Here is a 113,209-nt window from a genome sequence, read left to right as displayed (position 1 = left end):
CCGTCCGGCTGCGCCTTGCCGATCGCCGTCATCATGTCATAGCCCCAGCGCGCATAGTTGGAATCGACATTGATGGCGTTCGGGCTGGTCACCGAGCCGGCGGCGGTGATGAACGGAATGCCGGCCTTGGCGGCAGCGTCGATGGCATCGTCGAGCGCCGTCGCCGAGCCCGGCACCGACGTGATGATAGAGCATTTCTTGTCGATGAAGGCGCGGATCTGGTTGATCTGCTGGCTGGCATCATTGTTGGAATCCGACACCTCGAAGCTGGAGACGGTGCCGTCGGCGATCAGCCCGTCGACAAGACGCTTCAACTCCTTGGTCACCGTGACCCGCCACGGGTTGCCCTGGTAGGATTCCGAGTGGCACCATTTCCACGGCTTTGGCGGCGCGTTGAAATTCTCCCAGGCCGAAGGCAATACCTTCTGGGGCGCTCCGTCATACTGCGCCTTGAGTTCGGTCGGCAGTCCACCGATGACGCCTTGCACATCCTGTGCAAAGGCGGCCGTTGCAAGCGAGGCAAGCGCCGTTGCGGCCAGCAGGCCGCGGATCATTCCTGTCATTCTTGTTCTCCTCCGTTCGGTTTGGTTCAGGCTCCTCCACCGGCAGCGCCGGACACCTGCACCGGGGAACTCTCCCGAAACAGGCGATTGAGATCGGCAACGACCTGTCGGGCTTGATGCCGGAAGGTCATGCCGGAAAGGATGCGTTCGGACGCGGCCTGCTGGAACGCCATGTAGCCGTCATGGCGCGGCCGCACCCATGCACCCGCCAGTGTCGCGCGCGTGTCCCGGTAGAAATTGCCGGTCGCTTCATTGACGGCCTGATCTTCCCAGGCCGCTGCATGGCCGGGCTGGCCGCCGGCGGCGGCATAGGCGCCGCGCTGGACATCGCCGCTCGAGACCCAATAGGCAAAGTTGATCGCGGCATCCCTGGCTTTGGAAAAGGCTGATACGGCTATGCCGGTGCCGCCGAGCGCCGAACCGATCGGGCCGCCGGAACCGATGACCGGAACATCGGCAAAGGCCAGCCGGTTCGCCCGAAAGCCAGTCGTCGCATAGGAAACATAGCCATAGATCAGTGGCGCGCAGACGAACCTGGAACCGGCCTCCGCCATGCGCTCCGAGACGGCAATCGGATCCATCTCCAAGCAAGCCGGATCAACGAGCGCTGCAATCTCGCGCATTGCTTCAAACACTTCGCTACCGGCGTCAACATCGATGAGATCGTGGGATGGATCGGTGGTGCAAGGACGGCCGAGATTGCCTGCGAATGTGTAAAACACCATCAACACGTGAGGCGGCCGCAGCGGCAGCAGCACACGGCCTTGCCGGGCGAGATCGAGCACCTCGCTCCAGCGCGCCGGTGGCGCCTCGATCGCATCCGGCCGCCATGCCTGGACCTGGGTTGCCGCATCGATCGGGAAAGCCCATTGCCGTCCTTGCCAGTTGTAGCTCGGATAGGACTGGCCGACGCTGCCCGAGGCAAGGGCCGTGCGTTCCGCCTCGCGTCCGGCGACATCCAGCGGCTCCAGGCAGCCTTCGGCCGTGATCTGGCCGACATGCGGATGGTCGATGACGATGAGATCATAGGCGCGCGCCAGTTCCTCGACCGGGAAGGATTCGAAATCCTGCAGCGAGCGCTTGTCCCATTCGATGGCAATACCGGTCTTCTGCTGCCACAGCGCCGAGCAGGCGACCATCGGATCGTAGCCACGCGGATGGCTCCAGGTCATGCCTTTGAGCTTGGGCACGCTCACAGGCCGAACTCCGCGCGGATGGCGGCACTGTGCTCGCCGATGCGCGGCGCCGCCCGATCGACCTTGGCCCTGATGCCATCGACCCGGAGCGGCGAACTCGTCGTGAGGATCGAGACGTCATCCTCGCGCGTCACCGTCTGCAGCATATCGAGCGATTGAAACCCCTCGCTTGCCAGCATCTCGGGCCAGGTCAGTACCTTGGCGCACCAGATGTCGGCCGGCTCGAGGATATCAAGCCATTCGTCGATGGTTTTGGTGGCGATCCGCTGCGCGATGATCGCCTTGATGTCGTCGCGCGCGGTGAACCACGATGCAGGCTTGTCGCGATAGGGTGCCAACTCGCTGAGCGACAAGAGGTCGGCCAGCTTGGGGATCGGCGTCATAGCGATGGCGAGATAGCCGTCCTTGGCCGGGTAGACACCGTAAGGCGCCGACAGATAGGCATGCGCGCTGCGGAAGCTGGAGCGCCTGGGCAGCCGGCGGCCGTCATTGAGATGCGTCGTCAGCACCTCGAACTGGAAATCGACCAGCGCTTCCAGCAGGCTGGTTTCGATATGGCTGCCCTGACCGGTGATGCCGCGCCGCACCAGTGCGGCCAGAATGCCCTGCGCACAGGCGGCACCAGCCAGCATGTCGCCGATGGCGAGGCCGAACGGCACCGGTCCCTGATCCTCGTCGCCGTTCAGCCACATCACGCCGGAACGCGCCTGCGCCAAGAGATCCTGGCCGGGCCGTTTGACCCATGGCCCATCCTCGCCATAGCCGCTGATCGAAGCATAGACCAGCCGCGGGTTGATCTTGCGGACCGCTTCATAGTCCAGGCCGAGCCGTTCGATGACGCCCGGCCGGAAATTCTGGATCAGCACGTCAGCCCTGGCCAGGAGGCCGCGCAACGCTTCGAGATCGGCCTCGTTCTTGAGGTCGATGGCAAGACTTTCCTTGGCCCGGTTGATGGCGTGGAAGATGGTGGAATCGCCGCCGATCTCGGTGTCGCTGAGATAGAGCCGGCGCGACAGGTCGCCGCCATCCGGACGCTCGATCTTGATCACGCGGGCGCCGAGATCGAGCAGCCTGAGTGAGCAGTACGGGCCCGACAGGAACTGGCTCATGTCGACGACGACGAGACCGGCGAGCGGCAATTCGGCTGCTGCCGGCATGCTATTTCTCCGTCTTGCCGACGAAGTCGGCCGGGTTGCGGTACTTCACCGTCTGCAGATGCTCGCAATAGAGAACGAGCTCGCCTTCGCCCTTGAAAACCTCATAGCTGGCGCGGATCAGCCCCATCTCCTTGTAGCGGGGCTTCTTGTCGAGGTTGGAGCGGATCGAATAGATCGTGTCGCCAATGAAGACAGGCTTTATGAAACGGAGCTTGTCGTAGCCATAGGAAAAGGCGTTGACGCAATTGGTGGCGACCAGGCCGAGGCCAGCCGAGAAGACAAAGGCGCCGGCGATCAGCCGCTTGCCGAAAACGCCTTCGCTCTCGGCAAATATCTGGTCCTGCACATAGGGGTGGATGTCGAGCACCAGCGTGTTGAACAAATGGCTATCGCCTTCGGCCATGGTCCGTCGCAACGAGCGGATCTTCTGCCCGACCGGCCAATCCTCATAGAACCAGTTTTCGGCGTTCCACACCGGCAGCGCGGCGTGATCCCCAGGCATGTTCTTGGGATGCGTCGAGGCGACACCGACGGTGGGCGCGAAATCGTTCATGGCCGGCACCGCCAGCCTTGTATGGGGCACGTCACAGCTGCCGGAAAACGCATCAAGGCGTCGAAATGCAAGACGTCTCCTCCCGTCAATCTTCTTTTGTAAATAGTATTTTCACATATGGGGTTGCGTTGCAAGCGTGAACAGGCGAAATTTTGGCTGCTCCCGCGCGCCGAAGCGCAGGCGGGCAGGGGAGGAAATCATGCGCAAGGATTGTCTGGTCTTTGTCGGCAGCCTGAACCGCGAGGCGCCGTATTTTCAGGGCGCTCGGGGCGTCGGTCTCGGCGTCTACAGCTTTGACGAGACGACGCTGGAAACACGAAAACTGGCCGAGACCAACGATGTCGACAATCCGACATTCCTGTCGGTGACGCCAGACGGCTCGCACATCTATGCCAATTCGGAAGTCTTCACCTGGCGCGAGGGCACCGTCTCCGCCTACAGCTTCGATCGAGCTTCTGGTACGCTCATTTATCTGAACAAGCAGCCGTCGCTCGGCAGCATCACCGCCCACAACACCATCACCCGCGACGGGACGAGGCTGCTGGTCGCCAACTATGGCATGGGCGAGGGCGGTCCGGATTGTGCCGTGGCGGTTTATGGTTTCGAAAAGGACGGCGCGCTGTCGGCGCCGCTGGCCAGCGTATCGCATTCCGGCACCGGCCCGAATGCGGCGCGGCAGGAACGCTCGCATGCCCACAGCGTCACCGAAACCATTGCCGGTGGTGGCATGGCTATCGTCGCCGACCTCGGCATCGACCGGCTGGTGTCCTACCGCATCGGGCGAGATGGCGAGCTCAGCAAGCTCGCTGAATCCGCTCTGCCGCCGGGCGCCGGCCCGCGCCATCTTGCGTTGCATCCGAACGGACGCTTCGTCTTTGTCATGAACGAGCTGGATTCGACAATTGTCTCGATGGCGCTGGACGAGGCATCAGGCAAGCTGTCCATCATCGACGCAAAGCCGGCGGTGCCGGCCGAGGCGCGCGACAGCAACCATTGCGCCGATATCCAGATTTCGCCGGATGGCCGTTTTGTCTACGGCTCCAACCGTGGCCACGACAGCGTCGTCATCATGGCGGTCGATCAGCAGACAGGTTCGCTGGCCCTCGTCGGCTATGTCCCTTGCGGCGGTGCGACGCCGCGCAACCTGGCGCTGACGCCTTCAGGCGGCCATCTGTTCTCGGCTAACCAGAATGCCGACCGCATCTCGATTTTCGCTCGCGACGCCGAGACCGGCATGCTCAGCGACACCGGGCGCGCCATCGAGATCGGCACGCCGATGTGCATCAAGATCGTGCGCTGAACGCCCACAACTGTGAAGCCCTGGACAAAATCGCCCTGGGCTCAAGCCTGTTGTATTGCCGAGAGCTTCCAGTTCGAGCCATTCTCACGCACGAATGTCCACAGCTCGGTCGTCTCTGTCGGATGATCATCGTCGCCCGCGACGACCTTGCCGCTGGCCCGTTCGCGCGTCACGTCACGAGACTCGTAGCGCAATGCGGCCGTGGCGTAGTCGCGGTCATCCTCACGCCAGCTTTCAGCGACGTCGGCCTGCAGCAACGTGACGTCCGTTACCTCGTTCCTGAGACCTTTCTGGGCATTGTCGGCCAGCTCTTCCGACAGATAGGACACCATTTCGGGGGTAACAGCCCGGCGCAGAGCGGCATGGTCTTCGCGCCCGAATGCTTCCTGGACATCGGTCAACAGCTGCTGGAATGCGTCGAGGTCGGTCTGAGCCAGCGTGATCTCATCAGAACCGATGGCCGGAGAGCTTCCGCCCGAAACACCGCCAAAGCCAGGAATTGTGAAGGAGCCTGCAGTCTGCTGCCCTGCCGTTGCGCGGTTCTCAAATCTCGAAGCCTGGGCATTGCCGACACCGGCGAGCGCTGGCGCAGGACCACGCGCCGATTGCGAGCGGAAGAAGCGGATAGCCAGCATGATCGTGCCACCGATGAGCAGGGCCTGAAGCAGGAAACCGAACATGCCGGCCAGGCCGCCGAAGCCTTGGCCGACGAGCAGGCCGATCAGGCCGCCGAGCAGCAGGCCGCGCATCATCGTTCCACCGAAACCGCTCATGAAGCCGGGCCTCTGCGGGCCGGCCTGCGGCTGCTGGGCCGCGTTGTTCGCACCGGTGTTGGGCGTCATCGAACGCTCGACTGGAGCGGTCGGGGCCGGTGCGGTCCTGGTCGGCGGTGCCGATTGGAACGTGCGCATGCCACGACTGCCGAAACTGCCGCCGCGGCGCGCCTCGGCATGGTCTATCGCAACCATCGAAAACGCCAGGAACAGTCCTGCAAAGAGGGCTGCAAATCGGCTTGTACGGGAAGTCATCGGAGATGAACCTTTGTCTCTGCGGTTTCGGAAGTTTTCAGCCGCCGCCGGGTGCCGGCGTCATGCGGTCAATCGAACAACTCTTCGAAAAATGATTTCTTCCGCTTCGGATAGCGGTGGCCGTGGGAGCGGGAATAATCGTCGTCGCGGCCCTGGCCGTGTTGCGGCTGGGAGAATGCTGCCGGCTGTGGCTGCGGCGCGGGCGCCGCTTCCCTGCCGGAACGCTCGATGATTTTGTCGAGTTCTCCCCGATCAAGCCAGACGCCGCGGCACTGCGGACAGTAGTCGATTTCGATACCCTGGCGTTCGCTCATCACGAGCGCAACGCGGCAGGAGGGGCAAGTCATGCCAAGAAGAGAAGATGTCATACGGGGCTCCAAACCGAAAAAGATTGAGCCCGCTTGACCGAAAACATGGAAAGGGGCCCGTTAAAGCGGTCCGACATCACGATCGCCAAAAGCGATAGTCAGAGGGGCCCGGCCCGCGTGAGACAGTTAGGAATGCAACTCGGCGCCTTCAAGAGCGATATCGCCCCCAGGAACGATTTGTTTGTCAACTCCGCTCAAATCATCACCACGATTTTGCCGAACTGCTCGTTTGATTCCAGATGCCGATGCGCTTCGACGATCTGGTCGAACGCAAAGGTCCGGTCGATGATCGGTCTTAGTGCCCCACTCTGCAGGCCTTCGACGATGAACGCCTTGGCGGCCTCCAGCTTTACCGGGTTACCGGTGATCTGGTGCACGAGGTAGCCGCGCAGTGTCAGCGTCTTGCTCAGCACCGCTGGCAGCGGGAATGGCGTCGGCGCGTGGCTCAGTCCGCCATATTCGATGAGGATGCCGCTATGCGACATGGCCGCCGTCAGCGGCTCGAAGATCGGGCCGCCGACCGCATCAAACACGACGCGCACGCCTCGCGGCCCGGCGATCTGGTTCAATCGCGCCGCCAGATCCTCCTCCGTCGAGGCCACGACGTCGGCCGCGCCGGCCTCGAGCAGCGCCCGCATCTTCGCCGATGTCCGCGTCACCGCGATCGCGGTCGCGCCGACCTTGTTGGCGATCTGGATCGCCGCAAGCCCGACACTGCTCGATGCTGCTGTGATGACGACGGCGTCTCCGCTGTGCAGCCCGGCGATGTCGATCAGCGCGCCATAAGCGGTGAGATATTGCATCCAGACCGCCGCTGCCGTTTGCCAGTCAAGCGACTGCGGATGCTTGACGATAAGTCGGGCGGGGTAGGTGGCAAGATCGCCATAGGCCGGCCAGCGGATCATCGATTGCGGCGGGATGACACTGACGCTGTCACCTGGCGCGAAATCCTTCACGCCGTCGCCAATAGTCTCGACGACACCCGCCGCTTCAAGACCAAGCCCCGCCGGGAGCGTCGGCGTCTCGATATAGGCGCCCGCGCGCAGCAGCGCTTCGGCGCGATTGAGGCCGAGTGCCTTGACCCGGATTTGAACTTCGCCCGGCCCCGGTGGGGAAAGCGCGACATCCTCGATGCGCAGAACCTCCGGGCCACCATGCTGGTGAAAGCGAACTACGCGTGTCATTCGGGATACTCCAAATCATCTGAACCGAATGAGCTATGCAGCTAGGCTTGCCGGGGATAAATGGCTGTAAGGGAAGAACAGTAGAAACCAGGAGTTTTGAATATGGATCGGCTTGAGAGCATGTCCGTGTTCGTCAGGGCCGTCGACCTCGGCTCGTTCGCAGCCGCCGCAGTCGCACTCGATCTGTCCGGACCAATGGTTGGCAAGCATGTGCGGTTCCTCGAGGAGCGGCTGGGCGTGCGGCTGCTCAACCGGACCACGCGGCGGCAGAGCCTGACCGACTTCGGGCGCGCCTACTATGAACGCTGCCGGGTGGTGCTGGCCGAGGCCGAAGCCGCCGATGCGCTCGCCGCCGACCAGTTCTCCGAACCACGTGGAAAACTGCGGGTCACCATGCCGGCGCATTTCGGCCGCCATTGCGTTGCACCCGTGCTGCTGCGGCTGGCGCGGCAATATCCGATGCTGGAGCTCGACCTGTCGCTCACCGACCGCTTCGCCGATCTTGCCGAAGACGGATACGATCTCGCCATTCGGACCGGTGCTCTGGGCGACAAGGCGGGGTTGATCGCACGCCGCGTCGCGCGCCAGGACATGGTCGTCTGCGCCGCACCCTCCTATCTCAGAATTCATGACGAGCCGCAGCGTATCGAAGACTTCGCTGATCATCAGGCGATTGTCTACCGCCGGCTCGGCCAAGTCGTTCAGCCGTGGCTGTTTGCGCGCGAGGGGCAATCCGTACAGGAGATTACGCCAACCGGGCGGCTGCGGCTCGACGATCTCGATGCCATCGCCGATGCGGCTGTTGAGAGCATGGGGCTTGCCTGGCTGCCCTGGTGGCTGGTGCGCGAGCGCATTGAAGCCGGCGCGCTGGTCGCACTGTTGCCGGACCAGCCGCGATATCTCTACGACTGCCATGCCCTTTGGCTGCAGACGCCGCATCTGCCGCTGAAGGTGCGGCTGGCCGTCGATGCGCTGGCTGCCGCCTTGCCGAGATCGATGGCCTGATTGCCAATCGCAGCCGCTTTCAGTTGAGGTCGCGCGGATACTCCTTGACCTCACTGCGATCGACGACCACTTCATCTCCCTCATGGGCAGTGATGTGGGTCTCGATCCGCCAGACATCGCGCAGCGCGCGCACGGTCGCTTTCACCGAAAGGCGCGCCTGCCAGTCGCCGCGGCCATAGGACTTTTCCCAGGTGCAGGTGCCGACCGCCGAGTTCGGATCGTCGGGGTGGATGGTGAACCGGTCGACATGCCTCGCCGCAACGGTCATCTGCGTATGTGGATGCCGCACCGTGCCGCCATCATTGACGACCTGATAAACGGTCTCGCCGGTGTCCTGGTCCGTCGAAACCGAGCGCCGGAAGCCGTCGCCCTTGGCCAGAACCTCCTGCTCCATCGGCACAGCGCTTTCCGGAGCCAGGAAAGCCCCCAGCGTGTCGTCCAGCTTCTGCGGTGGGCGCACCGGCAGGATCAGCCGGCTGTCGCCGCAATGGATCGACAGCGTCGCCTGCTCGGCGGTCGGGAAGACGATGGGCCAATGCGATGTCGCCAGTGCCAGCCGGATACGCTCGCCAACCTCGAAACGCTGCCCGCAGCAGCGCAGCTTGATGCGCACCGTTTCCGCCTGGCCCGGCACCATGGGTGCGATGTCCAGATCATCGTTGCGATGGCTCAGGTTGAGGATGCCATAGCTGATGCGCGAGGCAGCACCTTCAGGGAACACTTGCGACAGCGTGGCGGACAGAAGGGCGACGGGCTTGTCAGAGGAGAGCCTGACCTCGAATTCGGGGAAACCAAGGATCTCGATGGCTTCGGTCAACGGCGCGGTCTCGAAGATCAGGGCATTGCCTTCCTCCGTGCGCTGGTCGACCGGCAAAGTCGGCATGACGCCATAACCGCACCAGGCGCCGGACGACAGGCCGGCCGTCTGCGGCGACGAAATCTCCAGGATCGTATCTTCGCCCCTGGCCTCGCTCAGCACATGCGGCGCAAGGTTCAGCACCTTTTCGCCAACGCCTGGTCCCGGCCACGCCGGCTCCGCCACCCAGCGGCCGGGCCGCTCGTCATAGATCGCCGCCGGCCGTGCGGGGTCCTGAATCCAGGCGCGCAGCATCGGCTCGTCGGCAATGCCGGTGTCGATGCCCTTGAGATATTGATCCCACCAGCGCAGGCACTCCTGCAGGAAGCCGATACGCGGGCCGGGCATGGCGAAGTGCGGATATTTGTGGCCCCAGGGTCCGATCAGGCCCTTGCGAGGACCGCTCAGTTTTTCCAGCATCCGGAAGATCGGATTGGGATAGCCGTCGGCCCAGCCGCCGACGGCATAGACCGGGATTTCGACATCGGAATAGTCCTCGCAGATCGAGCCGTGCTTGTAGAAATCGTCGCGGCGCTGGTGTTCGAACCAGTCCTGCATCCAGATGCCGTTGCCGTTCAGCCGTTGCTCCCAAAGATCGCGCCAGCGATCGCCGACAATGAACGGGTCGGGCGGGGTCATGGCGATGGCCCAGGCGGTGGTTCCCCACATCAGATTGTCGCACATCATGGCGCCGCCGAGATAATGCACGTCATCATTGTAGCGATCATCCGTGGAGCACAGCGAGACAACCGCTTTCAATGCTGGCGGTCGCCGCGCGGCGACCTGAAGCCCGTTGAAGCCGCCCCAGCTGATGCCGATCATGCCGACACTACCCGAGCACCAGGATTGCCGGGCCAGCCATTCGATGACCGCCAGACAGTCATCCTGCTCCTGCTTCAGATACTCACCCTTGCACAATCCCTCGCTGTCGCCTGAGCCGCGCATGTCGACCCGCACGCCGGCATAGCCGTGACCGGCAAAATAGGGATGCGTCAGCGCATCGCGCTCCACCGTTCCGTCGCGCTTGCGGTAGGGCAAATATTCGAGGATCGCCGGCACCGGATCGGCCTCCGCGTCTTCCGGCAGCCAGACACGCGCCGCCAGCTTGACGCCGTCAGGCATCGGAATCCACAAATTCTCGATCTCGCGGATTTTGCGCGGGAAATCGGTGACGACGCGGATATCTTGCATGGCGGCTCCTCTCGACGCCCCGGCCGACAACTTGCGCCGGTGGCGATCCTTATGTGTTCAGCGGGAAATGGCAGGTCAGGCGGCCGTTTCCGACCGCGACCGGGATGGGGACATCCACCGCGCAGCAGCGCTGGGCCTGCGGACAGCGTGTGTGAAATTCGCAGCCTGAAGGGCGCGCCAGCAGGGAGGGAACGTCGGCCGGCAGCGTGATGCGCTGGTGCACCCGATCTGGGTCCGGCTCGGGATTGGCGGACAGAAGGGCCGCCGTATAGGGATGATGCGGCGCGCGGAAGATCGCTTCGGTTTCACCCTGCTCGACGAAGCGCCCGAGATACATCACCGCCATGCGGTCGGCGATCTGGCGCACGACATGCAGATTGTGGGTGATGATCAGCATCGACAGGCCCATTCGGTCGCGCAGGTCGTTGAGCAGGTTCAGCACCTCTCCCTGCACGGAGACGTCGAGGCCGGCGGTCGGCTCGTCGGCGACGACCAGCACCGGGTCCAGAGCGATCGCCCGCGCCACACCGACGCGGCGCGCTTGGCCGCCGGAAAGCTGGTGCGGGTAGCGGTCGGCGAAATCGCGCGGCAGCCCGACCAGCGCAAGAAGCCGTGTGACTTCGGCGTTGAGATCGCGATCGGACAAGCCGTGAATGACGAAAGGCTCAGACAGCAGCGAGCGCACGCTGAGCCGTGGTGACAGCGATCCCACAGGATCCTGGAACATCATCGGCATGCGCCGCCGCACCGGTTTCATGGCGGTGTTAGACAGGCCTTGCAGTTCCTGCCCTTCAAACAGGATCGTGCCCGCCTTCACCGGCTGAAGACCGTTGAGCGTGCGCGCCAGCGTCGTCTTGCCCGAGCCGGATTCGCCGACCAGCGCGAAGGTGCTGCCTCGTTGAAGCGTGAAGCTGACGCCGGAGACCGCTTCGATCTCGGTGGCCCGCCCCGCGAGCCTGGCGGACAGGCCGCCAGCGCGGAACGCGACGCGCAAATCATTGACGCTGAGCAGGTCTTCGGAGCTCATGCGTTCATCGCTCCCAAGGGAATGTCCGCATGCCAGCAGTGGGCGATGTGAGACCCACCGAGGACTGCGCTGGGAGGCGTCGTCAGGCATTGGGCGTCGGCGCGATCGCAGCGCGGCTGGAAGACGCAGCCGCTCGGCCGGCGGCGCAAATCCGGCAAGGTCCCGGCAATGGTCGGCAGGCGAGCAACCCGCTGCGACAGCCGGGCGGGATCGCAAGCCAAAAGCTTCTGCGTGTAGGGATGACGCGCATCGTGGAATATCTCGCGGGTCGTGCCGCTCTCCACTACTTCGCCGGCATACATCACGATCATCTCGTCGCAGAGTTCGGCAATCACGCCCAGATGATGCGAGATGAACAGCACCGAGCAGCCGATGTCGCGCTGCAGATCCTTGAGCAGTTCGATGGTGGCCACCTCCAGCGTCGCATCGAGTGCCGTCGTCGGCTCGTCGGCGATCAGCAGCGCCGGCTCCATCATCAGCGCCATCGCAATGGCGATGCGCTGCTTCATGCCGCCGGAGAACTCGTGTGGAAACTGCGTCAGCCGGCTTCCCGGATCGGGAATGCGAACCTTGCGCAGCATGGCGACGGAGCGTGCATCCTTGTCCCGCTTCGACAGACCCGAGCGATACTGAATGTCGCGCATCTGCCGCCCCACCGACAGCACCGGGTTGAGCGCGCCCATCGGATCCTGGAACACAGTGGCGATCCTGAGGCCACGCAGGCCGCGCATCGCGGTCGGGTCGAGCCGGGCAAGGTCCTTGTCGCCCTCGAAGATGATCTCGCCCGATGTGATTTCACCATTGTCGGCGAGCAGGCCGAGAATGGCGTTGATGAGCGTCGATTTCCCGCAGCCGGATTCGCCGACCACGCCGACGCTGCGGTTGGCCGGCACGCAAAAACTCACCTGCTTCAGCGCCTCCAGTCGCCCGGCCTCGGTGTGGAAGGCGACGCTCAGATCCTTGACCTCGAGAACCGTCATGAGCGTCCCTTCAGCCTGGGATCGAAGAGGTCGCGTAGCGTCTCGCCGAAGAAGGTGAAGCCGAGCGTGGTCAGCACGATCGGCAGGCCGCCGGCAATCACGATCCAGTAGGAATCGCGGATGTTGGCGAAGCCGTCATTGAGGATCGCACCCCAGCTCGGCGTCGGCGGCCGCACGCCGAGCCCGAGGAAGCTCATGCCCGCCTCGATCGCCACCACCACGGGAATGTCCATCGAGATCAGGATCAGGATCGGGCCGATGATGTTGGGCAGGATATGGACACGCAGGATGCGGCCGGCGCTTGCCCCCATCGAGCGCGCCGCCATGACGTGTTCGGCCGATTTGAGCACCAGCGTCTGGGTTCGGATGATGCGCGCATAACCCGGCACATTGACCAGCATCACCACCAGCACCACCGCGTAGAGCGAGGGGCCGAACAGGGTGACCAGCGTCAGCGCCAGCATAACGGTGGGAAAGCTCTTCACGGCGTCGAAGATCAGCAGCAGCACATTGTCGAGCCAGCGCGGCCCATAGCCTGCGATCAGCCCTAGCACGACGCCGACAACCAGCGACACCGCTGTCGCGCCCAGCGCGATCAAAAGCGCGACGCGTCCGCCATAGAGCACCCGGGTGAGAAGATCGCGGCCGAGATGGTCGGTGCCGAGCAGATGCAGGAGGCTCGGCGAAGCGAAGCGTTCGGCCGGCGATATCTTGCTCGGCGCATAGCTGGTCAGGAGGCTGGCGAAGACCGCCGACAGCACCACGACCGTCACCAGCGTCAGGCCGATCGCGCCGAGCGGCTCGCGCATGATGCGGCGCAAGGTGCGCCATATCATGCCGAGACGGAAGCTGCGGGATGGCAGCTCAGTTGAAACTTGATCTGACACGGGGATCCAAGATACCGACGAGGATGTCGGCTGCTACGTTGACGAGAACGAAGAAGACCGTGGTGACCAGCACGGCTCCGGAGACGATGGGATAGTTGCGCACCGAGATCGCCTCATAGACCAGCTTGCCGATGCCGGGACGGGCAAAGACGATTTCGGCGAAGACGGAAGACGACAGCATGTGGCCGATGCCGACGCCGAGCAAGGTGATCGTCGGCAGCACGGCGATGCGGAGGGCGTAGGTGTAGACGATCCTGTGCTCGGTCAGGCCGAAGGCGCGCGCCGTGCGGATATGGCTGGCTTCCAGCGTCTCCAGCATCGAGGCGCGCACCATGCGCGAGATATAGCCGATCCAGCCAAGGCCAACCGCCAGCGACGGCAAGATGAGGTGCTGGAGCTGGCTGGCGAGGTCGCCCGGTTCGCCGGCGCCGATCGCCGGCAGCCATTGCAGGGCGACCGCAAACACCAGCAGCGAATAGATGGCGACGACGAAGGACGGCACGGCGATCATCGCCACCGACAGCACCCCGATCACCTGATCGACAAAGCCGCCGCGCCGCACCGCCGCGATGCAGCCAAGCGGAATGCCGAGCGCCACCGACCACGTGATGCCGCCGACCACCAGCGCCAGCGTGAACGGAAGCTGTTCCATCACCACGTCCAGAACTGGCCGATCTGACAGCACCTCTGTGCCGAGATCGCCGCGCAGGACCGATCCGTAGAAATGTAGGAACTGCCGCCACACCGGCTGATCGAGGCCCATGCGTACGCGCAGCGCCTCCATCATCTCCGGCGTCGCGCGCGGCCCCAGCGCAACGGAGGCCGGGTCGCCGGGAATGAGGTAAACCATGGCGAACATCATCATCATGGCCACGCTGATGATGATGGCGCCAAGCCACAGACGCTTGAGGGCGTAGCGGATCATTTCCAGTACCTGTCGGACGGTCTTTGGCGGGGACGAGCCCCGCCCGCCGATATCATGCGGGTTTGAAGTCGGTGAACACGGGTTCGCCGTTCGGCTTCAGGCCGGCCACAAGCGTATATCGATTCATGATGCCGGTGACCTCATGCGTCAGGAAAACGTAGTTGCCGTTCTCCTCCATCAGGTCCTGCAGCTTCTTGTAGATGACATCGCGTTTTGCCGGGTCGAGCTCGACCATGCCTTCGGCATTGAGCTTGTCGAATTCCTCGCTGGAAAACCGCTCCCAGTTCCAGACACCGATCTGGTCGCGGGTAAACCAGGCAGTGGCCCAGCTCGGATCCGGCTGCATGGAGAAGCGGCTGATGATCATCTGCAGCTTTTTGTAGTAGTCGCCTTCCTTGGCGCCCAGCGTCCAGAAGGTGCCGCTGTCGTTCTGCTTGATCTCCACAGTGAGGCCGACATCCTGCAGGTTCGACTGCACGACCTGCGCCGCGGTCAGGCGCTCGGTCTTGTTGAGGATGTCGAGCGTGATCGTCGCGCCGGCCAGTCCTTCCTTGGCGATCATGTCGCGGGCGCGGTCCGGATCGAAATCGAACAGGTTCTTCTCGCGATGGCCGGGCAGGCCGGGCGCGATGATGCCGGTGGCGGTGGCGGCGGCGCCGAAATAGGCGGCATCGACCACCGCCTTGCGGTCCACGGCGTACTGAACCGCGCGGCGCATGTTCGGATTGTTGAAAGGCGCGACATCCTGGTTCATGCCAAGCCAGACAAAGGCCAGCGACGGCTTCTCGACCACGGTCGTCTTTGGCGGCGGTGTCTGCTTCAGGCGCGAGATCGAGGAGACCGCGGTCCAGGTGTAATCCAGGTCGCCGGCCTCATAGCCGAGTTCGGCGGTCTTCTCATCCTCGATCGGATGGATGTGGATCTCCGCGAAGGCACCTTGCTCGTACTTCCAGTCGGGATTGCGCACCAGCACCGTGCGCTGCTTGGGCAGCCATTCCTTCAGGATGTAGGGCCCCGACTGGGCCACCGGCTTGACACCCATCTTGCCACCGAGCTCGGTGATGGCGCGCTTCGACAGGATGGTGCCGGAAGGCGTCGGCAAGGTCGACGTCCACAGCGGCGCGAAGGCCTGCTTCAGGTGGATCAGCCCCGACAGCTTGTCCTTGACTTCGACCTCTTTGAGCGTCGCCCAGTCGCCGGAGTAGGGGCTCTTGTTGGCGGGATCGGCGATGCGTTCGATCGAAAACTTGACGTCTTCGGCCGTCATCTGGCCGTAGCCATCGGTGAAGCCGATATTGTCGCGCAGCTGGAAGGCGACGGTCAGCGGATCGAGCTGCTTGATCGTCTCCGCCGCCATCGGCCGCCAGCCCCAGCTGTCGCCCGGCGTGGTGACGACGAGGCCGGCGAAGATGACGCTGGTGATGTCGCCTTCGGGTGCCGCCAGCCGGAAGCAAGGGTCGAGCGTCTGGATGTCGGCGTAGGAGCGCACCTTGAGGATCGGCCCGTCGCTCGACCAGGAAACTTTTGGATTGACCATTGAGGCGAGGCCGAAAGCGCCGGCTCCGGCGAGCAGGCTGCGGCGCGAAACCCTGGTGTCGGCTAGAATGGACATGCTCTACCCCTCTGCTGTTTTCGTTGTCTTGTTTCCGGCCGTTGGCCATTCTCCAAGCCGGGCCGAATGTGTCTGTCAGCTAAAACTGCTAATAATAGACATGTATGTCTAGCGAAAATTTTGCCGGCATGTCCGAATCTTGAATACGGACGATCTTGCGGGAAATATCGACATCTGTTCCGACCGCGCCAGCGCGTCGGCTTGGGCCCTACGCGGGCTAAATGTGATCGCCCACACGGCGCGGCTTGGCCCGCCATTCGGTGGGGCCTGGATCAAGAGCTGTAGCGGACATGCGCCTCTCCGCGGCCGATCACTTCCAGATTTCGGCCGCCAGGCGCACGAAATTGCCGCCCAGGACGTTGCGCACGGTCTGCTCGGACTGGCCGCGGCGCAGAAGCACATCGGTCAGTTCGCTCATCTGGCCGGGAGCCGCGTAGGTCGTCGCCCCTTCCGGATACTCGCTCCTGGGCCAGAATTGCGGGTTGTCGGAAATGATACGGTCGATGCCTTTGATGTCGACGGGGAAGGCGTAGTCCAGCCCGATGCCGACATGATCTGGGCCAGCCAGATCGACAAGATATTCGATGTGGTCGGCCAACCTGTCCGAGTCCGTGCGTCCCTCTCCCAGGAAACGATTGAGCCCGACGATCGCGACGATGCCGCCGGTGCGCGCGCAGGCCTTTATCTGCTCGTCGGTGATGTTGCGGCCATGGCCGCACAAGGCCTTGGCGTTGGAGTGCGAGAAGATCACCGGCCGGTTGGAATATTCCATCACCTCCATCGAGGTGCGATAGCCGGTGTGGGTGACGTCGACGAACATGCCGAGACGGTTCATCTCGTCGATGACCTGGCGGCCGAACGCCGTCAGGCTGGTCTCGACATCGTGGCAACCGCCGCCGGCGAGGTTGTTCCTGTTGTAGGCAAACAAGATCTGGCGCACACCCAGATGGTGATAGAACTCCACCATTTCGATGCGGCCGTCGAGCGCGTTCATGCCCTCGACGTCGAAGGTGATTGCCAGTTTGCCCTCAAGCTTTGCCTTGCGGATTTCCTCTACCGAGGAGACCAGCGTGTAGTGCTCGGGATTGGCAAGGATCCAGTGGCGGAAATTTGCGAGCGTCCGCACTGTCTGCTCCCAGGGCAACAGGTCGAAGCCGACATCAATCGACAGATAGTCGATGCCGGCGTCGCGCCAGATCTGCAGATTGTTCAGGTCCGCAGCCGGGTCCGGCATGAAGCCGGAATGCGCGTCCCATATGATTTCACTGTCGAAAATGGCCTTGGCGGCAGTCGAAACGCTCACTTTTTTCTCACTCTCTTGGCAACGCCAACACGACGGAAGGCCGGATCAAGCGGCGTTCCGGACGTGTGATCCAGATGCAGTACGCATCAAGTATCAGGCCACAGACACATGTGTCTATACAGCTCCGAACGGGCCTGTATGGTCGCCGTCGCTGCATGTCGCTCCGATCGGACCATCGGCAAAAGGGAGAACAAAGATGAGTTCAAACGGAAGCCATGGCGGGAGCGATAGCAGGCACATCGCGGTAATCGGCGGCGGCATCATCGGCTGCAGCGCGGCTTTCCATCTGCTGCGGTCCGGCGTGCGCCGGGTGACGGTCATCGATGCGGGTCAGCCGGGTGCCGCGACCACCAGCGCCGGCGCGGGATTTGTCTCGCATTGGTCCGCCGGCATGATTCCGCTTGGCGAAGAGGGTCTTCAGCTGCAGCAATATGGCCTCGATTTCTATCGCCGGCTGCACGAGGTCGGCGTCGAGATCGGCTATCGGCCGAACGGCACCTTGATCATGGCGCTGACGGAGGACGGGCGCGAGCGTTTTGTCCGCCCGGTGCTGGACTCTTCCTATGCCCCGACGGAAATGCAGGATCTGAACGCCGCGCAGATCGGCCAGAAGATGCAAGGTCTCATCGATCCGGCGCGGGTCCATTCGGCGGCCTACAATCCGCATGGCATCCAGCTCGACACCAAGCTGGCAATGGGTGTGCTGACCGGCCAGATCAGCGAGCTGGGCGGCGTATTCCGCAGCAACACACGCGTGACGGCCGTCCATGATGCCGACGACCGGGTGGCGATCGAGACCGATCAGGGCAGCCTTGAGGCTGACGGCGTGATCGTTGCCGCTGGCGCATGGGACAACCAGATCATATCGGGCCTCGGCTGGAAGTTGCCGCTGCTGCGGGTCGTCGCGACACGCATCGTCACCGATGATCGCGGGCTGCCGTCGACCATCCCCACCGTCCAGTGCCGCGAATTGCGGCTGTGGCTGCGCGAGACATTCGGGGCCGTCATGTGGGGAACCGGCCGGCACTACAAACCCCTGTACAAAACAAATGACAGCGAAATCGAACCCGGCCAACCGCACAATCTCGAACTGATGCAGGAGACATTCGAGCAGGAGCTTGCCGAGCTGCAGACGGTGTTCCCGCCGCTGCGCGGTTCGACGATCGCGAGTTGGGCGCAAGGTGTGCCGTGCTACACGCCCGACAACGGTCTTATCGTCGGCAAGGTCCCCGGCAGCGACAATATCGTGGTCGTCGGCGGCGATAATGAGAGCGGCGTCACCCATGGGCCGGGTCTTGGCCGGCTCTCCTGCGAACTGGTCCTCGGGCAGACCCCATTCGTTTCCGCGGAGCGGTTCCGTGTCGATCGCTACGCCTCCGATGCCTTCAAGTCGGAAGCAGAGATCGAGGCCGCCATGCCGGCCTGGGGCGCGCGTCATGAGGCGTCGCGATTTGGCCGCGAGGCTTGATGTCAGCAGTCGTCGACGCTGCCGAGCAGCGCCTGCGCCACCGCCCTGACCACCGGGCCGGCATTCTTCCTCGTGACGATGTGGAAGGAGCCGGCGTGACGACGCGAGGTCTTCGTCAGCCGGACGAGCTGGCCGCGGCGCAGATGCTCGTCGGCAAACCCGGCCCAGGCGAGCGCGGCGCCGCGCCCGGCGATGGTTTCGTGGATCATCGACATGTAGCCCGTGAACCGAGGTCCATCGAGTTTCCGGTCGGTTCCGATCCACGATTGCCAGCTGTCGATCGCGCCCGGCGGCGTCACCTGATGCAGCAGCGGCACTGCTATGAAAGCCTCTGGGTCTTCCGAGGCGAGCGCCGGATAACGCGCCAGGAACGCCGGTGCGCAGACCGGGAACCATTCACCGTCGAGCAGTTTTTCGGTCACGAATTCGGACCATTGCCCGGCTTCGCCGAAGCGGATCGACAGCGCCACTTCAGGCTGGTCGAAATCCCTGTAGTCGGTGGATGTCTGCAGCAGCACCCGGCCATCGGCAACCTGCGATGTGATGAGGCCGAAGCGCGGCATCAGCCATGCCTGCGCGAAGTCGTGGCTGCAGCCGACCACGAATGTATCGCTGTCGTGCGCGGTCAAATCCTCGACCGCTTGCCTGATGGTGCCGAGACCCTCGCGGATCGCTTCGGCTAGCGTGTTGCCGGCCCCGGTGACGGCGACGCGGTTGCCTTTGCGCGCGAACAGCTCGACCGACAGCTGGCGCTCGAGATTGGCGACGTGCCTGCTGACCGCCGATTGGGCGATGTTCAGCTCCTGAGCGGCCAACGTCAGCCCGCCATGCCTGGCGGCAGCCTCGAAGACGACCATGGCGTTCAGCAGGGGAAGCGATGTCTTGAGGGTTTTCACAATCCAAACCTGCCTTCATGCCTTTTCGATATGAAGGTCTATCATTTCTGTGTTTGCCGCAAGCCTTTCCGCATCGCACATTCCTATCGAAACGTCATCCTAACGCCAGCGAGCAGAAAGGTGTTGCAGTGCAGGCCTATACACCGAACAGCCAGCCTATCGACAGAAGCGAGACCGTCAGGCTGATCGACCGGCAACGTCCGGACTGGTCGCTGGAACAGGCCTTTTATGCCGACCCTACGATCTTCGCGCTGGAACGTGACTTGTGGTTTCCGCGCCAATGGATGCTTGTCGCCCATGCCAGCGAGGTCCCTGAAAAGGGCCGCTACATCGTGCGCCAGCTGTTCGACGAAGAGATCATCGTCGTGCGCTTCGGCGATGGCGAGGAGGACATCGCGGCCTACTACAATGTCTGCACCCATCGCGGCTCGCGGCTCTGCGCCAAGGATGGTCGCGGCAAGCTTCTGGTCTGCCCATATCATGCCTGGTCGTTCAGGCTGACCGGCAAATTGCAGTCGCGGCAGGACCTTCCTACAAGCGCCGATCCGGAAACGCTCGGCCTGCACCGGGTGCCCTGCAAGAGTTTCGGCGGCCTGGTATTCTGCGGCCTCGATGCCAAGTCGTTGCCCGACATCCAGCCTGTCGCGGACGGGCTGACCGGTGGCTTGCGCGAGAACGGCCTCGACCGCGCACGCATCGTTGCGCGCAGGAATTACCTGACCAAGGCGAACTGGAAGCTGGTGCTCGAGAACTTCCTTGAATGCTATCACTGCCGTCCGGCTCACCCCGAATATTACCGCGTCAACGGTCATGTCAAAGTGACCGCGACCCGCGATGCCGACAAGGCGGTCGAGTGGCAGAACGAAATCGAGGCCTGGCACAGCGTCATCGGCGATGCCGAGTTCCACAAGGGCGCGTGGCAGGCTGGCGACCTGGACACGATGCCGTTCGCCATGCACCGCAAGCCGATCGGCTCCGGCCGTAACACGCTGTCCAATACGGGCGAGGGGGTCTCGTGCCTGATGGGTGGTCGTCGTGCCTATGATGGCGGCGAAAGCGGCTTTCGCCTCGGACGCCTGTCGTTTGCAAGTGCTGCCAATGACTATGTCACGCTGTTCCAGATGATACCGCGCAACGCCATGGAAACAGACGTCATCCTGACTTGGCTCGTCGACAAGGATGCCGATAACGACGTCGACGCCGATGCGATCAGCTGGATGTGGGACATCACCACGGTGCAGGACAAGAAGATCACCGAAGACAATGCCGACGGCATCATGTCGCGCGCCTACCGGCCGGGGCCCTATACGCCGCTGGAAAGCCAGACCTCGTTCTTCGTGCAGACCTATCTGTCGGAACTGCGCTCGCTGATCACCGGCACGCGCGGCGCGACCGTCAGCCAATGGTCTGCGCCGAAGGAACTTTTCGCTTCGCCGAAAGCGGCGAGTTGCAACACGCGCCTCTGACCCGCGGCCGAAGATGCCTCTTTGAGGCGTCGCATTCCGATGCCATATGAAGGGGGGCCGACGGAATGTTGCGGGAGAGACAGTTTATGACCAAAGGTTCGGATCTGTTCGTCGCGGCCCTCGAGAACGAAGGGGTCGAACGGATTTTCGGCATTCCGGGCGAAGAAAATCTCGATATCGTCGAATCCATCCGCCGCTCCTCGATCCAGTTGATCCTGACCCGTCACGAGCAGGCAGCCGCTTTCATGGCCGCCACCTATGGCAGGCTTACCGGCAAGCCGGGTGTGTGTATCACCACGCTTGGCCCAGGCGCGCTCAACCTTTCGACCGGTTCGGCCTATGCGCTGCTCGGCGCGATGCCGATGATCATGATCACCGGCCAGAAGGGCATCCTGTCATCCCGGCAGGCGCGCTTTCAGATCGTCGACATCGTCGCGGCGATGAAGCCGCTGACCAAGCTGTCGCGCCAGATCGTCTCGCCGAAGATGATCCCCTCGCTGGTGCGCGAAGCTTTCCGTGTCGCCCAGGAAGAGCGTCCCGGTCCCGTACATCTGGAACTGCCGGAAGACATTGCGGCGGCCGAGTGCGAACCGATCGCGCTGGTGCCGACGCACCCGGTCGAACTGCCGCTGGCCAGTCCAGGCGCGCTTGATCGCGCCGCCCGTATGATCCTGGAAGCCAGGCGCCCGCTGCTGATGTTCGGCGCGGCGGCGTCGCGACCGCGCGTGACCCCCGACGTCGCGCAGTTCGTGCTGCGGACGCAAATTCCCTATTTCACCACGCAGATGGGCAAGGGCACCGTGCCCGGCGGCACGGAGCTCTATATGGGAACGGCAGCCCTTTCGGAGCGCGACTACGTGCACGAGGCCATCGAGCAGGCCGATCTGATCATCACCATCGGTCACGACACCGTGGAGAAGCCGCCCTTCATCATGGGGGCGAAGGGGCCGAAGGTCATTCATGTCGGCTACCAATCAGCCGATGTCGAGCAGGTCTATTTCCCGCAAGCCGAAATCGTCGGCGACCTCGGCCCTTCGCTGGCGCTGCTGGCCGACCGCATCGAGGGCAAGATCCCCAACGCGCAGGTCCTGCTGCCGCTGCGGGAAGGCATTCTGAGCCGGATCGCCGCGCGGGCCACCGAAGATCGCTTCACGCCGCAGCGCATCGTGCACGACGTGCGCGCCGTGATGCCGGCCGACGGGATCCTCGCCCTCGACAACGGCATGTACAAGATCTGGTTCGCGCGCAACTACCGGACGCGCATGGCAAACACGATCCTGCTCGACAATGCGCTGGCCACCATGGGCGCGGGCTTGCCGTCGGCGATGATGGCGGCACTGCTCTATCCGCAGCGCCGTGTCATGGCCATCTGCGGCGATGGCGGCTTCATGATGAACAGCCAGGAATTGGAGACCGCCGTCAGGCTCAAGCTCAACCTCGTCGTCCTGCTGCTCGAGGACCATGCCTATGGCATGATCCGCTGGAAGCAGGCGGTTGACGAATTTCCGGATTTCGGCATGACCTTCGGAAATCCCGATTTCGTCAAGTATGCCGAGGCTTATGGCGCCAAGGGAACCAGGGTTGCAGAGATCGCCGACTTGCGGCCGGCGCTGGAACAGGCCTTCACCGGCGGCGGCGTGCATCTCGTCGTTGTGCCTATCGACTATTCCGAAAACACCAGGGTGCTCGTCGACGAATTGCGCGAGCGTCTGCCTGCGCCGCAGACGCCCTGACGGCAGCGACAAAGCCGCCGTCAGGATTGCTTGGGCGGAAGACCCTACACCTTGCAGTAAGGCGTTACCGGCGCGATGGTGCCGAAATCCTTAGCGATCTCGTAGCCGATGCCGTCGGCCGCCGCCTTGCCTACATAGGAATGGCAGAGTGTGTGGTTGTTGGTGGCGTCGACGCGGATCTTGCCTTGCGGTGCGTCGAACTCGATCGACGGCAGCGCGGCCAATACATCGTCGTCCTTCAGCGATCCCGCCTTCTCCGCGGCCAGCGCGTAGAGATGCAGGCCGTTGTAGCCGGCCTCCCCGATGCCGTTGACCATCTTCTCCTGGCCGAATTTCTCACGGAAGCTGGAGATGAACTTTTTGTTGACCGGATTGTCCAGCGCCATCCAGTAGGGCTGCGGCGCATAGGTGCCGGCCGCAACGCCGGGCGGCAGCGCGTCCTTGTTGAAGACCTCGTCGAGCGGGGCGATCAGCGGCTGCTTGATGTCGAAGCTGCGATACTGCTTGAGCTGGGTGACGGCGTCGTTGCCGACCACCATCGACCAGACGACATCGGGCTTCAGCGACTTGATCTTCTGGAAGGCCGGGCCGAAATCTGTGGTCCCGAACGGATAGTAATCGGCGCCGATGATCTTGCCGCCGGCCTTCTCATAGGCCGCCGTGATCGCCTCGGTCATCTTCTGCGGCCAGGCATAGTCCGAAGCCATGACATAGATCGTCTTGCCGAGGTTCTCTGCCACCCATGGCATCATCGGGTCGACCTGCTGCATCGGGATCGGGCCGGTGGCGACGAAGTAGCGGTTGCATTCGCCGCCTTCGAAATTGGTCGGGTAGAAGAACAGCTTCTTGGCCTTCGAGGTGACCGACAGCGTGGCGCTGCGCTCAGGCGAAATGATCGTGCCCATGATCACGTCGACCTTGTCTTCGTTGATGAGCTTGCGCGCCTTGTCGATGGAGCCCTTGGTCGTGGTCTGGTTGTCCTCGATGATGAGTTCGACCTGGCGCCCGCCAATGCCGTTGGCGGCGTTGAGGTTCGGCGGCGGCGAGCTTGTAGCAATTGAGCAACGTCTCGCCGAGGATCGCCTGCAGTCCGGTGATCGGGATCGACAGGCCGACCTTGACGGTGTCGGCGGCGCGCAGGATCGACGGCGCGCCGACTATGGCGAAGGCGGCGGCAGCGCCGCCGATTTCAAGACAGTTCTTCTGCTTATCATTGTTGTGTTCCCTTCCAGTCCCAGGCGCGCCCCATGCACGCCTTACAAAGCCAACAGGTCCTTCAGCAGGGTCTCGTCGGCGAAGGTCTCAGGCGCACCTTCGTGGACGATCCTGCCCTTCTCCATCACCAGGCAGCGGTCCGATGCCTTGAGAACGAGATCGAGATTCTGCTCGACAAGAATGATCGCGATGCCGCGCTCGCGGGCGATGCGCGGCACCAGTTCGGCGATCGACTGCACGATGTTCGGCTGGATGCCTTCCGAGGGCTCGTCGAGCAGCAGCACCGAGGGCAGGCCGCAGAGCGCGCGGCCGATCGCCAGCATTTGCTGCTGGCCGCCCGAAAGCGTGCCGGCGACCTGCGCTTCGCGTTCGCGCAGGATTGGAAAATAGCCGAAGATGTCGGCCGGAATGCCGCCGTCGCCACGGTCCTTGGCAGCGCGGGTGCCGACCTCCAGGTTTTGCCGCACCGTCAGCTGGTTAAAGATCCCGCGCCCCTGCGGCACATGCGCGATGCCTGCGCGCGCACGGCGGAAAGCCGGCGCGTTGGTGAGATCCTTGTCTCCGAGAACCACCGCCCCGCCGCTTGCCCGCAAGCCGCCGGAGATGACGCGCAGCAGCGTTGTCTTGCCTGCGCCGTTACGGCCGAGCAAGCCCACGACTTCGCCCAGCGCGACGCTGAGGTCGATGCCGTTCAGCACGGGGAGCAGACCGTAGCCGGCCGACACCGCCATTGTTCGCAGCATGATCAGCGCCTCCCCAGATAGACATCGCGGACCATCTCGTCGGTCTCGATGTCATGGAAAGGACCGCTGCGCAGCCGGCGTCCCTGATGCAGCACCAACGTCTCGCAGTTCAGCGCCCGCACGAAGCGGATGTCGTGCTCGACGGCAACGATCGAGAATTCACCTTTGAGTCGCAGCAGCATCTGCGCCGTCGCCAGCGTCTCCTGCGGCGTCATGCCGGCAGTGGGTTCATCGAGCAACAGCAGGCGCGGCTCTATCGCCAACGCCATGCCGATCTCCAGCCATTGCTTCTGGCCATGCGCGAGTTCGCCGGCCAACGTGGCGGCGCGGTTGGTCAGCGCGACCAGCTCCAAGAGTTCGCCAACCGGGCGCGCAGGCGAAGGCGCCCCCCAGCGCGCGACCTTGAGATTATCCTCCACCGAGAGGCTCGGGAAGACAGAGGGGATCTGGAACTTGCGGGCAATGCCGAGCCGGGCGATGCGATGCAGCGGCAAGCCGGCTATGTCGTGGCCGAGGAAGCGCACGCTGCCGCTGGTCGGACGCAGCGTGCCGGTCAGCACGTTGAGGAAGGTGCTCTTGCCAGCGCCGTTCGGCCCGATGATGCAGCAGAGTTCCTTGTCGCGCACCGTGAGGTTCAGAGCCTCCAGCGCCTGCAGCCCGCCAAAGCGGATACCGACGTTCTCGGCCTGCAGCAGGATGTCGCTCATTGCGCGCGCCTCCCGCCCTTGAACAGGCCTTTCAGCCGCGCGTAGATCGACAGGATGCCATCCGGCAGGACGAAGACGATGATGACGAAGACACAGCCGAGCAGAAGGGGCCACAGGCTCGGGTTGAAGCTGCTGATCGTCTGCTGCGCGCGCTGAATGAAGATGGCGCCCAGTACTGGCCCAAGCAGCGTGCCGCGCCCGCCGACCGCCACCCAGACGATCACCTCCGTCGACAGGAGCAGTCCGGACAGGTCGGGCGCCACCAGTCCTGCCATGCAGACATAGAGCGCGCCGGCAAGTCCGGCGATCGCCGCCGACAAGACGAAAGTAACGAGCAGCCGCAACGGCGCATTGTGGCCGAGCGCGGCCGCCCGGACTTCATTGTCCTGGATTGCGGTCAGCACCGTGCCCCAGCGGCCGCGGCTGATCGACCACAGCGCCAGCACCGTCACGGCGACGATAGCCGAGACGAAGATATAGGAGGGCAGATCCTGGCTCAGATCGACATGCAGGCCGCCAAGATCGAACTCGATCGGCGGAATGCCGATCAGGCCGCTGTCGCCGCCGGTGACCGAACTCCAGGAAACCGCGGCCTGCTGGCAGATGACGCCCATGGCCAGCGTGACGATGGTGAAATAGCTGCCACGAATGCCGCCGAAGAACAGGAAGTAGCCGATGATGGCGGCGACGAAGGCCGCACCCGCCACCGCACCGATGATGCCAAGCAGGCTTCCGAAGGGGATGGCATCATTGAGCGTAACCAGCGCCATGATGTAGCCGCCGATGCCGAAGAAGGCGGCGTGGCCGAAACACAGGATTCCGGTGCGGCCCCAGAAGAAGTCGAGGCTCGCCGCGAACAGGCCGAAGATCAGCGCGTCGCGGATCACCGTCAACTGATAGCCGCCGGCAAAGAACGGATAGATGATCGCGAGCGCCACGCAGACGGCAAAGATCATCAGCCAGTTGCGGTCGCGGGCGATCATCGCGACGCTCCGTTGAACAGGCCGTTGGGCCGCAGACGGACAGCGACGATGGCAGCCAGCAGCACGATCGCCTGCGCCAGCGACGGCGAAATCTGATAATTGAGGATGCTGGTCAGTCCGCCGACGAAGACGCTGCCGGCGACAAGGCCGCCGATCGAGCCGACACCACCGACGATGACGACGAAGAAGGCGTTGGCGAGATAGTTCACCCCCATCTGCGGCAGCACGATTGCCAGCGGTGCGACCAGTCCGCCGGCAAGGCCGGCGATTGCCGCGCCGAAGGTGAAGGCGATGGCGTAGGTGCGCCGGGTATTGATGCCGACGCCTTCGGCCATCTCGCGGTTCTGGATGACGGTGCGGATGTCGAGACCGAAGGGCGTCCGGCTGATCAACAGGATGACGCCGAGCAAGGTCAGCATGGCAATGCCGATCAGGATCAGCCGGTAGGCCGGATAGACGGTAAAGAAAAGATCGAGCGTGCCCTCGATCGGCGGCGTCACCGGCTTGGCGCCGAGCCCGAAGATCAGTTCCAGCCCTTGCTGCAGGATCAGGCTGACGCCCCAGGTGGCAAGCACGGTCGAGACCGGCCTGGAATAGAGATGGCGGATGATGGCGAACTCGAGGATACAGCCGACCACCGCGCCGGCAACGGGCGCCGCCGCCAGGCCCAGCCAGAACGAGCCGCCCACGCTCTGGACGAAATAAACCGCGAAAGCGCCGACGGTGACGAACTCGCCATGCGCCAAATTGGTCACGTTCATCAGCCCGAAGCTGATCGCCAGCCCGAGCCCGACCAGCATCAGGATACTGATCAGCGTCAGCGCATTGAGCAGCGTGGTGATGAGAAAATCCATCGCGTCAGGCCGCACTGGCGAGACGTTGGCGCAGGCCGGCGAGCAGGCCTTCGGCGGCATCGATCGCCGCGGCCTGATGCGACTGCAGATCCTGCCCCGCCCATTCGTCGATATGCTCCGACAACGGGTCGACCACTTCGGTGCGATGGTTGGCCAGAGTCTCGATGACGGCATGGCCGCAGAACGGCACATAGCCCTCGGAGTAGCCGCCCTCATGGGTCATCATCAGGCGCCCTTGCGAAGTTTCGGCGGCCAGCGCCACCATGCGCGCGGCGAGCCGCCTGAAGCATTCGCTGTTGAGCATCATGCGGCCGAGCGGATCAAAGCCGGACGCATCGAAGCCGGACGCGACGATGACGAGGTCCGGTCTGTAGGCACGCAGCGCCGGCGCGACGACACGGTCGAAAGTCGCTTCATAGGCGCCGGTGCCGCTGCCCGCCGGCAGCGGTATGTTTATGTTGTAGCCTTCGCCGGCATCTTTGCCGTTGTCGGCCAGCGCACCGCGCCCGGTCGGGTAGAGATTGTCCTGATGCAAGGAAATGGTCAGCACCGACGGGTCGGAATAGAACACCGTCTCGGTGCCGTTGCCGTGGTGCACATCCCAGTCGACCACTGCGGCGCGGCCAAGCAGGCCTTCATGCTGCAGCCGGCGGACAGCGACGCCGATGTTGGAGAACAGGCAGTTGCCCATCGCCTGATCAGGCTCGGCATGGTGCCCCGGCGGCCGCGCCAGCGCATAGGCATTGTCGACGCGTCCGGTCAGCACGGCGCGCATCGCGGCATAGGTGGTGCCGGCAGACAGCAGCGCGATGTCGAAGCTGTTGAGGCCGATTGGCGCCTGCGGCCCGGCGAAACCGGAGCCGCGCTCGCTGAGCATCCTGATGTCGTCAACGTGACGTTGCGTGTGGACGCGCAACAGGTCCTCGACCGAGACCGGCTCGGGGATAATCGGGACGAGATGGCGCGACAGGCCGCTGACCTGGATGAGGTTGTTCAGCCGCCGCTTCGAGCCAGGGGATTCCAGATGGCGGCCGGGTTCCACGAAACGGCCGGGAGGCATCATGTCGGCGCTGGAGCCGGTGTCATGCCACATCAGCTGTTCGTGAAAAACGTAGCCTGTCGCCATTCGCAGCGTCCTCTAAAAACCAGGTGACGCTAGCAGGCTAACGATCATGTGGCCCGACCCGAAAGAGGGGCTGCGCCTGTATCTATGCCCCTCCTTTCGGAGGGGTATAGGCGCCTGCTGACCCTTGCGCGGCGCGCACCGCCTGCACCCGGTTGGATACCGCAAGCTTGCCGAAAATGTTCTTCAGGTGCCATTTCACCGTGGTTTCGCTCACCGACAGCGCCAAGGCGATATCGCGATTGGACATGCCCTCAGTGAGATAGCGCAGCAGTTCGGCCTCGCGCTGGGTGAGCTGTTCCTTCTCAGCGGCTGGTGCGGCCAGCTTGCGCGCCGCCACGGGCATCGCCTGCGCTGCATCGATGATGCGCGTGGCATAGGCTGACAGCGCGGGGTCGGTCTTCGCCTGGGCAGCACGCAGCCGCATCAACCCTTCGACGACAGACCTTCCCTCGTCGACGAAGGAACGGATGAAGCCGGAAGGTTGGGCGAGACGCAACGCATCGAGGAGATTGCGGTCTGCCTCGCGTTGGTCGTGGGCAGCGCTGGCCGCTTTGGCTCGCAGGATCAGCGCCAATATATGGCGACGCATGCGCCCGCTGGTTCTCGTGCGCTCCAGAAGCGCGTCGAAAACCCCCGCTGCATTGGCATAGGATTTTTCCGCCGTCAGCAAACGGCCCTCGGCAAAGAACTCGAACTCGTTTGCGGTGGTGATGACCGTCGAAGTCTCGGTCTCTTCGCCGCGATGCTCGGCCAGCAGCGCGCGCGCCTCGGCATTGCGGTTCTGGTCGAGCAGCACACGTACGCGGTCATGCATGATCATCGATGCCAGGCGGCGATACACCGTGCCGCGCACGCGTTGATAGACGCGCTCCAGCATGTCCAGTGCGGCTTCGGTGCGACCGGTCAGCTGCAGCACACGGGCATAGGTCGGCACGCTGGCAAGGGGATAGACGATGACCGCCGCGCCCTCGATCTGCGGGCCGAGATTCTCGACCAGGGTCAGCGCTTCGCCCGACGCATTGGTCTCGTAGGCGAGCTCGGCTAGCAGCGTTCCGGCCAAGGCCTCGGCATAGGAATTAGCACCGATCCGCGCCCTGGCCTCGATGATGGCGTTGCGCAGCAGCCGCTCGGCGGCGGGCAAGCGGCCCGCCGAACGCTCGACAACGGCCATGTAGCAATTGGCAATGGTGACGCCGAGCAGGCTGCCGCTTCGCTCATGCGCCCGTCGCGCCGCATCGATCGCGGCGCGGGCACCTTCGAGGTCACCCAGCGCATAGAGGTTGTAGCCGATGACATTGGCGGTCGCGCCTTCCATGAACCAGGCATCGGGTGAGATGACGCGCAGGGCCGCAAGTGCTGTGTCGCGCGCCTGATCGAACTGCTCCAGCGTGCTGTGGACGGCAGCGGCGAGAACCACCAGTTCGGCCTCGATCGTTGTGCCGGTCATGGTGCCTGGGTCATTGCTGTCAGTCGGTCCGGTCTCGACCAGCTTGCGCGCATTGCTCAGCGTCTGCTGGGCAATCTCGGGTTGGCTGCTGTGCACCGCCAGCCAAAGCACCACCAGTTGCAGCCGGATGCGCTGGTCGATCAGTTTCCTAGGCAGCAGCGCGAGCAGCTGGCGCACGTAGAGAAGCTGGCACTGGGCGATGAGGTCGAGCGCGTTGTTTTCGACGAATACCGCCGCGCGTGCCTGGTCGCCGGCGGCCAGCGCGTACCCGATCGCCTCGGTCAGCATCTTGCGTTCGCCGAACCATTCGGCGGCCGCCAGATGCAGCGGCGCGATCATCTCCGGTTCGCGCCGTTCCATTTCGCGGCTGAGGAAATCGCGGAACAGATGATGGTAGCGGAACCAGCGTCGCTCTTCATCGAGCGGCACCAGGAACAGGTTGCGCGTCTCGATCTCGGTAATCGCCGCCTCGGCATCCGCCGCGCGCATCACCGCCCGGCAGGCTTCGGCGCTGAAGCGTTCGAAGATCGAACTGTAGAGCAGGAATTTTGCGATTGCCGGCGGCAGCTCCAGAAACACTTCGCCCATCAGGAAGTCGGCGACGTTGCGGTTGGCGCCGGTAAAATTGCCGATGAAGGTTTCGGGTGCGTGTGCGGCACTCAGCGAGAGCGAGGCGAGCTGCAGGCCGGCGGCCCATCCTTCGGTACGCGAGCACAAGGTCTCCACTGTGCCGCTGCTGACGCTCAGGCCCAGCTTCTCGTTGAAGAAAGCCTCGGCCTCGGACGAGGCGAAACGCAGATCGTCGGGGCCGATTTCGAAGATGTCGCCCAGCACCCTGAGCTTGCCGAGTTGCAGATCGGGCAGGCTGCGCGAGCCGATGACGAAGGCGACGTTTGCCGGCGCCTGCCGGGTCAGGCGCTCCATGAACCGCTTCACCGCCGTCGCCTCGACAGCGTGGTAGTCGTCGAAGAACAGCGTGATGTCAGCTTCGCGCGCTGCAAGGCCCGTGACCAGTGCCGCGAGCATGACATCGAGCTGGGGGATCGGGCTGGACTGGAAGGCAAGGTCGAGTTCCGCTGGGCTCTGGACGAGATGGCGGAGCGCGCCCACCAGATGCGACAGGAAGGCGCCCTCGTCATTGTCGGTTGCCTCGCAGGATAGCCATGCGGTCAGCCGACCGTGGCGCGCGACCTCCGTGGCCCATTGCGCCATTGTCGTCGATTTGCCGAAGCCGGCGGGCGCGGCGAACAGCACGATCCGCGTGTCGATGTGGCGCTCCAGCGTCGACAGGATGGTCTCGCGGCGCACCCATCGGCGATGGTGCGGCGACGCTTGGCTGACGGATTGCGGAGCTGTTCTCATCTAGGTCCGTGCAACCTGCCGCTTTTCCGCGAAAGCGCGGCTCCCTTGCCATTGCTCCACTCCGTTTCGATCAGCGGAATCTGCGGTGCGGCATCGCGCGGCAAGGTTCCCTTGATCCGGGGATCGTCGATGATCTCAAATCCGGTCGCGAAGGGGACGAACCCGCAGGCACTGTAGAACCCGATGACACTGTGATGATCGAAGCTGCTTGTATGCAGCCAGATGCGGCTCGGGTTGAGACGCCATGCGAGGTCCAGTGCCCCGGCCATCAGCCGTTTGCCGAAACCCCTGCCGGTCAGGGACGGGAACAGGCCAAAATAGGTGATCTCGATCTCGCTGCTGTCGGCGACGAAGAATTCGACCATACCGAGATGCGCGCCGGTCTCGTCATGGCCGTAGTAGAGATGCTGGCGCGGGTCGGCGAAATGCTCGGTGATTTCGGCATCGGACATTTCGGAAACACGGTCCCAAAGCCAGGGCGCGCCGATCTCTAGGAAAATCGCCCGGTAGGAAGCGCAGTCGGGGGGCGTGATCCGTGTCATGGCCAAGGGGTGCGCGAGATCGGGCTGCGGCGAGCGCGCCTCCATCCACGTCACCGCATTGGCAAGCTTGCCCGCCGGCAGGCGATGGTAGCCAATGGCGAGATCGGTGATTTCGGCCGGCATCGTGTCTTCGGTGATCAACGCATTCCTCGTCATGTCTTCCAGAGATAGCAGTATCGGCTTGCTGCATCCGATGCCAACTCCCCAGACCATGGCAGCATTGAACGGCAAGTCCTGGACTGAAAGTTTGGCGCGTATGCCTCTTGCATTTCACAGAAATGGCATATGAGATATGATACACCATTCAGATGAAAGTGAAACATAATGCCTGAGCGGATTGCGGACGAGGCCATTCTCAGCGCGGTCGATGGCGGCTTCGCGCGGCAGGTAGCGTTTCTGCAAGACCTCGTGCGTTTTCCTTCGCAGCGTGGTGAGGAACATGCCGCACAATCGTTCATGGCGGCTGCCTTTGAGGCTGACGGCTATGCCGTCGACATGTGGCGCGTCGATGTCGATGCGATTCGCGACCTGCCGGGTTTTTCACCCGTGGCAGTTTCTTATGACGACGCCTTCAATGTCGTTGCCACGCATACGCCGCGAAACGCGACCGGCCGCTCGCTGATCCTCAACGGCCATATCGATGTCGTGCCGACAGGGCCACTCGACCGCTGGGTGCGCGATCCCTACGATCCGGTGATCGAGGACGGCTGGATGCATGGCCGCGGCGCCGGCGACATGAAGGCCGGCCTGTCCGCCTGCCTCTATGCGCTGGCCGCATTGCGCAGCCTTGGCTATCAGCCGGCCGCGAACTTGTATCTCCAGTCGGTGGTCGAGGAAGAATGCACCGGCAATGGCGCGCTTGCCTGTCTGCAGCGCGGCTACCGCGCCGACGCCGCCTTCATTCCCGAACCGCTGGAGCCGAGGCTGATGCGGGCGCAGGTCGGGCCGATCTGGTTCCGGGTCGAGGTCGACGGCGATCCCCAGCATGCGTCGGGTGCATTTTCTGCCGGGGCCAATGCCATCGAAAAGGCATTTGTCATCATCCAGGCGCTGAAGCAGCTCGAAATCGTCTGGAACGCGCGCAAGGTCGACGACAAGCATTTCCATGATCACCCGCACCCGATCCGCTTCAATCTCGGCAAGATCGAAGGGGGCGAATGGACATCGAGCGTTCCGGCGCGCTGTGTCTTCGAGATGCGCGTCGCCACCTATCCCGGCCAGAGGCTCGAAGACGCCAGGGCCGAGCTTGAGGCCTGTATCGCCGAAGCGGCGCGTGCCGATCCGTTCCTGGCCAATCGCCCACCGATGATGACCTACAACGGCTTCATGGCCGAGGGCTATGTGCTGGAAGGCGCCGACGAGATGGAAGCGGTGCTGCGCCGCAGCCACACCGCCGTGTGGGGCGAGCCGCTGACGGAGCACGTCACCTCGGCGACCACTGATGCGCGCTTCTTCGGCCTCTATGCTGAAACGCCGGCGATCGTCTACGGCCCGATCTGCCGCATGCCGCACGGCTATGACGAGGCCGTCGATCTCGACTCGGTGCGCAAGGTCACCCAGACGATCGCGCTGTTCATCGCCGACTGGTGCGGCCTCGAACCTATCGAGGCCAAGCCATGAATGCAGCCGTCCCCGATGCTTTCGGCGAAACGCTCGCCGAGGACGCGCCCCATGTCTCGACGACCGACGCGCTTGCCATCGTGCGCCGGCACTACGGGCTGACCGGCACCGCGCGTCCATTGCCTGGCGAACGCGACCATAACTTCCACATCCAGACCGACGGCGAGGGCGAGTTCGTCCTCAAGGTTTCCCATCCGGCGGAAGAGGCCGGCTTCACCGACTTCCAGAACAAGGCGCTCGACCACATCCTTGCAGTCGACCCCACCTTGCCGGTTCCCTCGGTGCGCAAAAGCCTTGAGGGCGAAGCGCAATTTACGGCCAGTGTTGGTGGATCGGCACCGCGCATCGTCCGGCTGGTGACTTATCTGCCCGGTCAGCTGCTGTCGCGCTCGCCGACTTCCGATGCGCAGGATCGCAATCTCGGGATCTTCCTCGCCCGCCTTGGCCGGGCGCTGCGCGGTTTCTTCCACCCGGCCGCCGGCAGCGACCTGCTCTGGGATATCCGCAAGGTCGCCAAGATACGACCGATGACGGTGCACATCACTGATCCGGGCCGGAGGGCGATGGTCGAGCGCGCGATCGACTCCTTCGAGCAGCATGCGGCGCCAATCATTCCGACCCTGCGCGCCCAGATCGTCCACAACGACATGAACTCCTACAATGTGGTGATGGACGCGTCGCGGCCGGAGGTCGTCAGCGGCATCCTCGATTTCGGCGACATGATCCATTCGCCGCTGATCTGCGACCTCGCCATCGGCGCCGTCTATCGCTGGCCGGCGCAAGGCCATCCGTTGGCGCCGGCCGCGCGCTTCGTCGCCGGCTATCAATCGGTTCAGCTGCTGGAGGAGGAAGAGATCGGCATTCTCTTCGATCTGATCCGTGCCCGGCTTGCGCTCATCGTCAACATCGCCAGTTGGCAGGCCGAGCGCTTCCCGGCCAAGCGCGACTATGTGCTGCGCCTCGCCACCGAGGTCTGGGCCTCGCTCGAAAAGCTGGATGGTCTGTCATCCACCGATGCCCGCCGCTATTTTCTCGACCATTCCAATCCGGAGTAAATGCTCGTGTCCCAGTCCTCGCCATATCCTTCAAATGCCGACGCGGCTGCATCGGAGCGCGCGCTGCTTGAACGCCGCGCCAGGCTGCTTGGGCCGACCTATCGCGCCTTCTACCGCAACCCTATTCATCTGGTGCGCGGCAGCGGTGTGTGGCTCTACGATGCCCAGGGCCGTAAATTCCTCGACGCCTATAACAACGTCGCCTCGGTCGGCCACTGCCACCCGCGCGTTGTCGAGGCGCTGTCCGGACAGGCCGCCACGCTCAACACCCACACGCGCTATCTCAGCGAGATCATCCTCGATTACGCGGAAAAACTGCTCGGCACCGTTCCGGCCCATCTTGGCCACGCCATGTTCACCTGCACCGGAAGCGAGGCCAACGACCTCGCCATCCGCATCGCCCAGCATTCCAGCGGCGGCACCGGCGTGATCATCACCGACTTCGCTTATCACGGCGCCACCATCGCGACGGCGCAACTGTCGCCGGCGGCGGTCGGAGCAAAGGGCGTGCGCGCGCAGCACCGCACCGTGTCGGCGCCGGACACGTTCCGCGACCATGGCCGGGCCGCGAATGTTTTCGCAAAAAATGTCGCCGCCGCCATCGAGGACATGCGCGTAAAAGATATCAAGCCGGCCGCACTCCTTCTCGACTCGGCCTTTTCCAGCGACGGCATCTTCTTTCCCGATGCGGCGGTGATGCGCGAGGCGGTGGATCACGTCAGAAAGGCCGGCGGCATCGTCATCGCCGATGAGGTCCAGTCCGGCTTCGGCCGGCTTGGCCAAGGCATGTGGGGTTTCGCCAATTATGGCATCGAGCCCGACATCGTCACGATGGGCAAGCCGATCGGCGATGGACACCCGATGGGCGCCGTGCTCGTGCGGCCGCAGCTAGTCGCTTCGTTCGGCTCGAACACCGGTTATTTCAACACTTTCGGCGGCAATCCGGTTGCTGCCGCCGTCGGTCTCGCCGTGCTGGCGGTGATCGAGGGCGAGGGGCTGATCGAGAATGCGCGCAATGTCGGCGCGTATACGAGTGAACTGCTGCGCACCCTGCAGAGCCGGCATGGCGCGGTCGCCGATATCAGGCATAACGGCCTCTATTTCGGTGTCGAGCTGACGGCGGACGGTGACGAGGCGCTGGCCGCCACCAAGACATCGGCGGTCGTCGAAGCCATGCGCGAGGACGGCGTGCTGATCTCGTCCTGCGGTCCGCGCGGCAATGTGCTGAAGATGAGGCCGCCACTGCCGTTTGCCAGGGACAATGCCGAGCAACTGGCCGAGACGCTCGATCGCGCGCTGTCGAACTGGTGATCGGGCCGAACGCATGCTGAAGCTCGAACATCAAACCCTGAATGACCGCGCCTATGGCGCGCTCAAGCAGGAGTTGATTTCAGGCGGCTTCAGCCCGGGGCAGACGCTGGTCATCCGCAAGCTCGCCGAAACGTTCGGCATCTCGACGACGCCAATCCGCGAGGCGCTGCAGCGGCTTGTCGCCGAGCGACTGCTCGAGATGCAGAACAACCGCTCGGTCATCGTGCCGTTGCTGTCCGCGCCCGCCTTCGAGGAACTGACGCGCATCCGTATCGCCGTCGAGGGACTGGCGGGCGAGATGGCGGCGACCAGGATGAGCGAAAGCGGACTGGCTGACATACAGGCGACGCTCGCCGGCATGCAGCGTGCCATCGAGGCCGGCGACGCCAGGGCCTATCTCTCGTTGAACGAGGCGTTCCACTTCGCCATCTACCAGCATGCCGGCGCGCCGATCCTGCTCAACATGATCCGCGACCTCTGGGGGCGGGTTGGGCCTTATCTCAAGCTGCTGATGCAGGCCGATCGCTACATCCCGCAGTCCAACGACGCGCATCGCAAGATCGTCGCCGCGCTGGAGCGGCGCAGCGGTCCCACTGTGCGGACTTTCATAGAAGAGGACATCGCCGTGGCGGCCGCCGTATTATCTGCAAACCTTGACGCTGCCAGGTAGCCGTCGGCCTAGCTCGTCCCGTCCAGCCGGTCGCGCAGCATGCTCCAGCCGAGCAGCATGTTGGGCGCATGCCGCAGCAAGGCATGGAACGGGATAGGCGCCGGTGGCGCGAAGGGCAGCGGCAGGTCGCGGGCCTCGGCTCCAGCGGCCCAGTCGGCCAGCACCTTGCCCATCGCTGTGGTCATGGCGATGCCGCGGCCGTTGCAGGCGCGTCCGGCGATCAGGCCCGGACCGAGGTCGATCAGGTGCGGCAGGAAATCCGGTTCGACCGCCGCCATTCCCGACCAGCTGTAGGCAAGCGGCGGGAGATCGGGCAGACCGAGATGCCGGCCAAGCCTTCGCCAGATCGTCTGCGGTACGCGCGTATCCGCACCGGCGCCAAGGATATGCATGCCGCCGCTGATCAGCCGGTTTTCGGCGTCGAAGCGGAATGTGAACAGATTGCGCCTGGTGTCGCCGACACCTTGCCCACCGGGTAACAGGCGCGCGCGGATTTCGGGCGGCAGCGGCGCCGTGGCGATTTGGAAAACCTTGAGCGGGAAATAGGTTCGCTGCAATGACGGGTTGAGGGACCAGCCATAGGCGTTGGTGGCGATCAGCACCTTTGCGGCGCGTACCGATCCCACCGGCGTTTTCAGCACCCAGCCATCGGCTATGCGATCAACCGAGGTGACGCGCGTCTGCTCGAAGATCTTCGCGCCGGCCTTCTCCGCCGCATCGGCGAGCCCGCGCGCATAGGCGACCGGATTGAGCACGCCGCCGCAACGATCCATCCAGCCACCGACATAACCTGGCACTCCCGTCAGGGCTTCGACATCCTGCCGATCCAATGTGACAGCCGGCCGGCCACGCTGTGCCCATTGCCCGGCACGTGACTTGACCTTCTCGAAGGCGGCAGGCGAATGCGCTGGCTGGATCCATCCGTTCTGCACGGCGTCGCAGTCGATGCCGTGCTGCCGGATCAGGCGGAAGACCAGGTCGGCGCTGCCGGCGGCGAAATCGATCAGCCTTTCGCCGCGCGACGGTCCGAGATGGGCCAGTATGTCGGCCGGGTCCATCTTGGCGAAGTTCGGCACGACAAATCCCGCATTCCTGCCGGTCGCGCCCCAGGCGATGAATTCGGCTTCGAGAACGGCGACGGAAAGGCCTTTCCCGGCGGCGTGCAGCGCGGTTGAAAGGCCGGAAAAGCCGCCGCCGACAATGGCCAGGTCGACATTGAGCCCACCTTGCAGCGCCGGCCGCTCGCGGCGGCTACCGCTGACGGCATGCCAGAGCGAAGCGCCTTGTGCCTCCTGCCGGATCACGGCATTCATGAGCCGGAACTGCTCTCGCCCGCAGCGATCTTCGCCCGCTTGCTGAAGCGGCGCCGCCGCGGCCTGTCGCCGAACAGGCCGTTCGGCCGGATCAGCAGGATGACGCAGAGCATGACGCCGATGGCGGCGATCTGCAGCGCGGCGGCGCGAGCCTGCTGTTCCGGCGGGAACAGGATGCTGGTCAGCGTGCCCGATCCGGCCCATATCGCCCACACCAGGATGCTGCCGATGACGGCGCCAAGATTACTGCCCGAGCCGCCGACGATCAGCATCACCCAGACCTGGAAGGTCAGGATCGGCAAATAATTGTCCGGCGCGATGAAGCCGGTGAAGTGCGCCTGCAGCGCGCCGGCCAGCGCCATGATGGCGCCGCCGACGGCAAAGGCCTGGACGCGGTAGAAACGCGCGCTCTTGCCAAGCGAGATCGCCGCCCGCTCATCCTCGCGCAACGCCTTCAAAACCCGCCCCCATGGGCTGCGCGACAGGTGCTCCAAAGCGAGATAGGCGATCAGCGTCACCACCGATACGACCGCGAGGTTGGACAGGTTGAACAGCAGCGGCGTCTCGGCAAGGCTGCCGAAGGGGCGCGGGATGAAACCGATGCCGAACGGGCCGCCGGTCAGCTTCTGCGCGTTGAGCGCGACCAGTTGCACCACCACGGCGACGCCGAAGGTGGTGATCGCAAGATAGTCGGATCTCAGCCGCAGCGTCGCCATGCCGGTAAGCGCCGCGGCGATGCCGCCGACAACCATGGCGCCGAGCCAGCCGACAAGGATCGGCAGGCCGAAGCCGCCCAGCCGCGCGGCATCGTCCGGTGTGGTCAGCAGCGCCGATGTATAGGCGCCGATGGCGACGAAGCCGGCGAGGCCGACATTGAACAGGCCGGTCAGCCCCCATTGCAGATTGAGCCCCAGCGTGACCAGCGAAAAGATCAGCGCGGTGGTCAGGAAGAAGGCGCCGTAGCCGAGCAGGTCCATCAGCGTTCCCTCACACCAAACAGGCCGATAGGCCGCACGAACAGCACCGCCATCAGGATGATGAAGGAGACGGCGGCGCGCCACTCGGCTCCGATCAGCTGTACTGCACCGGCTTCGGCGAACCCGATGATCAAGCCACCGAGCACCGCGCCAGGAATGCTGCCGATGCCGCCGAGAATGGCGGCAGCGAACATCGGCAGCAGCATGTCGAAACCCATGAACGGGCGGATCTGCACCAGAATGCCGATCATCACGCCGGCCACGCAGGCCAGCGCCCCGCCGATGACCCAGGTGACGCGCACCACGCTGGCGACATCGATGCCGACGATGCGGGCCAGTGCCGCGTTCTGGCTCAGGGCCTGCATCGAGCGGCCGGTTTGCGTGCGCGTCATCAACAGATGCACGCCGAGCACCAGCACCGCGGTCAGTAGCAGCAGGGCGATCTGGTCGGGCGTGATGCGGATGCCGAAGCCGACCGGCATGGCGATCTGGATTGCCCGGCTGAAATAGGTCGGCCGCGAGGTGAAAGTGAATTCGAGCAAGCTTCTCAGCGCCATCGAGGCGCCGAAGCTCGCCATCACCACGATGATCGCCTGGCCTTGCGAGCGAAGCCGCGAAAACAGCACCTTGTCGAGCAGCAGCGCCAAGAGCGCGGTGAAGGCCATGCCGATAGCGAGCGCAACAATGAGCGGCCAGCCGAAGGACAACGGTGCGATCGGCGCCACCTTGCCGACTGTCGCGCCGATGGCGCTGACGACGGCCAGCGTCGCATAGGTTCCCCAGGCCATGAAGTCGCCATGGGCAAAGTTCGAGAAGCGCAGGATCGAATAGGTGAGCGTCACGCCGATGGCGCCGAGGCCGATCATCGAACCCGTCAGCAATCCGTCGACGACAAATTGCAGGCTCATGCCGCACCTCCCGTGTCGGCCTTACGGGGGCGCTGGCCAAGATAGAGTTCGGCGACCACCGGATCGTTCCATAGTTCGGAGGCGATGCCCTCGTGCCGGTCCTTGCCTTCGACCAGCACATAGGCGCGGTCGCCGATGGCGAGTGCCGCCTTGGCATTCTGCTCGACCAAAAGGATGGTGACGCCGGACTTGCGGATGCCGGCCAGCATCTCGAACACCATCGAGACGAATTTCGGCGACAGGCCGGCCGACGGCTCGTCCAGAACCAGCACTTTGGGGTGGACGATCAGCGCGCGCGCGACGGCCAGCATCTGCCGCTGCCCGCCCGACAAATTGCCGGCGGCGGTGCGACGCTGGCGCACGAGATCGGGGAAGGCCGAATACATCTCCTCGATGCGGCCAGGGATCTCGCGCCGTTCGAGGATGCCGCAGGCGACTTTGAGATTGTCCTCGACCGACATCAGCGGAAAGATGTTTTCGGTCTGCGGCACGAAGGCAAGCCCGAGCCGAACCATGGTGTGGGCAGGCGCGGCCGTGATGTCCTTGCCGTCCAGAAACACCGTGCCGCCGGTGATCGGGACGAGGCCGGCGATTGCCTTGATGAAGCTCGACTTGCCGGCGCCGTTGGGGCCCAGCACGACGACGATCTCACCCTTGGCGACGATGATCGAGGCGCCGCCCACGATCGGCACGCCGGGCTCGTAGCCGGCCTCGAGGTCGCGGACATCGAGGACGATCTCGCTCATGCCGCGCCTCCGAGATAGGCCTCGATGACACGTGGGTCGCGGGCGACTTCCTCTGCCGTGCCTTCGCTGAGCAGCTGGCCGCTCGCCATGACGAGGACGCGATGGCAAAGCCGCGTCACCATGTCGATATTGTGCTCGATGAGCAGGAAGGTGATGCCGCGCGCGTTGATATCGCGGATGCGGTCTATGATGACTTCGAGCAGCGTCGCGTTGACTCCGGCGGCCGGTTCGTCGAGCAGGATGATCGCCGGGTCGGCCATCATGACGCGGGCGAGTTCGAGGAGCTTGCGCTGGCCGCCGGAAAGCACGCGCGCCGGCTCGTGTGCGAGGCGGGTGAGGGTGACCAGTTCCAGCAGTTCGAGCGCCTTTGTCCTGGCGGCTCTTTCCTGCGCGGCGACGCGCCATGGCGTGACGAAATTGGCGAGCAGCTTTTCGCCGGCCTGACGTTGTGCCGCCAGCATGATGTTTTCGATCAGCGTCAGATTGGGCAGCGGGCGCGGTATCTGGAAGGTGCGGCCGAGACCGCGTCCGATGCGCAGATGTGCGGCTTCGCCCGAGACTGGCGTACCGTTGAGAAGGATTTCACCGCTGGTCGGCAGGATGCTTCCGGCAAGCAGGTCGAACATCGTCGTCTTGCCGGCGCCGTTGGGGCCGATCAGGCCGAGGATTTCTCCCGCTTTGACTTCAAACGAGACATCGTTGACCGCGACAAGGCCGCCGAACCGCCTGACGACATTTCTTGCCGTCAGAACCGGCGCGCGGGTTTCCCCTTGCCGTTTGGTTGCCTCGCTCATCAAACCCTCTGGCCGAAGACGATCGTTGCCGCCTTCTGATTATTGATTTGTGATCACACTTGCTTTGATCACGCTATTCGGCTTTAATTTGATCCGCAAGCCGAAAACCGGCCAAGAACGGAATTCCATGCAAAAGGCTGCCATCGAAAAGAACAACGAGGCGATCGCGGCCCAACTTGCGCCGGTCGGCCGCGAAACGGTACAGGACCGCGTCTACTCCGAACTGCGCCGTGCCCTGATCGGCGGGCTGTTCGAACCAAGCCAGGTGCTGACCATCCGTGGCTTGGCCGATGCGCTGGTCACCTCGACTATGCCGGTGCGCGAGGCGCTGGGCCGGCTGATCACCGAAAAGGCGCTGGAGGCGTTGCCCAACCGTTCGGTGCGCGTGCCGCCGATCACGCTGGAACGCCTCGACGATCTCTTGCGGGCCCGCATCCTGATCGAGGGCGAGGCGATCGCGCTTGCCGCCGCCCGCATGGGTCCGCGCCAGATCGCCACCATAGAGACCATTCTCGGCGAATGGGACGAGATGCGGGCGCTGAAACACAAGAAGGACGTCGATCGCGAAGTGACGCTCAACCAGAGCTTTCACTTCGAGATCTACCGCTCCTGCGGTTCGGCCGTGCTGATCCCGATGATCGAGAGCCTGTGGCTGCAATCGGGCCCCTGCATCCGTGTCGCCATCTACGCCTTCTCGGAAGCCGGCGAGGTCGACACCGCCCAGTATCACCGCCGCATCGTCACGGCGCTGTCCACGCAGGATGCGCAGGCGGCGCGCGAGTCGCTGGTCGCCGACATCAGCCGCCCCTTCACCTTTCTGCGCAGCAAGCTGCAGGCTGCCGCCGCGAAAGACCAGACATGACCGCCATCAGGATCACCGAGCCGCGCTCGCAGCTTTCCGTCACGGCATTGTTGCTGCCCGAAAAGGCACCGGAAAACGCTGCCTTCCTCTTGGCCTATCTCGGCACGCCACGCGTTGTTCCGGGCATCCACGCGATGTGGACGGGGCCGGAGATTTCCTGTCCGGTTCCACCAGCCGACCTCGAGGGCCAGGCCTATGCAAAACCGCTGCCGGCCGAGAACGCAACGCTGAACCCGCAGCCGGGCGACATCGTGCTGTCCTATGTGCCGCCACGCATGTGGGGCGGCAATCCCAATGCGATCTTCGACATCGGCCTCTATTACGGCCAGGGTGCGCGGCTCCTGTTCCCGATCGGCTGGCTGGCCGGCAGCGTGGTGGCGCAGGTGCGTGCCGGGGAGCGCGATCAGTTCGCCGCCGCTTGCGGCGGCATCCGGCGCAACGGCGCCTGCGATGTCACCTTCAGTCTGGTGGAGGCTTGACATGGCCGACGACAGTTTCGAGCTGTTCGATCTTCGCGTCGAGGTGGTCATCCCGGAGGGCAAGCCGATCTATTGCGGCGCCAGGGCCGGTGACTATTTCGAGCTCAAGGGCGAGATGCTGTCGATGCCGGCAGGGCAGGGCTTTTCGATTTATTCGCTCGCCGCCGTCTTGCCGCTGCTGGCGGCCAAGCAGCGCCCGACCCACCCGAACGACTGGATGACATCGGACGCCGAGATCGCTTGTCCCGATCCCAATTGCGCCAGCCGCCTCCGGATTGTCAGGGTGGCCAAGCGACGGTTCAGCCACGCCGAGACCACAGCGGTGCCGCTGCCGAAGGAGGATGACCTGACATGACCGCCAAGACCTTCGAACTCGGCCCCGGCTACACCATCTCGCGCGTCATTCGCGGCGGCTGGCAGCTGGCCGGCGGCCACGGCGCCATCGACCGCAGCCAAGCGGTTGCCGATCTGATCGCCACCTTCGATGCCGGCATCTGGACCTATGATTGCGCCGACATCTACACCGGTGTCGAGGAGCTCATCGGCGCGGCGCGCCTGCGGCTGGCCAGCGAGCGCGGCCTCGACGTCGCCGCCCGGATGAAGGTGCACACCAAGCTGGTGCCCGACCTGGAACGGCTGGCCAGCATCAGCCGCGACTACATCAGGGGCATCGTCGACCAGTCATTGCGGCGGCTGAAGGCCGAGCGGCTCGATCTCGTCCAGTTCCACTGGTGGGACTATGCGCAGCCTCGCTATGTCGAGGCGATGGGCTGGCTCAACGAGCTTCGGCTGGAAGGCAAGGTGCGCAATCTCGGCACCACCAATTTCGATACGCCGCGGCTCACCGAAATCCTCGCCGCCGGCATCCCGCTTGTCAGTCAACAGCTGCAGTATTCCGTGCTCGACCAGCGGCCGGGCAACAGCCTGGCGGCACTCGCAAAACAGAACGGCGTCGGCTTCCTCTGTTACGGCTCGGTTGCCGGCGGCTTCCTCAGCGACAAATGGCTCGGTGCGGCCGAACCCGCCACGCCGCTCGAAAACCGCTCGCTGGTCAAATACAAGCTGATCATCGATGATTTCGGCGGCTGGGATCTGTTCCAGCACCTGCTTCAGGCACTGAAAGCCATTGGCGACCGCCACGGCGTCGACATTGCCACCATCGCCAGCGCCTGGGTGCTGGAACAGCCGCAAGTGGCGGCTGTCATCGTCGGTGCCCGCAACCAGGCGCACGCCATTGCCAATGCGAAAATCATGGACGTGGCGCTTGACGCCGAGGACCGGGCGCGGATTGCGGCCGTCATCGCGCAAGGCACGGGCCTGGAGGGCGACGTCTACACGCTGGAGCGCGACCGCCACGGACGCCACGGTTCGATCATGCACTACAACCTCAATGCGGGGAAGAAATGAGCGGCGAACCCTCCCTGTTTTCACGCGCCAGCGCCGAAATCATCGACCTGCACCGCTTCTTCGTCGACTGGTTCGTCGCCGCGCGCGCCAACACGGTGGACTTCGGCCGCTTCGAACGCGCCATGGGTAAAGACCTCAGCATGGTGGCGCCGGACGGGCAGGTCCTCGATCGCGAAGCGGTCGTCGACCATGTCCGCTCAAGCCGCGCCTCTTGCGACGACGGTTTTGCCATTTCGATCGAGGACATCCGGCCCGGCTGGCAGGACGCCGATACCATCGTCGTCCTTTATGTCGAAGCGCAGCTGCGCGCAGGCAAGCACAGCCGCCGCCAGTCGAGCGCCGTCTTCACCACCAGTTCATCGGCGCCCAACGGCGTCGAATGGCGACATCTGCATGAGACCTGGCTGCAGGTGCCGGAACGCTGAACAGGCTCCAGAATTCAAATACAGTCGAGTAACGAAAGGGGAACAACAATGACAAAGACGATACTCCAACTCACCACCGCGCTCGCCCTCGTCACGATGGCGGGTGCCGCGCAGGCAGCCGATTGCAAGATCACCGTCGGCCTCGTCATGGAACTGACCGGCCCGGCCGGCGAATACGGTCAGGCCGGGGCCAAGTCGGTCGAGATGGCCTTCCGCGACATCAACGGAGCCGGCGGTGTGCGCGGCTGCGATCTCGTCACCGATACGCGCGACAGCCAGAGCCAGGGCAACATAGCGGTCGACGCAGCCACCCAGCTGGTTCAGGTCAGGAAGGTGCCGGTCATCATCGGCGGCATCATCTCGTCTGTGTCGATCCCGATCCTGACCTCCGTCACCGCGCCAGCCAAGATCGTCCAGGTCTCGCCGGCTTCGTCCTCGCCGACGCTGACCGCGCTCGGCCGCGACGGCAAGACCAACGGCATCTTCTTCCGCACCATCACCTCGGATGCGCTGCAGGGCGTCGCCGCCGCCAAATACGCCGTCGACAAGGGTTTCAAGAAACTGTCGATCATCCACGTCAACAACGATTTCGGCGTCAACATGGTGGCCGAATTCTCGCGTGCCTATAAAGCGCTCGGCGGCACCATCGTCTCCGACACGCCCTATAACGAGAAGCAGTCGAGCTATGCCTCCGAAGTCACGGCGGCGATGGCCGGCGAACCGGACGGGCTCTATCTCGTCAGCACGCCGGTCGACGGTGCAACGGTCGCCCGTACCTGGATCTCGCAGGGCGGCGTGCAGAAATTCCTCCTCAATGACGGCATGAACAGCCCTGATTTCATCGAGTCCGTCGGCGCCGACTATCTGAAGGAAGCCTACGGCACCTCGTCCGGCACCAGCCCGACCGCTTCGACAGAGTACTTCACCAAGAACTACAAGGAATTCTCCGGCATCGAACCGACCAATCCGGCAGCCGACCGTTCCTATGACGCCGGCGCGATTGTTGGCCTCGCCATCGCCATTGCCGGTTCGGAGGATCCGGCCAAGATCAAGGACGCGATGTACAAGGCGGTCGATCCGGCCGGCACGCCGATCTTTGCCGGCAAGGAAGAGTTCGCCAAGGCGCTTGGCCTGATCAAGGACGGCAAGCCGATCCGCTATGAAGGCGTCATCGGCCCTGTCGCCTTCGACAAATATGGCGACATCACCGGCCCGTTCCGGCTGTGGAAGATCGTCGATGGCAAGGTGGCGACCGACGGTGAAATGACCACCGACGACGTCAACGCCCTGCAAGCGAAACTTCAGTAAGACTACCTATTCTCCGGTATCGATCACGATCCCATCGTGGTCGATACCGGACGATTGTCCTGTTTTGCATTACCACGGGCACGGACGACGTCGCTTTGCGTGGACGAGCGTTTGACCGGCAGGCGATCATGGATAGGATCGGCCGATGTCGCCTGAAATCCAACAGCTCCTCTCTGCGCTCGGCGACCGGCTGGGCGCGGGCGGCGTGCTCGCCGGTCCGGAGGTGGATCAGCGCTATCGTGACGATCCCGACGGCAAGCTGGGGGCGCTTCCCGAAGCGGTGCTGCGCCCGCGCGACACACAAGGTGTCGCGGCAGCGCTGGCGGTTTGCAACGATCTCAGCCAGCCGGTTGTCGTCCAGGGAGGACGCACCAGCCTGGCAGGCGCCGCCCGTGTGCAGCCGGGCGAGGTGGTGCTGTCGTTGGAGCGCATGACCGACCTCGCCGTTCCGGATCGCCAGGCTGCTAGCATCGTCGCCGAAGCGGGCGCGACGCTGCAGGCGGTGCAGGAGGCGGCCGACAGCGCCGGGCTGATGTTCGGCGTCGATATCGGCGCACGCGGCTCCGCGACGGTCGGCGGCAACATCGCCACCAATGCCGGCGGCATCCGCGTGCTGCGTTACGGCATGTACCGCGCTCAGGTTCTGGGACTGGAAGCCGTGCTTGCCGATGGCAGCGTGATGACCTCGCTCAAGGGCTTGCCCAAGGACAATTCCGGCTACGACCTCAGTCAGCTCTTTATCGGCACGGAAGGAACGCTCGGCGTGGTCACCCGCGCCGCGCTCAGGCTGCATCCCAAGCCGGCGTCCGAGGTGAACGCTTTCTGCGCGCTCTCTTCGCTCGATGCGGCAATCGCCCTGCTTGGGCTGCTGCGGCAAAAGCTCGGCCCGCTCCTGTCCGCCTATGAGGTCAACTTCGCACCGCTCTATGACCTCATGGTCGCCAGCATGGCTATGCCGGCGCCGCTGCCGGCAGGCTCGCCCGTCTATCTGCTGGCCGAGATCCAGGGCAGTCAGCCGGAACGCGACGGCGAGCGCTTCGCCGAGGTGTTGATGCAGTTGGTCGAAGACGGTGTCATCGACGATGTGGTGGTCTCGCAATCGCCGCGCGAGTTTCGCGCTCTGTGGGACGTGCGGGAGGACGCCAATCGCGTCCTGTTTTCGATCAAGGGTTTGATCGGCGTCGACATCAGCATCCCGTTGGCCCGCATGGGAGCGTTCCTGCAAGAGGCGGACGCAGCCATCCACGCCGTCGATCCCGGCGCCGACATCTATTTCTTCGGCCATCTCGGCGACGGCAATCTGCATTACCAGGTCCGCACGGTCGATGCGGCGGCGGCATATGACATCGTCTATCGCGGCGTGGCGGCGGCCGGCGGCGGCGTTTCGGCCGAACACGGCATCGGCCTCGACAAGAAGAAGTGGCTGCATCTGGTCCGCAGCGACGCCGAGATCGCCACGATGCGGCGGCTGAAGACACCCCTTGACCCCAGAAACATCCTCAATCGGGGACGGGTCTTCGACCTCAACCCGACCGCCTTCTCCCGATGACGATTGCCCGCTATCTCAAGTCCGTTCCGTTGCGAGCTGTCTGGGGATGAGAAAGCGGGCGGCAAGCACGCAGAGCAGCACGGTGAACATCAGGATCAGCGCCACCAGCGCATTGATGTCGGGTGAGAAGCCAAGCCGCATCATCGCCCACAACCTGACCGGCAGCGTGCTTTGCGTGCCGGTGACCAGGATGGTGATCATGGTCTCGTCGAACGACAGGGCGAAGGCCAGGATGGCGCCGCCGACCATGGCGCTCGACAGGTTCGGCAGGATGATGCGCCAAAAGGTCTGCCAGCCCGTGGCACCGAGATCGTAGGACGCTTCGACCAGCGTGCGGCTCATCGACTGCAGCCGCATCAGCACCGTGCGGTAGACGATCGCCAGCACGAAAACCGTATGGCCGATGACGACCGTCAGCAGCGAGCGTTCGAGACCGATTTCGCGAAAGAAGATCAGCAGCGCCAGGCCGCTGATGATCGGAGGCATCAGGAACGGCAGGAAGATGATGAACTGCAGCAGCGAGCGTCCGGAGCGGCGCCCATGATAATAGAGCGCCAGCAGCGTTCCGCTGACCACCGACAGGATGACGGTGCAGACGCCGACGATCAGCGTGGTGCGCAAGGCGACCAGTATGTCGTGGTTTTCAGCCAGCGCCACATAGGTCGACAGGGTCGGCGCCGACCAGTCGACGGAGCCATGCGAAATGGTGAAGAACGACGACACGATCGGCACGAACAGCGGGCTGTAGAGCAGCACCGCAACCAGTGTCGTGATCGCGGCCAGAAAGATCGTGGACAGTCGGGGCAGGGCGCTCATACCGAAGTCCCCCGGTTGCGGCCAAAGCGTTCGCCGACGAGGATTGCGGCGATCACCACGACGGCCAGCGCCACCGACAGCGCCGCGCCGAACGGCCAGTTATAGGCCGTGCCGAACTGGCTGTAGAGGATGCGGCCGAAGGTGAAGCCGCTGATGCCGCCGACCATTTGCGGCGTCAGGAAATCGCCGATCGCCAGCACGAAGACGAAGCTCGCCGCCGAAGCGACGCCGGGCAGGCTGAGCGGCAAGGTGATGCGCAGGAAGGTCTGCAAGCTGCTGGCCCCCAGATCGTCCGAGGCACGCAGCAGCACCTGCGGAATCCGCTCCAGCGACAGGAAGATCGGCAGGATGGCGAAGGGAATCAAAAGTAGCGTCAGCGTCAGCAGGATGGCGTTCATGTTGAACACGAAAAGCGTCGACGGTTCCTGCAGGATGCCGAGCGCCACCAGCGCCTTGTTGAGGAAGCCGTTGAGGCCGAGGATGCTGCGGATCGCATAGATCTTGATGACGTAGCTCATCAGCAGCGGCACCAGCAGCAGCATCAGCAAGGCATAGCGCCAACGGCCTTTCAGCGTCGTCAGGAAGTAGGCGGCGGGATAGGCAAGTAGGATGCAGATGATGGCCACCGACACGCACAGCACGATGGTGTTCCAGAACACCGGCAGAAAGACCGGATCGGTGAAGAACCTGATATAGTTGCCCAGGGACAACCCGTAGACGATGGTGCCCTGGTCGACACTGAAGAAGCTGTAGCCGAGGAAGATCGCCAGCGGCACCAGGACGAAGACAACCGGCAAGGCAAACGCCAGCACCGTGACCAGCAGCGACAGTCGTCTTTCCGCAGTGAGTGTCGAGCCGGCTTCGCTCATGCCAGCACCAGATGGCCTTCATGCGGCGCAAACGAAAGCGATACAGCCTCGCCGGATTTGAGCGCGCTGCCGTCGATGCGGCTCGGCACGCGCAGCCGCAAGCGTTGCGCAGCATTGTCTGGGCCTGCCGCGATGGTGGCGACGCTCGATGAGCCGGCAAAGGCCATGTCGGAGATCGTGCCGGAAAAACGGTTGTCGGTGTCCTTTGCGTCTGCAAGATGCAAGGCCTCGGGACGGAACGCAGCGTAGGCGCTGGCGCCATCTGCTGCGGCCTTCAAATGCGGCTGGTCACTGATCGAGCAGACCAGGCGGCCGAGCGCCGTCTCGATCGATCGCAGCTCGCCCTGCACCGGCCCAAGTTTTCCGGACATCAGATTGTTCTCGCCGAAGAAGCGCGCGACGAACTCGCAATTCGGCCTGTAGTAAAGGTCGTGCGGCGTGCCGTGCTGGCGGATATGGCCGGCCTCCATGACGCAGATCCGATCGGCCATGCCGATGGCTTCCTCCTGGTCATGGGTGACGAACAGGAAGGTGGTCTTGATTTCGCGCTGGATGGATTTCAGGAAGACCTGCATCTGCCTGCGCAGTTCGAGGTCGAGCGCCGCCAGCGGCTCATCGAGCAGGATCAGGCGCGGCTGGCAGATCAGTGCACGGGCGAGCGCGACACGCTGGCGCTGGCCGCCGGAGAGCTGCGCCGGAAAGCGGTCGGCGAAACGTCCGAGCTGGACCAGGTCCAGCGCCTCCGCGACACGGCGCGCGATTTCCTTGCGCTGGATATGGCGAACCGAAAGCCCGTAGCCAACATTGCCGGAAACGGTCAGGTGCGGAAACAGCGCATAGTCCTGGAATACCGTGTTGAACGGCCGTCGGTTGATCGGCATGCGGCTGATGTCTTGCCCATCCAGGCGGATCTCGCCTGACGTCAGCGGTTCCAGTCCGCCGATCAGCCGCAGCACCGTGGTCTTGCCGGAGCCCGAAGGCCCGAGCACGGTGAGGAACTCACCATCCCGGATCGACAGGTCGATGTCGTGCAGCACGGGGACCGTGCCGTAGGATTTCGAGACGGACCGCAGCGTCAAGAGGTCGGTGTTCTGGTTCATGAAATACTCTCGCATACGCTTCGGCGGTCCGGAACCTCCGGACCGCCGGGTCCTTCGAAGGCATAGAGCGGAAAGATCAGGGCGTAGCCTTGACCTCGTTCCACATGTCCGAACGCTTGAGCGGGTCCTCGACATTGTTGAGCCAGACCAGCTTGTCGTTGCCGCCGGCGCTGCCGGTTTCCGTCACCGTGTTGCCGAAGCCGGTGCGCTCGGAAAGCTCGCCGCCGACCTTCTTGCTCAGCATGAAGTCGATCCATTTCTCGGCTGCCGCATTGTCACGGACACCCTTGGAAATGACCCAGTTGTCGAGCCAGGCGAGCGCGCCCTCGCTTGGGTTGACGTAGGCGACATGGGCGCCGATCTTCTGCAGCGCCTTGACCTGCTGCTGGCCGTAATTGGCCCAGATCAGGGCCACGTCATTGTTCTGGTAGATCTGCTGCGCCTCGTCGGCGGTGGTGTAGAAGCTCAGCACGTTGCGCTTGAGTTCGACCAGCTTGGCCTTGACCGCCGCCATCTGCTCTTCGTTGAGGTTGAACGGATCCTTGTAGCCGAGCGTCAGTGCGGTGAACGAGAAATTGTGCTCGCCATTGTCATAGGCCAGAACCTTGCCCTTGTAGGCCGGGTCCCACAGAACCGACATCGAGGTCGGCGCCGGCTTGACCTTGTCCGTGTCGTAGATCAGGCCGATGGAGTCGAAGCAGAACGGAATGCCGTAGACCTTGCCGTCCTTGGTCACGCCGCTGACCGCCGTCAGGTCGCGGAAGCGCGGCAGCACTTCTTTCTGGTTGGCGAGCTTCGTGACGTCGATCGGCGACACCAGGTCGGCCTTGATGTAGCGCTGCAACTGGGCGGTGTTGACGGCGAAGACGTCGAAGTCCTGGCCTTCGCTTCCCTTGATCTTGGCCCAGATCTCGTCGTCGCTGCCGATGAAGACGACATCGACGCCGATGCCGGTCGCGGCGGTGAAGTCCTTGACCCAGTCGGCATCGGCGTAGCCGTCCCAGGCCAGTACCCGCAGGTTCGCGGCGAGCGCCGCCGATGTCATCAGGCCGATGCCGAGCCCGATTGTCGCTAGTCTTAGAAACGCTTTCTTCAGTCCCATTTTTAATCTCCCATTGTCGTTCTGGTGGACCGTAATTTCCGGGCCTGCGCCGTCACAGCTGGGTAACAGCGACCAGTCCCTCGTCCGGCACCGACACCATCCGGTTGCGCAGTGGCTTGCCGAATGTCTGTGCCTGGATTTCATACTCGTCGCCGGAAGCCGTCTTGACGCCGGAGGCGTAGCTCATCACCGCCGCGCCGAAGAAATGGGCATGCAGGTCGCCCGCCTTGCGGTGCATCGGGTAGCGGAAATGGAAGTGTTCGAGATTGGCGATCGAGTGCGACATGTGCGCTTCGCCCGACAGGAACTCCTGCTCCCAGATGACAGTGCCGTCGCGCAGGATGCGCGAATGGCCGCGCACTTCTTCGGGCAGGTCACCGATCAGCAGCTCGGGTCCGATGGAGCAGGAGCGAAGCTTGGAGTGGGCGAGGTAGAGGTAGTTCTCGCCCTCCGTCACATGGTCGGAATATTCGTTGCCGAGCGCATAGCCGATCCGATAGGGGCGGCCGTCCGGACCGTTGAGATAGAGGCCGACGATCTCGGCCTCTTCGGCGCCGGCGCGCGCGAAGGCCGGCATCGGTAGCGGCGCGCCGGGCGGCACGACACAGGTGCCGACGCCCTTGAAGAACCATTCGGGCTGGATGCCGATCTGCCCGGCGGCAGGCTTGCCGCCTTCCAGGCCCATACGGAAAATCTTCAGCGAATCCGATTCCTCGGTACCTTCGCCATGGGTCAGAACATGCATCTGGTTGCGCGCGGCGGCGCTTCCCGTGTGGGTCAGGCCGGTCCCGGTGACCAGGAAGCGCGCCGGTTCCGGATGGTCGACCGGAGCGAGCACCTGGCCATCGCGTAACAGTTGGTCGTAGTCGATTTTCGCTGTGCCCGTCTGCTTCTCGACCAGCGCTGCGATCGACGTGCCCTGGGCAATTGCCGCTTCGGCCAGCTCCAGCACGCTGCCGGTCTTTTCGAGCGGGTGCAGATGATTGCCGTCATCCGAGACACGGCCAACCCCTCTGCTGCCGTCGGCCATTCTGAACTGAACAAGACGCATGAATACTAACCTTCTTCCCTTGGAGCCGTACGGGTCACACCCAGCCCGCATCGACGATGAACTGCTGGCTCGTGCACATGCGGCTGTCGTCTGCGGCGAGAAACAGCGACATGCGCGCGATATCGGAGGGTTGCAGCCGGTCGGGCAGGCACTGCCTTTCCGCGATCTGGCGTTCGCCGGCCGAGTTCAGCCACAGCCGCATCTGGCGCTCTGTCATGACCCATCCCGGCACCATGCAGTTGACGCGGATGCGTTCGGGGCCGAGTTCGCGAGCCAGCGCCCGCGTCATGCCGTAAACAGCCGCTTTCGCGGTGACATAGGCTGGGCAATCCGGATCGCCGACCATCCAGGTGATGGAGCCGAAATTGATGATCGAGCCGCCGCCCAGCGCATTCATCTGTGGACGCACCGCCTGCGCCGCGAAGAACTGATGGCGCAAATTGACCGCCATGCGGTCGTCCCAGTAGGCAACCGTCACGTCCTTGGTCTGGTGGCGGTCGTCATTGCCGGCATTGTTGCACAGCGCCTGGATAGGGCCGTTGTGCTGCATCGCCTGAACGGTTGCCGCCTGCAACTCTTCGACGTTGCGCAGGTCGCAGGAAATGAACAGCGGCGCGGCATGTCCCTCGGCCGAGATCGCGTCGACCAGACGCCGGGAAGGCTCCTCGGCCATGTCGACGAAGGCGACGCGGCTGCCTTGCGCGCAGAAATGGCGCACCAGGCTTTCGCCGATGCCACTGCCGCCGCCGGTTATGAAGACGCTGCGGCCCTTGAGGCTTGGATAGATCGCATAGCCGATTTCATCCGTCATCGCGCGCCTCTCTAGTGCGAATGCCGAGGAATGCCGGCATCGCGCCGACCGACGAGAAAGTCGAAATCGCAGCCCTTGTCGGCCTGCAGCACGCGCTCGACATAAAGGCTCTGATAGCCGCCTTCAGGCGGCGCCGGCGGCTTCCAGTCACGCCGGCGGATTGCGAGCTCTTCGTCCGATACCAAAAGCTCCAGCCGGCGGCCGGCGACATCGAGCTCGATAAGATCGCCGTCGCGCACCAGCGCCAGCGCGCCGCCTGCGGCTGCTTCGGGTGCCACGTGCAGAACCACGGTGCCGTAGGCGGTGCCGCTCATGCGCGCGTCCGAAATGCGCACCATGTCGGAGACGCCTTGCTTCAGCAGTTTCGCCGGCAGCGGCATGTTGCCGACCTCGGCCATTCCGGGATAACCGCGCGGTCCGCAATTCTTTAGTACCATCACCGAGGAGGCGTCGATGTCCAGCTCCGGATCGTCGATGCGGGCGTAGTAGTGCTCGATGTTCTCGAACACCACCGCCTTGCCGCGATGTTGCATCAGCGCGGGCGTTGCCGCGGACGGTTTGATGACTGCCCCGTCAGGCGCCAGATTGCCGCGCAGGATGGAGATGCCGCCTTCCTTGGTCAGCGGCTGGCTCAGCGGCCGGATCACCTCGCTGTTGTAGTTGGGCGCGCCGTCGATCAGTTCACCGATGGTCTTGGCGCTGACGGTCATGGCGTCGCGATGAAGAAGCCCCACTTCATCAAGCGACGCCATGACCGCAGCTAGCCCCCCGGCGTAGTAGAAATCTTCCATCAGGAACCGGCCCGACGGCATCAAATCGACAATAGTTGGAATGTCCCGGCCAAGGCGGTCCCAGTCATCGAGGCTGAGATCGACACCGATCCGGTTGGCGATGGCGATCAGATGCAGCACCGCATTGGTCGAGCCACCGATCGCGCCGTTGACTCGAATGGCGTTCTCGAATGCTTCCCGGGTGAGGATCTGCGCGATTGTCACGTCCCTGCGGACGAGGTCGACGATCTGGCGTCCGGCCATCTGGGCGAGCACGCCACGGCGCGAATCCACCGCGGGGATCGCGGCGTTGTCCGGCATGCCGATGCCGAGCGCCTCGACCATGCTGGCCATGGTCGAGGCCGTGCCCATTGTCATGCAGCTGCCCGCAGATCGGCTTTGGCCCTGCTCGGCGGCGAGAAAGTCGGCGACCGGCATCCGGCCGGCCTTAACTTCCTCGGCGAATTTCCAGACATGGGTGCCCGAGCCGATATCCTGTCCGCGGAACTTGCCGTTGAGCATCGGCCCGCCGGAAACGGCGATGGTCGGCAGGTTGCACGACGCGGCACCCATCAAGAGTGCCGGCGTGGTCTTGTCGCAGCCGACCAGCAGGATGACGCCATCGATGGGGTTGCCGCGGATGGACTCTTCGACATCCATGCTGACCAGATTGCGAAACAGCATGGCGGTCGGGCGCATGTTGCTCTCGCCGAGCGACATCACCGGGAATTCGAGCGGCAGGCCGCCCGCTTCATAGACGCCGCGTTTGACGTGATCGGCCAGCGCCCGCAGATGGGCATTGCATGGGGTCAGTTCCGACCAGGTGTTGCAGATGCCGATCACCGGGCGGCCATCGAAAGCGTCGGCGGGGATGCCCTGGTTCTTCATCCAACTGCGGTGCATGAAGGCGTTCTTGCCCTCACCGCCGAACCAGGCCTCGGACCGCAGCTTGCGTTTGGTGTCGGTCACGATGTCTGTTCCCGATCCTGGCGGCGCTTGTTGCGGCTTTCGACGCTGCGGCGCACGTCTTCCTCGGCATTGTCGATGAGCACCAGCAGCGCGTTTTGCGCACCAGTGGCGTCGCCGGATGCGATCTTTTCGGCCACTTCCCGATGCAGCGGCAAAGAATGACGCTGCCCGTCCGGATTGTCGTTGGAGAGGCGAAAGCTCATCACCAATGCGGTTTCGACCAGTGCCGCCAGCGAGCCGATCAGCTCATTGCCGGTCATGCGCAGGATGGTCTGATGGAACAAAAGATCGGGCTTGGCGAAGCGGTCGCCGTCGTCAACCACCGCTTCCATTTCGGCCAGCGCGGCATTGATCTCGGCAATCTGCGCCGGCGTGGCGCGTTGCGCGGCAAGTGCGGCCGACATCGGCTCGATGGCTCGGCGCAGCTCGAACAGCGCCCGGACATCGTCGGCGCTGACGCCGCCTGCGTAGCGCCATGACAGGACGTCCGGGTCGAGGAAATTCCAGTCGGCACGGGGACGCACCCTTGTGCCGGTCTTCGGCCGCGATTCGACCAGTCCCTTGCCGGCCAGCACCTTGATCGCCTCGCGCAGCACCGTGCGGCTGACCCCCAGCATCTCGCTGGAATCGTCGGCATTGGGCAGTGCCTCGCCGGGCAGGAAATCGCCTTGCACGATGCGCAATCCGATCTGCTCGACGACAGTCGCATGCAGCGCCGTCGAGCCGCTGGAGACCGCGACCGCAACCCTCGACGTGCGCGCCGTGCTGAAAGATTTCTTATTCTTCATACTATTCATATGATATGTCTTATCGGCATTGCGACTGGAGTCAAGGGAGGGGGAATGCCGGTGACAAAGAATTCCGCTGCCGTTGCCGAGCGGCATCAAGAGCTGGTCTCGATCAGCGATGGCATTGCGACTGTAGAGATTGCCCCGGCCGCCGGCGGCGCGCTGGCGTCGTATCGCTGGCGGCAAAACGGATCCGTCGTGGATTGGCTGCGTCCTGCGGATCAGGCGGCGATCGACAGCCGCGATGCCGGCGCCATGGCCTGCTTCCCGCTGGTTCCCTATTCCAATCGCATAAGGGGCGGGCGCTTCGCATTCGCGGGCCGCACCGTCGAACTGCCGACCAGCCCGGAAGATCCGCATCATGAGCATGGCCATGGCTGGCGTCGGCCATGGACAGTCGTCCGGCACGAAGCCAGCACCACCCTCCTATCTTATCGCCATGCCGCCGATTCCTGGCCGTGGAGCTATGAGGCAAGGCAAGCGATCTCGCTGGTCGATGGCGGGCTGATCATTGCCCTTTCGCTGCGCAATCTCTCGGACATGCCGATGCCGGCAGGCTTCGGCCTCCATCCCTATTTCCCGTCAACACCGTGGACACATGTCCAGGCGCAGGTATCCGGCATGTGGGAGACCGATGCGGAAATCCTGCCCACCCGGCACGTCCTGCCGCCCGCTGGCTCCAATCCTACCACCGGCTTCGACGTGTCGGAGACGGACTTCGACACGGTCTTCACCGGATGGACGCGCCGTGCCCGGATCTCCTGGCCGGAGCGTGGGCGGCAACTGGACATCGAGGCCGAGGCGCCGCTCGATTTCCTCGTCCTCTACACGCCGCCCGGCGAGCCATTCTTTTGCGCCGAGCCGGTCAGCAACATCACCGACGCCTTCAACCGCACGGGTGAAGCAGGCATCGACACCGGTTGCATCGTGCTGGCGCCTGGGCAGATGCGATCCGCAAGCGTTCGCTTCACGCCTTCGCAGGCGGCCTGATCGCCAATCTGAGCCGCATCAACTGCTTTGCTTTGCTGCTTCGCGGATGGTCTGCAGCAGGATGGAGAAGGCCGGCGAGGGCGCCGTGTCGGTGCGCATGGTCAGACCGACCGGTCCCTTGGTTTCCTCGGTGTTGACCGGCAAGGCGACGAAGGCGCCGCTGCCGAGTTCGTTGGCAACGACGCCAGCCGAAATGATCCAGACGGCATTGCTCTGCCGCAGGAAGGCTCGGCCGAAGGAGTCCGAGACGGTTTCGATCTCGGTTGCCGGCGCCGTCATGCCGTTGGTGATGAACAGGCGGTCGACGAAGGGGCGGATGACCGATTCCCGCGTCGGCATCAGCATCGGGAATTCGTCGAGCCGTGCGAACACATCCTGTCCTGGATCGAGCAGCGGATGTCCCGCCCGCACCACGAACAGCACCGGTTCGGAATAGAGGTGCTCGAAGAAGAAGCCGGTCATGTTCTCCGGCGCCGCCAGCCGTCCGACGACGAGATCCAGTGCGCCGGTTCGCAACTGTTCGAGCAGCACCGCATTCTCGCCGGTGACGATCTTGATCGCCGCACCGGCGCTCTCCTTGAGGAACAAGGTCATGGCGAGCGGCATCACCCGCGCCGAGACCGTCGGCAGCGCGCCGATGCGGATCGGGTGCCGGTTGACCGCTCCGTCCTGCCGGACGGAATCGACGCCTTGCTTGAGCGCCGTGATCGCCGTGCCGGCATGGCGAAGGAAGATTTCGCCGATGCGCGTCAGTCGGATGCCGCGGCCGTCGCGCTCCACCACCGCCACCCCCAGCGCCTCTTCCAGTTCGCGCAATGTCTTGGTCACCGCCGGCGGGCTGACATGCAGCAAGTCGGCCGCTCGCGCCACGCTTCCTTGCCGCGCAACTTCCAGGAATGCCTGCAGGTGACGGAACCGGATGCGGCTATGGGACATGGATTGATAACCCATGAGTTAATGAAACGACGCAAAATACCATTTTACCGAACCAAACGCCTTGTGCAATGTGGAGGCGGAGGACCAAAACCGTGCCATTCGTCACCATCGGCGGCATCACGCTGCACCATCGCCACACCAAGGCGGCCGGCAATGCACGCCCGATCATATTCATCAATTCGCTGGGCACCGACTTCCGGGTCTGGGACGAAATTGTCTCGGCGCTCGATGGTGAAATGCCGCTGCTGGTCTATGACAAGCGCGGCCATGGGCTGTCCGATATCGGCGACATCAGATCGATCGACGATCATGTCGACGATCTCTCGGCGCTCGTCGATCATTTCGGGTTGAGCAAGGTCGTGCTGTGCGGCCTGTCGGTCGGCGGCCTGATCGCACAAGGCTTCTATCGCCGGCGCCCAGAAATGGTCGAAGGCCTGATCCTTTGCGACACGGCCCACAAGATCGGCACGACAGACAGCTGGAACACACGCATCGCGACGGTCGAAAGCAAGGGCATCCAGGCCGTTGCGGATGGCGTGCTCAAAGTGTGGTTCACCCCCGCCTTCCACGCGGCGCGTCTGGCCGAGCTGGACGGTTATTGGAACATGATGACCAGGCAAGCGCTTGCCGGTTACGTCGGGACTTGCATGGCCGTTCGCGATGCGGATTTCACCGATGCCGCACGCCACATAGCGGTGCCGACGCTCTGCGTCGCCGGCGATCAGGATGGCTCGACGCCTCCCGATCTTGTCCGCTCCCTGGCCGAGCTGATCCCCGGCGCGCGCTTCGAAATCATCCGCGACGCCGGGCACATTCCTTGCGTCGAACAGCCAGAGGCGCTGGTCGCCCTGATCCGCGATTTTATCGCATCGCTTGCCCCTGGAGCCGAAACCCATGGATGAAGTCCCCGGCAACGAAGCCAGATATCGCACCGGCCTCGCGGTGCGGCGCTCCGTGCTTGGCGACCGGCATGTCGACCGGGCCGAGGTCGCCGCCACCGATTTCGACCAGCCTTTCCAGGAACTGATCACCGAGGCCGCCTGGGGTACCGTGTGGGCGCGGCCGGGCTTCACCAAGCGCGAGCGTTCGATCGTCACGCTGGCGCTGCTCGCCGCACTCGGCCATGATGAGGAGGTCGCCATGCATGTGCGCGCCACCGTCAACACCGGTGCTTCGCGCGACGACGTCTGCGAGGCGTTCCTGCATGTCGCCATCTATGCCGGCGTGCCGGCCGCCAACCGTGCCTTCAGAATAGCCAAGGACGTGTTTTCGGAAATGGACGGAGCCAGGAATGCCCGCTGAGTCCGGCTCGACGAGGCCCGAGACCGGCGCCTTCTTCCGGCGCGATCGGACCTGGCATCCGCCGGCTCTGACGCCGAATTATAAGACCTCGATGCTGCGCTCGCCGCAAAAAGCCCCCCTCGTCTTCGACAACACGCTGTCGGAGATTGCAGGCCCCGTTTTCGGCCACGCAATATTGGGCGAACTTGACGCCGACCTGATCCACAATTTCGCCAGGCCCGGCGAGAGCGCGCTCGGCGAGCGGATTATCGTCCATGGCCGAGTGCTCGACGAGCGAGGCGTTGGCGTGCCCGGCGCGCTGCTCGAATTCTGGCAGGCCAATGCCGGCGGCCGCTATCGCCACAAGAAGGATGGCTATCTGGCGCCGCTCGACCCGAATTTTGGCGGCTGCGGCCGAGCCCTCACCACCGAGGACGGCGGCTATGCGTTTCGCACCGTCAAGCCTGGACCCTATCCCTGGCCGAATGGGCCGAACGACTGGCGCCCCTCGCACATTCATTTCTCGGTGTTCGGCCACGGCTTTGCCCAGCGGCTGATCACGCAGATGTATTTCGAGGGCGACCCGCTGATCTGGCAGTGCCCGATCGCGCGCGGCATTCCCGACAAGGCAGCCGTTGAGACGCTGATCGCCGCGCTCGACATGCAAGCGACGATCCCCTTCGACGCGCGCGCCTACAAGTTCGACATCGTGCTGCGCGGGCGCCGCGCGTCGCTGTTCGAAAACAGGCTGGAGGGCAATTGATGGCCCAGTCGCTCGACCGGCTCAGGGAAAGCCCTTCGCAGACCGCCGGACCCTACGTTCATATCGGGCTGACACCCAATTTCTGCGGCATCGGCGGCGTCTATCCCAGTGATCTCGGCGCCACCATGGTCAACGACAAGACCAAGGGCGAGCGCATCGGCCTGCGCATCCGGGTGCTCGATGGCACCGGCACGCCGCTCAAGGACGCGCTGATCGAGATCTGGCAAGCGGATGCGGATGGGCTCTACAATTCGCCGGCCGAACTGCGTGGTGCTGCCGATCCGAATTTCTTCGGCTGGGGCCGTTGCCCGACCGATATGGACACCGGCCTCTGCACGTTCGAGACGGTCAAGCCTGGCCGCGTCCCGTTCAACGATGGTCGCCTGATGGCGCCGCATATCACGCTCTGGATCGTCGCCCGCGGCATCAATCTCGGCCTGCACACAAGGCTGTATTTTTCCGACGAGGAAAAGGCCAATGCCGGGGATGCGATCCTGGCACGCATCGAGCACCGCGTCCGCGTGCCGACGCTAATCGCCGAGCGCAAGGGCGATACCTACATCTTCGATGTCCATCTCCAGGGGGAGAAGGAAACGGTCTTCTTCGATAGCTGATGCTCAGGAGGCCTGTGACATGACTGTATCGCCTTTCGACCATCCGCTGCTCTCCGCTCTTCTCGGCGACGAAGAAGCGGCGAGGCATTTTTCCGTTGAGGCGGAAATCGAGGCCATGCTGGCCTTTGAACAGGCGCTGTCGCAAGCGGAGGCCGATAACGGGATAATCCCCAAGGATGCCGGGGCAGCGATCGTGGCGGCGCTTGGCACCTTCCGGCCGGACACGGCTCTGCTGCGAGCCGGGGTCGCCAAGGACGGCGTCATGGTGCCGGAGCTGGTGCGCCAGATCAGGGCTGCGGTCGGCGAACCGCATGGCCGGAAAGTGCATTTCGGTGCGACCAGCCAGGATGTGATCGACACCGGCCTGATGCTTCGGCTGAAATCCGTCGTCGAGCATCTCGATCTGCTGTTGACCGAAACCGTCATACGCCTCGCTTCGCTCAAAGAGCGTTTTGGCGGCAGGGCGCTGACCGGGATGACGCGCATGCAGAAGGCGCTTCCGATCAAAGTGGCCGATCGCGTCAGGGTGTGGCGGGCGCCGCTGCAACGGCATCAGGAGAGGCTATCCGAGCAGTCCAGGCGTCTGCTGATGGTGCAATTCGGCGGTGCCGCCGGCACGCTGGAAAAGCTTGATGACAAGGGGCCGGCGGTGCGCGCGGCACTTGCCGCCAGGCTTGGTCTTGGCGACGCACCGCAGTGGCACAGCCAGCGTGACGCGCTCGCCGACTTTGCCGGCCTGATGTCATTGGTATCAGGCAGCCTCGGCAAGTTCGGCCAGGACATCGCGCTGCTGGCGCAAGGTGGAACCGAGATCGAGCTTTCCAGTGGCGGCGGCTCGTCGGCCATGCCGCACAAGAAGAACCCGGTGAAGGCCGAAGCGCTGGTGGCGCTTGCCCGCTTCAACGCCACGCAGCTTGCCGGCATGCATCACGCGCTCGTGCATGAGCAGGAGCGGTCGGGTGCTGCCTGGACGCTGGAGTGGCTATTGCTGCCGCAGATGGTCGTCGCAACGGCCGCGTCGCTGCGCCTTGCCGCCGAACTGGCCGCACAGGTCGAAAATCTCGGCCACTGATGCGCACGCAAATCGTCGTCATCGGGTCCGGGCCGTCCGGGCTGCTGCTTGGGCAACTGCTGGCCGGCATCGGCGTAGAGACGGTCATTCTGGAACGTGCGAGCCGCGAGCACGTGCTTGGCCGCGTGCGGGCAGGGGTGCTCGAACAGGGCACCGTCGAATTGCTGGAACAGGCCGGCGCGGCGGCAAGGCTGCATGCCGAAGGGCTGCCGCACACTGGCATCTCGCTCGCCTTCGACGGACGCTTGCATCGCATCGACCTCGAGGCGCTGACCGGCGGCAGGCATGTCACCGTCTATGGCCAGACCGAGGTGACGCACGATTTGATGGACAAGCGCGACGCGGCAGGGCTGACCACGATCTACGAGGCGGCAAATGTCGCTCTGCACGATTTCGACGGCACCGCGCCTTTCGCCACCTATGACAAGGACGGCGTCACGCATCGCATCGACTGCGACTTCGTTGCCGGCTGCGACGGCTATCATGGCGTCAGCCGCAAATCGGTGCCCGAGCGTGCGCTAAAAATCTTCGAGCGGCGGTATCCGTTCGGCTGGCTCGGCGTGCTGGCCGAGGTGCCGCCAGCCGACCGCGAACTGGTCTACGCCAATCACGAGCGGGGTTTTGCGCTGTGCTCGATGCGCTCGACGCATCGCAGCCGCTACTATGTGCAGTGCCCGCAGGACGATCGCGTGGAGGCGTGGTCGGATGAGCGCTTCTGGGACGAGTTGCGCCGCCGCTTGCCGGAGCAGACGGCGGCAAATGTCGTCACTGGACCGTCCTTCGAGAAATCGATCGCGCCGCTGCGCTCCTTCGTTGCCGAGCCGCTGCGCTTCGGCCGGCTCTTCCTGGTCGGTGATGCCGCCCACATCGTGCCGCCGACCGGCGCCAAGGGCCTCAACCTCGCCGCCAGCGACGTGCGCTATCTCTTTGCCGGCCTGCACGATTTCTATCGCGACAAGTCAACGGCCGGCATCGACGCCTATTCAGGCAAGGCTCTGGCACGGGTCTGGAAAGCGGTGCGTTTCTCCTGGTGGATGACGACGATGCTGCACCGCTTTCCAGACACCGGCGAGTTCGGCCAGCGCATCCAGGAGGCCGAACTCGACTACCTCGTGCAGTCACGTGCCGCATCGACCGCGCTCGCCGAGAACTATGTCGGCCTGCCGTACTGAGGGCCGCGGATCATCCGGCGCCTTGCTGCCTGGCAAAGTCCGACAGCATCGGGCGCTGCCCTTTGAGGATCTTCACCTCGGCCTCGGCCAAGGTGAACCAGCCCGCTCTGTCCACCTCCGGGAACTCCTTCAGGAATCCCGACCTTGGCGGCCATTCCATGGTAAAAATGTTGCTCGTGATGGCAGCGACATCAATGTCGGCGGTCGCCTCGACAGACCAGGCCATGACGATCTTTCCGCCTGGTTGCCTGTAGTCGCCGAGACGCGTGAAGGACCCATCGACCCTGATGCCGAGCTCTTCCTCGGTCTCGCGCTGCGCTGCCGCCAACTCGTCCTCGTTCTCGCCGATGAGGCCCTTCGGTATCGACCACGCACCGTCGTCCTTCTTCGCCCAAAACGGTCCGCCCGGATGAACCAGCAACACCCTGAGATCGCCGTCGCCGCGGCGATAGATCAGCAATCCCGCACTGCGTTTTGCCATTGTGATACGTCCGTTTGCGAAGCCGGCAGCCTGCCGATGGTCCTTGAATCGTTGACGCGAACCTTGCACCTAGGGATTGCGACGCTATGTCAGGTTCGTCTGCATTGCACCTCACCCGCGAGTCCGGCAATCTGATACCATCGCTTATTTGGCGGCTCGAAGGCTAGGTGACGATGCAACTCGGTCTTATTGGCTACTATAGCGACTTCGTCGTGTATCCGCTGGTAATCGCCGTGCTGGCAGTGGCCGGGCTGCTCGAGGCCGGCGAAGAGAGTGCACCAGGCTGGATCGGCACGGTCCTCGCCTGTCTAGGCCTCTGGACGCTGATCGAGTATGTGCTGCACAGGTTCGTTCTTCACCATATTCCCTACATCAAGGACCTGCATGATCGTCACCATGTCGAGGAGCGCAGTTCGGTGGGCACCCCGACCTGGCTCAGCCTCGGGGTGCATGCGCTGATCGCGTTTGTGCCCGTTTGGGTGGTCTCGGACTTCGCAACCGCGAGCGCGGTAAGCTGCGGGCTGATGCTGGGGTACCTCTGGTACATCAGCATCCACCACATGATCCATCACTGGCACCCCGCCCATCCGAGCTATCTCTACACGCTCAAGCGCCGACACGCCGTGCATCATCATGTCGACGAAAACGCCAATTTCGGCGTGACGTCGATATTCTGGGATCGGGTTTTCGGGACGGCGCGGCTCTAGTCCGAGGCCAGACCAACCCCAACCGTTCAACGCCTCTTCCCGCGACCGCCGGGAGACTTGGCTCCGCGGGGGCCGCTCTGAACCGGCGTGTTGTTCTGGTTCTCGTCGGACAGTTTTCGCCAGCGGGCAAGGCGCTCCGGATCGAGCGTCCCGGCCTTTAAGGCAGCCTGCACAGCGCAGCCCGGCTCATGCACATGCGTGCAGTCGCGGAACTTGCAGAGCGGCGCGAGCTCGGTGATTTCGGCAAACAGCGTGTCGATGCCGGAGGCGACGTCGCTGACCTGCAAAGTCCGCATGCCCGGCGTATCGATCACCCAGCCGCCGCCGGCAATGGCGTGCAGCGATCGCGACGTGGTGGTGTGGCGTCCCTTGGAATCGTGCTCGCGAATGCCTCCGGTCTGTTGCGGCGATTGCTGCGCCGATCCGGCCAGCGTGTTGACCAGCGTCGATTTGCCGACGCCGGAGGAGCCGATCAGCGCCACCGTCTGGCCGACACCGCACCAGGCAGCCAGGGCGGTTGCCGCATCCGATGTGCGGGGGTTCAGCATCACGACCGGCAATCCGCGCTGCAACGCGGCAGCCTGCCTTTCATAGGTCTCGGCGTCTTCAGCGGTATCGGCCTTGGTCAGCAGGATCACCGGCGTCGTTCCGGCTTCATTGGCCAGCGCCAGGTAGCGCTCGAGCCTGGCGGGATTGAAGTCGGCATTGCACGAGGTGACGATGAACAGCGTGTCGACATTGGCCGCGGCAAGCTGCGGCACCCTGCCGCCCTGGGTGCGGCGTTCCAACACCGTCTTGCGGGACAGGCGGCGCTGGACAAGGTGTTCATGCCCATCGACCAGCACCCAGTCGCCGACCGCATAGTCACCGGTGTTCGCCTGCGCCGGCAGCGTCAGATCGACCGGCCCTGCCTGCGACAGGCCGGTCAGGCGATCGCGGTGGACGGTGGCGATCCGCGTCGGCACGAGATCGGCGTCGTCGGGCTCGAGCTGATCAGCGAAAAAATCCGTCCAGCCCAGGCTGGCGAGAGATGGCATGGAAGAATCCGTCACGGCTTTGACCACGGCGTCGCAGACATCGGACAGTATCCCTGGCAGGTGGCGAACGGGCGAGGCGATTGCCCAAGCCGTGTATGGGCGGCATGGCGACATTTGGCAAGCAGGCCCGTAGCCGAGAGCGAGCGGCAAGCTTCTGCAGCCTATCCCTTGATAGTCGAACTGACGATCAAGTCGACGAAACAGCGCTGTCCGAAAGCGTTTGGCGGGAAAACGGCGGCGAGCCACGTCAGCTTTAAACGTTAACAAATAATTTGACGCATGCAATTTTTTTGCGCTCTATTGGTAACCGTGAAAATTGACTGAATAAGTTCTGTCGAGCATTGTCGCATCCGGTCAACGGCCGCATGACTGGTGGCGGGGCCGATCATGGCAGGGGATCAGGAATATATCGATGGCGGAGAAGACACACCGCACGATGGACGACTTCGCCCAGGCATGCGGCGTGTCCCGGCCGACGCTGTCCAAATATTTCGACGATCCGGCGAGCGTGAAGCCGGCGACGCGGGCGCGCATCGAAGCCGCCCTGCGCTCCTCGGACTATCAGCCCAACCTTTTCGCCCGCAACCTCAACCGCAAGCGCACCCGCAACATCGGCATCGTCGTGCCGACGATCACCGATCCGTTCTACGCCGAGATGGTCAGCCGCATCGAATTTCGCTGCCGCGACGAAGGCTACTGGCCGATCGTCATCTCCTCGCATGGTTCGCCGAAGCTGGAGGCGGAGTCGGTCAGGACGCTGCTGTCCCTGAAGGTCGCCGGCGCGATCATCGCCCCACTGGGCCTGGCTTCTGACCGCGGCGTCTTCGACAAGCTCGGGCAGGACATTCCGATCGTCTATTTCGACACCTATATCGAGGGCGATACGCCGTTCGTTGGCAACGACAACCGGCAGAGCGTCTCGACCATCGTCGACTATCTCTGCCGTTCGGGTGAGCCGCCGGTCTATCTTGACATCCCACACGTCAACCACAACTCCGGCGAACGCCAGGAAAGCTACATCGTCGCGATGGAGACCGCCGGGTTCAAGCCGGTCGTCATCGAGGCCGCCCGCGATTACACCTGGGACTTCGAACGCATCGGCTACGAGCAGACGGAAAAAATGCTGGAGGCCGGCGCCTTGCCCGGCCGCACAATCCTGTGTGCCAACGATCGTCTCGCCTTTGGCGTGATGGCGGCTGCGTTCTCGCGCGGCCTGAAGGTCGGCCGCAGGCCCGATTGCGATCTGCGCGTTGCCGCGCATGACGATCATCCGCTGAGCCGCTACACCTGCCCGGCGCTGACCACCATGGCGCAGGATTTCGCCGCCATGGCCGGGCGCAGCGTCGAGATCCTGCTGGCCTTGCTGGACGAGGCCGATCCGCCGAAGCAGGGCATGGCGCGCACCGTCAAGCTCGGCGCCACCCTGGTGATGCGTCAGTCAGCCTGAGCGACCGGCATCAGCTTTTCTCGAACTGGCGCCAGGCGGCCACCGCCTCGGCCACCGCTTGCCGGGCAGCGGGGATATGGCGTCCCATCGAGACGAAGCCGTGGATCTGGCCCGGCCATTGCCGCAGGATGAGCGGAACGCCCGCGGCTTGCAGGCGCGCCGCATAGGCTGCCCCTTCGTCGGCGAGGATGTCGCAGCCGGCAAGCGCCACAAAAGCCGGCGCCGCGCCGGCGAGGGCAGGCGCCAGCAAGGGCGAGACGCGCCAGTCCGTGATATCGTCGGGCGTTCGCAAATAATGGTCGCGGAACCAGGCCATGGTGGTTGCGGTGAGCCCGAAGCCGTCGCCGAAACGCCGGTAGCTGTCGGATGTCTGCCGCGCGTCGGTGTTGGGATAGATCAGGATCTGCGCGGCAAGGGACGGCGCCAGCCCATCGCGGGCGAGCAGCGCCAGCACGGCGGCGAGATTGCCGCCGGCGCTGTCGCCGGCCACACCGATGCGTCTGATGTCGATGCCGAGATCGGCGGCGTTCTCGGCCAGGAAACGAAGAGTTGCCAGACAATCCTCGAGCCCGGCGGGAAATTTATGGTCCGGTGCCAGGCGATAGTCAGGACAGACAATGACGGCGTTGCCGAGATTGGCCATCAGGCGACAGATCTCGTCATGCGAATCGAGGTTGCCGATGACCCAGCCGCCGCCATGCAAATAGAGCAGCGCCGGCGCCCCGCTTTGCGGTGCGCCGATGCCGCGATGGATGCGGAGCGCAATAGGCCCATTCGGCCCGTCGATCTGCCGTTCCTGGGTCGCAGCGACCGGCTCGTGCTCACCCTGTAGCGCCGGGAACGAGGCGTTGTAGGCAGTTCGCGCCGCCGCCACGCTGCCGGTCTCGAATGGCTCGCCGCCGGCTGCACGACCAATTTCGAGGACGCGCAGCGCATCCGGATCGAGCGTCATGATCATACCCTCAGGCCAGCAGGCTGCTCGCCTCTTCCTCGGTCAGCAGAGCCGGCTGCACGACATCGCCCGCGATGGCGACCGAGCCCTGTGTTTCACCGGAGCGCAGGATAGCCTCCATGACCTCCAGTACATGCAGCGCAAGGCTGCCGCAGGCCCGTGGGGTGTTGCCGGTTTGAAGCGAGCGCACCAGATCGGCGACGCCGAGCATGCGGTAATTGGCGCGATCGGGTGCCGCGTAAGGCCAGTTGCGGGCGCCGTAGAGCTCGCCCTCGCTGGCGAAATCCTGCCAGTCGGTGCCGCGTTCCGACAGCGACACCGTGCCGCCGAACGTGTCGGGGTCGGGCAGGCGCAGCGAGCCCTCCGTGCCGTGCAGTTCGATCGGATGGTTGGAGTGGCGAAAGACGTCCCACGAGGCGCCGAAGGTGACGGTCGCGCCGGAGCGGAACTCGAGCAGCGACAGCACATTGGTCGGCGTGCCGACCTTGAATGTGGTGTTCTTGAATGGCCCTTCGGCGGTGATCAGCCTTTCTTCCTGGCCGCGTGTCGCCATTGCCATGACGCGCTCGACCGGGCCGAGCAGATTGACCAGCATGGTCAGATAGTACGGACCCATGTCGAACACCGGGCCACCGCCTGGCTGGTAGTAGAATTGCGGGTTGGGGTGCCAGTGCTCCATGCCGCGGCCCATCATGAAGGCGGTGCCGGTGACCGGACGGCCAATGGCGCCCTGGTCCATCAACCGGCGCGCACGGCGCCCGGCAGCACCGAGGAACGTGTCGGGCGCCGAGCCGAGCAGCAGGCCGCGCGACCGCGCCTCATTGACCAGGCGCTGTCCATCGGCGGCCGAGGTGGCGAGCGGCTTTTCGGTGAAGACGTGCTTGCCGGCCGAAAGCGCGGCAAACGAAATATCGAAATGCGCCGCCGGAATGGTCAGGTTGAGGACAAGATCGATCTCGGGGTCGGCCAGCAGTGCATCGACGCCGAGTGCCCGTATGCCATATTCCTTCGCCCGCACTGCCGCCATGTCGGCGGAAATATCGGCGCAGGCGCGCAATTCGATGCCGCCGAAGAGGGCGGCATTGCGCAGATAGGTCATCGAGATATTGCCGCATCCGATGACGCCGATCCCGAGTTTCGTCATTGGTATCCCGTGCATTTTCGATCGTACCTCCCGATGCGCCATGCTCCGCCGGATTCGCCCAGCCGGCAACGGATCGCTTTCGCAAAGGGCTATACAACATTTTAAATATTGACGCGCGTAAAATTTTTATACAACATGCGAAAATGCTGGCGCGATATCGGGAGGCTGCCAGCCCTGGGAGGAGAAAATGACCGACATGAAAAAACGGCCGACCGCCGATGCGAATCCGGTGGGTCATGCGCGCATTGGGTATTTCCGTCGTGGCCAGGGACCGCGAGGGAGTCAGGCATAGATCACCTTGGCCCCGGTCCTATCAAGCTGGCTGCGTATCGCGCCGGACAGGCCATCGTCCGTGATCACGACATCGACGCTCGACAGCGAAAAGGCCTTTGAGGTCCCGCTGACGCCCCATTTGCTCGAATCCGCAAGGAGGACAACGCGCCGGGCCATGCGCACGAGGTTTCGCTTCGTTCGCGCCATGTCTTCGTTCACGTCGACCACATCCAGTGACGAGTCAATCGCATGCGCTCCAACAAAGACCTGATGCGCTACCAAGCCGCCGAGAGCCGTGTCGGCATCGGTGATCAGTGTGCTCACCGTGTCTGGATAGACCCGGCCGCCGATCATGTGAACGTCGAGCCCGGGCCGATGCATCAGATGCTGCACGATATTCATCGCCGTGGCCGCGACCACGACATTGCTGAGCGGCGGTAACAGCATGGCAACCTGCATCAATGTCGAGCCGCCGTCGAAGATGACCGATTGGTTGTCCTCGAACAGTTCTACCGCTGCCCGGGCGATGCGTTTCTTTGCATCGAGGTTCGTTTGCATCCGCCGGGCGAACGCGGCCGTGGTCGAATCCGTGGTCCGGGTCACTGCGCCTCCACGGGTCTTGGTCAGCAGTCCCTTACGGTCCAGTATCTCGAGGTCGGAGCGCACCGTGACTTCCGACACGCCAAAATCGTCTGACAGGTCCTTGATGCGAACCTGTCCGCTGCGTTGCACTTCACCCAGGATCGACTGGCGTCTCTGCTCTGACAACATGCCCTGTCCTTGCCTCCATGCGCCAAGCGATCGCCCTGGCTTCGGTTCACTCTACCAAAAATATGCGAATTCGAAAGCTTTCGAAAGATTGCATTTGTCTTTTCTTTCGCAAACACTGGGTCCAGGATTTTGAAATCAATCGATTGGAGAGTTTTGGACTCATGAGCCTCGGAACCAAGGTGCGCCTGGCGCGCCTCTTCTCACATCCGTCGGGGAATCTTTTTGGCGGCGCGGTCGACCACTTTGTCGGCTATGGCGACGTGCGCAAAGGAGGTCTTGCCGACCTGCCGGGCGCGCTTGCACGCGTCATGGTAGGCAAACCCGACTACGTCAGCATCCAGCCTGGCACTGCGCGCCATCTGTGGCCGCAATACGCGGGCAAGGCTTGCCTGGTGATCCAGGCCGGCTGCTTCACCCCGGACGATCGCATCAGTGAACTAATTGCAACGCCCGAGGATGCGGTGCGCGCTGGCGCCGATGCGTTGGCCGTGGCCATTCCGGTGCGCGGCGCGACCGAGGGCAAATACATACGCTGGCTGACCGATTCGGTGAATGCGGCGGCCCGTTACGGCATGCCGGTGGTGGCGCATATCTACCCTCGCGATTTCACCGACGGGGCAAAAATCGTCTTCACCCCCGACGAGATCGCCTATGCGGCACGCATCGGCTACGAGTCCGGCGTCGACGTGATCAAGATCGGTTACACGGGCGATTTCGAGTCGTTTCGAGAGACCGTTCGGACCTGCCCGGTGCCGGTTGTGATCGCCGGCGGTCCGAAGACCGACACGCTGCTCGGCGCCCTTCAGCAGACGGCGGACGCCATCCGTGCCGGCGCGCGCGGTGCCGTGGTGGGCCGCAATCTCTGGGGGCACGGCGATCCGGAAAAGGCAGCGATCGCCTTTCGAGGCGTCATCCATGACGGCCTTTCGGCGCAAGACGCCTTGGCGAAGGCGGGTGCCTGAACGATGCCCACCGTCCCTTCAATCCTCGGCTTCGGAGCTATTGCGATCGACGACATCGTCTATGTCGATCAGCCGTTGTCGGCGGGCAAGGGGAAGGTTCTGCAAAGTGCCCGAGCTTTCGGAGGAAATGTCGCGACGGCACTTGCCGCCGTCGCGCGGCTCGGCGGAAGCGCCGGGTTCGTCGGATGGCTGGGCAATGCCGCCGACGACGCCGTGTTGTGCGATCTCGTTGCGAGCGGCGTTGAAACCGCGTTCGCGCCGCGCCACCCGCACGCGCGCCCGGTGCGCTCGCGGATCACCGTCGGTTCGGATGGCGAGCGATTCATCGCGTATGACGACGAAGCGATGCTGGGCACCGCGCCGGACTTTCCGGACGAGGTTCTCAGCCGCGCGACAGTCCTGATCGTCGACAGTTACGGGATCGGGTCGCTGGATGTCGTGGCCCGGGCTCGCGATCTCGGCCTTGCGATCCTCGGTGATGTCGAATGGAGCCACGGCCCGGCCACCGAGAGACTGATCGGGCTCTGCGACCATCTCATTCTTCCGCTCGGCTTTGCGCGGACCGCCACCGGCCGCCGGTCGCCGGCCGAGATACTCGACGCATTGTGGTTGCCGTCGCGGTCCGCCGTGGTTCTGACGGATGGCGGCAGGGGCGTCTTCTATCGCGGACGCGACCAGACAGGGCTCTGGCACCTGCCTCCGCACCGGGTTGCCGTCGTCGACTCGACCGGCGCCGGTGACTGCTTTCATGGCGCCTATGCCCTTGCATTAACGCGCGGGGCCGACACCGCAGGCCGGGTCGCATTCGCGGCTGCGGCGGCGGCCCTTTCGATAACCGGGCGGGGCGGACGCGAGGCGCTTCCGACCAACGACCAGGTCATGGAACTTCTGGCATCGACGAAAGCGCCGTCGGCAGTCGAACTGAAATATGCGCGGCTCGATACCGGAACTTAGTCCGAACTATCCGAGGAATATTTCGCAGGTGAACATAAGCCGAGGACAATCATAAAAATCAGTGGCTTAGACTTGTGGAGGGAGGAATATGGCAGAAGTCGTTCTTGAGAATATCTGCAAGACATACGGGAACAATTTTCACGCAATCGACCAATTGAACCTGTCGGTCAAGGACGGCGAGTTTTTGATTCTCGTCGGGCCGTCCGGCTGTGGCAAATCCACCGCGCTGCGGATGATCGCGGGATTGGAGGACGTCACCAGCGGCAGCCTTCGGATCGGCGGAGTCGACGTTGTCGACATGCCGCCCAAGGACCGCGACATCGCGATGGTCTTCCAGAGCTACGCCCTCTACCCGCATATGACGGTGTTCGAAAACATCGGCTTTTCGATGCGGCTGGCGGGCAAGCCGAAGGCCGAGCGCAAAAAGCGCGTGGACGAGATCGCCAAAACCCTTCAACTGACGTCTCTGCTGGACAGCAAGCCCGCGAACCTTTCAGGCGGACAGCGTCAAAGGGTTGCCATGGGCCGCGCCATGGTGCGCGAGCCGGCAGCCTTTCTCATGGACGAACCCCTTTCCAATCTGGACGCGAAACTGCGCGTTCAAATGCGCGCCGAAATCACCAGTTTGCAAAAGCAGCTCGGCGTAACGACCATATATGTGACCCACGACCAAACCGAAGCCATGACGATGGGCGACCGGGTCGCGGTGTTGAAAGGCGGCGTGCTGCAGCAGGTCGACACACCCAAGAGGCTCTATGAATCGCCGGTGAACGCCTTCGTTGCCGGCTTCATCGGGTCTCCTTCAATGAACCTTTTCGAGGCGACCCTGACGGGCGACGAACTGATGTCCGGCGCCTTAGCCATCCGGCTGCAGGATGCAGCCTTCGTCCGCAGGCCGGACTTGAGGTCGTATGCGGGGCGCAAGGTCGTGTTCGGGATACGACCGGAGGATCTCTATGACAGCAGCCTCGAATCCGGCCGCAAGTATCAGACGATACCGGCAAAGGTGACCTCGATCGAAGAACTTGGATCCGAACAAATCGTCCATCTCGACATCGACGCGGTCCGGGTGGACTCCGGCGACCCCGACGCGGTGCAGGATTTCGGCCTGGCGTCGAATGCGGTGGCGAAATTCGAACCGGTCAGCACAGTCCGCTCCGGCTCGGAAATCAGGTTGGCCCTGGATGATACCAAGCTCCATTTCTTCGATCCCGAGACGCATCTGGCAATCTGAATATCAGCGATAAGACCCGCGGGTGAGGGTGAGGCACCTGCATAAGAAGACTTGTGAATAACCAGACGATCGGCCGCATTGTGCGGTCGAATATAAAGAAGGAGGAGAAGATGACGTTTCGTATAAAACCCGCGATGCTGAAAATAGCCGCAGCCGCATGGTTGCTTGGCGCAACCGGCGCCATGGCGGATACGACGCTGGAATTCACCCAATGGTGGGAGCCCGAATTGCCGGCTGGCTCGCTCAGGGCAATCATGGATGACTTCGAGGCCGCAAATCCAGGAATCAAAGTGACGCTGGTCAGCGGCCCCTACGCGACCACGCGCGACCAGATCTCGGTTGGTGCTGCAACCGGAACGCTCAGCGACGTCGTCGGTCTCGACGGTGCCTGGGTGAACAATCTGAATGCGCAGAGCGCACTCGCCGACATGAATCCGATGATGGATGCGAGCGGTTTCGACAAGAGCCAGGTCGCGGACATCGTCAAGGTGGACGGCAAGGCGGTGATGTTTCCCGTGGCTTCTTTCGTCTATCCGGTCTTCGTGAATTTGGACCTCGCCGCCCAGGCAGGCGTGACCAAGCTGCCGTCGACCCGTGCGGAGTTTCTCGAAGCCGCCAAGAAGATGACGATCGCCGACAAGAACCAGTATGGCTGGGTGCTGCCCCTCTCGCTGCAAACGCCATCCGGCGTCCAGAACGACATGATGTCGTGGGTTTGGGCTTCGGGTCAGTCGATGATGGCGGACGGCAAGCCGGACCTTGAGGGCAAACCGGTGGTGGATATGCTCACCTTCGTCAAATCTCTCAACGACGCCGGAACCATCTCGCCCGGCATCGCCACCAAGACCGAGCAGGAAAAGGTCGAGGAGTTCGTCAACAACCGCGTCGGGATGATGATCGACTCGCTCGCGCATGTGAACCTCATCCGTAAGCGCAATCCCAAGCTGAACTTCGACCTCATCCCGGTCCCGGTCGTGGAAAACTATACCGGCAAGCGCGGCCTTCCCTATGCCTCCTGGGGCATCGGCATCTCTGCTGCCTCGAAACATCAGGAAGAGGCCTGGAAACTCGTCCAATATGTGATGAGTGAAAAGGTGAACGCCAAGCTCGTATCGCTTGCAAACGCCTTCCCGGGCAACGTCAACGCCCAGCCCGATTTCGTGACCTCGGACAAGGCTTTCGGCAAGGCTTTTGAAATCTTCAAGACCGGTTATCTCGCCAATGAGTTCACGGGCCTGCCGGTGGCAGAAGACCTGATGACCCAGTTCGACGTGCAAGCTCAAAAGATGCTCGCCGGCGAGCAATCTCCGGAACAAGCCGCAGCCGCCGCTCAGAAGGGCTGGATGGCGAAATTCTGATCGGCCTGTTCCCGTTTGCTATCTTTGACCGGGTGGCCTGACTTCGGGCAGGCCACCCGGCAACAACGGATCGGCAATTTGAGTGGACCTGTTTTTGAAGCTTACCTTCTCTTGAAGGCGTATCCCAAGGTTGGCACATGACCCGGCAAAAGCGCTCCCACCATAAGCTTAAACGAGCGGTCGCACCCTACCTCTATCTGTCGCCCTCGCTGCTCATAATCGGGCTTCTGATGCTGCTGCCGATGGTGACGGTGATTGGCTACTCGTTCCAGAACAGCGCGGTGCTGCGTCGTGACCCATCCTTTGCCGGACTGAAACACTACCAGGCGATCTTCGACGACCCCGTGTTCTGGGCTTCGCTGTGGCACACGCTCTACTTCACATGCATGAGTGTCATTTTCCACATGACCATTGGCATGGCCTTCGCGCTCATGCTGAACAGCGACCGCATCAATCCGACGCTGCGCAATATTCTGCGCGTGCTCTACATATTGCCCTGGCTGTTCACCGCGGTGATTATCGCCGTGATCTGGCGCCTGCTGCTTGAGCCGAACGGTGTCGTGAACAGCATACTCATGCAAATCGGCATCATCGGTTCCAAGGTCGAATGGTTTTCCTCGCCTGAGACCGCGCTGCACGCCGTCACCTTCGCCAATATCTGGGCGGGCTATCCGCTCTTCATGGTCAGCCTGCTCGCGGGTTTGCAGGGCATTCCCAAGGATTTCTACGAGGCCGCCGATATCGACGGGGCGAAAGCCTACCAGAAGCTGATCTTCATCACCATTCCGCAGCTGATGCCGATCATCATCAGCATCTCGCTGCTTGACTTCATCTGGACCATGCAGGTCTTCCCATTAATCTGGATAACGACGGGCGGTGGCCCGATCTACTCGACCGAGGTCCTCAGCACCTACACGTACAAGCTGGCGTTTTCGAGCTACAGCCTGTCGCAGGCTTCGGCGAGCGCTGTGGTCATCTTGTTGATCTCTCTCGGCCTGACGCTGTTCTATATTCGCTATCAAAAGGCTCGGTAGTCATCATGAGGAAAAGGCATACGCCGAAAGACAGGCTGATCACCGTCGCGCTCCATGTAGCGCTTGCAGCGGGGCTCTTTTTCGCGGCATTTCCGATCTACTGGATGCTGAGCAGCTCGTTCAAATCGAATACCGAAATCTTTGCCCTGCCACCAACCATCCTGCCAAAGGCGTTTACGCTGGAAGCGTATGCAGCCATCCTTGGCGACCCGGTAAAGCTGCGCTTCTTCTTCAACAGCTATTTCGTGGCGGGAGCGGTGACTGTGCTGACGGTGCTGATCGCCCTGCTGGCGGCCTACGGGTTCAGCCGCTTCAACTTCCGCGGCAAGGGCAGCCTCAACACAATCATCATCAGCACGCAGACGATTCCGCCGATCACACTTTTGATCCCCTTCTTCGGGCTCGTCGTCTCATACGGCATCTTCGACACCTATGTCGCACTGATCCTGACTTATCTGGTGTTTACGCTGCCCTACGCGATCCTGCTAATGACGGGGTATCTGAACACCTTGCCCCGCGATCTCGATGAAGCTGTAGCCGTCGATGGCGGCACCAGTTGGACAGCGCTTTGGCGGGTGATAGTCCCGATTTCACTGCCTGGCATCGTGGCGACGTCAGTCTACACCTTCCTGTTGTGCTGGAACGAATTTCTCTTTGCGCTGACACTGACGAAGTCAACGTCCATGCGCACCGTCCCGATCGGCATCCAGCTGTTGATGGGGCAGCACGCCTTCGAATGGAACCAGATGATGGCAATGAGTGTGCTCGGCTCGCTACCGCTCTTGCTCATCTACCTCGTTGCCCAGAGGTACTTCCTCGCCGGCATGACCGCGGGCTCGGTCAAGTAGGACGTCCATCCGACGGCGACGCAGGGTGGCATCAAGCAATAGGCGATACCAAGGAATGAAAGGATGAACGTGAAAGACCTCAAAGTCGGCTGCCAGACCTTCACCTGGGAAATGCTGGGAGACCGGTTCACCGGCGGCCCCGACGATCTGCTGAAGGCGATCTCTGACGGTGGCTATGCCGGCATCGAGATCACCGACACCATGATCGGACATTATGGCGACAAGCCGGAGGAGTTCGCCGCCGCGCTGAAGGCGTCGGGGCTGACGCTGGTTTCCTTCGCCTTTGGCTCGAACAGTGGTTTTACGCTGAAGGAGGAGATCGGCGCCGATCTCGAGACCGCCAAACGCTGGATCGACTTCGCCGCCGCCTTCCCTGGCGCGCTCGTGTCGATGGGCTCTGCGACGGTGGTCTCCGACGGTCCGCGCGACGACAAATTCGCCATCGCCGCAGAGGTCTACAACGAGGCTGGCGAGCTTGGCCGCAAGACCGGCGTCCAGGTCGCGGTGCATCCAAGCTCGCACCACAACACGCTGCTGTTCGACCGGGCCGACTACGACACGATCTTTGCCTTGCTCGATCCCGATCTGGTCGGTTGGGTGCCGGATACCGGCCATATCCTGCGCGGCCACAAGGACATGGCCGACACGCTGCGCACCCACCGCGACCGCATCCGCTACATCCACCTCAAGGACGTCGATGCCAACGGTACCTGGGCCATGCTTGGCAAGGGCGTCTGCGACACGCCTGCGGTCATCGAGATCGCCGGCACCGCACCGCGCTTCAATGGCTGGCTGGTGCTGGAGGAAGAATCCGAAACGGCCGCCGCCGATCCCGCCGGCGCGGTCAAGACCAACCGCCAGACGATGCGCTCCTACGGCGCCTGAAGAACGAGACGATGATCAAGAAACAGGACAGACGCCTCAGGGTCGGCGTGCTCGGCTGCGGCCCCATCGCGCAGTTCGCGCATCTGGAATCCTGCGCCAAGGCCGGCAATGCCGACCTCTACGCCATCTGCGACGCGGCACCCGATCTGCTTGCGCGCATGGGCGCGACCTACGAGCCGCAGAAGATGTATTCCGACTATGAGGCAATGCTCGCCGATCCTGAGCTGGAAGCGGTGATCGTCGCCACATCGGACGCCTATCACGTGCCGATGTCGATCAGGGCGCTCAACGCCGGCAAGCATGTTCTCTGTGAAAAGCCGATCGGCACCTCGGTTGAGGAAGGCGAGGCGCTGGCCGAAGCGGTCAGGCGCTCGGGCAAGATCCTGCAGGTCGGGCACATGAAGCGCTTCGATCCGGCACTGGAGGCGGCGCGCGACTTCGTTCGAGACGAGATCGGCGAAGTGCTGGCGCTGAAGGCCTGGTACTGCGATTCCACCCATCGCTACACCAACACCGATGCCGTGCAGCCGCTGCCCGTCACCAGCAGGCTAGCCAGGAAGCCAGCGGGAAATCCCAAGGCTGATCTCAGGCAATATTTCATGCTGGCGCATGGCTCGCATCTCGTCGACACGGCGCGTTTCCTGTGTGGCGAAATCCTTGCGGTCCGCGCGCGCCTCAACGAGCGTTTCGGCGCCTATTGCTGGTTCGTCGAGACCGAGTTCGCCAGCGGCGCGCTCGGCCATCTCGACCTGACGGTTGCCGTGCGCATGGACTGGCACGAAGGTTTTCAGCTCTATGGCGAGAACGGCTCCGTTATCGCCAGGACATTCAACCCTTGGTATTTCCGCGCCAGCGAGGTCGACATTTTTCATGAGAAGGACGCGACATCGCGCCGGCCGCTCGGCGCCGATGGCCATTTCTTCCGCCGCCAGCTGGAAGGTCTTGCCGACACGGTGCTGAACGGCGCGCCGATGCGCGGCGCCAATGTCGAGGACGGCATCGGCTCGATCCGCGCCATGGTCGCCATCGCGCGTTCGGTGGTATCAGGCGAGCGAGTCGAACTCGCCTCGGTTTCGGGGGCGGTGTGATGCGTCTCGGCATTTTCGCCAAGACCTTTGCCGGCACCGACCCGGCCGCCGTGCTGGCTGCGGTGAAGCAGTCGGGATACGAGACGACGCAGCTCAATCTGGCCTGTGCCGGCCTGCCGTCGATGCCGGATGCTGTGCCGGCGGACGCCATCGCCTCCATCCGCACCGCAGCGCAATCGAGCGGTGTCTCACTTGCAGCACTTTCGGGCACCTACAACATGGCGCATCCCGACAAAGCCGTGCGCGACGATGGCCTTCGGCGTCTCGCCGTCGTCATCGAGGCTGCTGCTGCCCTCGACATCCCGCTGCTCACGCTCTGCACCGGCTCGCGCAACGCCGCCGATCAGTGGGCCTATCATCCCGACAATGCCGATCCGGCCGCCTGGTCCGACATGGCCGCCGAGATGGCGAAGGCGCTGGCGTTGGCCGAAGGTGCCAATGTCGATCTCGGCATCGAGCCTGAGCAGGCCAACATCGTCACCTCGGCCAGGGATGCGACCCGGCTGATCGCCGAGATGGGATCGAAGCATCTGAAGATCGTGCTCGATCCGGCAAACCTGTTCGAACACGCCACGCCCGGCGAGGCGCGCGCCATCGTTGCCGCCGCGATCGACGAGGCCGCCGGCCACATCGCCATGGCGCACGCCAAGGACCGCTATAGTGACGGCCGCTTTGCCCCATCAGGGCAAGGCATCGTCGATTTCCCGGATTTCGGCGCGCGGCTGAAGGCAGTCGGCTTCGAGGGATCGCTCGTCACCCACGGGCTGTCCGCCGACGAAGCCCCCGATGTCGCCGCCTTTCTACGAAGGCTCCTCTGATGGGCGCCGCCCCGACGATCCTGCTCCGCGACGATGCAGCGCTTCGTGTCTTCGACACGGGGCAGGGCAGACTTCCCGTCGTCTTCCAGCATGGCCTCGGCGGTGACGCAGCGCAGGTCGCGCAGAACTATCCCGACAGCCCGTCATACCGCCGGCTGACCGTCGAATGCCGCGCGCAGGGCGGTTCCGGCGCCGGTAGCAAGCGCCCGTTTTCGATCGCGATGTTCGCCGATGATGTGCTGGCCGCCGCAGATGCGGCCGGCCTCGACCGTTTCGTCGCCGGCGGCATTTCGATGGGTGCGGCCATTGCCTTGCAGCTTGCCGCCCGCCACCCGGACCGCGTCCTGGGTTTGGTGCTTGTTCGCCCTGCCTGGGCTTTCGACGCGGCACCGCAAAACATGCGCCCTTACGTGGAAGTGGCGGAGCTCATCCTCAGCCGTCCTTTATCGGAGGCGCGAGATATCTTCGCGGCGTCCGCGACGGCCGCCCGCTTTCGCACCGAAGCGCCGGACAATCTTGCTTCCCTGCTCGGCTTCTTCGCGCGCGAAAACGCACCCGTCTTCGCCGAGGTGATGCAGCCGATCGCAGAGGATGGACCTGGCGTGACGCGGGCAGCGGCCGCTAGCCTTGCGTTCCCTACGCTCGTCATCGGCAGCGGCATCGATCTCGTCCATCCGCTGGCCGCCGCCCGCAGCCTCGCCGACGCCATCCCCAATGCGACCTTTGCCGAGGTGACGCCGAAGGCCACCGACAAGGAGCGCCATTTCGCCGAGATCCGCGCCGCCATCGGCAGCTTCCTCAAAGATCGTTTCAACAACCAGGACCAGTCATGATCTCGAAACCTCTCTCAGGCCCGGCCGCCATCGCCGCATTGCCGCGCGACCGGATGATCGCCGAATTCTCGCTGTGGTCGGCCAACCTCGCCAATTTCGAAAACGACTTGAAGCGCATCGAGCCCTATGTCGATCTTCATCATATCGATGTGGCGGACGGCCACTTCGCCCCGTCCTTCCTGTTCTTTCCCGATCTTGTCGCCCGCATCGCCGGGCTGACGGCGAAACCCATCCACGTCCATCTGATGGTCGATGAAGCAATCGTCGAGGCGCAGACGCGCCAGTTCATCGAGGCCGGCGCCGACATGATCAGCGTCCATGCCGAGAATGGCGAGGCCGGATTGCGCGCCGTGCGGCTGGCGCGGGAGCTCGGCGCCGAGGCCGGCGTCGTACTCAGGCTGGAGACGCCTGTGGAAGCGGTGACGGCCTTTGCCCCGGAAGTCGCCTTCGTGACGCTTCTTGGAACCGCAATCGGCGTCAAGGGACAGAGCCTGTCGGACAAGGCCTGCGACAGGCTGGGCGCTGCCCGCGCCATCCTGAGAAAGGCCGGCCGTGAGGCACAGGTGGTTCTGGCGGCCGATGGCGGCATCCGCCACGAGACCGTGCCGTCGCTGCGTGCCGCCGGGGCTGAAACCGTGGTTCTCGGTTCGCTCGCCTTCGGTGACAAGGACCTCGCCGGCCGCATCGGCTGGCTGCACGGCTTGAAGGTCGCGGCATGACATCAGAAGCCGCCCTTGCGATCGATCTTGGCGGGACGGAGCTTCGTGTCGCCCTGGTCGACCGCGACGGCAAGATCCTGGCATTCGCGGCGGTGCCGACGCAGGCGCAGGCCGGTCCCGATGTGGTGATCGGCCAGATCGAGGCGTTGGCGGCGACAGTCCACGCCGAGGCGCCGGCACTCTCGATCGTCGGCGTCGGCGTCGGTGCGCCGGGACCGCTCGATCCGCTGGCCGGCATCGCCGTCGGCCCGCCGACACTCGCCGGCTGGCTGGACGTGCCGCTTGCCGACATCCTCGAGCGGCGGCTCGGCCTGCCGGTGCGGCTGGAGAACGACGCCAATGCCGCGGCGCTCGGCGAATGGCGTTTCGGTGCCGGCCATGGTGCGGGCTCGCTGGTCTTCGTCACGGTTTCCACCGGCATTGGCGGTGGTGTCGTCGTCGACGGCCGCATCCTGCATGGCCGCCGTGGCCTTGCCGCCGAGATCGGTCACATGACCATCACCAATGAAGGCGAGCGCTGCGTATGCGGTGTCGTTGGCTGCTTCGAGGCCATCGCCTCGGGAACGGCACTTGGCCGCCGCGCCAGCGCCGCCACGGCAGCCGGAGACGGCTCTACCTTGCGACGCTTGTCAGCGGACGCGGAGGTAACCGGCCGCCATGTCGTCGAGGCGGCACGGCTGCAGGACGCTCTTGCCTCGGCCTTGCTGGAGGAGGAAGCGCGCTGGCTGGGTGTTGGCTTCACCAATCTCCTGCATCTCTATTCGCCCGATGTGCTGGTCGTTGGCGGCGGCATCGCCAATGGGCTCGACCTGATGCTGCCGACCATCGAGGCGACCATCAGGCAACGGGCCATGCGCGCCTATCGCGACGTGCCGGTCGTTCAGGCCCAGCTCGGCCGCCATGCCGGGCTCGTCGGCGCCGCCAGCCTTGTGCTGTTCGACGACGGCGGCACTTTGGCAGCCCGCATGCCTGTTGGCCCAAGCACGTTTCCGGACACCGCTGAGCAAGACCGGCACGGTCTGACGTTGCGACCTGCATGACAAAGGCCAGAGGCAGCACGCCTCCGGCCTTTTACGCATTGACCGCGCGTCATTACTCGGCGGGAACAACGTCCGCCGGCAGGCTATCGTCGGCCGTGCCCGCCAGCGCCCTCGCCAGCTTGGCCTCGTCGAGTTCGCCTTCCCAGCGCGCCACCACCAGCGTGGCGACAGCATTGCCGACGAAGTTGGTCAACGCCCGGCATTCAGACATGAAGCGGTCGACGCCGAGGATCAGCGCCATGCCAGCGACCGGCACCGCCGGAACCACCGAAAGCGTCGCCGCAAGGGTGATGAAGCCGGCCCCGGTGATGCCGGCGGCACCCTTGGAGGAAAGCATGGCCACCAGCAGCAGCAGGATCTGGTCACCCATCGACAGGTGGATGTTGGTCGCCTGTGCGATGAACAGCGCCGCCAAGGTCATGTAGATGTTGGTGCCATCAAGGTTGAAGGAATAGCCGGTTGGGATGACCAGGCCGACGACCGAGCGCTTGGCGCCGGCCTTCTCCATCTTTTCCATCAGCGAGGGCAGGGCGGCCTCCGACGAGGAGGTGCCCAGCACCAAAAGCAGCTCTTCCTTGATGTAGCGGATCAGCGACAGGATGGAGAACCCGTTGTAGCGGCAGACCGCGCCAAGCACGACGAACACGAACAGGAACGACGTCACGTAGAAGGTGCCGACCAGCATGGCGAGGTTGATGACCGCGCCGATGCCGTATTTGCCGATGGTGAAGGCCATGGCGCCGAAGGCACCGATGGGGGCGGCCTTCATCAGCACGCTGACCAGCTTGAAGATCGGTGTCGTCAGCGCCTGCAGGAAATTGAGCACGGGCGTGCCCTTGTCGCCGACCAACGCCAGCGCGATGCCGAACAGCACCGAGAAGAACAGCACCTGCAGGATGTCGCCATCGGCGAAGGCGCCGACGATGGTCGACGGGATGATGTTCATCAGGAAGCCGGTGACCGACTGGTCGTGCGCCTTGGCGGCGTAAGTGCTGATGGTCGAGGCGTCGAGCGTCGCCGGGTCGATGTTGAAGCCGGCGCCCGGCTGCACGACATTGGCGACGACAAGGCCGATGATCAGAGCCAGCGTCGAAAAGGTGAGAAAATAGAGCATCGCCTTGCCGGCGACACGTCCGACCTTCTGCAGGTCGCTCATGCCGGCAATGCCCGTCGTCACGGTCAGGAAAATGACCGGGGCGATGATCATCTTGACCAGCTTGATGAAGGCGTCGCCGAGCGGCTTCATGCTCTCGCCGACCGACGGATAGAAATGGCCGAGCAGGATGCCGACGGTGATCGCGACGAGCACTTGCACGTAGAGTTGGGCATAGAAAGGCTTGCGCTGCGCGGCAAGCGCGCCTGATTGGTCTGCGATGTGCATCGAACTCTCCCTGGCCGGATGGGGCGGAGCGCCCTGCGTGACTTCTCCCATCGCGGCGCTCCGGTCGCACGCCGCTGCCAGGGAGTTTTGCAAGCGTTGTGCCAGTTCGCGGAAAGGCCGGAACCACGGGATTTCCGCCTTTGTCTGACGTCATGCGGGCAAAGCCTGTGCGGATTTCCGCACAGGCAGTGTTTGCCTGGGCGGGTTTTCGCATTACACTGGCCGAAAGCCGCGAGCAAAGGGGAGAGGGCAGACGCCGCAAGCAGGCACCGATAGCGGATTCCCTGGATTTGCCGGCCGTGAATTGCTGCGCGAGGCGGTGGCGCGGCTGCGCGATGGCCGCTGGGTTGCCGTGGTCGTCGCTCTTGCCTTTCTGGCCGGCGCGATCGCCATTGCCGGGCGCATCGCCTCCGGCCAGGCGGCCGATAATCTGCGCGAGACGGCACTCGCCGCACTGCCGCTGGCGGCGGGAACCCTGACCGGCGAAATCGAAAAGCAGCGCCTGGTTCCACTGGTGTTGGCCAGAGACGATGCGGTGCGCGGCGCTCTGCGCCGGGCCGGAAAAATGAAAGAAAAGGCCCTCAACGACAAGCTCAAGTCGATTGCCGGCGATGCCTCGGCATCCGCCATCTACATCATCGATACGGCAGGCATCGCCATATCAGCCAGCAATGCCGACGAACCGGCGAGCTTTGTCGGCATCGATTACAATTTTCGGCACTATTTCCAGGAAGCGATGAGCAAGGGTGCTGCCAGCCAATATGGCCTCGGCACAATCAGCGGCAGACCGGGGCTGTACCTTGCCAGCCGCGTCGACGATGGCGGCAAGCCGCTTGGCGTTGCGGTGCTGAAGGTCGAACTCGACGGCGTCGAAGCCAATTGGCGTTCCAGCGGTTTCCTTGTGTTCATCACTGATGAACGCGGCGTGGTGCTGGCTACCAGCCAGCCCGACTGGCGGTTCCGTGCGCTGGCACCACTGTCGGCCGAGGACACCGCCGCAGCCCACGAGCAGCTCCAGTTGGCCGATGCAGGCTTCGAGCCGCTGCCGATCCGGCGCGGCGCGGGTGACGGCCTGGCGACGATCGACAACGCGGGAAAACCGCGCCAGTTCGTCGAGGTGGTGCAGGATTTGCCTGGTGCTGTTCCTGGCTGGCGTCTCTGGCTGCTCACTCCCGCCGACGCTGCTCTTTCATCGGCCGCCAACACGGCGCGCCTGACCACGCTGCTTGGGCTTCTGCTGATGGGCTTGCTTGCCTACGTGCTGACCCGGCGCCGGCGAACGCGCAGGCTGAGGCAGGAGGCGCTGGCGCGTATGAATGCCGAGCTGGAGAGCCGAGTCAGCACGCGAACGGCCGAGCTGACCCGCTCCAACACCGCACTTGCCGGTGAAATCGCCGAGCGCGAGAATGCCGAAGCCAAGGTGCGCCGGCTGCGCGACGACCTCGCCCAGGCCAACCGGCTTTCCATCCTCGGCCAAATCGCCGCCGGCGTGGCGCACGAGATCAACCAGCCGGTCGCCGCTATCCGCACCTATGCCGAGAATGCGGGCCGCTTTCTCGAAACCGGCAAAACCGAACCGGCCAGCGGCAATCTGACGTCGATCGTCTCGATGACCGAGCGCATCGGCGCGATCACCGGCACCTTGCGCACTTTCGCCCGTCGACCCGGGGTTGCCGCTTCGCCGCTGCCGGTGCGCGAGGCAATTGATGGCGCGCTGTCGCTGCTGTCGGGCCGCATCCGTGATTCCGGCGTGACCATCGTCAAGCCGCGCGGCAATGCCTCGCCGGTGGTCCTGGCCAGCCGCATCCGGCTGGAGCAGATACTCGTCAACCTTTTGCAGAATGCGCTCGACGCGATGAAGGACCAGTCTGATCCCCGCATCGAGATCCAACTCGCCGAGCACGACGACAGGGTGCTGATTTCGGTGCGCGACAATGGCCCAGGTCTCGGCCCGGAAGCAGCCGGCAATCTGTTTATGCCGTTCCAGACCACCAAGGAGAAGGGGCTTGGTCTCGGGCTGGTGATCTCGCAGGAGATTGCCCAGGAATTGGGCGGCACGCTGCGGCTCGATCCCAGCAATGGCACCGGCGCATCTTTTACCGTCGACTTGAGGCGAATTGAATGATTGAGGGATCAGGGTTGGTGGCGCTCGTCGACGACGATGCGGACCTCCTTCACGCCACAACGCAATTGCTCGAGCTTGCCGGCTTCACTGTGGTCGCGCGCGACGCCGCCGAGGCAGCGCTTGCCGTTGTCGACAGGACCTTTGAAGGCGTGGTGGTCAGCGACATCCGCATGCCGGGCATGAACGGGCTGCAGCTGTTCGATCGCATCAAGGCGATCGACCCGGACATACCCGTGATCCTGGTCACCGGCCATGGCGACGTCGATCTCGCAGTGGCCGCGCTCAAGGATGGTGTCTACGATTTCATCCCGAAACCCTTTGCCGGCGACCGCCTTGTCGAGGCGCTGAAACGGGCATCGGAGAAGCGACGACTGGTGATGGAGAACCGGCGGCTGCGCGAAGCCGCGGCGCTCGCCACTGACGGCCTGCCGCTGATCGGCGAGGCTCCTGCCATCAAGCGGCTGCGCGAGACCTTGCGCCAGATCGCCGACATGGATGTCGACGTGCTGGTCGAGGGAGAAACGGGAACCGGCAAGGAAGTGGTGGCTGACCTGCTGCACAGGTGGGGGCGGCGGCGCTCAAAACCCTTCGTGGCACTGAACTGCGGCGCCCTACCGGAGACGGTCATCGAGAGCGAGTTGTTTGGCCATGAGGCGGGCGCGTTCACCGGCGCGCAGCGGCGGCGGATCGGCAGCATCGAGCATTCCAGCGGCGGTACGCTGTTTCTCGACGAGATCGAATCCATGCCCCCGGCGCTCCAGGTCAAGCTGCTGCGGGTGCTCGAAACGCGCAGCCTCACCCCGCTTGGCTCGAACGATATCAGGCGCATCGATCTGAGGGTCGTTGCGGCGACCAAGGTCGATCTCGGCCGGCCGGACCAGCGCGGCGATTTTCGCGAGGATCTGTATTTTCGCCTCAACGTGGTGACGCTGCGCATCCCGCCGCTGCGCGAACGGCGCGGCGACGTCCCGATGCTGTTCGGGCATTTTCTCGGCAAGGCGGCGGAACGGTTCGGCCGGCCGGTCGCCAAGATGAATGCAGCCGTCAGCGATCATCTCCAGTCGCATGACTGGCCGGGCAATGTCCGCGAGCTCGCCCATTTCGCCGATCGCGTCGCGCTCGGTCTCGGTCCGGACGATGAGGTGAGGACGGTCTCCGCGCACGCGCCGGAGCCTGCGGCAGCATTGCCCGAACGGGTCGGCCAATACGAAGCGCAGCTCATCCGTGACGCGCTGCGCGACCATGGCGGCGACGTGCGCGGCGCCATCGACGCCCTCGGCGTGCCGCGCAAGACCTTTTACGACAAGCTCAAGCGCCACGGCATTGCCGCATCCGAATTTCGCAATGGCGGCGATACCGATACGCAACCCATCTCGGAAAAGCGATGAATACGACCATTGAAACGACGGCAAATCCCTCGCCGGAAGAACTCGCCTTTCTCGGCGAAAGGTTGACGGCGTTCAACGACGGCGATGTCGGCGCATCCGAAAGGAAGGCGCTTGTGGTGTTTGTGCGCGACGAGGATGGCGCGGTCGTCGCCGGCATTTCCGGTTACACGGCCTGGGGCTGGCTCTATGTGCAATGGCTCTGGGTCGATGAGCGGCTGCGCGGCCAGCACATGGCCGGCACAATGCTGGACGCGGCCGAACAGGAAGCGGTGGCGCGCGGCTGCAACAATGCCTGGATCGATACCTTCAATCCGAACGCCGCCAAGGTCTATCAGCGCCAGGGCTATCGGCCCTTCGGCTCGCTGGCCGATTTCCCTGTCGGCCGCAGCCGCATCTTCCTGCAGAAGGAACTGGTTGGCGGTTGAGCAATTCCAGGAAAAGTGTGAAGCGGTTTTGCGTCCGGAATTGCGTCAAAGCAAGAGTCTAGCCGGCGAGTTTTCCGCCACGCATCGGCTGCGGCGCGCCGGTGGTGCTCGGGAAACTGATCGGCAAGCCGCGCAACACGCGAACCGCGAGGAAGGCAAAACACTCCGCCTCGACCGCATCGCCGCTCCAACCGAGGCTTTCCGCCAGCACCACCTCGACGCCGGCGCGGCTGGCCAGCATTGCCATCATGGTCGGGTTATGGCGACCACCGCCGCTGACCACCAGCTTTTTAGGCCGGCTTGGTAAGAGGTCGAGTGCCTTGCCGACGGCGCCGGCGGTGAAGGCGGTGAGCAAGGCGGCACCATCCTCGGCATCCAGGCCGTCCGCCATCGCGGCACCGAAGTCGAAACGGTCCAGCGATTTCGGGTAGGCTTTGCTCAGATAAGGGTGCTGCAACAGCTTGGCCAGCCGGGCCTCGTCCACCTTACCTGCACGGCCAAGCGCGCCGTCGCGGTCCATCTCGCCGAGCCCCTTCGACTTGATGAAATCGTTCAGCGGCGCGTTGGCGGGTCCGGTGTCGAAGGCGACGACATTGTCGGCGCCATCCCACCAGGTGATGTTGGCGACGCCGCCGAGATTGAGTACGGCGACCTCGCCATTGGCGCCGGCGCTGCGCATCAGCGCGGTGTGATAGACCGCGGCCAGCGGCGCGCCTTGCCCGCCGGCGCGTATGTCGGCCGAGCGGAAATCGTATGCGACCTTGGTGCCCAAGATGGCATGCATCAGCTCGCCATCGCCGAGCTGCCTTGTCTGGCCCAGCCGTCCAACCTGCGGCGCGCGATGCAGAACGGTCTGGCCGTGAAAACCGACGACGCCGATATCGGCCATCGTCATGCCATAGCCTTCGACCAATTCCTTGACGGCTGCCGACTGGGCACGCGTCAGGGCTTCCTCCGCGGTGCGGAAGATCGCCGGCTCCGGCCCGACAAAGTTCCACGCCCGCGCCTCCGTCAGCGTCTCTTCCAGCAGGGAGCGGATAGATGGGGGATAGGGCATCAGCCGATAGGTGCCGAAATCCTCGATCTGCTCGCCATCGGTCTTGATCAGCGCGACGTCGATGTTGCCGTCCAGCACCGTGCCGGTCATCAGGCCGACGGCCCAGATTGGTTCCATAATCGTTTCCTTATCGAACATGATCTTTTCCGAAAACGGTTTCCCACTTTTCGGGGCCATGCTCCAGTCCCCATTAATGAGGCCGCCGACCGCTTGACGAAGCAAAACGATTCCACTGTCGAAATGACGTGTCGGATGGATCCGGTTGGTGAGCAAGGTCCAAGCCTTGCCCCTGTCGAGGCGGGGGTCGCGGTGCCGAGGCGGACCTATCCTCGTAGCGCCACGGGCGACACTGGACTGCGCAACGCCGGTTCTGCGGTCGTTTGGGCTCAACACAGCGGCAATGCCACCTCTTGCCTATCATGCGCGAAGGCGCGACCTTGCTCGATCTGGCAAACGCTTCCGCCGAAATCCGCAAGGGAGAGAAAATCATGACATCATCCGATGTGGCCGTCATTGCAGGCGCGGGCGCTGGTGTGAGCGCCTCGCTTGCGCGCCTTCTCACCCGGGAAGGCTTTCGCGTGGTTCTGGCCGCCCGCAACGTCGAGAAGCTGGGCGCTCTGGTCGATGAGACCGGTGCGCTGGCCGTTGAGACGGATGTCGCCGACGCTGCGTCCGTCGCCAGGCTGTTCGACACCGCCGACAAGGCCGGCCCGCTGGCGCTCGTGGTGTTCAACGCCAGCGCACGCACACGCGGCCCGATCGCCGAGCTCGATGCGGAAGCGGTCAAACAGGCATTGCTGGTCGGCGCCTATGGCGGCTTCCTAGTCGGCCAGCAGGCGGCGCGCCGGCTGCTTGTCCGGGGATCCGGTTCGATCCTGTTCACCGGCGCCACCGCCAGTGTGAAGGGCTTTCCCGGCTCGGGCGGCTTTGCCATGCCGAAATTCGGCCTGCGCGGCCTGGCGCAGTCCATGGCCCGCGAACTCGCCCCGAAGAACATCCATGTCGCCCACTTCATCATCGACGGCCAGATCGAGCCGCCCGGACAGGCAGCCGATCCCGACCGGCCGGACCGCCGCCTGTCGCCGGATGCCATCGCCGAGGCCTATCTCACAACCCATCGCCAGCATCGCAGCGCCTGGAGCTCGGAGCTTGAGTTGCGGCCCTGGGTCGAGACGTTTTGACAATCCAGCTGACCGGCGGGCGGGAAGTAATGCGATCCTTCCGCCGTTCCTTGCATATTAGGCAATGCTGATATTTTGTGGCGCTAAGCTGCTTATCCAATACATAAAAAGACATAGGGTAATATATACGTTTGTTTAACGCCGGTTGTGCATGTTGCAGCTTTCCCGGGTTAATTGAGAACGCGCATGTCGGTTACACGTCGTACACTGCTTGCGGCCGGGAGCGGCGGGTTGCTGATTTCACAAGCCCGGGCAGCCAGCACTCTGGGACAGCAGGCGGAGAGCGCCCCTCAACCTATCGCGAGCGGCGATGCATTGCGCATCGCAATGCCGGCCTTCGCTTCCAATCCGTTCTTCCCGGCCGACGGATCGGGGGACGATGGTATAGACATGGAACTGGCCCACGGCATCGCCGCGGCGCTTGGCGTCGAGCCGGTGTTCGACCGATCCGCCGCAACGTTCGACGATATTGTGAAACAGGTCAGTTCCGGACAGGCCGACCTGGCGATTGGCAAGCTCAGCCGGACGCTTCAGCGCGGCCGGTCGATCATCTATTCGCGCCCCTACGCCATGCTGCGGCAAGGGCTGATCGCCAACCGCCTCAACCTGGCGCGTATCGCGCAAGGCAAGCCGCCCGAAGGGATCGTCCGTGATTTCTCAGGCGATCTTGGCGTGATCGAGGGCTCTTCATTCGCCACTTATGCGGCCACGACTTTCCCGCATGCGCAAATCCACCGCTTGGCAAGCTGGGATCTGATCATCGATGCGATCCGAAACGGGACGATCGACATGGCCTATCGCGATGATTTCGAGATCAAGAAGCTGATGGTCGACGATCCGTCGATGACGGTCGTAGCGCGCTCCATCACGCTGACCGACAAGGTCGATACGATCGCAGTCGGCGTGCGGCCGGACAATCCGCATCTCGCAGCCTTTGTCGATCTGTATCTCGATCTCGCGCGGGGTCAGCAGGTTCTCAGCACGGACGAGATCATCGCCCGCTATCGCCAGGGGAGCAAAGCCTGACATGGCAATCTCCGAGTTAGCCGGACCCCTGCCTTTCGATTGGCGCCTGATGGCCAGGCGCATACTGCGATCACCCGTGACGACGATCGCGATGATTGCTGCAGGGATCCTGTGCGGCCTCTACTATCCAGATTTTGCCCATGCGATCAGCCCTGTCGCACAGCTCTACCTGAATTTCCTCAAGATGGTCGTCCTGCCCTATTTGGTCTCGTCGGTCATCTTCTCCATCACGGCGATGGTCCAGGACCCGAAATCGGTCCGCTACCTCGGCAAGGTGGGTATGGCCGTGCTGGTCGTGTCGTTCCTGAGCGTGCTGGTGAGTGGCACCTTGTCGCTGATCCTGCAGCCGGGCCAGATCGAGAATCCCCAGTCGCGCATCGAGCTTGGCGAGTTCATCAATTCGCAAGGCAGCGTATCCACCGATCTCGCCTTCCCGTTCCAGCCGCCAGCCTCCAATGGGGATCCCAATGGCGGGCACTCGATCCTGCTCGACCTGGTGCCGAACAACGTCTTCAATGCCCTGGCCTCGGGCCAGACCATTCAGGTCCTGCTGTTCTGCCTGCTTTTCGGGCTCGCGATGGGGAAGATTCCCCAGCCCTCGTCCATGAGCCTGACCCAGGCGCTCAACGCGGTCTACCGGGCCTGCACGGTGCTCACCAACTGGTTCATCTGGGGGTTGCCCTTTGCAACCTTCATCCTGATCGCGGACCAGACAGCGTCGACCGGAACCAAGCCGCTCATGCTAATGGGCGGTTACCTGCTGGTGATGGGTCTTTCCTGCCTTACATTCGTTGCCGGGGCATTTGCCATTATCGCGATCCGGTCGCGACGCAGCTACTGGACGACGATCAAGACCTGCCAGCCGCTTCTCATGGTGGCCATCACCACACGCTCCTCGGTCGCCTCGCTCCCATGGGTCATCAACCTGTTGGGCGAGCGCCTGCGGTTCAGCCTGGTGGTCGTCGAACTGCTCGTGCCGTTACAGGCGGCACTGCTGCGGACAGGCCCGGCACTGCTCTATACCTCGGGTGCGCTGTTCATCGCTCAGCTCTACGGCCACCAGCTTGCAGTCCCGGACCTCGTGCTCGTCGGTATCATCTCAGCGCTTCTCGCGCTCACCACCGGCGGCATGGGCAGCCTGCTCATCCTGTCGCAGATGTCCATCGTCTGCGGCTACCTGAAGCTTCCCTTCGAGGCGGCGTTCGTCCTGTTCGTCGCGGTGGATGCAGCCGTCGACACGTTCATGACGCTGGCCAGCGTCTGCACCGTCGCGGCGAGCACGGCAATGATCGCTCCCAGCCACAGGGAGACGACGCAGACTGACGCCGCCTCGGACCAGCTCGAAGCCGAGCCCGTCAGATGATCGACGACAGCATCCGTCCCCAGCTCGGCATTATCGGCGGTCTCGGGCCGCTTGCTTCGGCTGATTTCTACTTCAAGCTGACCCGGATGACCCAGGCGCTCAGAGACAACGAACATGTGCCTGCCGTGATCCTCAGTGTCCCGCAGCTGCCCGACAGGACCGAAGCGATCCTTGCCGGCCATGACGGGCCGCTGGCGCCTTTGAAAGCCGCGGTCGCGACGCTCAATGCGCTCGGCGTCGCCCGCATCGCGATGCCGTGCAACACCGCCCACCATTGGTACGGCCAACTGGCGGCGAATTCGCGCGCGGAAATCATCCATATCGGAGATGCTGTGGTGACGGAGACGCGTCGCAGCCTGGATCAGGGCCGGGTTGCTGTTCTCGCCACCCAAGGCACGCTGGTCTCCGGCTTCTACCAGGACAGGATGTCGGCAGCGGGATTTGAGCTCTGCCTTCCCGCGAACACCGAGTTTCAGGCCTGCGTCGACAGCGCGATCAGCCTCGTCAAGGCGGGTTCGATCGCGGATGCGGCGGTTGAAACCGAGCGCGCGCTCGACATCGCGCAAGCGGCCGGCGCCGATGCAGCCCTGCTCGGCTGCACCGAACTGTCGGTGGTGGCCGCCAGCCTCAACGATATCAATGGATTGGTCGTCATCGACAGCAATGCGGCCTTGGCAAGAGCCTGTCTGAACCGATTGGGCTTCGGTGCCCAGGAAGCCCGCGGCCTGCCGACCGTATCGCGGCTGCCGGAACATGACCGATCGATGCGCGCCAGCTTGGCCGCACTGGCCTAGCCCTATGGATAGAACCTCATAGCATTTCGGAACCCGTCAGCCTTGGCGCGGCACGCCCTTGGCAAGCAGGTAGACGAGGTACGGCCCGCCAAGCAGCGAAGCGAACAGGCCGGCGGGAAGTTCGTAGGGAAAGGCCGCCATGCGCGACAGCCAGTCCGAAACGATCATCAGCAGGGCGCCCAGAAGCATCGCTCCGGCGAGATGGACGCGGGCGTGGGAAAAGCCGACCAGACGGGCAAGGTGTGGCGCGATCAGGCCGACGAAGCTCAATGGCCCGACGACCATGGCGGCCAGCGCAGTCAGCAGCGCGGCAACGATGATCAGCATCAGCCGTCCGCCGGCAACCGGCACGCCCAGCCCGCGTGCGCTGTCGGACCCGAGCGGCAGGATATCCAGCCAGCGGGCGGCAAGGAACAGCGGCAACGTCAGCGGCAACAGACAGGCGAGTGCTAGCCCTGCATCGAGCGCCGACGCCTGGCCGGTCGAGCCGCTCAGCCAGCGCAACAGAGTGTAGGACTGCGCGTTGCCCATCGCGATCGTCGCGGTGATCGCAGCGCTGCACAGCGCGCTCATGGCGATACCGGCAAGCAGCAGCCGCTCGGCACCGAACTTTGCTTGTGCGGCAAGGGCCAGCATGGCAATCAAGGCCGCCAGTGAGCCCAGGGCTGAGCCGGCGAGCTGCCAGCCGAGACTGGCCGTGGCGCTGACCATCAGCACGGCTGTCAGGCCGGCCCCGGCGCCGGTGCCGCCTCCCAGCACTTCGGGGCTTGCCAGCGGGTTGCCGGTGACCCGCTGGATGACGACGCCGGCGGCCGCGAGCATGGCGCCGGCGGCGGCCGCCACGCCGATCCGCGGCGCACGCCACGCGGCGAGATCGGTTAACAGGTCTCCCCCAGCAATAGACCAGCCGTCCGGGCCACGCCCGACGACAAGCGCCACGATGGCAGCGACAAGCGCCAGCGCAAGCAGAAGCAGGATGATGAGCCAGGGCCGGCTGGCCTTGCGCGGTGCGGTACCATTCGAACCGAGATGCGGCCACTCGAAAAGGCGCAGCCGCGGCAACAGCCATAGCAGCAGCGGACCGCCGAGCAGGGCGGTGCCGGCACCGGTCGGAATGCGTTCGCCACCGGAACCGGCGGCCAGCTGTACCAGCCCGTCCGTCAGCCACAGCAGCACGGCGCCGATCAGCGGCGCGGCGATCAGTTTTTGGCGCAGTGTGCGGGCGCCCGAAAGCGTGGCCAGCGCCGGCGCTGCAAGACCGACGAACCCGATGACGCCAACCTCTGCCGCGACCGACGTCGCCATCCACACGGCAAGCGCGATGATGAGAAAGCGGCTTGAGTGACGGGCGACGCCCAGGCCGCGTGCCGAGGCATCGTCGAGACCAAGAATGGTCAGCGGCCGCAGCAGCATCAATGCGGCAACCACACCGGCCGCCAGCCTGATCGTCAGCGCGATGGTCGGCTCCCAGTCCTGCTGGACCAGCGATCCGCCGCCCCAGATGAACAGCGAAAACAGGTACTCGCCATTGGCGAGGATCAGTGCTGCGCTGACGGAACTGGCGGTCAGCGCCACCATCATCCCGGCGAGCACGACGGAGACCGGTTCCAGCCCGCGCCGCCAGGTCAATGCCAGCACCAGCAGCACCGCGGCGATGCCACCGGCGAAGGCGACCAGGCCCTGCGACCGCTCCATCAGCAGCGGTGCGTAAAGCGAGGCGATCGTCATCGCCAGTTGCGCGCCGGCCGAAATACCGAGCGTCGACGGTTCGGCCAGCGGGTTGCGCAGCACATGCTGCAACAGCAGGCCGGACAGGCCGAGCACCGCGCCGGCCAGCACCGCCACGGCGGCGCGCGGCAGCGTGCTGTAGACCAGGATGACGCTGTCGAGATCAATGCCGTCGCCCGGCGGTGCGGCCGGCCATTGCATGCCGACGCGCCATGCGAAGAGGAGCGCAGCCAGCGCCGCCAGGAGGCCCCACAGGGCGATTGGCGACAGCGCGGCACTCGTCGCGGTGCGATCGCTTATGGTGCGCTCAGCCATGGCTCTGCCCGGCAAGGGCGGCCGTCGCCAGACGCGCGAAGCGGCGTGCCGATGGCAGGCAACCGAAATGGTTGACCGGATCCAGCACAGCAACACGCCCCTGGCGGACAGCGGGTAGCGCGTTCCACAAGGCATTTGTAGGAAGCGAACGCCCGACATCTGCCGGCAGTGGCGAAACGATCAGGATCGACGCCTCGGGCACGCGCGCTAGCGCCTCCAGTCCGACGGGTGCCGCCGCGCTGTAGCTCGTCCCGTCGGTCCATGCATTGACCAGGCCGAGACGCGTCAGCACATCGCCGAATATGGAATCGCGGCCAAAGGCTCGAAAATGCCTGCTATCGCCGAGACTGATGACGAAGACCCGCGCGGGGGAGGGGGGCAAGGTGGCGCCAAGCTGCGTGATCTCGACCGCCGTCTCATCGACGTAGCGCTTCGCCTCGGTCTGCCGTCCCAGCTTTTCGCCCAGGGCCAGTGTCGCCGCCTCGGCGAGCGCATAAGGTGGCACGCCGGCCTCGTAGACCGTTTGCGCAAACACCGGCGCGATGCGTTCGAGCATCGGGCGCTGGTATTCGTAGAAATTGGAGATCACGATGAGATCAGGCGCGACGATGCGTAGCAGCTCGTAATTGGGCGCGCCGCGCAGCCCGAGATCGGTTGCCGATTGAGGAACCGCCGGCTCGACCGCGATCTTGCGGAACTGGATCAGTTCGGTCGCCGCCACCGGCTCGATGCCGAGCGCCAGCAACGTCTCCAGCATGCCCCAGTCGATCGCGGCAACGCGCATCGCCGCCGCCCTGGCGGCGACCGGTGGCAGCAATGCCGCGGCCGCCAGGGCAAGCACCTGCCGTCTGTTGGGCAGATGGATCATCACTGGCGGATTCGGCACATGGCTACCAAGTCGTATGCGCCTTCAGCTTGAATGAGCGGCCTTCGCCATAAGAACAGGCTTCGACAGTGGTGGTCTGACAACTCGAGACATAGGTTTTATCGAACAGATTGGTGATGTTCAGATCGACACCCCAGGTCTCCTTGTCGTAGCCAAGCTTCAAGTCGGCCAGCGTGACAGCTGGAACCTTGTTGTTGTTTGCGTTGTCTGCCCATGAGGAGCCGACGTAGCGCAGGCCGCCGCCGATCGAGATGCCGTCGTACCAGCCGCCACGAAAAGTATAGTCGACTGAGGCGGAGGCCATCACCTCTGGCACGATGAACGGCGTCTTGCCAATGAGCGCCGGGTTGGCGTCCTTGGTGATGTCGATGTCATAGGCGGTGAAAGCGCCGGTGAGCCGGAAATCCTCGGTGACGTTGACCTTGCCTTCCAGTTCTATACCGCGTGAGCGCACTTCGCCGGTTTGCAACTGCGTGAAGAAAGTAACGTTCGACGGTACATTCTGACGGGTCAGGTCAAAAAGCGACAGGGTGAACAGGCCATCGACAAAGGTCGGAACATATTTGACGCCGACTTCGTACTGCACGCCCTCTTCCGGCTTGAACAGATTACCGTTGGCATCGGTGCCGATGAGCGGGTTGAAGAAGGTGGCAATGCTGGCATAGGGGGTTACGCCGTTGGCAAACTCATAGGCGAGGCCCGCGCGACCGGAGAAGTCGCCGACAGTCTGGTTCTGCGTGCTGGAACTCGCCGAGTAATATGTCGACCGATTGTCGGCGTCGAGCCAGCCACGGTCGTAACGGCCGTTCAGCGTCACCAGCCAGCCGTCGCCGAAGCGCAACTGGTCCTGCGCGTAGAAGCCGAGCTGCTTCTGGGTCAAGTCCTGATTGAGGTAGCTGACTCGTGGCGTCAGTGGCGCGCCGTAGATTGGGTCGAAAGCATCAATGGGAGGGGTTGTGCCGAAGAGCGCCGACGATTGCACCTGGTCGATGTTGTAATATTTGTGGTCGATGCCGGCCAGCAGCGTGTGTTCGACAGCGCCTGTCTCCACCTTGCCCTCGATCTGCAGGTCCGACAGGAATGTCGTGGCGTCGGTATCGTGACCGAAATTGATGCGATTGAGCTGCGTCGCGCTCGCCCACCCGTTGGCGTAGACGTTGACTTCATTAATCGAGGCCGCACTGAGGCGCATGTTGGAACGCACCGTCCATTGGTTGTCGAAAGTGTGCTCGAACTCGTAGCCGATAGAACCTTGCTCGCGCTTGTAGAGATCGACACTCGGCTCGGTAAAATTGGCGTCTGGGTCGATTCGACCGTAATTCACGCCGCCGATAATCCGATCCGTTACAGTGCCGATGTAAGGCAGGAAGCTGCCGCCATTGTGGTTCTCGTCGATGTGGCTGTAGTTGGCCAGTACCGTCAGCTTGGTCTGCTCGTCGGGCTGCCAGGTGATGCTGGGCGAAATGAAGCCGCGCCAGCCATTCTGCAAATCGCTGTAGGTGTCGCCGCCGGCGACTTTGCCCGTTACCCGGTAGCTGACAACACCATTGCCGTCGACGTCGCCGATGTCGAAGCCCAGATAGACATTGCCGGCATCGTTGACGCCGGTCTCGATATAGCGCTGCCTGCCATCCGGTCGCTTGCTGACATAGTTGACGAGGCCGCCGGGATTGCTGCCGCCATAGAGTACGGAGGCCGGCCCTTTCAGCACTTCGACTCGCTCGAGGCCGAAGCTGTCGACGTAGAAGCCGCCAAAGGCGTAGCTGAACAGTTGCAGCCCATCCATGTAGGTGCCATCAGCCGTGGCTTGGAAACCGCGGATGAACAGCCAGTTGGTGTCGCTGTCCGGGCCGAAGGGCTGTGCGAACACCCCGGCCGTGTAGCGCAAGGCCTCGTCGACTTTCTGTGCGCCCTGGTCGTCGATCTCTTGACGTCCGACCACCGACACGGATTGTGGGATATCCTTGATGTCGGTCGCCGTCTTGGAGCCGGTCTTGCTTTTTTTGGCGACGACGCCTTTAACCGGTCCGGTCGCGCCATCGCCGGCCTCGCCCTCGACCACCACCGGTTCAAGCTGGGTGCTGGTTTGCACCGACTGCGCCAACGCGGCCATTGGCGGGATCATCGCGGCTGCGGCGACGCTGGCCGCCAGAAGCGCCTTCATCGGTAAGTTCTGCTCATCAGGAAGTCCCCGCCTGTCGATATTGAGATAGTTGATCATTTATCTCAAGTTATCTGCTGGTCATTGGACGGAATTGGGCGGTTTGTCCATTCTTGTCCAAACGAGGGACATCGCGGTGTGATGTTGCGGAAATGTCACTGGCGACTGGTGCTCCTCATCCAGGCGCCGGGTGTCACGCCGACAATCGACTTGAACACACGCGTCAGATGCGCCTGGTCGAAAAAACCCGTTGCCTCGGCGATGTCGCCAAGTGAAGCGGTGCCACGCGCCATCATGGCCTTGGCCCTGTCGACCCGCGCCTGCATCTGCCAACGATGCGGCGGCACGCCCGTCGCCGCCTTGAAGGCGTGACTCATCGCGGTTTCGGACAGGCCGGTCAGCGCGGCGAGGTCGGCAAGCCGGATCCTTTCCAGGCAATGCGCGTCGATGTAGTCGGTGACGAGGCGCAGCTTGCGGCGCGACAGCGGCGACCGCCGCCTAAGGGTATCAGGCCGGTCGATCTGGAACAGGCTTGCGAACAAGGCATTGAGCAGACCCTCGCCATAGAGATCATGCAGGGGCCGGTCGCTGCCGCATTCGGCGGCGATCAGGCCGGCAAGCATGGCGATCCGGTCGTCGCGAAACTGGAAGCGCGACATCCGCAAGGCCTCGTGGTCAAGGCTGCGGCCGAAGCGGCGCGTCAGCACTGCGGCGTCGAAATGCAGGTCGAGATGCCGGATCCGCCGCAGCCCCTCGACCCGGCCGCGGATCGGCACGCCGGCCGGTATGTAGGCCATGGAAAAAGCCTGGTCGTGGCGGCGCAATTCGCCCTTGGCGTCTTCGACGAAGAAAGCGCCATCGCCATCCACATCGAGCGCGACGAACAGCCGGGGGTCGGGAGAGACGTAATAGCCTTCGGCCTTGTCACCGCATGAGACATCCCAGAGGTCGGCGACCACGCCGTCCCAGACATGCCATTTCAGGTCGCCAATGACTGAAAAGCCCTCAATCCGGCTTTCCATGCGCGCAACGAAGGTCAAGTCCTGTGATCCCAGTCATAATACATGATAAAAAACATCATGTTTATGCCCGGTTAGCGACCCCACCGCAAGTGCTTTGCGGCTGCTTGAAAATCGGCCGGAACCCAATGCCGCTGGGGCCGTCGGGCCTCAAACACTTTCGAGGTATGTCTCGATTTCGAAATCGCTGACATTGAGCGCGAACGTGTTCAATTCCTGGCGTTTGCAGGCAACGAAGGAGTCGCGCAGGATGGCTGGAAAAATCTCCGCCACATGCGTCCCGCTCTCGAAGGCGGCGATCGCCGACGCCCAGTCCGGCGGCAGCTTTGCCGGCGGAAGTCCCTGGCCGTCGGTGCCGATCGGATCGCCTGGCGATATTTGTCTTTCAATGCCCGTCAGTGCGGCGCCCAATATGGCCGCTAGCACCAGATAGGGATTGGCGTCGGCTCCCGAAACGCGATGCTCGATGCGGCGCGCACCGGTTGGCCCGCCGGGAATGCGGATCGCGACCATACGGTTCTCATAACCCCAGGCGACTGCGGTCGGCGCATAGGATCTCGGGCGCAGCCTGCGGTAGGAGTTGAAGTGCGGCGCGAACACCAGCGTGCTTTCGGCCATTGCCGCAAGCAGGCCGCCGACCGCATGGCGCATGGTCTCAGAACCCTGGTCGGTGCCGTCATCGAAGACGTTGCGCCCTTCGCCGTCGATCAGGCTGAAATGAACGTGAAAGCCGTTGCCGGCCCGGTCGCCATAGGGCTTGGCCATGAAACAGGCGGCAAAGCCGTGCTTGCGGGCAATGCCCTTCACGGTGCGCTTGAACAGCACCGCATCGTCAGCCGCCCGCAAGGCGTCCGCGACATGGTTCAGATTGATCTCGAACTGACCGACGCCGTTCTCGGCGATGGCGGTGTCGACGGGAATGCCTTGCGTCCGGCAGGCCTCGTAGACGTCATGGATGAAGGATTCGAAGTCGTCGATCTCGTCGATCGACAGCGCCGCGTCGGAATCGAGGCGGCGTCCGGTTACCGGCGAGACCGGTCCGACCGGCCGCTGCGACTGCGGATCGACGAGGTAGAATTCGAGTTCCGTTGCCGCGACCGGAGTCAGGCCCAAGGCCTTGTAGCGATCGAGGATGCGGGCCAGCGCCCGTCGCGGGTCGCCGAGATAAGGCGCGCCGCTTTCGTCGGCGAGCCAGAGGGGGACAAGCGCCGTCGGATGCGCCGTCCAGGCCACCGGCAGAATGCCGCGCCCCGTCCACTGGCACAGTCCGTCGGCATCGCCGGTCGAGAATACCAGTGTGTTGCCTTCGATGTCCTCGCCCCAGACATCGAGCCCGATCAGCGAAAAAGGCATGCGCAGCTTGCCTTCCAGCGCCTTTCTTGCCTGCTCGACGGGAATGCGCTTGCCGCGCATGATGCCGTTGAGGTCGCACACCGCGGCTCTCAGGCTCTGGATGTCGGTCCTGCTATCAAGCCAGTTCAAAACGTCCGCAATTGCATCGCTCAATTTATGACCTCTGGTTTTCGAAGGTGCCGCAACCTGACCGGCTGCACTGTCCCTGATAAAAATAGCTTGTGAGTTTTAGGAAAACAGACTTGGCTGTCGCCAAGCGCTTTTCCTTATTTTTTCAAGTCACTAGCCGGGATGTCGGGAGGCATTTCAAAACCAATTGCGCGATCTGCGATCGCAACATAGAGGCAAGAGGCCGGAAAGCCAAGTGGCGTCGCCCGAATCCGCACAAACGCGACGCGCATCAGTTTCTCGCCTTCGGAAATCTCGCCTGCTGCAGTATGTGCGAGGCCCCTTCGTCGATGTCGCGCACGATGGCAGCGCGGGCGCGCTCGCCATCCTGGGCCTCGATCGCAGCGACGACTTCCTCGTGAAAGTCGATGTCGAGGATGGAGGCGAGGTTATCCTCGAAACCCATGGCAAGGTTCCTGAGGAAAGGGCCGACCTGCATCCATACGGTTTCGATCAGGAAGATCATCTGCTCGTTGCCGCAATGGCGATAGATCGAGAATTTGAAGTCGTGGTTCTTGCGCAGGTAATCATCGATATCGCCTTTGCGGGCCGCCAAAGTCAGGTCGGTGGCGTGGCGTCGGATCGTGCGCAGATTGTTGCCATTGATGCGTTTTGTCGCCAGTTCGGTCGCCGAGCCTTCGAGGATAGTCCGCACCGCGGTCAATTGCGAAAACCGCTCGGCCGATATCGCCGGCACTTCGACGCTGCCGTTCGGCATCGGGCTGAGCGCCCGCAGCGCCTGCAGCCGCATGAAGGCGCTGCGCACCGGCATGTCGCTGGTGCCGAGTTCCCTTGCGAGTTTTCGCGACGTCAGCTTCTGGCCCGGCGTGAACTGGCCGGACATCAGCGCCCGCACAAGTTCCAGATAGACTTTTTCATGCAAGGGAACGGTGTCGACGGCGGTCAACCCGAATTGTGTTTTGTCGGCCATTGGCGGGGCGCTGCTTCATCGGTTCAGAAATCTGTGCGGCCGGCTGGTTTCGCCGCTGGGGATTCTGCGTGGCCGAGCCCGGCGAGAACGCCGAAGTCAGCGACTTATCAAGCACATGATAGACGCTTCGATCGTTGCGCGGCAAGCCGACGCGTCGCACCAAGGCCGACGGCTAGATTGTCAGGCATATGGCGTCTCTGCCACGCTGTGCAAAACGGTCATCACAAATCTTGACCTCGCATGCACTTGCACCTCTGGCCGCTGTCTGGCTTTTTGGGCTACCCATCGCAACGGAGTGATTCGCATCATGCCGCTCGATTGCAAGGTTTCAAGGCAGTCTGCGGGTGGGTCGTGAAGCGCGCGCAATTGGCGAAGGAGACACAGGCATGGCCGAGTTCAAGAAGCCCGAAATCTCCGAGATGAGACCCAAGATCACCGTGATCGGCGTTGGTGGCGGCGGTGGCAATGCCGTCAACAACATGATCGCGGAGCAGCTTCAGGGTACTGAATTCATCGCCGCCAACACGGACGCCCAGGCGCTGACCATGTCGAAGGCGTCCAGGCTGATCCAGCTTGGCGCCCACGTCACCGAAGGATTGGGCGCCGGATCGCTTCCCGAGATCGGCCGCGCCGCGGCCGAGGAATCGCTCGACGAGATCATGGACCATCTGGCCGGTACGCATATGTGTTTCGTCACCGCCGGAATGGGCGGCGGCACGGGAACCGGTGCGGCTCCAATCATCGCCCAGGCGGCACGCAAGGCCGGCATCCTGACGGTTGGTGTCGTCACCAAGCCGTTCGCCTTTGAAGGCCGGCGCCGCATGCAGATGGCCGAAGAGGGCATCGAGCGGCTCCGCGAGAGCGCCGACACGGTGATCGTCATCCCGAACCAGAACCTGTTTCGGATCGCCGATGCCAAGACCACCTTCGCCGATGCGTTCGTCATTGCCGATCGGGTGCTCTATGCCGGCGTCAGCTGCATCACCGACCTCATCGTCAAGGAAGGCCTGATCAATCTCGACTTCGCCGATGTCAAATCGGTGATGCGCGACATGGGCCGCGCCATGATGGGCACCGGTGAGGCCTCCGGCGAGGGTCGGGCGATGAAGGCGGCCGAAGCCGCGATCGCCAACCCGCTGCTCGACGAAGTGTCGATGAAAGGCGCCAAGGGCGTGCTGGTCTCGATATCGGGCGGCAGGGACATGACCCTGTTCGAGGTCGACGAGGCCGCCACCCGCATCCGCGAAGAGGTCTACGAGGATGCCGACATCATCGTTGGCGCCATCTTCGACAAGGGCATGGAAGGCCGCTTCAGGGTCTCGGTCGTGGCGACGGGCCTCGACCGTGCTTTTGGCGCCGAGGATGCCGAAGCCGGCATCGCACGCGACCACGCCGGTCAGCCGGCGCGGACGCTTCAATAAGTCATATCGCGCGTTTATCCTCGCCAAGAGATAATTTCTCGGGGGAGACATCGCTGAATAGCAATGGCATTGCCGACGGATCAGATTGACTGGCGCAACTATTGTGTTCAGCTGTATCGATCTCTGTACGGTTGCTGCTACAAGAATCCGTCATGGACGGCCATCTATACTGGCTACCCGTATCGTTCGAGCGACGAGAGGCGCGGCTTGGAATTCGACTTGAAAACCATCGAAGCGCTTGCGCCCGATCAGGCGTCGTTGAGCGCCGCTTCCAGGTTGACCAGGCAATCGAACTGGCCACGGCTCGAGAAGAGCGATCAGCTGGGGCTCCTCTGGGGGGAATGCCAGGGTTCCGGCTCCAATCCGTATCGTGTGGTCGTCGACACCGGCGACCATGGCTACAAATGCACCTGTCCGTCGCGGAAATTTCCCTGCAAGCACACTTTGGCGCTGATGTGGATTGCAGCCACCACGCCGGCCAGTTTTACCGCCGCAGGCTCGACCCCGGAATGGGTGAATGATTGGCTCGGCCGCCGCAGGAAGGCCTCGCCACAGCCGGCGGCGCCAGCGCCCGGTGCGGGAGGCAAGAGCATTGGCGAGGCCTCGCGCGACGACGAAAGCGCAGACATCGAGGACGCCGCTGCGGTCGAGCGCCGCGAGGCAGCGCAGCGCAAGCGGACGCTGGATACGCAATCCGCGGTGTCGGCGGCGTTGGATGAGCTGGATCAATGGATCGCTGACCAGTTGCGGCTTGGCCTGGCCGGTTTTGTCGACAACAGCAGTGACCGTTGCCGCCGGATTGCGGCACGGCTGGTCGACATGAAGGCGACAGCGCTTGCCGGCCGCATCGACGAGATTCCGTCACGGCTGATGGGGCTGCGCAGCGAGGAGCGCCCGGACGCGGCGCTCCGCGAACTCGGCAAGCTTGTGCTGGTGGTCAAGGCCTGGCGATCGACACCAGGAGACGCCGAACTGAGGCGGCTCGTATCGACGTCCGAAAGCCGTGAGCAGGTTCTGGCCAATCCCGATGCCAAACAGGTCGAAAGCGTCTGGGAGGTGCTTGGCGAGAAGATCGAGTCGCGCCGTGACGGTCTCGTCAGCCATTCGACCTGGCTCCTCGACCTGAAGAGCGCGAGCCCGCAATTTGCTCTCTTGCTCGACTATTTTCCGGCCTCGGCCGGTCGCCGGTCGAACGCCTTCACACCGGGCGACCGGTTCGATGCCAGGCTGGTCTTTTACCCGGCACGCCAGCCGCTGCGGGCCTTGGTGGCGGACCGCAAGGGCGACGTCCCGACAGGTGAGTGGCCCGATTTCGGCTTTCACACAGCCGATCCGCTCGCGGCGCATGCTGCTCACCAGAACGCAGCCCCTTGGCTCACCGATTGTCCTGTCATGCTGCCGCCCGGCGCGATCCTGCTGGACGATCGGGGCGCCGCCTGGTGGCAAGCCGCCGGCGATCCGCATGGTATCGCCTTGCCGATTGCCGACACCGTCAATCCAACGCTGCTTGGGCTGGACCTTATGGCAACGGCAGCACTTTGGAATGGCAGCCGGCTTGACCTGCTGGCGGCGCAAAGCGGTTTCGGTAGGCTTGACCTGTCGTGAACGAGATCGAGCAGACCGGCCTGGCGGCCATGCGCGACTGCTGGATCACCGGCGGGACCACCTTCGACCTGGCTCCGGGCGCGTGGAAGGAGATCGCCGGCGGTGCCAGCCCCGACGAGCGCGAACGCCGGCTGCTGGCGATCGCCGCACAAGCTCTCGACATCGCCTTGCGGCCAGCCGCGCCAAAGACGCTGAAACGCCGCCCGCAATTGCCCGAACTCGCCTTGCCGATGCTGCCGGAACGGCTGCGGCCGCTATTGCGAGCCGCGCTAAAGCATGCCGCCGACACAAGAAGCAAGTCGCGTGTGGTCACGCTCGTCTCCAGCCGCGGCTTCGTGCTGCATCCGATGGACTGGATGCCAGCCGCGTCGGATCAGAGCAGTCCGGACGTCTATGCACCCTGGATCGACTGGCAGGCAGGCGCGGACGGCGAAAAACCTGCAAGCCAGGAGCATCTGACGGTGGAACACTGGGATGACTTCTATCCCGCCGCACGCCGCACCGCGCTCGCCGATATGCGCCGCACCGCACCGGCTTCGGCTAGGCAGCTGATCGAAACCAAGGCATCCGGCGAGCCGGCGGAAATCAGGATTGCACTCGTCGACCTGTTGCGCTTCGGCCTGGGCGCTGATGACGTGCCGTTCCTGAAGAGCCTCTCCGCCGATCGTTCCGGCAAGCTGCGCGAGCTCGCTGGCCGGTTGCTGGCAAGATTGGGAGAGCACGGCTCGCCAGGCGATGGCGGGCCGGAAGATCCGACGGCCGAACTCGCTGCCTTCATCGCGGAAGGCAAATCCGGCTTCATCCGCCGCCGCACCACCTACACGCCGGCAAAACTCAAATCGCCGGCGCAGGAAAGACGTCGCGCCGAACTGTTCGAGACCTGCAACCTGGTCGACCTCGCCACGCGCTTCGGCACCACCGAATCCGAGTTTATCGGGGCGTGGCAATTCGGCGCTGAGAACAACGCCGATATCCTTGTTGCCCGAATGGTCGCGGCGTCGGGCAGCGACGCCGCGGTGACGCACATGGCGGATATGCTTGTCGCCGAAGGTGGCAAGCCCGCACTCTTCGTCCTCCACCTCATGGCGCGTCTGGACAGCCGCAGGAAGCGCGTCCTGGTCAGGTCGATCCTGAAGGACACGCAACATCTCGGCGCGCTCAATCTGGCCGAGGGCCTCGAAGCAAGCTGGCTGGAATGGGCCGACCTGACAAACGGCCAGACGCTCCCGGCGCTTCGCTCCGCTGTTGCAGGAAACGATGACGCTGTGAAGCGGGGCGTCGACCAGCTCCTGGAAACTATGGGCTTTCTCGCCACGGCGGCGACGGCGGAGAAATTGATCGGAGACGTCGTTGCGGCCGGTATGGCGCCGGCAGCGCCTTCACTCGGTCTTCTGCGCCTCAACGCAGCGCTGGCCGAACCTTAACCGACACATGATCAATCCGGAGAACAGCTAATGAACGCAGCCATCCGTCTTCCGGTCGAGCAGGCCTATGCCGCCGAATTGCAGGCGCTCTCGCGCAATGACGACCGGCAAAGGCCTGCCGGATGGAGCCTTTCGCCAAAGGCGGTCCTTACCTACCTGCTCGGCGGAAAGGCTGACGACGGGACAGTGATAACGCCCAAATATGTCGGCCGGCGCCGGCTGATGGAAACCGCGGTGGCGACGCTCGCCACCGATCGCGCGCTGTTGCTGCTGGGTGTCCCCGGCACGGCCAAATCCTGGGTGTCGGAACATCTCGCCGCCGCCATCATGGGCGATTCGACCCTGATCGTGCAGTGCACGGCTGGTACCGACGAGAACCAGATCCGCTATGGCTGGAACTACGCACAGCTTCTGGCAAAGGGCCCAAGCCAGGACGCGCTGGTGCCGACGCCGCTCTACCGCGCCATGCAGGACGGCAAGCTTTGCCGCCTCGAGGAGCTGACGCGCATGGGCTCCGATGTCCAGGACACGCTGATCACCGTGCTGTCCGAAAAGATGATGCCGATCCCGGAACTCAACACCTCGATCTACGCGCAGCGCGGCTTCAACATCATCGCCACCGCCAACAACCGCGACAAGGGCGTCAACGAGCTGTCCTCGGCGTTGAAGCGCCGCTTTAACGTCGTCGTACTGCCCTTGCCCGAAGACATGGCGGAGGAAGTGGCGATCGTCTCCAAGCGGGTCGGCGAGATGGCCGGCGGTCTTGACCTGCCGGTGCCGAAGAATGTCGGTGAGGAGATCGCGCGCGTGCTGACCATTTTTCGCGAGTTGCGCTCCGGCGCTACAGCCGACGGCAAGGTGACGTTGAAGACGCCGTCCGGTTCGCTGTCCACGGCCGAAGCCATTGCCACCATGGTCGGCGGCCTCAGCCAGGCGGCCTGGTTCGACAGCGGCAAGCTCGGCGCCGAAGGTCTTGCCGCCAGCCTCGTCGGTGCGATCGTCAAGGATCCGGTGCAGGACAAACTGGTGCTGGAGGAGTATCTGGAAACCGTGCTCAAGAAGCGGCCAGACTATGCCGGCTACTACGCGGCCTTGAACGCGGCGATCTGACGCCATGGCGCTTAGCGACGTTTCCTATTTCGGCATACGCCATCACGGGCCAGGCTCCGCCGACAGCCTGGTGCAGGCGTTGCAGGAGTTGAAACCGGTCGCCGTGCTGATCGAAGGACCGGCCGACGCCAGCCCGCTGCTGCCGTTGCTGGCCCACCCCGAAATGCAGCCGCCGGTGGCGCTGCTCTGCTATCCCGAAGACGATCCGGCCTCGACAAGCTTCTGGCCCTTCGCCGAATTCTCGCCGGAGTACCAGGCGACGCTCTGGGCCGTCACCAACAATGCGGCAGTGCGCTTCATCGATTTGCCGTCTTCAGCCCGCACTGCGCCGATTGAGGCCGTGGGGGAAACCGATAGCGATGGAACGGAAGCCAACGTCGAGGCTGACTTGGCGCCGCATCTGCGGGACCCGATCGGAACGCTGGCACAAGCTGCCGGCTATGAAGATGGCGAAAGCTGGTGGGCTGATATCATCGAGCAGAACCCTGAGCCCGGCCCGATCTTCGCGGCAATAGCCGACGCGATGACGACGTTGCGCGAAGGCGAAGGTCCGCTTGCCGAATTCGAGGCAAAGCGCGAAGCGCATATGCGACTTGAAATCGCCGCCGCGCGAAAGGAATTCGATGGGCCGGTCGCTATCGTTTGCGGTGCCTTCCATGTGCCGGCACTGCAGGCGACGCGACCGCTGAAGGAGGACCAGGCGCTACTCAAGGGGCTCGCCCGCCGCAAAAGCATGATGACCTGGGCGCCGTGGACGGGGCCGCGCCTGGCGCTGGGCTTCGGTTATGGCGCCGGCGTTGTCGCGCCCGGCTGGTGCAAGCATCTGTGGCAGACGCGCGGGCAAGGCGACTCCTCGGTCCTGTGGCTGGCGAAGATCGCGGCGGTCCTGAGGGCCAAGGGGCACATGGTCTCGACCGCCTCGCTGATCGAAGCCGAGCGGCTGGCCCGCACGCTGGCTGTGATCCGTGAACGGCCAAAGCCCGGTTTCGAGGAATTGCGTGACGCCGCGATCGCCGCCCTGTTCGACGGGGAAGCGCTGCTGTGGGCGCTGGTCGAAGCCGAATTGCTGCTGGGCGCCGATGTCGGTGAGATTCCGCCCGACACGCCGCTGGCGCCGCTGATCGAGGACCTGCAGCGCAACCAGAAAGCAGCACGGCTGAAGGCCGAGGCGCTGGAGCGCGAATTGTCGGTCGATCTGCGCAGCGAGAGCGGGCTGTTTCGGTCGACCTTGCTGCACCGGCTGTCCGTGCTTGGCGTGCATTGGGGCAAGCTGACCGACAGCGGCCGCAGCCGCGGCACCTTTCGCGAGCGCTGGATGCTGTCGTGGGAACCTGAATATGCCGTTCGACTGGTCGAGAACCTGGTCTACGGACCAACCATCGAAAAGGCGGCCAATGGCCGGCTGATCCAGATGATCGGCGCGGCGACGTCTCTTGATGCGATGGCCGCACTGGTCCAGGGCGCCATCACGGCAAACCTGTCGGAAGCGTCGATCGCCGGTCTCGCGGCATTGGAGGAACGGGCGGCGCGCAGCAGCGAATGCCTGGAAATCCTGACATCGGTGCCGCCGCTCGCCGACATCATCCGCTACGGCGAGGCTCGCAAGACGGAAACCGCCCGTCTGTCCGGCCTCCTGGAGCGGCTGATCGTCGAAGGCGGGATCGCACTTGCCTATGCCGCCCGCGACCTCGATGCCCAGGCATCCACGACGCTGGTCGGCGCCATGCGCAAGGCCGACGAAGCGATCAGTCTGGTCGAGCCTGAACAGGACGTGCTGGACATCTGGCGCAATGGACTGGCTGCGGTGCTCGATGGATCGCGCTCGACGGCGCTGGTGGCAGGCTGTGCCGCGCATCTGCTCTACGAAGCCGGCCATTTGTCAGCCGACGCGGCAACCGGTCTGATCGCACGACGTCTGTCTCCAGGAACGCCGGTCACCGAGGCTGCAGGGTTCTTCGAGGGTTTCTTCAGCACTGCCGGCCAACGGCTGATCTACGACGAGGGCCTGCGCGGTGCGGTGGATGCCTGGCTCGCATCCCTCGACGAAGAGGCCTTCATTGCTCATCTGCCGTTGCTGCGCCGGGTCTTTTCGCATCTGGACTCGATGGAGCGGCGACGGTTGATCGAAGCGGTGCTCGGCCGCACCGCACGGCTGCCTGCCGGACTGACGCCGACTCCGGATGGCGGCGAAGCGTGGCGCCGGCACCTGGAACGGCTTGGACCCCTGCTGATGAGCGAGGCCGGCAATGGATGACGAGGCCGAAATCAGCGAGCCAATCCAAGCCGGCGACGGACGGGAGCGCCGCTGGCGCATGGCGATCGGTGCCGATGAGGAAACCTCGTCAGCGCTGTCCGACACCGACAAGCGGCTTTCCGCGGCGCTCGATGCGCTTTACGGCGATGGTGCCGGCGATGCGGCTGCCGATCCGCGCAAGCGGCGCGGCGGCCTCGGCCGCTCGGCGCCAAGGGTGGCACAGTGGATGGGCGATATCAGGTCGTTCTTTCCCGCACAGGTCGTCCAGATCGTCCAGAAGGATGCCTTCGAACGGCTCAACCTGAAGCAGATGCTGATGGAGCCGGAATTCCTCAAAGCGATCGAGGCCGACGTCAATCTCGTCGCCGACCTGATTTCGCTCCGCTCGGTCATGCCGGCCAAGACCAAGGACATTGCGCGCACGATCATCGCCGATATCGTTGCCAAGCTGATGCAGCGGCTGGAACAGAAGACAGCCGAGGCGATACGCGGCGCGGTCGACCGATCGCAGCGCACCAACCGCCCACGCCAGCGCGACATCGACTGGCCGCGTACGATCTCAGCCAACCTTCGCCATTACCAGCCCGAGCACAAGACCATCGTGCCGGAGAAGCTGGTCGGCTTCATGCGCAAACAGCGAAGGCTGGTCGACCTGGATGAGGTGGTGCTGTGCGTCGACCAGTCGGGCTCTATGGCAAGCTCGGTAATCTACGCCTCGATATTCGCGGCGGTGATGGCCTCCCTGCCGGTGGTGCGGACCAAGCTTGTCTGCTTCGACACGGCAATCGTCGATCTGACCGAGGAGCTTAGCGATCCTGTCGAAGTCCTGTTCGGCGTGCAGCTGGGCGGCGGCACCGACATCAACCAGGCCGTGGCCTATTGCGCGGACCGCATCGAACGGCCGACCAAGTCGCATATGGTGCTGATCACTGACCTTTATGAGGGCGGCAACGGGCAGGAATTGCTGCAGCGGCTTGCTGCACTCGTTCGCTCCGGCGTCAACGTCGTGGTGCTCCTGGCGCTGACCGACCAGGGCAGGCCGGGTTATGACCCGAAGATGGCAGGCTCGGTGGCCGCCCTCGGCATTCCGGTCTTTGCCTGCACGCCGGATCTGTTTCCAGACATGATGGCGGCGGCATTGCGTCGGGAAGATATCGGCGCATGGGCGGCTGGCGCAGATATCAAGCTGGTTCGTGCCGAGGCCGAGACTCCGGAGTAAAACAGCCGTCGCCAGAGCTGCCAGGTTGCTTCTGGCAGCTCTGGGATAAATCGCTGGAACTCAGCCGAACTTCGGGTCGAGGCTGCCCGACTTATAGCGCTTGGCCATTTCGGCGACCGGCAGCGGCTTGATCTTCTGCGCGTTGCCGGCGGTGCCGAACTGTTCGAAGCGCTCCTTGCAGAGCTTGCGCATGGCGGCCATGGCCGGTGTCAAATATTTGCGCGGATCGAACTCGCTCGGGTTCTCGGTCAGCACCTTGCGGATCGCGCCGGTCAGCGCCATGCGGTTGTCGGTGTCGATGTTGATCTTGCGCACGCCGTGCTTGATGCCGCGCTGGATTTCCTCGACCGGCACGCCCCAGGTCGGCTTCATCTGGCCGCCATACTTGTTGATGATCTCCTGCAAGTCCTCGGGCACAGAGGACGAGCCGTGCATGACCAGGTGCATATTGGGCAGGCGGCGATGGATCTCCTCGATGACGTTCATGGCCAGCACCGCGCCGTCGGGCTTGCGCGAGAATTTGTAGGCACCATGGCTGGTGCCCATGGCAACCGCCAGCGCATCGACATGGGTGTCCTTGACGAACTCGACCGCTTGTTCGGGATCGGTCAAAAGCTGGTCGTGGCTGATCGCGCCTTCGACGCCGTGGCCGTCTTCCTGCTCGCCGCCGCCGCTCTCCAGCGAGCCGAGCACGCCAATCTCGCCTTCCACGGACACGCCGCCCCAATGCGCCATGTCGACGACGCGCTTGGTGATGCCGGAATTGTAGGCGTAGTCGGCCGGCGTCTTGCCGTCTTCCTTCAGCGACCCGTCCATCATGACCGAGGTGAAGCCGTACTGGATAGCGGTGACGCAGGTGGCTTCGTTGTTGCCATGGTCGAGATGCATGCAGACCGGAATGTCGGGGTGGATTTCGACCAGCGCGTCGATCAGCTTGGCCAGCACCACGTCATTGGCATAGGCGCGGGCTCCGCGGCTTGCCTGCAGGATGACCGGTGACTTGGTCTCCTCGGCGGCCTCCATGATGGCAAGGCCCTGTTCCATGTTGTTCATGTTGAAAGCGGGCACGCCGTAGCCGTATTCGGCAGCGTGGTCGAGCAATTGTCTCAGTGTTATGCGAGCCACCCAATAGTCTCCCGTATCTGGTTTCAAGCGCAACGTCGCGGGCCGGCCGGTTGCCGGTCGGCCCTTGATGCTTCTGGCGGGATTTCAACGGAACCGCAACCTTCAGAGCTCTTCTCGATCGCAATTCTTGTTGCAGGGTTGAAATCCGGCCGTTTTGGTGACTTAAGCCGCGATCAACTCCCGCGCCGCCAGGAGTTGCACGCAGGCGTTCGCCGCTTCCTTGCCCTTGACCGTGAAGTGCTCGAAGAAGAAGCGGTGGTGCTCGGCGCTGTCGTGGTAGTTGTGCGGGGTGAGCACCGCCGACAGCACCGGCACGCCAGTCGACAGCTGCACGTTCATCATGCCGTCGAGCACAGCACTTGCGACGAATTCATGCCGGTAGATGCCCCCATTGACGACAAAAGCGGTGCCGAGGATCGCGGCATAGCGGCCGGTTCCGGCCAGGGTCTTGGCATGCAGCGGAATCTCATAGGCGCCCGGCACGTCGAAGACATCGACGGTGAAGCGCTCGCCTCCGATGTTAGCCAGTTCCGCCTCGAAGGCCTGTACGCACTGGTCGACGATATCGGCATGCCAGCGCGCCCTGATAACGGCGATGCGGGTCGTTTCATAGTCTTTGTGGGAATGCTGATTCATGGGTCCATCCTTCCGTTTCGAACCAGAATCAGGACGCACGATACGCAATCCGGCCCGCCGGGGCGGTCCGTTTTGCGTTTCGTTCTCTTCCATCCGGACTGTAACCGTCGGCTCCGGAATCACACCGGATCTGCTGACCCCTCCGACCATCGGAGGGCGCTCGCGGGCTTGGGTAAAACCCTTACCGCCGGTGGGGACTTTCAGCCCGCCCTGAGAACATTAACGGCTTTGTATGAAAGGGCAGGGCGCTGCTGTCAACCGTGGGAAGGTTGGGCCAAGCACGTCGACTACCGCGTGCGCCACGCCGCCGCCGATGCGGCGATCAGCATGAGCAGCGCTGCAACCATCGCGCAGGCAGCAAAGCCGAAGTTGGAATAAAGCGGCCCGAAGCTGGTGGTGCCGACGAAAACCGCCAGATAGGTCACCGCGCTGTTCAGGCCCATGATCGTGCCGCGCCGCGACGGATCGAGTGCAGACAGGCGCATCACCAGGACATTCAGGCCGAAATGATTGGCCAGTCCCCAGATTGCCACCATGGTCAAGGTCAGCCCGAAACTGCCGCTTGCCGCAGCCATGGCGACGTAGACGACGGCGACCAGAAGATAGGCGAATGGCATGACGCGCCGCGCACCCAGTCTGTCGATGACGCCGTCAAGAAGAGCAGCGGTGCCGAAGCCTACACCATAGGCAAGCGCCGCCAGCCCATTGGCGCTAACCGGCTGTCCAAGCCCGACATGAAGATGGTCGCCGAGATAGCCATAGACGCCGTAGAACGAAGTCATGAAGGCCGCGCACGCGACCAGCAGCGGCAGGATTCCGGGAATGCCGAGCGCTTCCAGCGGGGCGGGCGCCGGTCCGGCCTTCCTGATGTCGCTAAGCGACGTCACTGTCAGCCCCATCCATGCAAGGGTCGCAAGCACCGCGACCGCTGCGAAAACGGCGCGCCAATGCACAAGATCGGCAAGCACGGCCGACAGCGAGACGCCGGCGACCATGCTGAGCGTCCATCCGGTCAGCACGACGCCGATCGTGCCGCTCTCCCTGCCCGGTGGGGCGATGGCCGCCGCGCTGGCATAGATCGCGGGCATGGCGATGCCGGCAGCGATGCCGGCCAGCAGCTGTGCGGAGACCAGCATGATCACCGTGGGTGCGGCGGCACTCGCCACCAGCGCTAGTGCCAGCAGCAACAGTGCGCCCTGCAGCATCCGGCGTGCGCCGAGCCGGTCGATGTAGCGGGCCAGGAACAGGGCGCTGGCCGAGGTGCCGAGGCCGAACGCGGCCGCCGCAATCATCACGGCAGGCACGCTGGTTCTGAACGACGAGGCGACAGCCGGTGCGATCGGACCCAGCACTAGCGAGTTCGAACCGATGACGGCGATGCAGCCCGTCAAGAGATAGGCAAGCGCCGGGATCGGGGCTCGGGCAGTCAATGGCGCAACTTGATCAATGTTCGACATATCAGCATAATGGCCGTATTCTATTCAGTGGAGAACCAGGAATTTCGCCATGGATGAAGAAACAGATGGTATTCCGCAGAACAAGGCTACGGCCCGCGACCTCGACGCGATTGACCGAAGAATATTAGGCGTCCTGGTCGATGACGCCACGATCAGCTACGCCGAACTCGGCGATCGCGTCGGCTTGTCGCCACCCGCAGCGCATGAGCGGGTCAAACGGCTCCGTCGCAGCGGCGCCATCCGCAACACGGTCGCCATCATCGATCCCCGGGCGGTGAAAAAGCCTTTGCTTGCCTTTGTCCATATCGACACCAGGGGCTGGGGAAAGACGCCGGAACTGATGGCGGTCTCGCAATATCCCGAGGTCGAGGAGATCCATACCGTCGCCGGCGATACCTGCATGCTGCTGAAGGTCCGCACGGAAGACACCAGAGCACTCGAAGGCCTTCTGGCGCGCCTGTACGAAACGCCGGGCGTCACCTCGACGCGCAGCTATGTGGTTTTATCGACCTATCTGGAGCGGCCGGTGCAGCCGGGCATTACCGAGACATGGCCGACGCCGAAGCATATGGCCGAGCCTCTGTACTAGGGACGTGGCTACGCCCGCTCGGGGAACATCGCCTTCAATCCCTCGCGCGATGCCTTGGCAACGCCGCGCTCGGTGATCAGGCCGGTGACCAGCCGCGCCGGCGTCACGTCGAAGGCCGGGTTGGCCGCAGGCGTCGTCTCCGGCGAAATGCGCACCTGGGCAATCTCGCCGGCAGCGGTCTTGCCCCAGACCAGCGAGACCTCGTCGGCCGAGCGCTGCTCGATCGGGATCTCGGCCAGTCCGTCATGCACCGTCCAGTCGATGGTCGGCGACGGCAG

The 113,209-nt window shown here is 63.8% G+C and carries 105 protein-coding genes and 1 riboswitch (2 of these 106 only partly in view); of the genes, 51 read left to right on the top strand and 54 right to left on the bottom strand.

Annotated elements, in window-relative coordinates; all coding sequences use genetic code 11:
- The 4 genes in view from NKH97_RS02660 to NKH97_RS02645 are tightly spaced (at most 26 nt apart) and all read right to left on the bottom strand, a layout consistent with a single transcriptional unit that may run on beyond the window.
- Window positions 1-563, bottom strand: partial view of an ABC transporter substrate-binding protein gene (locus NKH97_RS02660; RefSeq protein ID WP_023808858.1) — the start only. 625 nt of this gene lie to the left of the window's left edge; 563 of the gene's 1,188 nt are visible here — the first part of the coding sequence; the start codon lies at window positions 561-563; the stop codon falls past the left edge of the window.
- Window positions 564-589: 26 nt separating this feature from the next.
- On the bottom strand, window positions 590-1,759 hold the full coding sequence (locus NKH97_RS02655) for an extracellular solute-binding protein (RefSeq protein WP_023808857.1): 1,170 nt from the start codon (window positions 1,757-1,759) through the stop codon (window positions 590-592).
- A complete protein-coding gene (locus NKH97_RS02650; protein ID WP_023808856.1) occupies window positions 1,756-2,916 on the bottom strand; it encodes a CaiB/BaiF CoA transferase family protein in 1,161 nt (386 codons plus the stop codon). The genes NKH97_RS02655 and NKH97_RS02650 overlap by 4 nt, the downstream gene beginning before the upstream one ends.
- Before the next feature lies 1 nt (window position 2,917).
- Complete coding sequence (locus tag NKH97_RS02645; protein WP_023808855.1) at window positions 2,918-3,469, bottom strand: MaoC family dehydratase; 552 nt, start codon at window positions 3,467-3,469, stop codon at window positions 2,918-2,920.
- A gap of 199 nt (window positions 3,470-3,668) precedes the next feature.
- On the opposite strand from NKH97_RS02645, the gene NKH97_RS02640 reads away from it, so the two are divergent.
- On the top strand, window positions 3,669-4,769 hold the full coding sequence (locus tag NKH97_RS02640) for a lactonase family protein (protein ID WP_352722187.1): 1,101 nt from the start codon (window positions 3,669-3,671) through the stop codon (window positions 4,767-4,769).
- 41 nt (window positions 4,770-4,810) lie between these two features.
- Here the strand turns inward: NKH97_RS02640 and NKH97_RS02635 are convergent, their stop codons facing one another.
- From NKH97_RS02635 to NKH97_RS02625, 3 genes are all read right to left on the bottom strand, one after another.
- A complete protein-coding gene (locus NKH97_RS02635) occupies window positions 4,811-5,797 on the bottom strand; it encodes a Tim44 domain-containing protein (RefSeq protein ID WP_023808854.1) in 987 nt (328 codons plus the stop codon).
- 68 nt (window positions 5,798-5,865) lie between these two features.
- Window positions 5,866-6,165 carry a TFIIB-type zinc ribbon-containing protein gene (locus tag NKH97_RS02630; RefSeq protein WP_023808853.1) on the bottom strand — a complete coding sequence of 100 codons (300 nt, stop codon included), beginning with the start codon at window positions 6,163-6,165 and terminating at the stop codon, window positions 5,866-5,868.
- 194 nt (window positions 6,166-6,359) lie between these two features.
- Window positions 6,360-7,349 carry a zinc-dependent alcohol dehydrogenase family protein gene (locus NKH97_RS02625; protein WP_352440079.1) on the bottom strand — a complete coding sequence of 330 codons (990 nt, stop codon included), beginning with the start codon at window positions 7,347-7,349 and terminating at the stop codon, window positions 6,360-6,362.
- Window positions 7,350-7,451: 102 nt separating this feature from the next.
- On the opposite strand from NKH97_RS02625, the gene NKH97_RS02620 reads away from it, so the two are divergent.
- Window positions 7,452-8,354 (top strand): LysR family transcriptional regulator, encoded by a 903-nt coding sequence (locus NKH97_RS02620; RefSeq protein ID WP_352440078.1) that lies wholly within the window; start codon window positions 7,452-7,454, stop codon window positions 8,352-8,354.
- 19 nt (window positions 8,355-8,373) lie between these two features.
- On the opposite strand, the gene NKH97_RS02615 is transcribed toward NKH97_RS02620, so the two are convergent.
- The 7 genes from NKH97_RS02615 to NKH97_RS02585 all read right to left on the bottom strand — a co-directional run bounded on the left by NKH97_RS02615 (window position 8,374) and on the right by NKH97_RS02585 (window position 17,135).
- Window positions 8,374-10,401 (bottom strand): CocE/NonD family hydrolase, encoded by a 2,028-nt coding sequence (locus tag NKH97_RS02615; protein WP_352440077.1) that lies wholly within the window; start codon window positions 10,399-10,401, stop codon window positions 8,374-8,376.
- Window positions 10,402-10,450: 49 nt separating this feature from the next.
- Window positions 10,451-11,428: an ABC transporter ATP-binding protein gene (locus NKH97_RS02610; RefSeq protein WP_023808849.1), complete on the bottom strand. Its 978-nt coding sequence runs from the start codon at window positions 11,426-11,428 to the stop codon at window positions 10,451-10,453.
- Window positions 11,425-12,408 carry an ABC transporter ATP-binding protein gene (locus tag NKH97_RS02605; protein WP_023808848.1) on the bottom strand — a complete coding sequence of 328 codons (984 nt, stop codon included), beginning with the start codon at window positions 12,406-12,408 and terminating at the stop codon, window positions 11,425-11,427. The genes NKH97_RS02610 and NKH97_RS02605 overlap by 4 nt, the downstream gene beginning before the upstream one ends.
- The gene (locus NKH97_RS02600) at window positions 12,405-13,244 is read right to left on the bottom strand and encodes an ABC transporter permease (RefSeq protein WP_031212293.1); all 840 of its coding nucleotides are present in this window, start codon (window positions 13,242-13,244) and stop codon (window positions 12,405-12,407) included. Before NKH97_RS02600 ends, NKH97_RS02605 begins: the two co-directional genes overlap by 4 nt.
- Window positions 13,245-13,272: 28 nt before the next feature.
- Window positions 13,273-14,220, bottom strand: a complete 948-nt coding sequence (locus NKH97_RS02595) for an ABC transporter permease (protein WP_352440076.1) — start codon at window positions 14,218-14,220, stop codon at window positions 13,273-13,275.
- A gap of 52 nt (window positions 14,221-14,272) precedes the next feature.
- Window positions 14,273-15,832 (bottom strand): ABC transporter substrate-binding protein, encoded by a 1,560-nt coding sequence (locus NKH97_RS02590; RefSeq protein ID WP_352440075.1) that lies wholly within the window; start codon window positions 15,830-15,832, stop codon window positions 14,273-14,275.
- 310 nt (window positions 15,833-16,142) lie between these two features.
- Entirely contained in the window at window positions 16,143-17,135 is a 993-nt protein-coding gene (locus tag NKH97_RS02585) for a dipeptidase (protein WP_023808844.1), read from the bottom strand.
- A 196-nt stretch (window positions 17,136-17,331) separates the two neighbouring features.
- Between NKH97_RS02585 and NKH97_RS02580 the strand changes: the two genes are divergently transcribed.
- A complete protein-coding gene (locus NKH97_RS02580) occupies window positions 17,332-18,603 on the top strand; it encodes an NAD(P)/FAD-dependent oxidoreductase (protein WP_023808843.1) in 1,272 nt (423 codons plus the stop codon).
- A 2-nt stretch (window positions 18,604-18,605) separates the two neighbouring features.
- Here NKH97_RS02580 and NKH97_RS02575 read toward each other — a convergent pair whose 3' ends face one another.
- A complete protein-coding gene (locus tag NKH97_RS02575) occupies window positions 18,606-19,499 on the bottom strand; it encodes a LysR family transcriptional regulator (RefSeq protein WP_352440074.1) in 894 nt (297 codons plus the stop codon).
- Window positions 19,500-19,627: 128 nt separating this feature from the next.
- Between NKH97_RS02575 and NKH97_RS02570 the strand changes: the two genes are divergently transcribed.
- On the top strand, window positions 19,628-20,965 hold the full coding sequence (locus tag NKH97_RS02570) for an aromatic ring-hydroxylating oxygenase subunit alpha (RefSeq protein WP_023808841.1): 1,338 nt from the start codon (window positions 19,628-19,630) through the stop codon (window positions 20,963-20,965).
- Window positions 20,966-21,051: 86 nt separating this feature from the next.
- The gene (locus NKH97_RS02565; protein ID WP_128302363.1) at window positions 21,052-22,698 is read left to right on the top strand and encodes an acetolactate synthase large subunit; all 1,647 of its coding nucleotides are present in this window, start codon (window positions 21,052-21,054) and stop codon (window positions 22,696-22,698) included.
- Between the two features lie 44 nt (window positions 22,699-22,742).
- Here NKH97_RS02565 and NKH97_RS02560 read toward each other — a convergent pair whose 3' ends face one another.
- From NKH97_RS02560 to NKH97_RS02525, 8 genes are all read right to left on the bottom strand, one after another.
- Entirely contained in the window at window positions 22,743-23,756 is a 1,014-nt protein-coding gene (locus tag NKH97_RS02560) for a substrate-binding protein (RefSeq protein WP_352795300.1), read from the bottom strand.
- Window positions 23,757-23,954: 198 nt separating this feature from the next.
- Entirely contained in the window at window positions 23,955-24,656 is a 702-nt protein-coding gene (locus NKH97_RS02555) for an ABC transporter ATP-binding protein (RefSeq protein WP_023808838.1), read from the bottom strand.
- Between the two features lie 2 nt (window positions 24,657-24,658).
- Window positions 24,659-25,363: an ATP-binding cassette domain-containing protein gene (locus NKH97_RS02550; RefSeq protein ID WP_023808837.1), complete on the bottom strand. Its 705-nt coding sequence runs from the start codon at window positions 25,361-25,363 to the stop codon at window positions 24,659-24,661.
- Entirely contained in the window at window positions 25,360-26,346 is a 987-nt protein-coding gene (locus NKH97_RS02545; RefSeq protein WP_023808836.1) for a branched-chain amino acid ABC transporter permease, read from the bottom strand. The genes NKH97_RS02550 and NKH97_RS02545 overlap by 4 nt, the downstream gene beginning before the upstream one ends.
- Window positions 26,343-27,200, bottom strand: a complete 858-nt coding sequence (gene urtB / locus NKH97_RS02540; protein WP_031212284.1) for an urea ABC transporter permease subunit UrtB — start codon at window positions 27,198-27,200, stop codon at window positions 26,343-26,345. The genes NKH97_RS02545 and urtB overlap by 4 nt, the downstream gene beginning before the upstream one ends.
- A 4-nt stretch (window positions 27,201-27,204) precedes the next feature.
- Window positions 27,205-28,326 (bottom strand): histone deacetylase-like amidohydrolase, encoded by a 1,122-nt coding sequence (locus NKH97_RS02535; protein ID WP_023808834.1) that lies wholly within the window; start codon window positions 28,324-28,326, stop codon window positions 27,205-27,207.
- Window positions 28,327-28,408: 82 nt separating this feature from the next.
- Entirely contained in the window at window positions 28,409-31,135 is a 2,727-nt protein-coding gene (locus tag NKH97_RS02530; RefSeq protein ID WP_352628492.1) for a winged helix-turn-helix domain-containing protein, read from the bottom strand.
- Window positions 31,132-31,833, bottom strand: a complete 702-nt coding sequence (locus tag NKH97_RS02525; RefSeq protein WP_245273050.1) for a GNAT family N-acetyltransferase — start codon at window positions 31,831-31,833, stop codon at window positions 31,132-31,134. Before NKH97_RS02525 ends, NKH97_RS02530 begins: the two co-directional genes overlap by 4 nt.
- Before the next feature lie 168 nt (window positions 31,834-32,001).
- On the opposite strand from NKH97_RS02525, the gene NKH97_RS02520 reads away from it, so the two are divergent.
- The 4 genes from NKH97_RS02520 to NKH97_RS02505 are packed head-to-tail and all read left to right on the top strand — an operon-like array spanning window position 32,002 to window position 36,333.
- Window positions 32,002-33,297 (top strand): ArgE/DapE family deacylase, encoded by a 1,296-nt coding sequence (locus tag NKH97_RS02520; protein ID WP_164892806.1) that lies wholly within the window; start codon window positions 32,002-32,004, stop codon window positions 33,295-33,297.
- Complete coding sequence (locus NKH97_RS02515) at window positions 33,294-34,352, top strand: phosphotransferase (RefSeq protein WP_023808830.1); 1,059 nt, start codon at window positions 33,294-33,296, stop codon at window positions 34,350-34,352. Before NKH97_RS02520 ends, NKH97_RS02515 begins: the two co-directional genes overlap by 4 nt.
- Complete coding sequence (locus NKH97_RS02510) at window positions 34,353-35,663, top strand: aspartate aminotransferase family protein (RefSeq protein WP_031212279.1); 1,311 nt, start codon at window positions 34,353-34,355, stop codon at window positions 35,661-35,663.
- Window positions 35,664-35,676: 13 nt separating this feature from the next.
- Entirely contained in the window at window positions 35,677-36,333 is a 657-nt protein-coding gene (locus NKH97_RS02505) for a GntR family transcriptional regulator (protein ID WP_023808828.1), read from the top strand.
- An 8-nt stretch (window positions 36,334-36,341) separates the two neighbouring features.
- Here the strand turns inward: NKH97_RS02505 and NKH97_RS02500 are convergent, their stop codons facing one another.
- Genes NKH97_RS02500 through NKH97_RS02480 form a run of 5 tightly spaced genes read right to left on the bottom strand, consistent with a single transcriptional unit; the run spans window position 36,342 to window position 41,071 of the window.
- Window positions 36,342-37,646, bottom strand: a complete 1,305-nt coding sequence (locus NKH97_RS02500) for an NAD(P)/FAD-dependent oxidoreductase (RefSeq protein WP_023808827.1) — start codon at window positions 37,644-37,646, stop codon at window positions 36,342-36,344.
- Window positions 37,643-38,626 (bottom strand): branched-chain amino acid ABC transporter permease, encoded by a 984-nt coding sequence (locus NKH97_RS02495; protein ID WP_023808826.1) that lies wholly within the window; start codon window positions 38,624-38,626, stop codon window positions 37,643-37,645. Before NKH97_RS02495 ends, NKH97_RS02500 begins: the two co-directional genes overlap by 4 nt.
- Complete coding sequence (locus NKH97_RS02490) at window positions 38,623-39,531, bottom strand: branched-chain amino acid ABC transporter permease (protein ID WP_128302370.1); 909 nt, start codon at window positions 39,529-39,531, stop codon at window positions 38,623-38,625. Before NKH97_RS02490 ends, NKH97_RS02495 begins: the two co-directional genes overlap by 4 nt.
- The gene (locus NKH97_RS02485) at window positions 39,528-40,277 is read right to left on the bottom strand and encodes a branched-chain amino acid ABC transporter ATP-binding protein (RefSeq protein ID WP_352795283.1); all 750 of its coding nucleotides are present in this window, start codon (window positions 40,275-40,277) and stop codon (window positions 39,528-39,530) included. Before NKH97_RS02485 ends, NKH97_RS02490 begins: the two co-directional genes overlap by 4 nt.
- A complete protein-coding gene (locus NKH97_RS02480) occupies window positions 40,274-41,071 on the bottom strand; it encodes an ABC transporter ATP-binding protein (protein ID WP_128302372.1) in 798 nt (265 codons plus the stop codon). Before NKH97_RS02480 ends, NKH97_RS02485 begins: the two co-directional genes overlap by 4 nt.
- A 127-nt stretch (window positions 41,072-41,198) precedes the next feature.
- Between NKH97_RS02480 and NKH97_RS02475 the strand changes: the two genes are divergently transcribed.
- From NKH97_RS02475 to NKH97_RS02445, 7 genes are all read left to right on the top strand, one after another.
- Entirely contained in the window at window positions 41,199-41,933 is a 735-nt protein-coding gene (locus NKH97_RS02475) for a GntR family transcriptional regulator (protein ID WP_127327034.1), read from the top strand.
- Entirely contained in the window at window positions 41,930-42,412 is a 483-nt protein-coding gene (locus tag NKH97_RS02470; protein WP_128302373.1) for a DUF3830 family protein, read from the top strand. The genes NKH97_RS02475 and NKH97_RS02470 overlap by 4 nt, the downstream gene beginning before the upstream one ends.
- Before the next feature lies 1 nt (window position 42,413).
- Window positions 42,414-42,767: a TIGR04076 family protein gene (locus NKH97_RS02465; protein WP_128302374.1), complete on the top strand. Its 354-nt coding sequence runs from the start codon at window positions 42,414-42,416 to the stop codon at window positions 42,765-42,767.
- A complete protein-coding gene (locus NKH97_RS02460) occupies window positions 42,764-43,819 on the top strand; it encodes an aldo/keto reductase (protein WP_128302375.1) in 1,056 nt (351 codons plus the stop codon). The genes NKH97_RS02465 and NKH97_RS02460 overlap by 4 nt, the downstream gene beginning before the upstream one ends.
- Entirely contained in the window at window positions 43,816-44,244 is a 429-nt protein-coding gene (locus tag NKH97_RS02455) for a DUF4440 domain-containing protein (RefSeq protein ID WP_023808818.1), read from the top strand. Before NKH97_RS02460 ends, NKH97_RS02455 begins: the two co-directional genes overlap by 4 nt.
- 48 nt (window positions 44,245-44,292) lie before the next feature.
- Window positions 44,293-45,552 (top strand): ABC transporter substrate-binding protein, encoded by a 1,260-nt coding sequence (locus NKH97_RS02450; RefSeq protein WP_352795282.1) that lies wholly within the window; start codon window positions 44,293-44,295, stop codon window positions 45,550-45,552.
- A 145-nt stretch (window positions 45,553-45,697) separates the two neighbouring features.
- Entirely contained in the window at window positions 45,698-47,101 is a 1,404-nt protein-coding gene (locus tag NKH97_RS02445; RefSeq protein ID WP_352795281.1) for an FAD-binding oxidoreductase, read from the top strand.
- Between the two features lie 15 nt (window positions 47,102-47,116).
- On the opposite strand, the gene NKH97_RS02440 is transcribed toward NKH97_RS02445, so the two are convergent.
- The 8 genes from NKH97_RS02440 to NKH97_RS02405 form a co-directional block, all read right to left on the bottom strand.
- Window positions 47,117-47,917 carry an ABC transporter permease gene (locus NKH97_RS02440; RefSeq protein WP_128302376.1) on the bottom strand — a complete coding sequence of 267 codons (801 nt, stop codon included), beginning with the start codon at window positions 47,915-47,917 and terminating at the stop codon, window positions 47,117-47,119.
- Window positions 47,914-48,786, bottom strand: coding sequence for an ABC transporter permease (locus NKH97_RS02435; RefSeq protein ID WP_352609326.1), 873 nt, complete (start codon window positions 48,784-48,786; stop codon window positions 47,914-47,916). Before NKH97_RS02435 ends, NKH97_RS02440 begins: the two co-directional genes overlap by 4 nt.
- Window positions 48,783-49,886 carry an ABC transporter ATP-binding protein gene (locus tag NKH97_RS02430; RefSeq protein ID WP_352609327.1) on the bottom strand — a complete coding sequence of 368 codons (1,104 nt, stop codon included), beginning with the start codon at window positions 49,884-49,886 and terminating at the stop codon, window positions 48,783-48,785. Before NKH97_RS02430 ends, NKH97_RS02435 begins: the two co-directional genes overlap by 4 nt.
- 76 nt (window positions 49,887-49,962) lie before the next feature.
- Window positions 49,963-50,988 (bottom strand): ABC transporter substrate-binding protein, encoded by a 1,026-nt coding sequence (locus NKH97_RS02425; RefSeq protein ID WP_127255164.1) that lies wholly within the window; start codon window positions 50,986-50,988, stop codon window positions 49,963-49,965.
- Window positions 50,989-51,040: 52 nt separating this feature from the next.
- The gene (gene araD1 / locus NKH97_RS02420; protein ID WP_352772196.1) at window positions 51,041-52,039 is read right to left on the bottom strand and encodes an AraD1 family protein; all 999 of its coding nucleotides are present in this window, start codon (window positions 52,037-52,039) and stop codon (window positions 51,041-51,043) included.
- Window positions 52,040-52,073: 34 nt separating this feature from the next.
- Window positions 52,074-52,850: an SDR family NAD(P)-dependent oxidoreductase gene (locus NKH97_RS02415; protein ID WP_352795280.1), complete on the bottom strand. Its 777-nt coding sequence runs from the start codon at window positions 52,848-52,850 to the stop codon at window positions 52,074-52,076.
- A gap of 11 nt (window positions 52,851-52,861) precedes the next feature.
- On the bottom strand, window positions 52,862-54,589 hold the full coding sequence (locus NKH97_RS02410) for an IlvD/Edd family dehydratase (protein ID WP_128302382.1): 1,728 nt from the start codon (window positions 54,587-54,589) through the stop codon (window positions 52,862-52,864).
- A complete protein-coding gene (locus NKH97_RS02405; RefSeq protein ID WP_031212276.1) occupies window positions 54,586-55,377 on the bottom strand; it encodes a FadR/GntR family transcriptional regulator in 792 nt (263 codons plus the stop codon). The genes NKH97_RS02410 and NKH97_RS02405 overlap by 4 nt, the downstream gene beginning before the upstream one ends.
- Before the next feature lie 54 nt (window positions 55,378-55,431).
- On the opposite strand from NKH97_RS02405, the gene NKH97_RS02400 reads away from it, so the two are divergent.
- The gene (locus NKH97_RS02400) at window positions 55,432-56,367 is read left to right on the top strand and encodes an aldose 1-epimerase (RefSeq protein WP_352795279.1); all 936 of its coding nucleotides are present in this window, start codon (window positions 55,432-55,434) and stop codon (window positions 56,365-56,367) included.
- An 18-nt stretch (window positions 56,368-56,385) separates the two neighbouring features.
- On the opposite strand, the gene pcaQ is transcribed toward NKH97_RS02400, so the two are convergent.
- Window positions 56,386-57,303: a pca operon transcription factor PcaQ gene (pcaQ, locus tag NKH97_RS02395; protein WP_023808808.1), complete on the bottom strand. Its 918-nt coding sequence runs from the start codon at window positions 57,301-57,303 to the stop codon at window positions 56,386-56,388.
- Between the two features lie 92 nt (window positions 57,304-57,395).
- On the opposite strand from pcaQ, the gene pcaD reads away from it, so the two are divergent.
- From pcaD to pobA, 6 genes are read left to right on the top strand one after another with little or no spacing between them, the layout of a single operon-like run.
- Window positions 57,396-58,205, top strand: a complete 810-nt coding sequence (gene pcaD / locus NKH97_RS02390; protein ID WP_023808807.1) for a 3-oxoadipate enol-lactonase — start codon at window positions 57,396-57,398, stop codon at window positions 58,203-58,205.
- A complete protein-coding gene (pcaC, locus tag NKH97_RS02385; RefSeq protein ID WP_023808806.1) occupies window positions 58,198-58,605 on the top strand; it encodes a 4-carboxymuconolactone decarboxylase in 408 nt (135 codons plus the stop codon). Before pcaD ends, pcaC begins: the two co-directional genes overlap by 8 nt.
- On the top strand, window positions 58,595-59,347 hold the full coding sequence (pcaH, locus tag NKH97_RS02380; protein ID WP_023808805.1) for a protocatechuate 3,4-dioxygenase subunit beta: 753 nt from the start codon (window positions 58,595-58,597) through the stop codon (window positions 59,345-59,347). The genes pcaC and pcaH overlap by 11 nt, the downstream gene beginning before the upstream one ends.
- Window positions 59,347-59,961 (top strand): protocatechuate 3,4-dioxygenase subunit alpha, encoded by a 615-nt coding sequence (pcaG, locus tag NKH97_RS02375; RefSeq protein WP_023808804.1) that lies wholly within the window; start codon window positions 59,347-59,349, stop codon window positions 59,959-59,961. Before pcaH ends, pcaG begins: the two co-directional genes overlap by 1 nt.
- A 19-nt stretch (window positions 59,962-59,980) precedes the next feature.
- Window positions 59,981-61,033 (top strand): 3-carboxy-cis,cis-muconate cycloisomerase, encoded by a 1,053-nt coding sequence (locus NKH97_RS02370; protein ID WP_352795278.1) that lies wholly within the window; start codon window positions 59,981-59,983, stop codon window positions 61,031-61,033.
- Window positions 61,033-62,205 carry a 4-hydroxybenzoate 3-monooxygenase gene (gene pobA, locus NKH97_RS02365; RefSeq protein WP_023808802.1) on the top strand — a complete coding sequence of 391 codons (1,173 nt, stop codon included), beginning with the start codon at window positions 61,033-61,035 and terminating at the stop codon, window positions 62,203-62,205. Before NKH97_RS02370 ends, pobA begins: the two co-directional genes overlap by 1 nt.
- Window positions 62,206-62,215: 10 nt before the next feature.
- Here pobA and NKH97_RS02360 read toward each other — a convergent pair whose 3' ends face one another.
- Entirely contained in the window at window positions 62,216-62,686 is a 471-nt protein-coding gene (locus NKH97_RS02360) for an NUDIX hydrolase (protein WP_023808801.1), read from the bottom strand.
- 173 nt (window positions 62,687-62,859) lie between these two features.
- On the opposite strand from NKH97_RS02360, the gene NKH97_RS02355 reads away from it, so the two are divergent.
- Window positions 62,860-63,393, top strand: coding sequence for a sterol desaturase family protein (locus NKH97_RS02355; protein ID WP_023808800.1), 534 nt, complete (start codon window positions 62,860-62,862; stop codon window positions 63,391-63,393).
- A gap of 26 nt (window positions 63,394-63,419) precedes the next feature.
- Here the strand turns inward: NKH97_RS02355 and rsgA are convergent, their stop codons facing one another.
- Window positions 63,420-64,430 carry a ribosome small subunit-dependent GTPase A gene (gene rsgA, locus NKH97_RS02350; RefSeq protein WP_031212275.1) on the bottom strand — a complete coding sequence of 337 codons (1,011 nt, stop codon included), beginning with the start codon at window positions 64,428-64,430 and terminating at the stop codon, window positions 63,420-63,422.
- Window positions 64,431-64,842: 412 nt separating this feature from the next.
- Here rsgA and NKH97_RS02345 point away from each other — a divergent pair, with 412 nt between their 5' ends.
- A complete protein-coding gene (locus NKH97_RS02345; protein WP_023808798.1) occupies window positions 64,843-65,877 on the top strand; it encodes a LacI family DNA-binding transcriptional regulator in 1,035 nt (344 codons plus the stop codon).
- 10 nt (window positions 65,878-65,887) lie between these two features.
- On the opposite strand, the gene NKH97_RS02340 is transcribed toward NKH97_RS02345, so the two are convergent.
- From NKH97_RS02340 to NKH97_RS02330, 3 genes are all read right to left on the bottom strand, one after another.
- The gene (locus tag NKH97_RS02340) at window positions 65,888-66,829 is read right to left on the bottom strand and encodes an alpha/beta hydrolase (RefSeq protein ID WP_023808797.1); all 942 of its coding nucleotides are present in this window, start codon (window positions 66,827-66,829) and stop codon (window positions 65,888-65,890) included.
- Between the two features lie 10 nt (window positions 66,830-66,839).
- Window positions 66,840-67,988 carry a Gfo/Idh/MocA family protein gene (locus NKH97_RS02335; RefSeq protein ID WP_023808796.1) on the bottom strand — a complete coding sequence of 383 codons (1,149 nt, stop codon included), beginning with the start codon at window positions 67,986-67,988 and terminating at the stop codon, window positions 66,840-66,842.
- A 267-nt stretch (window positions 67,989-68,255) separates the two neighbouring features.
- On the bottom strand, window positions 68,256-69,017 hold the full coding sequence (locus NKH97_RS02330) for a DeoR/GlpR family DNA-binding transcription regulator (RefSeq protein WP_023808795.1): 762 nt from the start codon (window positions 69,015-69,017) through the stop codon (window positions 68,256-68,258).
- 161 nt (window positions 69,018-69,178) lie between these two features.
- On the opposite strand from NKH97_RS02330, the gene NKH97_RS02325 reads away from it, so the two are divergent.
- The 12 genes from NKH97_RS02325 (at window position 69,179) to NKH97_RS02270 (ending at window position 80,790) form a co-directional block, all read left to right on the top strand.
- A complete protein-coding gene (locus NKH97_RS02325) occupies window positions 69,179-69,979 on the top strand; it encodes a beta/alpha barrel domain-containing protein (protein WP_127255183.1) in 801 nt (266 codons plus the stop codon).
- Between the two features lie 3 nt (window positions 69,980-69,982).
- Window positions 69,983-70,933, top strand: a complete 951-nt coding sequence (locus NKH97_RS02320; RefSeq protein WP_352440062.1) for a PfkB family carbohydrate kinase — start codon at window positions 69,983-69,985, stop codon at window positions 70,931-70,933.
- Between the two features lie 88 nt (window positions 70,934-71,021).
- Entirely contained in the window at window positions 71,022-72,167 is a 1,146-nt protein-coding gene (locus tag NKH97_RS02315; RefSeq protein ID WP_023808792.1) for an ABC transporter ATP-binding protein, read from the top strand.
- Between the two features lie 110 nt (window positions 72,168-72,277).
- Window positions 72,278-73,525, top strand: coding sequence for an ABC transporter substrate-binding protein (locus tag NKH97_RS02310; RefSeq protein WP_352440061.1), 1,248 nt, complete (start codon window positions 72,278-72,280; stop codon window positions 73,523-73,525).
- 137 nt (window positions 73,526-73,662) lie between these two features.
- Window positions 73,663-74,559 (top strand): carbohydrate ABC transporter permease, encoded by an 897-nt coding sequence (locus NKH97_RS02305; protein ID WP_352795277.1) that lies wholly within the window; start codon window positions 73,663-73,665, stop codon window positions 74,557-74,559.
- Window positions 74,560-74,564: 5 nt separating this feature from the next.
- Window positions 74,565-75,407, top strand: coding sequence for a carbohydrate ABC transporter permease (locus tag NKH97_RS02300; protein WP_023808790.1), 843 nt, complete (start codon window positions 74,565-74,567; stop codon window positions 75,405-75,407).
- 63 nt (window positions 75,408-75,470) lie between these two features.
- Entirely contained in the window at window positions 75,471-76,292 is an 822-nt protein-coding gene (locus tag NKH97_RS02295) for a sugar phosphate isomerase/epimerase family protein (protein ID WP_023808789.1), read from the top strand.
- 11 nt (window positions 76,293-76,303) lie between these two features.
- Window positions 76,304-77,380: a Gfo/Idh/MocA family protein gene (locus tag NKH97_RS02290; protein WP_023808788.1), complete on the top strand. Its 1,077-nt coding sequence runs from the start codon at window positions 76,304-76,306 to the stop codon at window positions 77,378-77,380.
- Window positions 77,380-78,198 (top strand): sugar phosphate isomerase/epimerase family protein, encoded by an 819-nt coding sequence (locus NKH97_RS02285; protein WP_023808787.1) that lies wholly within the window; start codon window positions 77,380-77,382, stop codon window positions 78,196-78,198. Before NKH97_RS02290 ends, NKH97_RS02285 begins: the two co-directional genes overlap by 1 nt.
- Window positions 78,198-79,031 carry an alpha/beta fold hydrolase gene (locus NKH97_RS02280; protein WP_023808786.1) on the top strand — a complete coding sequence of 278 codons (834 nt, stop codon included), beginning with the start codon at window positions 78,198-78,200 and terminating at the stop codon, window positions 79,029-79,031. Before NKH97_RS02285 ends, NKH97_RS02280 begins: the two co-directional genes overlap by 1 nt.
- Window positions 79,028-79,750, top strand: a complete 723-nt coding sequence (locus tag NKH97_RS02275) for a ribulose-phosphate 3-epimerase (RefSeq protein ID WP_023808785.1) — start codon at window positions 79,028-79,030, stop codon at window positions 79,748-79,750. Before NKH97_RS02280 ends, NKH97_RS02275 begins: the two co-directional genes overlap by 4 nt.
- On the top strand, window positions 79,747-80,790 hold the full coding sequence (locus NKH97_RS02270; protein WP_128302404.1) for an ROK family protein: 1,044 nt from the start codon (window positions 79,747-79,749) through the stop codon (window positions 80,788-80,790). Before NKH97_RS02275 ends, NKH97_RS02270 begins: the two co-directional genes overlap by 4 nt.
- Window positions 80,791-80,842: 52 nt before the next feature.
- Here the strand turns inward: NKH97_RS02270 and NKH97_RS02265 are convergent, their stop codons facing one another.
- A complete protein-coding gene (locus NKH97_RS02265; protein ID WP_023808783.1) occupies window positions 80,843-82,171 on the bottom strand; it encodes a dicarboxylate/amino acid:cation symporter in 1,329 nt (442 codons plus the stop codon).
- Window positions 82,172-82,475: 304 nt separating this feature from the next.
- Here NKH97_RS02265 and NKH97_RS02260 point away from each other — a divergent pair, with 304 nt between their 5' ends.
- From NKH97_RS02260 to NKH97_RS02250, 3 genes are read left to right on the top strand one after another with little or no spacing between them, the layout of a single operon-like run.
- Complete coding sequence (locus NKH97_RS02260) at window positions 82,476-84,296, top strand: sensor histidine kinase (protein ID WP_031212271.1); 1,821 nt, start codon at window positions 82,476-82,478, stop codon at window positions 84,294-84,296.
- The gene (locus NKH97_RS02255) at window positions 84,293-85,684 is read left to right on the top strand and encodes a sigma-54-dependent transcriptional regulator (protein WP_023808781.1); all 1,392 of its coding nucleotides are present in this window, start codon (window positions 84,293-84,295) and stop codon (window positions 85,682-85,684) included. Before NKH97_RS02260 ends, NKH97_RS02255 begins: the two co-directional genes overlap by 4 nt.
- A complete protein-coding gene (locus NKH97_RS02250; RefSeq protein WP_023808780.1) occupies window positions 85,681-86,109 on the top strand; it encodes a GNAT family N-acetyltransferase in 429 nt (142 codons plus the stop codon). Before NKH97_RS02255 ends, NKH97_RS02250 begins: the two co-directional genes overlap by 4 nt.
- A 58-nt stretch (window positions 86,110-86,167) precedes the next feature.
- Here the strand turns inward: NKH97_RS02250 and NKH97_RS02245 are convergent, their stop codons facing one another.
- The gene (locus NKH97_RS02245) at window positions 86,168-87,283 is read right to left on the bottom strand and encodes an anhydro-N-acetylmuramic acid kinase (protein WP_023808779.1); all 1,116 of its coding nucleotides are present in this window, start codon (window positions 87,281-87,283) and stop codon (window positions 86,168-86,170) included.
- A 371-nt stretch (window positions 87,284-87,654) separates the two neighbouring features.
- Here NKH97_RS02245 and NKH97_RS02240 point away from each other — a divergent pair, with 371 nt between their 5' ends.
- From NKH97_RS02240 to cuyB, 4 genes are all read left to right on the top strand, one after another.
- Entirely contained in the window at window positions 87,655-88,347 is a 693-nt protein-coding gene (locus NKH97_RS02240) for an SDR family NAD(P)-dependent oxidoreductase (RefSeq protein WP_023808778.1), read from the top strand.
- 186 nt (window positions 88,348-88,533) lie between these two features.
- Entirely contained in the window at window positions 88,534-89,373 is an 840-nt protein-coding gene (locus NKH97_RS02235) for a substrate-binding periplasmic protein (protein ID WP_031212267.1), read from the top strand.
- A 76-nt stretch (window positions 89,374-89,449) separates the two neighbouring features.
- Window positions 89,450-90,736, top strand: coding sequence for a dicarboxylate/amino acid:cation symporter (locus NKH97_RS02230; RefSeq protein ID WP_352795276.1), 1,287 nt, complete (start codon window positions 89,450-89,452; stop codon window positions 90,734-90,736).
- Window positions 90,733-91,530 (top strand): cysteate racemase, encoded by a 798-nt coding sequence (gene cuyB, locus NKH97_RS02225; RefSeq protein ID WP_352440056.1) that lies wholly within the window; start codon window positions 90,733-90,735, stop codon window positions 91,528-91,530. The genes NKH97_RS02230 and cuyB overlap by 4 nt, the downstream gene beginning before the upstream one ends.
- A gap of 36 nt (window positions 91,531-91,566) precedes the next feature.
- On the opposite strand, the gene fhuB is transcribed toward cuyB, so the two are convergent.
- The 6 genes from fhuB to NKH97_RS02195 form a co-directional block, all read right to left on the bottom strand.
- Window positions 91,567-93,573 carry a Fe(3+)-hydroxamate ABC transporter permease FhuB gene (gene fhuB / locus NKH97_RS02220; RefSeq protein ID WP_352795275.1) on the bottom strand — a complete coding sequence of 669 codons (2,007 nt, stop codon included), beginning with the start codon at window positions 93,571-93,573 and terminating at the stop codon, window positions 91,567-91,569.
- Window positions 93,566-94,441: an ABC transporter substrate-binding protein gene (locus tag NKH97_RS02215; RefSeq protein WP_352609460.1), complete on the bottom strand. Its 876-nt coding sequence runs from the start codon at window positions 94,439-94,441 to the stop codon at window positions 93,566-93,568. Before NKH97_RS02215 ends, fhuB begins: the two co-directional genes overlap by 8 nt.
- A 22-nt stretch (window positions 94,442-94,463) precedes the next feature.
- Window positions 94,464-96,623, bottom strand: coding sequence for a TonB-dependent siderophore receptor (locus NKH97_RS02210; protein ID WP_502895794.1), 2,160 nt, complete (start codon window positions 96,621-96,623; stop codon window positions 94,464-94,466).
- A gap of 152 nt (window positions 96,624-96,775) precedes the next feature.
- On the bottom strand, window positions 96,776-97,660 hold the full coding sequence (locus NKH97_RS02205) for a helix-turn-helix domain-containing protein (protein ID WP_023808772.1): 885 nt from the start codon (window positions 97,658-97,660) through the stop codon (window positions 96,776-96,778).
- A 129-nt stretch (window positions 97,661-97,789) separates the two neighbouring features.
- The gene (locus NKH97_RS02200) at window positions 97,790-99,145 is read right to left on the bottom strand and encodes a glutamine synthetase family protein (protein ID WP_127268594.1); all 1,356 of its coding nucleotides are present in this window, start codon (window positions 99,143-99,145) and stop codon (window positions 97,790-97,792) included.
- A gap of 247 nt (window positions 99,146-99,392) precedes the next feature.
- Window positions 99,393-100,091 (bottom strand): GntR family transcriptional regulator, encoded by a 699-nt coding sequence (locus NKH97_RS02195; RefSeq protein ID WP_023808770.1) that lies wholly within the window; start codon window positions 100,089-100,091, stop codon window positions 99,393-99,395.
- A 386-nt stretch (window positions 100,092-100,477) separates the two neighbouring features.
- Here NKH97_RS02195 and ftsZ point away from each other — a divergent pair, with 386 nt between their 5' ends.
- The 6 genes from ftsZ (at window position 100,478) to NKH97_RS02165 (ending at window position 109,124) form a co-directional block, all read left to right on the top strand.
- Window positions 100,478-101,512 (top strand): cell division protein FtsZ, encoded by a 1,035-nt coding sequence (gene ftsZ, locus NKH97_RS02190; protein ID WP_023808769.1) that lies wholly within the window; start codon window positions 100,478-100,480, stop codon window positions 101,510-101,512.
- Window positions 101,513-101,731: 219 nt separating this feature from the next.
- On the top strand, window positions 101,732-103,117 hold the full coding sequence (locus NKH97_RS02185; protein WP_245273044.1) for an SWIM zinc finger family protein: 1,386 nt from the start codon (window positions 101,732-101,734) through the stop codon (window positions 103,115-103,117).
- Complete coding sequence (locus tag NKH97_RS02180; RefSeq protein WP_352795274.1) at window positions 103,114-104,541, top strand: DUF5691 domain-containing protein; 1,428 nt, start codon at window positions 103,114-103,116, stop codon at window positions 104,539-104,541. Before NKH97_RS02185 ends, NKH97_RS02180 begins: the two co-directional genes overlap by 4 nt.
- A 30-nt stretch (window positions 104,542-104,571) precedes the next feature.
- Window positions 104,572-105,651 (top strand): ATP-binding protein, encoded by a 1,080-nt coding sequence (locus NKH97_RS02175; protein ID WP_027036087.1) that lies wholly within the window; start codon window positions 104,572-104,574, stop codon window positions 105,649-105,651.
- A 4-nt stretch (window positions 105,652-105,655) separates the two neighbouring features.
- A complete protein-coding gene (locus NKH97_RS02170; protein ID WP_352795273.1) occupies window positions 105,656-107,905 on the top strand; it encodes a DUF5682 family protein in 2,250 nt (749 codons plus the stop codon).
- Complete coding sequence (locus NKH97_RS02165; protein WP_128302412.1) at window positions 107,898-109,124, top strand: VWA domain-containing protein; 1,227 nt, start codon at window positions 107,898-107,900, stop codon at window positions 109,122-109,124. The genes NKH97_RS02170 and NKH97_RS02165 overlap by 8 nt, the downstream gene beginning before the upstream one ends.
- A 60-nt stretch (window positions 109,125-109,184) precedes the next feature.
- Here NKH97_RS02165 and fba read toward each other — a convergent pair whose 3' ends face one another.
- The 3 genes from fba to NKH97_RS02150 all read right to left on the bottom strand — a co-directional run bounded on the left by fba (window position 109,185) and on the right by NKH97_RS02150 (window position 112,342).
- Entirely contained in the window at window positions 109,185-110,249 is a 1,065-nt protein-coding gene (gene fba, locus NKH97_RS02160; RefSeq protein WP_013532928.1) for a class II fructose-bisphosphate aldolase, read from the bottom strand.
- A gap of 162 nt (window positions 110,250-110,411) precedes the next feature.
- Entirely contained in the window at window positions 110,412-110,885 is a 474-nt protein-coding gene (locus tag NKH97_RS02155) for a 6,7-dimethyl-8-ribityllumazine synthase (protein ID WP_352795272.1), read from the bottom strand.
- Between the two features lie 77 nt (window positions 110,886-110,962).
- Window positions 110,963-111,107: riboswitch (FMN riboswitch) on the bottom strand.
- Window positions 111,108-111,172: 65 nt separating this feature from the next.
- A complete protein-coding gene (locus NKH97_RS02150; protein ID WP_352440046.1) occupies window positions 111,173-112,342 on the bottom strand; it encodes an MFS transporter in 1,170 nt (389 codons plus the stop codon).
- Window positions 112,343-112,391: 49 nt separating this feature from the next.
- On the opposite strand from NKH97_RS02150, the gene NKH97_RS02145 reads away from it, so the two are divergent.
- Window positions 112,392-112,931: an Lrp/AsnC family transcriptional regulator gene (locus NKH97_RS02145; protein ID WP_023808760.1), complete on the top strand. Its 540-nt coding sequence runs from the start codon at window positions 112,392-112,394 to the stop codon at window positions 112,929-112,931.
- An 8-nt stretch (window positions 112,932-112,939) separates the two neighbouring features.
- Here the strand turns inward: NKH97_RS02145 and mtnA are convergent, their stop codons facing one another.
- Window positions 112,940-113,209 carry the 3' end of an S-methyl-5-thioribose-1-phosphate isomerase gene (gene mtnA, locus NKH97_RS02140; RefSeq protein ID WP_352440044.1) on the bottom strand. It continues 825 nt past the right edge of the window, so the window shows 270 of its 1,095 coding nt (coding positions 826-1,095); its start codon lies off the right edge, out of view; its stop codon occupies window positions 112,940-112,942.

This window comes from Mesorhizobium sp. M0870 (genome assembly GCF_040319775.1).
In the GTDB taxonomy this organism is placed as follows: domain Bacteria; phylum Pseudomonadota; class Alphaproteobacteria; order Rhizobiales; family Rhizobiaceae; genus Mesorhizobium.
This window is presented reverse-complemented; position numbering and strand designations above follow the sequence as displayed.

What these genes read in the sequence shown, in the direction of transcription:
- NKH97_RS02650 (WP_023808856.1), bottom strand. Translation starts at nt 2,916, where the DNA reads ATGCCGGCAGCAGCCGAATTGCCGCTCGCCGGTCTCGTCGTCGTCGAC.
- NKH97_RS02645 (WP_023808855.1), bottom strand. Translation starts at nt 3,469, where the DNA reads ATGAACGATTTCGCGCCCACCGTCGGTGTCGCCTCGACGCATCCCAAG.
- NKH97_RS02640 (WP_352722187.1), top strand. Translation starts at nt 3,669, where the DNA reads ATGCGCAAGGATTGTCTGGTCTTTGTCGGCAGCCTGAACCGCGAGGCG.
- NKH97_RS02635 (WP_023808854.1), bottom strand. Translation starts at nt 5,797, where the DNA reads ATGACTTCCCGTACAAGCCGATTTGCAGCCCTCTTTGCAGGACTGTTC.
- NKH97_RS02630 (WP_023808853.1), bottom strand. Translation starts at nt 6,165, where the DNA reads ATGACATCTTCTCTTCTTGGCATGACTTGCCCCTCCTGCCGCGTTGCG.
- NKH97_RS02625 (WP_352440079.1), bottom strand. Translation starts at nt 7,349, where the DNA reads ATGACACGCGTAGTTCGCTTTCACCAGCATGGTGGCCCGGAGGTTCTG.
- NKH97_RS02620 (WP_352440078.1), top strand. Translation starts at nt 7,452, where the DNA reads ATGGATCGGCTTGAGAGCATGTCCGTGTTCGTCAGGGCCGTCGACCTC.
- NKH97_RS02615 (WP_352440077.1), bottom strand. Translation starts at nt 10,401, where the DNA reads ATGCAAGATATCCGCGTCGTCACCGATTTCCCGCGCAAAATCCGCGAG.
- NKH97_RS02610 (WP_023808849.1), bottom strand. Translation starts at nt 11,428, where the DNA reads ATGAGCTCCGAAGACCTGCTCAGCGTCAATGATTTGCGCGTCGCGTTC.
- NKH97_RS02605 (WP_023808848.1), bottom strand. Translation starts at nt 12,408, where the DNA reads ATGACGGTTCTCGAGGTCAAGGATCTGAGCGTCGCCTTCCACACCGAG.
- NKH97_RS02600 (WP_031212293.1), bottom strand. Translation starts at nt 13,244, where the DNA reads ATGATATGGCGCACCTTGCGCCGCATCATGCGCGAGCCGCTCGGCGCG.
- NKH97_RS02595 (WP_352440076.1), bottom strand. Translation starts at nt 14,220, where the DNA reads ATGATCCGCTACGCCCTCAAGCGTCTGTGGCTTGGCGCCATCATCATC.
- NKH97_RS02590 (WP_352440075.1), bottom strand. Translation starts at nt 15,832, where the DNA reads ATGTCCATTCTAGCCGACACCAGGGTTTCGCGCCGCAGCCTGCTCGCC.
- NKH97_RS02580 (WP_023808843.1), top strand. Translation starts at nt 17,332, where the DNA reads ATGAGTTCAAACGGAAGCCATGGCGGGAGCGATAGCAGGCACATCGCG.
- NKH97_RS02565 (WP_128302363.1), top strand. Translation starts at nt 21,052, where the DNA reads ATGACCAAAGGTTCGGATCTGTTCGTCGCGGCCCTCGAGAACGAAGGG.
- NKH97_RS02555 (WP_023808838.1), bottom strand. Translation starts at nt 24,656, where the DNA reads ATGCTGCGAACAATGGCGGTGTCGGCCGGCTACGGTCTGCTCCCCGTG.
- NKH97_RS02550 (WP_023808837.1), bottom strand. Translation starts at nt 25,363, where the DNA reads ATGAGCGACATCCTGCTGCAGGCCGAGAACGTCGGTATCCGCTTTGGC.
- NKH97_RS02545 (WP_023808836.1), bottom strand. Translation starts at nt 26,346, where the DNA reads ATGATCGCCCGCGACCGCAACTGGCTGATGATCTTTGCCGTCTGCGTG.
- urtB (WP_031212284.1), bottom strand. Translation starts at nt 27,200, where the DNA reads ATGGATTTTCTCATCACCACGCTGCTCAATGCGCTGACGCTGATCAGT.
- NKH97_RS02535 (WP_023808834.1), bottom strand. Translation starts at nt 28,326, where the DNA reads ATGGCGACAGGCTACGTTTTTCACGAACAGCTGATGTGGCATGACACC.
- NKH97_RS02530 (WP_352628492.1), bottom strand. Translation starts at nt 31,135, where the DNA reads ATGAGAACAGCTCCGCAATCCGTCAGCCAAGCGTCGCCGCACCATCGC.
- NKH97_RS02525 (WP_245273050.1), bottom strand. Translation starts at nt 31,833, where the DNA reads ATGACGAGGAATGCGTTGATCACCGAAGACACGATGCCGGCCGAAATC.
- NKH97_RS02520 (WP_164892806.1), top strand. Translation starts at nt 32,002, where the DNA reads ATGCCTGAGCGGATTGCGGACGAGGCCATTCTCAGCGCGGTCGATGGC.
- NKH97_RS02515 (WP_023808830.1), top strand. Translation starts at nt 33,294, where the DNA reads ATGAATGCAGCCGTCCCCGATGCTTTCGGCGAAACGCTCGCCGAGGAC.
- NKH97_RS02510 (WP_031212279.1), top strand. Translation starts at nt 34,353, where the DNA reads ATGCTCGTGTCCCAGTCCTCGCCATATCCTTCAAATGCCGACGCGGCT.
- NKH97_RS02505 (WP_023808828.1), top strand. Translation starts at nt 35,677, where the DNA reads ATGCTGAAGCTCGAACATCAAACCCTGAATGACCGCGCCTATGGCGCG.
- NKH97_RS02500 (WP_023808827.1), bottom strand. Translation starts at nt 37,646, where the DNA reads ATGAATGCCGTGATCCGGCAGGAGGCACAAGGCGCTTCGCTCTGGCAT.
- NKH97_RS02490 (WP_128302370.1), bottom strand. Translation starts at nt 39,531, where the DNA reads ATGAGCCTGCAATTTGTCGTCGACGGATTGCTGACGGGTTCGATGATC.
- NKH97_RS02485 (WP_352795283.1), bottom strand. Translation starts at nt 40,277, where the DNA reads ATGAGCGAGATCGTCCTCGATGTCCGCGACCTCGAGGCCGGCTACGAG.
- NKH97_RS02480 (WP_128302372.1), bottom strand. Translation starts at nt 41,071, where the DNA reads ATGAGCGAGGCAACCAAACGGCAAGGGGAAACCCGCGCGCCGGTTCTG.
- NKH97_RS02475 (WP_127327034.1), top strand. Translation starts at nt 41,199, where the DNA reads ATGCAAAAGGCTGCCATCGAAAAGAACAACGAGGCGATCGCGGCCCAA.
- NKH97_RS02470 (WP_128302373.1), top strand. Translation starts at nt 41,930, where the DNA reads ATGACCGCCATCAGGATCACCGAGCCGCGCTCGCAGCTTTCCGTCACG.
- NKH97_RS02465 (WP_128302374.1), top strand. Translation starts at nt 42,414, where the DNA reads ATGGCCGACGACAGTTTCGAGCTGTTCGATCTTCGCGTCGAGGTGGTC.
- NKH97_RS02460 (WP_128302375.1), top strand. Translation starts at nt 42,764, where the DNA reads ATGACCGCCAAGACCTTCGAACTCGGCCCCGGCTACACCATCTCGCGC.
- NKH97_RS02455 (WP_023808818.1), top strand. Translation starts at nt 43,816, where the DNA reads ATGAGCGGCGAACCCTCCCTGTTTTCACGCGCCAGCGCCGAAATCATC.
- NKH97_RS02450 (WP_352795282.1), top strand. Translation starts at nt 44,293, where the DNA reads ATGACAAAGACGATACTCCAACTCACCACCGCGCTCGCCCTCGTCACG.
- NKH97_RS02445 (WP_352795281.1), top strand. Translation starts at nt 45,698, where the DNA reads ATGTCGCCTGAAATCCAACAGCTCCTCTCTGCGCTCGGCGACCGGCTG.
- NKH97_RS02440 (WP_128302376.1), bottom strand. Translation starts at nt 47,917, where the DNA reads ATGAGCGCCCTGCCCCGACTGTCCACGATCTTTCTGGCCGCGATCACG.
- NKH97_RS02435 (WP_352609326.1), bottom strand. Translation starts at nt 48,786, where the DNA reads ATGAGCGAAGCCGGCTCGACACTCACTGCGGAAAGACGACTGTCGCTG.
- NKH97_RS02430 (WP_352609327.1), bottom strand. Translation starts at nt 49,886, where the DNA reads ATGAACCAGAACACCGACCTCTTGACGCTGCGGTCCGTCTCGAAATCC.
- NKH97_RS02425 (WP_127255164.1), bottom strand. Translation starts at nt 50,988, where the DNA reads ATGGGACTGAAGAAAGCGTTTCTAAGACTAGCGACAATCGGGCTCGGC.
- araD1 (WP_352772196.1), bottom strand. Translation starts at nt 52,039, where the DNA reads ATGCGTCTTGTTCAGTTCAGAATGGCCGACGGCAGCAGAGGGGTTGGC.
- NKH97_RS02415 (WP_352795280.1), bottom strand. Translation starts at nt 52,850, where the DNA reads ATGACGGATGAAATCGGCTATGCGATCTATCCAAGCCTCAAGGGCCGC.
- NKH97_RS02405 (WP_031212276.1), bottom strand. Translation starts at nt 55,377, where the DNA reads ATGAAGAATAAGAAATCTTTCAGCACGGCGCGCACGTCGAGGGTTGCG.
- NKH97_RS02400 (WP_352795279.1), top strand. Translation starts at nt 55,432, where the DNA reads ATGCCGGTGACAAAGAATTCCGCTGCCGTTGCCGAGCGGCATCAAGAG.
- pcaQ (WP_023808808.1), bottom strand. Translation starts at nt 57,303, where the DNA reads ATGTCCCATAGCCGCATCCGGTTCCGTCACCTGCAGGCATTCCTGGAA.
- pcaC (WP_023808806.1), top strand. Translation starts at nt 58,198, where the DNA reads ATGGATGAAGTCCCCGGCAACGAAGCCAGATATCGCACCGGCCTCGCG.
- pcaH (WP_023808805.1), top strand. Translation starts at nt 58,595, where the DNA reads ATGCCCGCTGAGTCCGGCTCGACGAGGCCCGAGACCGGCGCCTTCTTC.
- pcaG (WP_023808804.1), top strand. Translation starts at nt 59,347, where the DNA reads ATGGCCCAGTCGCTCGACCGGCTCAGGGAAAGCCCTTCGCAGACCGCC.
- NKH97_RS02370 (WP_352795278.1), top strand. Translation starts at nt 59,981, where the DNA reads ATGACTGTATCGCCTTTCGACCATCCGCTGCTCTCCGCTCTTCTCGGC.
- pobA (WP_023808802.1), top strand. Translation starts at nt 61,033, where the DNA reads ATGCGCACGCAAATCGTCGTCATCGGGTCCGGGCCGTCCGGGCTGCTG.
- NKH97_RS02360 (WP_023808801.1), bottom strand. Translation starts at nt 62,686, where the DNA reads ATGGCAAAACGCAGTGCGGGATTGCTGATCTATCGCCGCGGCGACGGC.
- NKH97_RS02355 (WP_023808800.1), top strand. Translation starts at nt 62,860, where the DNA reads ATGCAACTCGGTCTTATTGGCTACTATAGCGACTTCGTCGTGTATCCG.
- rsgA (WP_031212275.1), bottom strand. Translation starts at nt 64,430, where the DNA reads ATGCCATCTCTCGCCAGCCTGGGCTGGACGGATTTTTTCGCTGATCAG.
- NKH97_RS02345 (WP_023808798.1), top strand. Translation starts at nt 64,843, where the DNA reads ATGGCGGAGAAGACACACCGCACGATGGACGACTTCGCCCAGGCATGC.
- NKH97_RS02340 (WP_023808797.1), bottom strand. Translation starts at nt 66,829, where the DNA reads ATGACGCTCGATCCGGATGCGCTGCGCGTCCTCGAAATTGGTCGTGCA.
- NKH97_RS02335 (WP_023808796.1), bottom strand. Translation starts at nt 67,988, where the DNA reads ATGCACGGGATACCAATGACGAAACTCGGGATCGGCGTCATCGGATGC.
- NKH97_RS02330 (WP_023808795.1), bottom strand. Translation starts at nt 69,017, where the DNA reads ATGTTGTCAGAGCAGAGACGCCAGTCGATCCTGGGTGAAGTGCAACGC.
- NKH97_RS02325 (WP_127255183.1), top strand. Translation starts at nt 69,179, where the DNA reads ATGAGCCTCGGAACCAAGGTGCGCCTGGCGCGCCTCTTCTCACATCCG.
- NKH97_RS02320 (WP_352440062.1), top strand. Translation starts at nt 69,983, where the DNA reads ATGCCCACCGTCCCTTCAATCCTCGGCTTCGGAGCTATTGCGATCGAC.
- NKH97_RS02315 (WP_023808792.1), top strand. Translation starts at nt 71,022, where the DNA reads ATGGCAGAAGTCGTTCTTGAGAATATCTGCAAGACATACGGGAACAAT.
- NKH97_RS02310 (WP_352440061.1), top strand. Translation starts at nt 72,278, where the DNA reads ATGACGTTTCGTATAAAACCCGCGATGCTGAAAATAGCCGCAGCCGCA.
- NKH97_RS02305 (WP_352795277.1), top strand. Translation starts at nt 73,663, where the DNA reads ATGACCCGGCAAAAGCGCTCCCACCATAAGCTTAAACGAGCGGTCGCA.
- NKH97_RS02300 (WP_023808790.1), top strand. Translation starts at nt 74,565, where the DNA reads ATGAGGAAAAGGCATACGCCGAAAGACAGGCTGATCACCGTCGCGCTC.
- NKH97_RS02295 (WP_023808789.1), top strand. Translation starts at nt 75,471, where the DNA reads ATGAACGTGAAAGACCTCAAAGTCGGCTGCCAGACCTTCACCTGGGAA.
- NKH97_RS02290 (WP_023808788.1), top strand. Translation starts at nt 76,304, where the DNA reads ATGATCAAGAAACAGGACAGACGCCTCAGGGTCGGCGTGCTCGGCTGC.
- NKH97_RS02285 (WP_023808787.1), top strand. Translation starts at nt 77,380, where the DNA reads ATGCGTCTCGGCATTTTCGCCAAGACCTTTGCCGGCACCGACCCGGCC.
- NKH97_RS02280 (WP_023808786.1), top strand. Translation starts at nt 78,198, where the DNA reads ATGGGCGCCGCCCCGACGATCCTGCTCCGCGACGATGCAGCGCTTCGT.
- NKH97_RS02275 (WP_023808785.1), top strand. Translation starts at nt 79,028, where the DNA reads ATGATCTCGAAACCTCTCTCAGGCCCGGCCGCCATCGCCGCATTGCCG.
- NKH97_RS02270 (WP_128302404.1), top strand. Translation starts at nt 79,747, where the DNA reads ATGACATCAGAAGCCGCCCTTGCGATCGATCTTGGCGGGACGGAGCTT.
- NKH97_RS02265 (WP_023808783.1), bottom strand. Translation starts at nt 82,171, where the DNA reads ATGCACATCGCAGACCAATCAGGCGCGCTTGCCGCGCAGCGCAAGCCT.
- NKH97_RS02255 (WP_023808781.1), top strand. Translation starts at nt 84,293, where the DNA reads ATGATTGAGGGATCAGGGTTGGTGGCGCTCGTCGACGACGATGCGGAC.
- NKH97_RS02250 (WP_023808780.1), top strand. Translation starts at nt 85,681, where the DNA reads ATGAATACGACCATTGAAACGACGGCAAATCCCTCGCCGGAAGAACTC.
- NKH97_RS02245 (WP_023808779.1), bottom strand. Translation starts at nt 87,283, where the DNA reads ATGGAACCAATCTGGGCCGTCGGCCTGATGACCGGCACGGTGCTGGAC.
- NKH97_RS02240 (WP_023808778.1), top strand. Translation starts at nt 87,655, where the DNA reads ATGACATCATCCGATGTGGCCGTCATTGCAGGCGCGGGCGCTGGTGTG.
- NKH97_RS02235 (WP_031212267.1), top strand. Translation starts at nt 88,534, where the DNA reads ATGTCGGTTACACGTCGTACACTGCTTGCGGCCGGGAGCGGCGGGTTG.
- cuyB (WP_352440056.1), top strand. Translation starts at nt 90,733, where the DNA reads ATGATCGACGACAGCATCCGTCCCCAGCTCGGCATTATCGGCGGTCTC.
- fhuB (WP_352795275.1), bottom strand. Translation starts at nt 93,573, where the DNA reads ATGGCTGAGCGCACCATAAGCGATCGCACCGCGACGAGTGCCGCGCTG.
- NKH97_RS02215 (WP_352609460.1), bottom strand. Translation starts at nt 94,441, where the DNA reads ATGATCCATCTGCCCAACAGACGGCAGGTGCTTGCCCTGGCGGCCGCG.
- NKH97_RS02210 (WP_502895794.1), bottom strand. Translation starts at nt 96,623, where the DNA reads ATGAAGGCGCTTCTGGCGGCCAGCGTCGCCGCAGCCGCGATGATCCCG.
- NKH97_RS02195 (WP_023808770.1), bottom strand. Translation starts at nt 100,091, where the DNA reads ATGGCCGACAAAACACAATTCGGGTTGACCGCCGTCGACACCGTTCCC.
- ftsZ (WP_023808769.1), top strand. Translation starts at nt 100,478, where the DNA reads ATGGCCGAGTTCAAGAAGCCCGAAATCTCCGAGATGAGACCCAAGATC.
- NKH97_RS02175 (WP_027036087.1), top strand. Translation starts at nt 104,572, where the DNA reads ATGAACGCAGCCATCCGTCTTCCGGTCGAGCAGGCCTATGCCGCCGAA.
- NKH97_RS02170 (WP_352795273.1), top strand. Translation starts at nt 105,656, where the DNA reads ATGGCGCTTAGCGACGTTTCCTATTTCGGCATACGCCATCACGGGCCA.
- NKH97_RS02165 (WP_128302412.1), top strand. Translation starts at nt 107,898, where the DNA reads ATGGATGACGAGGCCGAAATCAGCGAGCCAATCCAAGCCGGCGACGGA.
- NKH97_RS02155 (WP_352795272.1), bottom strand. Translation starts at nt 110,885, where the DNA reads ATGAATCAGCATTCCCACAAAGACTATGAAACGACCCGCATCGCCGTT.
- NKH97_RS02150 (WP_352440046.1), bottom strand. Translation starts at nt 112,342, where the DNA reads ATGTCGAACATTGATCAAGTTGCGCCATTGACTGCCCGAGCCCCGATC.
- NKH97_RS02145 (WP_023808760.1), top strand. Translation starts at nt 112,392, where the DNA reads ATGGATGAAGAAACAGATGGTATTCCGCAGAACAAGGCTACGGCCCGC.